General features: G+C 29.6%; 102 protein-coding genes, 1 other RNA gene and 1 pseudogene (1 of these 104 running past the window's edge). 49 read left to right on the forward strand and 55 right to left on the reverse strand.

Annotated elements, in window-relative coordinates:
* From BA195_RS11095 to BA195_RS11110, 4 genes are all read right to left on the reverse strand, one after another.
* Nucleotides 1-209: type II toxin-antitoxin system RelE/ParE family toxin (locus BA195_RS11095; RefSeq protein ID WP_176714994.1), on the reverse strand; the 209-nt coding region annotated here is incomplete at its 3' end.
* Between the two features lie 201 nt (nt 210-410).
* Nucleotides 411-1,595, reverse strand: a complete 1,185-nt coding sequence (locus tag BA195_RS11100) for a tyrosine-type recombinase/integrase (protein ID WP_068705468.1) — start codon at nt 1,593-1,595, stop codon at nt 411-413.
* 95 nt (nt 1,596-1,690) lie between these two features.
* Entirely contained in the window at nt 1,691-4,132 is a 2,442-nt protein-coding gene (locus BA195_RS11105; RefSeq protein WP_068705471.1) for a TonB-dependent receptor, read from the reverse strand.
* Nucleotides 4,133-4,137: 5 nt separating this feature from the next.
* Nucleotides 4,138-5,829: a M23 family metallopeptidase gene (locus BA195_RS11110; protein WP_068705473.1), complete on the reverse strand. Its 1,692-nt coding sequence runs from the start codon at nt 5,827-5,829 to the stop codon at nt 4,138-4,140.
* A 148-nt stretch (nt 5,830-5,977) separates the two neighbouring features.
* On the opposite strand from BA195_RS11110, the gene BA195_RS11115 reads away from it, so the two are divergent.
* From BA195_RS11115 to rny, 4 genes are all read left to right on the forward strand, one after another.
* The gene (locus tag BA195_RS11115) at nt 5,978-6,268 is read left to right on the forward strand and encodes a hypothetical protein (RefSeq protein WP_068705475.1); all 291 of its coding nucleotides are present in this window, start codon (nt 5,978-5,980) and stop codon (nt 6,266-6,268) included.
* 12 nt (nt 6,269-6,280) lie between these two features.
* Nucleotides 6,281-6,568 (forward strand): cell division protein ZapA, encoded by a 288-nt coding sequence (locus BA195_RS11120; RefSeq protein ID WP_068705477.1) that lies wholly within the window; start codon nt 6,281-6,283, stop codon nt 6,566-6,568.
* Nucleotides 6,569-6,623: 55 nt separating this feature from the next.
* A non-coding RNA gene (gene ssrS / locus BA195_RS11125) (6S RNA) lies at nt 6,624-6,732 on the forward strand.
* A gap of 48 nt (nt 6,733-6,780) precedes the next feature.
* Complete coding sequence (gene rny / locus BA195_RS11130) at nt 6,781-8,346, forward strand: ribonuclease Y (protein ID WP_068705479.1); 1,566 nt, start codon at nt 6,781-6,783, stop codon at nt 8,344-8,346.
* Between the two features lie 91 nt (nt 8,347-8,437).
* On the opposite strand, the gene BA195_RS11135 is transcribed toward rny, so the two are convergent.
* The 6 genes from BA195_RS11135 to BA195_RS11160 all read right to left on the reverse strand — a co-directional run bounded on the left by BA195_RS11135 (nt 8,438) and on the right by BA195_RS11160 (nt 13,889).
* Entirely contained in the window at nt 8,438-9,016 is a 579-nt protein-coding gene (locus BA195_RS11135) for a hypothetical protein (protein WP_141677705.1), read from the reverse strand.
* Nucleotides 9,017-9,171: 155 nt separating this feature from the next.
* The gene (locus BA195_RS11140) at nt 9,172-9,942 is read right to left on the reverse strand and encodes a pentapeptide repeat-containing protein (RefSeq protein ID WP_068705483.1); all 771 of its coding nucleotides are present in this window, start codon (nt 9,940-9,942) and stop codon (nt 9,172-9,174) included.
* 120 nt (nt 9,943-10,062) lie between these two features.
* Nucleotides 10,063-10,335, reverse strand: a complete 273-nt coding sequence (locus BA195_RS11145; protein ID WP_068705485.1) for an HU family DNA-binding protein — start codon at nt 10,333-10,335, stop codon at nt 10,063-10,065.
* A gap of 187 nt (nt 10,336-10,522) precedes the next feature.
* On the reverse strand, nt 10,523-11,467 hold the full coding sequence (gene fmt / locus BA195_RS14265; protein ID WP_176714995.1) for a methionyl-tRNA formyltransferase: 945 nt from the start codon (nt 11,465-11,467) through the stop codon (nt 10,523-10,525).
* Nucleotides 11,468-13,354 carry a RecQ family ATP-dependent DNA helicase gene (locus BA195_RS11155; protein WP_068705487.1) on the reverse strand — a complete coding sequence of 629 codons (1,887 nt, stop codon included), beginning with the start codon at nt 13,352-13,354 and terminating at the stop codon, nt 11,468-11,470. It lies immediately after the preceding gene.
* A 4-nt stretch (nt 13,355-13,358) separates the two neighbouring features.
* Nucleotides 13,359-13,889 (reverse strand): AAA family ATPase, encoded by a 531-nt coding sequence (locus BA195_RS11160; protein ID WP_068705489.1) that lies wholly within the window; start codon nt 13,887-13,889, stop codon nt 13,359-13,361.
* A gap of 117 nt (nt 13,890-14,006) precedes the next feature.
* Here BA195_RS11160 and BA195_RS11165 point away from each other — a divergent pair, with 117 nt between their 5' ends.
* The 5 genes from BA195_RS11165 (at nt 14,007) to BA195_RS11185 (ending at nt 18,059) form a co-directional block, all read left to right on the forward strand.
* Nucleotides 14,007-14,291, forward strand: a complete 285-nt coding sequence (locus tag BA195_RS11165) for a DUF493 family protein (RefSeq protein ID WP_068705491.1) — start codon at nt 14,007-14,009, stop codon at nt 14,289-14,291.
* Between the two features lie 60 nt (nt 14,292-14,351).
* Nucleotides 14,352-15,209, forward strand: a complete 858-nt coding sequence (locus BA195_RS11170; RefSeq protein ID WP_068705493.1) for a hypothetical protein — start codon at nt 14,352-14,354, stop codon at nt 15,207-15,209.
* On the forward strand, nt 15,172-16,551 hold the full coding sequence (locus BA195_RS11175; protein ID WP_245662348.1) for a peptidylprolyl isomerase: 1,380 nt from the start codon (nt 15,172-15,174) through the stop codon (nt 16,549-16,551). The genes BA195_RS11170 and BA195_RS11175 overlap by 38 nt, the downstream gene beginning before the upstream one ends.
* A gap of 106 nt (nt 16,552-16,657) precedes the next feature.
* Nucleotides 16,658-17,611 carry an AAA family ATPase gene (locus BA195_RS11180; RefSeq protein WP_068705495.1) on the forward strand — a complete coding sequence of 318 codons (954 nt, stop codon included), beginning with the start codon at nt 16,658-16,660 and terminating at the stop codon, nt 17,609-17,611.
* A gap of 1 nt (nt 17,612) precedes the next feature.
* Nucleotides 17,613-18,059 carry a Cif family virulence factor gene (locus BA195_RS11185; RefSeq protein WP_068705497.1) on the forward strand — a complete coding sequence of 149 codons (447 nt, stop codon included), beginning with the start codon at nt 17,613-17,615 and terminating at the stop codon, nt 18,057-18,059.
* Nucleotides 18,060-18,133: 74 nt separating this feature from the next.
* On the opposite strand, the gene BA195_RS11190 is transcribed toward BA195_RS11185, so the two are convergent.
* Together BA195_RS11190 and BA195_RS11195 are read right to left on the reverse strand one after the other, a co-directional pair.
* A complete protein-coding gene (locus tag BA195_RS11190; protein ID WP_068705499.1) occupies nt 18,134-19,021 on the reverse strand; it encodes a 3-hydroxybutyryl-CoA dehydrogenase in 888 nt (295 codons plus the stop codon).
* Between the two features lie 18 nt (nt 19,022-19,039).
* Complete coding sequence (locus BA195_RS11195) at nt 19,040-20,005, reverse strand: Gfo/Idh/MocA family protein (protein ID WP_068705501.1); 966 nt, start codon at nt 20,003-20,005, stop codon at nt 19,040-19,042.
* A gap of 175 nt (nt 20,006-20,180) precedes the next feature.
* Between BA195_RS11195 and BA195_RS11200 the strand changes: the two genes are divergently transcribed.
* Nucleotides 20,181-20,822, forward strand: a complete 642-nt coding sequence (locus tag BA195_RS11200; protein ID WP_068705503.1) for a protein-L-isoaspartate(D-aspartate) O-methyltransferase — start codon at nt 20,181-20,183, stop codon at nt 20,820-20,822.
* A gap of 53 nt (nt 20,823-20,875) precedes the next feature.
* Here the strand turns inward: BA195_RS11200 and BA195_RS14455 are convergent, their stop codons facing one another.
* The 9 genes from BA195_RS14455 to rlmD all read right to left on the reverse strand — a co-directional run bounded on the left by BA195_RS14455 (nt 20,876) and on the right by rlmD (nt 27,829).
* Nucleotides 20,876-21,037, reverse strand: a complete 162-nt coding sequence (locus BA195_RS14455; RefSeq protein WP_176714996.1) for a hypothetical protein — start codon at nt 21,035-21,037, stop codon at nt 20,876-20,878.
* Nucleotides 21,038-21,055: 18 nt separating this feature from the next.
* Nucleotides 21,056-21,916 carry a substrate-binding domain-containing protein gene (locus tag BA195_RS11205; RefSeq protein ID WP_068705505.1) on the reverse strand — a complete coding sequence of 287 codons (861 nt, stop codon included), beginning with the start codon at nt 21,914-21,916 and terminating at the stop codon, nt 21,056-21,058.
* Nucleotides 21,917-22,786 carry a nucleoside phosphorylase gene (locus BA195_RS11210; RefSeq protein ID WP_068705508.1) on the reverse strand — a complete coding sequence of 290 codons (870 nt, stop codon included), beginning with the start codon at nt 22,784-22,786 and terminating at the stop codon, nt 21,917-21,919.
* Nucleotides 22,787-23,731: a DUF1835 domain-containing protein gene (locus BA195_RS11215; RefSeq protein ID WP_068705510.1), complete on the reverse strand. Its 945-nt coding sequence runs from the start codon at nt 23,729-23,731 to the stop codon at nt 22,787-22,789. It abuts the gene before it with no gap.
* 147 nt (nt 23,732-23,878) lie between these two features.
* Nucleotides 23,879-24,202, reverse strand: a complete 324-nt coding sequence (locus BA195_RS11220; protein WP_068705512.1) for a translation initiation factor — start codon at nt 24,200-24,202, stop codon at nt 23,879-23,881.
* A 2-nt stretch (nt 24,203-24,204) separates the two neighbouring features.
* The gene (locus BA195_RS11225) at nt 24,205-25,152 is read right to left on the reverse strand and encodes an isopenicillin N synthase family dioxygenase (RefSeq protein WP_068705513.1); all 948 of its coding nucleotides are present in this window, start codon (nt 25,150-25,152) and stop codon (nt 24,205-24,207) included.
* A 60-nt stretch (nt 25,153-25,212) separates the two neighbouring features.
* Entirely contained in the window at nt 25,213-25,911 is a 699-nt protein-coding gene (locus BA195_RS11230) for a DUF6048 family protein (protein WP_068705515.1), read from the reverse strand.
* Nucleotides 25,892-26,371, reverse strand: a complete 480-nt coding sequence (locus tag BA195_RS11235; RefSeq protein WP_068705517.1) for a DUF6452 family protein — start codon at nt 26,369-26,371, stop codon at nt 25,892-25,894. The genes BA195_RS11230 and BA195_RS11235 overlap by 20 nt, the downstream gene beginning before the upstream one ends.
* 6 nt (nt 26,372-26,377) lie before the next feature.
* Nucleotides 26,378-27,829 (reverse strand): 23S rRNA (uracil(1939)-C(5))-methyltransferase RlmD, encoded by a 1,452-nt coding sequence (rlmD, locus tag BA195_RS11240; RefSeq protein ID WP_068705519.1) that lies wholly within the window; start codon nt 27,827-27,829, stop codon nt 26,378-26,380.
* A gap of 169 nt (nt 27,830-27,998) precedes the next feature.
* On the opposite strand from rlmD, the gene rocD reads away from it, so the two are divergent.
* Nucleotides 27,999-29,243: an ornithine--oxo-acid transaminase gene (rocD, locus tag BA195_RS11245; RefSeq protein ID WP_068705521.1), complete on the forward strand. Its 1,245-nt coding sequence runs from the start codon at nt 27,999-28,001 to the stop codon at nt 29,241-29,243.
* A 201-nt stretch (nt 29,244-29,444) separates the two neighbouring features.
* Here rocD and BA195_RS11250 read toward each other — a convergent pair whose 3' ends face one another.
* Both BA195_RS11250 and BA195_RS11255 read right to left on the reverse strand, forming a co-directional pair.
* On the reverse strand, nt 29,445-32,420 hold the full coding sequence (locus BA195_RS11250) for a DEAD/DEAH box helicase (protein WP_068705523.1): 2,976 nt from the start codon (nt 32,418-32,420) through the stop codon (nt 29,445-29,447).
* A gap of 248 nt (nt 32,421-32,668) precedes the next feature.
* Entirely contained in the window at nt 32,669-33,385 is a 717-nt protein-coding gene (locus BA195_RS11255) for an RDD family protein (protein WP_068705525.1), read from the reverse strand.
* A 118-nt stretch (nt 33,386-33,503) separates the two neighbouring features.
* On the opposite strand from BA195_RS11255, the gene BA195_RS11260 reads away from it, so the two are divergent.
* Genes BA195_RS11260 through BA195_RS11290 form a run of 7 tightly spaced genes read left to right on the forward strand, consistent with a single transcriptional unit; the run spans nt 33,504 to nt 40,826 of the window.
* Entirely contained in the window at nt 33,504-34,478 is a 975-nt protein-coding gene (locus BA195_RS11260; RefSeq protein ID WP_068705527.1) for a stage II sporulation protein M, read from the forward strand.
* Complete coding sequence (locus BA195_RS11265) at nt 34,471-35,322, forward strand: hypothetical protein (protein WP_068705529.1); 852 nt, start codon at nt 34,471-34,473, stop codon at nt 35,320-35,322. The genes BA195_RS11260 and BA195_RS11265 overlap by 8 nt, the downstream gene beginning before the upstream one ends.
* 52 nt (nt 35,323-35,374) lie before the next feature.
* A complete protein-coding gene (locus tag BA195_RS11270) occupies nt 35,375-36,061 on the forward strand; it encodes a hypothetical protein (RefSeq protein ID WP_084443184.1) in 687 nt (228 codons plus the stop codon).
* 4 nt (nt 36,062-36,065) lie between these two features.
* On the forward strand, nt 36,066-37,301 hold the full coding sequence (locus BA195_RS11275; protein WP_068705954.1) for a DUF4350 domain-containing protein: 1,236 nt from the start codon (nt 36,066-36,068) through the stop codon (nt 37,299-37,301).
* A gap of 53 nt (nt 37,302-37,354) precedes the next feature.
* The gene (locus BA195_RS11280; protein WP_068705532.1) at nt 37,355-38,431 is read left to right on the forward strand and encodes a hypothetical protein; all 1,077 of its coding nucleotides are present in this window, start codon (nt 37,355-37,357) and stop codon (nt 38,429-38,431) included.
* A 59-nt stretch (nt 38,432-38,490) separates the two neighbouring features.
* Nucleotides 38,491-39,492 (forward strand): AAA family ATPase, encoded by a 1,002-nt coding sequence (locus BA195_RS11285; RefSeq protein WP_068705534.1) that lies wholly within the window; start codon nt 38,491-38,493, stop codon nt 39,490-39,492.
* A 2-nt stretch (nt 39,493-39,494) separates the two neighbouring features.
* Nucleotides 39,495-40,826 (forward strand): DUF58 domain-containing protein, encoded by a 1,332-nt coding sequence (locus BA195_RS11290; RefSeq protein ID WP_176715000.1) that lies wholly within the window; start codon nt 39,495-39,497, stop codon nt 40,824-40,826.
* 52 nt (nt 40,827-40,878) lie between these two features.
* Here BA195_RS11290 and BA195_RS11295 read toward each other — a convergent pair whose 3' ends face one another.
* From BA195_RS11295 to BA195_RS11305, 3 genes are read right to left on the reverse strand one after another with little or no spacing between them, the layout of a single operon-like run.
* The gene (locus BA195_RS11295) at nt 40,879-41,205 is read right to left on the reverse strand and encodes a CCC motif membrane protein (protein WP_068705538.1); all 327 of its coding nucleotides are present in this window, start codon (nt 41,203-41,205) and stop codon (nt 40,879-40,881) included.
* A 16-nt stretch (nt 41,206-41,221) separates the two neighbouring features.
* Nucleotides 41,222-41,515 (reverse strand): DUF2752 domain-containing protein, encoded by a 294-nt coding sequence (locus BA195_RS11300; RefSeq protein ID WP_068705540.1) that lies wholly within the window; start codon nt 41,513-41,515, stop codon nt 41,222-41,224.
* Between the two features lie 5 nt (nt 41,516-41,520).
* On the reverse strand, nt 41,521-41,844 hold the full coding sequence (locus tag BA195_RS11305; RefSeq protein WP_068705542.1) for a YbaB/EbfC family nucleoid-associated protein: 324 nt from the start codon (nt 41,842-41,844) through the stop codon (nt 41,521-41,523).
* Nucleotides 41,845-41,917: 73 nt separating this feature from the next.
* On the opposite strand from BA195_RS11305, the gene BA195_RS11310 reads away from it, so the two are divergent.
* The 3 genes from BA195_RS11310 (at nt 41,918) to BA195_RS11320 (ending at nt 45,750) form a co-directional block, all read left to right on the forward strand.
* Nucleotides 41,918-44,080: a S9 family peptidase gene (locus BA195_RS11310; RefSeq protein WP_084443187.1), complete on the forward strand. Its 2,163-nt coding sequence runs from the start codon at nt 41,918-41,920 to the stop codon at nt 44,078-44,080.
* A 112-nt stretch (nt 44,081-44,192) separates the two neighbouring features.
* The gene (gene capA, locus BA195_RS11315; protein WP_068705544.1) at nt 44,193-45,191 is read left to right on the forward strand and encodes a cysteate synthase; all 999 of its coding nucleotides are present in this window, start codon (nt 44,193-44,195) and stop codon (nt 45,189-45,191) included.
* A gap of 124 nt (nt 45,192-45,315) precedes the next feature.
* Nucleotides 45,316-45,750 (forward strand): hypothetical protein, encoded by a 435-nt coding sequence (locus BA195_RS11320; RefSeq protein WP_068705546.1) that lies wholly within the window; start codon nt 45,316-45,318, stop codon nt 45,748-45,750.
* A gap of 78 nt (nt 45,751-45,828) precedes the next feature.
* On the opposite strand, the gene BA195_RS11325 is transcribed toward BA195_RS11320, so the two are convergent.
* The 6 genes from BA195_RS11325 to BA195_RS11350 form a co-directional block, all read right to left on the reverse strand.
* Nucleotides 45,829-48,066: a M1 family metallopeptidase gene (locus BA195_RS11325; RefSeq protein ID WP_068705548.1), complete on the reverse strand. Its 2,238-nt coding sequence runs from the start codon at nt 48,064-48,066 to the stop codon at nt 45,829-45,831.
* Between the two features lie 168 nt (nt 48,067-48,234).
* Entirely contained in the window at nt 48,235-50,355 is a 2,121-nt protein-coding gene (locus BA195_RS11330) for a M1 family metallopeptidase (RefSeq protein ID WP_068705550.1), read from the reverse strand.
* 67 nt (nt 50,356-50,422) lie between these two features.
* The gene (locus tag BA195_RS11335; protein WP_068705552.1) at nt 50,423-50,914 is read right to left on the reverse strand and encodes a DUF6702 family protein; all 492 of its coding nucleotides are present in this window, start codon (nt 50,912-50,914) and stop codon (nt 50,423-50,425) included.
* 33 nt (nt 50,915-50,947) lie between these two features.
* On the reverse strand, nt 50,948-51,739 hold the full coding sequence (locus BA195_RS11340; RefSeq protein WP_068705554.1) for a carboxypeptidase-like regulatory domain-containing protein: 792 nt from the start codon (nt 51,737-51,739) through the stop codon (nt 50,948-50,950).
* Nucleotides 51,736-52,551: a carboxypeptidase-like regulatory domain-containing protein gene (locus tag BA195_RS11345; RefSeq protein WP_068705556.1), complete on the reverse strand. Its 816-nt coding sequence runs from the start codon at nt 52,549-52,551 to the stop codon at nt 51,736-51,738. The genes BA195_RS11340 and BA195_RS11345 overlap by 4 nt, the downstream gene beginning before the upstream one ends.
* A gap of 4 nt (nt 52,552-52,555) precedes the next feature.
* Nucleotides 52,556-53,335, reverse strand: a complete 780-nt coding sequence (locus BA195_RS11350) for a carboxypeptidase-like regulatory domain-containing protein (RefSeq protein ID WP_068705558.1) — start codon at nt 53,333-53,335, stop codon at nt 52,556-52,558.
* A gap of 70 nt (nt 53,336-53,405) precedes the next feature.
* Between BA195_RS11350 and pepE the strand changes: the two genes are divergently transcribed.
* Nucleotides 53,406-54,113, forward strand: a complete 708-nt coding sequence (pepE, locus tag BA195_RS11355) for a dipeptidase PepE (protein ID WP_068705559.1) — start codon at nt 53,406-53,408, stop codon at nt 54,111-54,113.
* A gap of 239 nt (nt 54,114-54,352) precedes the next feature.
* Nucleotides 54,353-54,496: a hypothetical protein gene (locus tag BA195_RS14460; protein WP_176714997.1), complete on the forward strand. Its 144-nt coding sequence runs from the start codon at nt 54,353-54,355 to the stop codon at nt 54,494-54,496.
* Nucleotides 54,497-54,665: 169 nt separating this feature from the next.
* Here BA195_RS14460 and folD read toward each other — a convergent pair whose 3' ends face one another.
* From folD to BA195_RS11385, 6 genes are all read right to left on the reverse strand, one after another.
* On the reverse strand, nt 54,666-55,541 hold the full coding sequence (gene folD / locus BA195_RS11360) for a bifunctional methylenetetrahydrofolate dehydrogenase/methenyltetrahydrofolate cyclohydrolase FolD (RefSeq protein WP_068705561.1): 876 nt from the start codon (nt 55,539-55,541) through the stop codon (nt 54,666-54,668).
* Between the two features lie 72 nt (nt 55,542-55,613).
* Nucleotides 55,614-56,942 carry a signal recognition particle protein gene (ffh, locus tag BA195_RS11365; RefSeq protein ID WP_068705563.1) on the reverse strand — a complete coding sequence of 443 codons (1,329 nt, stop codon included), beginning with the start codon at nt 56,940-56,942 and terminating at the stop codon, nt 55,614-55,616.
* Between the two features lie 107 nt (nt 56,943-57,049).
* Nucleotides 57,050-57,574, reverse strand: coding sequence for a DinB family protein (locus BA195_RS11370; RefSeq protein ID WP_068705564.1), 525 nt, complete (start codon nt 57,572-57,574; stop codon nt 57,050-57,052).
* Complete coding sequence (locus BA195_RS11375) at nt 57,574-58,128, reverse strand: DUF1572 family protein (RefSeq protein WP_068705565.1); 555 nt, start codon at nt 58,126-58,128, stop codon at nt 57,574-57,576. The genes BA195_RS11370 and BA195_RS11375 overlap by 1 nt, the downstream gene beginning before the upstream one ends.
* A gap of 48 nt (nt 58,129-58,176) precedes the next feature.
* The gene (msrB, locus tag BA195_RS11380; RefSeq protein ID WP_068705566.1) at nt 58,177-58,644 is read right to left on the reverse strand and encodes a peptide-methionine (R)-S-oxide reductase MsrB; all 468 of its coding nucleotides are present in this window, start codon (nt 58,642-58,644) and stop codon (nt 58,177-58,179) included.
* Nucleotides 58,645-58,646: 2 nt separating this feature from the next.
* Nucleotides 58,647-59,513 carry an alpha/beta fold hydrolase gene (locus BA195_RS11385; RefSeq protein WP_068705567.1) on the reverse strand — a complete coding sequence of 289 codons (867 nt, stop codon included), beginning with the start codon at nt 59,511-59,513 and terminating at the stop codon, nt 58,647-58,649.
* A 125-nt stretch (nt 59,514-59,638) separates the two neighbouring features.
* On the opposite strand from BA195_RS11385, the gene BA195_RS11390 reads away from it, so the two are divergent.
* Nucleotides 59,639-60,442 (forward strand): M48 family metallopeptidase, encoded by an 804-nt coding sequence (locus BA195_RS11390; protein ID WP_068705568.1) that lies wholly within the window; start codon nt 59,639-59,641, stop codon nt 60,440-60,442.
* Between the two features lie 73 nt (nt 60,443-60,515).
* On the forward strand, nt 60,516-61,811 hold the full coding sequence (locus BA195_RS11395; RefSeq protein WP_068705570.1) for an MFS transporter: 1,296 nt from the start codon (nt 60,516-60,518) through the stop codon (nt 61,809-61,811).
* Between the two features lie 2 nt (nt 61,812-61,813).
* Here BA195_RS11395 and BA195_RS11400 read toward each other — a convergent pair whose 3' ends face one another.
* From BA195_RS11400 to BA195_RS11420, 5 genes are all read right to left on the reverse strand, one after another.
* Nucleotides 61,814-63,442 (reverse strand): RluA family pseudouridine synthase, encoded by a 1,629-nt coding sequence (locus tag BA195_RS11400; protein ID WP_068705572.1) that lies wholly within the window; start codon nt 63,440-63,442, stop codon nt 61,814-61,816.
* A 43-nt stretch (nt 63,443-63,485) separates the two neighbouring features.
* Nucleotides 63,486-65,258, reverse strand: a complete 1,773-nt coding sequence (locus BA195_RS11405) for an AMP-dependent synthetase/ligase (protein WP_068705574.1) — start codon at nt 65,256-65,258, stop codon at nt 63,486-63,488.
* A 73-nt stretch (nt 65,259-65,331) separates the two neighbouring features.
* Nucleotides 65,332-67,104, reverse strand: a complete 1,773-nt coding sequence (locus BA195_RS11410) for an AMP-dependent synthetase/ligase (RefSeq protein ID WP_068705576.1) — start codon at nt 67,102-67,104, stop codon at nt 65,332-65,334.
* Nucleotides 67,105-67,162: 58 nt separating this feature from the next.
* Complete coding sequence (locus BA195_RS11415) at nt 67,163-67,867, reverse strand: LytR/AlgR family response regulator transcription factor (protein ID WP_068705578.1); 705 nt, start codon at nt 67,865-67,867, stop codon at nt 67,163-67,165.
* Nucleotides 67,860-68,990, reverse strand: coding sequence for a sensor histidine kinase (locus BA195_RS11420; RefSeq protein ID WP_068705580.1), 1,131 nt, complete (start codon nt 68,988-68,990; stop codon nt 67,860-67,862). The genes BA195_RS11415 and BA195_RS11420 overlap by 8 nt, the downstream gene beginning before the upstream one ends.
* Before the next feature lie 209 nt (nt 68,991-69,199).
* On the opposite strand from BA195_RS11420, the gene BA195_RS11425 reads away from it, so the two are divergent.
* The 3 genes from BA195_RS11425 to BA195_RS11435 all read left to right on the forward strand — a co-directional run bounded on the left by BA195_RS11425 (nt 69,200) and on the right by BA195_RS11435 (nt 75,596).
* Nucleotides 69,200-70,876: a serine hydrolase domain-containing protein gene (locus tag BA195_RS11425; RefSeq protein WP_068705582.1), complete on the forward strand. Its 1,677-nt coding sequence runs from the start codon at nt 69,200-69,202 to the stop codon at nt 70,874-70,876.
* 268 nt (nt 70,877-71,144) lie between these two features.
* The gene (locus BA195_RS11430) at nt 71,145-72,029 is read left to right on the forward strand and encodes an ABC transporter ATP-binding protein (RefSeq protein ID WP_068705584.1); all 885 of its coding nucleotides are present in this window, start codon (nt 71,145-71,147) and stop codon (nt 72,027-72,029) included.
* 3 nt (nt 72,030-72,032) lie between these two features.
* On the forward strand, nt 72,033-75,596 hold the full coding sequence (locus BA195_RS11435; RefSeq protein ID WP_068705586.1) for an ABC transporter permease/M1 family aminopeptidase: 3,564 nt from the start codon (nt 72,033-72,035) through the stop codon (nt 75,594-75,596).
* A gap of 707 nt (nt 75,597-76,303) precedes the next feature.
* On the opposite strand, the gene murB is transcribed toward BA195_RS11435, so the two are convergent.
* A complete protein-coding gene (gene murB, locus BA195_RS11440; RefSeq protein WP_068705588.1) occupies nt 76,304-77,311 on the reverse strand; it encodes a UDP-N-acetylmuramate dehydrogenase in 1,008 nt (335 codons plus the stop codon).
* Nucleotides 77,312-78,502, reverse strand: a complete 1,191-nt coding sequence (locus BA195_RS11445) for a pyridoxal phosphate-dependent aminotransferase (protein ID WP_068705590.1) — start codon at nt 78,500-78,502, stop codon at nt 77,312-77,314.
* A 428-nt stretch (nt 78,503-78,930) separates the two neighbouring features.
* Between BA195_RS11445 and BA195_RS11450 the strand changes: the two genes are divergently transcribed.
* Nucleotides 78,931-79,746, forward strand: coding sequence for a pepsin/retropepsin-like aspartic protease family protein (locus BA195_RS11450; protein WP_141677707.1), 816 nt, complete (start codon nt 78,931-78,933; stop codon nt 79,744-79,746).
* A gap of 89 nt (nt 79,747-79,835) precedes the next feature.
* Nucleotides 79,836-79,928: pseudogene (locus tag BA195_RS14560) on the forward strand (hypothetical protein); the annotation flags it as partial.
* Nucleotides 79,929-80,047: 119 nt separating this feature from the next.
* Here BA195_RS14560 and BA195_RS11455 read toward each other — a convergent pair.
* Nucleotides 80,048-80,443, reverse strand: a complete 396-nt coding sequence (locus BA195_RS11455) for a DUF1573 domain-containing protein (RefSeq protein ID WP_068705593.1) — start codon at nt 80,441-80,443, stop codon at nt 80,048-80,050.
* 185 nt (nt 80,444-80,628) lie between these two features.
* Here BA195_RS11455 and BA195_RS11460 point away from each other — a divergent pair, with 185 nt between their 5' ends.
* Complete coding sequence (locus BA195_RS11460; protein WP_068705595.1) at nt 80,629-83,265, forward strand: valine--tRNA ligase; 2,637 nt, start codon at nt 80,629-80,631, stop codon at nt 83,263-83,265.
* A gap of 135 nt (nt 83,266-83,400) precedes the next feature.
* The gene (locus BA195_RS11465; protein WP_068705597.1) at nt 83,401-84,057 is read left to right on the forward strand and encodes a lysoplasmalogenase family protein; all 657 of its coding nucleotides are present in this window, start codon (nt 83,401-83,403) and stop codon (nt 84,055-84,057) included.
* A gap of 45 nt (nt 84,058-84,102) precedes the next feature.
* Here BA195_RS11465 and BA195_RS11470 read toward each other — a convergent pair whose 3' ends face one another.
* The gene (locus BA195_RS11470; RefSeq protein WP_068705599.1) at nt 84,103-84,831 is read right to left on the reverse strand and encodes a head GIN domain-containing protein; all 729 of its coding nucleotides are present in this window, start codon (nt 84,829-84,831) and stop codon (nt 84,103-84,105) included.
* 37 nt (nt 84,832-84,868) lie between these two features.
* Between BA195_RS11470 and BA195_RS11475 the strand changes: the two genes are divergently transcribed.
* The gene (locus BA195_RS11475) at nt 84,869-85,522 is read left to right on the forward strand and encodes a lysoplasmalogenase (RefSeq protein WP_068705601.1); all 654 of its coding nucleotides are present in this window, start codon (nt 84,869-84,871) and stop codon (nt 85,520-85,522) included.
* Here BA195_RS11475 and BA195_RS11480 read toward each other — a convergent pair.
* Genes BA195_RS11480 through BA195_RS11490 form a run of 3 tightly spaced genes read right to left on the reverse strand, consistent with a single transcriptional unit; the run spans nt 85,519 to nt 87,662 of the window.
* Nucleotides 85,519-86,595, reverse strand: a complete 1,077-nt coding sequence (locus BA195_RS11480; protein WP_141677708.1) for a hypothetical protein — start codon at nt 86,593-86,595, stop codon at nt 85,519-85,521. The genes BA195_RS11475 and BA195_RS11480 overlap by 4 nt on opposite strands.
* Nucleotides 86,579-87,106 carry a hypothetical protein gene (locus BA195_RS11485; protein WP_068705605.1) on the reverse strand — a complete coding sequence of 176 codons (528 nt, stop codon included), beginning with the start codon at nt 87,104-87,106 and terminating at the stop codon, nt 86,579-86,581. The genes BA195_RS11480 and BA195_RS11485 overlap by 17 nt, the downstream gene beginning before the upstream one ends.
* The gene (locus BA195_RS11490) at nt 87,099-87,662 is read right to left on the reverse strand and encodes an RNA polymerase sigma factor (RefSeq protein ID WP_245662349.1); all 564 of its coding nucleotides are present in this window, start codon (nt 87,660-87,662) and stop codon (nt 87,099-87,101) included. The genes BA195_RS11485 and BA195_RS11490 overlap by 8 nt, the downstream gene beginning before the upstream one ends.
* A gap of 201 nt (nt 87,663-87,863) precedes the next feature.
* Here BA195_RS11490 and BA195_RS11495 point away from each other — a divergent pair, with 201 nt between their 5' ends.
* The 10 genes from BA195_RS11495 to BA195_RS11540 all read left to right on the forward strand — a co-directional run bounded on the left by BA195_RS11495 (nt 87,864) and on the right by BA195_RS11540 (nt 100,890).
* Nucleotides 87,864-88,721, forward strand: a complete 858-nt coding sequence (locus tag BA195_RS11495) for a hydroxymethylglutaryl-CoA lyase (protein ID WP_068705609.1) — start codon at nt 87,864-87,866, stop codon at nt 88,719-88,721.
* Between the two features lie 6 nt (nt 88,722-88,727).
* Entirely contained in the window at nt 88,728-89,531 is an 804-nt protein-coding gene (locus BA195_RS11500) for a hypothetical protein (protein ID WP_068705611.1), read from the forward strand.
* 33 nt (nt 89,532-89,564) lie between these two features.
* On the forward strand, nt 89,565-91,115 hold the full coding sequence (locus tag BA195_RS11505) for a bifunctional metallophosphatase/5'-nucleotidase (RefSeq protein WP_068705613.1): 1,551 nt from the start codon (nt 89,565-89,567) through the stop codon (nt 91,113-91,115).
* A gap of 100 nt (nt 91,116-91,215) precedes the next feature.
* Nucleotides 91,216-92,388 carry a DUF4856 domain-containing protein gene (locus tag BA195_RS11510; protein ID WP_068705615.1) on the forward strand — a complete coding sequence of 391 codons (1,173 nt, stop codon included), beginning with the start codon at nt 91,216-91,218 and terminating at the stop codon, nt 92,386-92,388.
* A gap of 113 nt (nt 92,389-92,501) precedes the next feature.
* Nucleotides 92,502-93,599, forward strand: coding sequence for an imelysin family protein (locus BA195_RS11515; protein WP_068705617.1), 1,098 nt, complete (start codon nt 92,502-92,504; stop codon nt 93,597-93,599).
* Nucleotides 93,592-94,959 (forward strand): HTTM domain-containing protein, encoded by a 1,368-nt coding sequence (locus tag BA195_RS11520; protein WP_068705619.1) that lies wholly within the window; start codon nt 93,592-93,594, stop codon nt 94,957-94,959. Before BA195_RS11515 ends, BA195_RS11520 begins: the two co-directional genes overlap by 8 nt.
* Nucleotides 94,934-97,435 (forward strand): TonB-dependent receptor domain-containing protein, encoded by a 2,502-nt coding sequence (locus tag BA195_RS11525; protein WP_068705621.1) that lies wholly within the window; start codon nt 94,934-94,936, stop codon nt 97,433-97,435. The genes BA195_RS11520 and BA195_RS11525 overlap by 26 nt, the downstream gene beginning before the upstream one ends.
* Nucleotides 97,436-97,477: 42 nt before the next feature.
* A complete protein-coding gene (locus tag BA195_RS11530) occupies nt 97,478-98,512 on the forward strand; it encodes a Fe(3+) ABC transporter substrate-binding protein (RefSeq protein WP_068705623.1) in 1,035 nt (344 codons plus the stop codon).
* 36 nt (nt 98,513-98,548) lie between these two features.
* Nucleotides 98,549-100,165: an ABC transporter permease gene (locus BA195_RS11535; RefSeq protein WP_245662350.1), complete on the forward strand. Its 1,617-nt coding sequence runs from the start codon at nt 98,549-98,551 to the stop codon at nt 100,163-100,165.
* Nucleotides 100,165-100,890: an ABC transporter ATP-binding protein gene (locus BA195_RS11540; RefSeq protein ID WP_068705627.1), complete on the forward strand. Its 726-nt coding sequence runs from the start codon at nt 100,165-100,167 to the stop codon at nt 100,888-100,890. Before BA195_RS11535 ends, BA195_RS11540 begins: the two co-directional genes overlap by 1 nt.
* Nucleotides 100,891-100,938: 48 nt before the next feature.
* Here BA195_RS11540 and BA195_RS11545 read toward each other — a convergent pair whose 3' ends face one another.
* The 3 genes from BA195_RS11545 to BA195_RS11555 all read right to left on the reverse strand — a co-directional run bounded on the left by BA195_RS11545 (nt 100,939) and on the right by BA195_RS11555 (nt 104,706).
* A complete protein-coding gene (locus BA195_RS11545; protein ID WP_068705629.1) occupies nt 100,939-101,997 on the reverse strand; it encodes an imelysin family protein in 1,059 nt (352 codons plus the stop codon).
* 1 nt (nt 101,998) lies between these two features.
* Nucleotides 101,999-103,396, reverse strand: coding sequence for a di-heme oxidoreductase family protein (locus tag BA195_RS11550; RefSeq protein WP_068705631.1), 1,398 nt, complete (start codon nt 103,394-103,396; stop codon nt 101,999-102,001).
* Nucleotides 103,397-103,479: 83 nt separating this feature from the next.
* Entirely contained in the window at nt 103,480-104,706 is a 1,227-nt protein-coding gene (locus BA195_RS11555) for an imelysin family protein (RefSeq protein WP_068705633.1), read from the reverse strand.
* A gap of 181 nt (nt 104,707-104,887) precedes the next feature.
* Here BA195_RS11555 and guaB point away from each other — a divergent pair, with 181 nt between their 5' ends.
* The 4 genes from guaB (at nt 104,888) to BA195_RS11580 (ending at nt 112,265) form a co-directional block, all read left to right on the forward strand.
* Nucleotides 104,888-106,363, forward strand: coding sequence for an IMP dehydrogenase (gene guaB, locus BA195_RS11560; protein ID WP_068705958.1), 1,476 nt, complete (start codon nt 104,888-104,890; stop codon nt 106,361-106,363).
* Between the two features lie 111 nt (nt 106,364-106,474).
* A complete protein-coding gene (locus BA195_RS11565) occupies nt 106,475-108,331 on the forward strand; it encodes a DNA topoisomerase IV subunit B (RefSeq protein ID WP_068705635.1) in 1,857 nt (618 codons plus the stop codon).
* Nucleotides 108,332-108,568: 237 nt separating this feature from the next.
* Nucleotides 108,569-111,277 (forward strand): DNA gyrase/topoisomerase IV subunit A, encoded by a 2,709-nt coding sequence (locus tag BA195_RS11575; protein WP_068705640.1) that lies wholly within the window; start codon nt 108,569-108,571, stop codon nt 111,275-111,277.
* Nucleotides 111,278-111,410: 133 nt separating this feature from the next.
* A complete protein-coding gene (locus BA195_RS11580; protein WP_068705643.1) occupies nt 111,411-112,265 on the forward strand; it encodes a mechanosensitive ion channel family protein in 855 nt (284 codons plus the stop codon).
* Between the two features lie 14 nt (nt 112,266-112,279).
* Here BA195_RS11580 and BA195_RS11585 read toward each other — a convergent pair whose 3' ends face one another.
* Together BA195_RS11585 and BA195_RS11590 are read right to left on the reverse strand one after the other, a co-directional pair.
* On the reverse strand, nt 112,280-112,585 hold the full coding sequence (locus BA195_RS11585) for a DUF6787 family protein (RefSeq protein WP_068705644.1): 306 nt from the start codon (nt 112,583-112,585) through the stop codon (nt 112,280-112,282).
* A gap of 72 nt (nt 112,586-112,657) precedes the next feature.
* Nucleotides 112,658-113,305 carry a DUF937 domain-containing protein gene (locus tag BA195_RS11590; RefSeq protein WP_068705646.1) on the reverse strand — a complete coding sequence of 216 codons (648 nt, stop codon included), beginning with the start codon at nt 113,303-113,305 and terminating at the stop codon, nt 112,658-112,660.
* A gap of 122 nt (nt 113,306-113,427) precedes the next feature.
* Here BA195_RS11590 and BA195_RS11595 point away from each other — a divergent pair, with 122 nt between their 5' ends.
* Together BA195_RS11595 and BA195_RS11600 are read left to right on the forward strand one after the other, a co-directional pair.
* Nucleotides 113,428-114,753, forward strand: coding sequence for a dicarboxylate/amino acid:cation symporter (locus BA195_RS11595; RefSeq protein ID WP_068705648.1), 1,326 nt, complete (start codon nt 113,428-113,430; stop codon nt 114,751-114,753).
* 84 nt (nt 114,754-114,837) lie between these two features.
* Nucleotides 114,838-115,343, forward strand: the 5' portion of a protein-coding gene (locus tag BA195_RS11600) for a hypothetical protein (RefSeq protein WP_068705650.1). The gene runs 58 nt beyond the window's last position; 506 of the gene's 564 nt are visible here — the first part of the coding sequence; the start codon lies at nt 114,838-114,840; the stop codon falls past the right edge of the window.

The following is a 115,343-nucleotide window of genomic DNA, read 5'->3' on the forward strand; positions in this document are numbered from 1 at the left end:
ACTCTCCAAATATTCGAACCTAATTTTATTCGAGCTTCAAATAATCCTTTATGAGTTTTCATTGGTGCCAAATACGTTTTCGGCACGTGCTGATAAGTTTCGATTATTTCAATGACCTTAAATATCTTGTCTTGAACTTTTTTCGGTTGAGCAAGTAGAAACTCCTCGAAATAATTTTTATATTGTATTACTTGCCTAACTTTTTCCATTTAGACAAAGGTAACTTAAAAGTTACTATTTTCAAAATATTTCAAAAGTTAAATTTAAAGTCCGGGTGTTTTTGGGTATGTTTTACAACTCGTTATATTAAGAGATAAATTCTCTTTAATTCTTTTTATTTCCCTGATAAAAGGAGTTTTTGTTCCTGATTATCGGTTAACAATATATAAAATAAATAAAAAATAGTAAGTTTAAATCTTACTTTTATTTAAAAATAATGGTGGTAACGGTTCTTTTTGTAAATTGATTAAAATTGTATCTAATGGACTCTTTATTTCTAATAAATCTTTTTTAGCAACATGTGTGTAAATCATCGTAGTTTCTGGTTTTGCATGGCCTAATAGTTCTTGGATATGCCTAAGTCCGATACCGTTTTCTAGTAAATGTGTAGCGTAACTGTGTCGAAGTGTGTGCGGAGTTACATGCTTTTTTATACCTGCTAGTCGAGTAGAGGTGTGCAAAAATTTACGAATACTACTTTCGGAGTATCTTTTGCCATTCGGATTTTCTACAAAATATCGTTTTGGTAGGTATGTTTTTAAGTAATTATCTAACAAGGTTAAAAAGCTATCTGCTAAAATAACATATCGGTCTTTTCTACCTTTTCCGTTTCTTATAAATAATTGCCGCCTAGCGATATCAATATATTGTAACTCTAAATTTACCAACTCTCCAATTCGCAATCCAGCAGAATATAATAAGGCTAAAACGGCTCGATGTTTTAAGTTTTTGGTAACTTGTAATAAAGCAATTATTTCTTGTTGTGATAATACTGATGGTAATATTTTAGATCGTTTAGGTCTTTCTAATGAAAGTGAGTTGATGGTGCAATCAGGATAAAAAACAATAAATAATTTTAAAGCGCTTATAAATTGTCGTTGTGAACTAATACTATAATTTCGGGCAATAAAAACAGTTTCAATAAATAGCTCAACATTTTTATTTGTAAGAGATTTTATTGGAGTTGGTTGAGCAAAATTAATAAAATCAGCAATAAAAGTAAAATAGGTCATTATGGTGCTTTCGCTATAACGTTTACCGCGTAAATATTTTACATAATTTCTAATAATTTCTTTATTACCTTCGGTAAGTGTGCGCTCAGTTTTTATGCCTCTGTGATATAGTTTTTTATAAACAGATGCGTCTACTTTTAAATCAGAAACATCTTTTAATAATTGTTGTATTTCACTAAAAGTTTCATCAGTAAAAACACTAACCCAACCACGTAAAGTTTTGCTCCAAGTAAATTTTTTTAAACTTCTTATTTTATTAATAATAACAGTGTCATATTTAAAAGTAAGTAATAAAACTACTTTTTTTCTATGCAATGTTTTTTTAGCAATAACAATAATTTTTTTAGATAGTAACTTTTTCATATCATATCAAAGATACAAAAAAATGATGAGTTAGTGTGTTGATTTTTAATTGAGTATATCTGTGTTTAGTACGCTGTGAAATCAAAAATAGATGCTTAAAATTGCATTTCTATTTTAAGGTTTAATACTCTTCCTGTCATGTAATTTGGTATTCCGTATTGTTGTTTGCTATAAGCGTCTCTAACCCAAGTATTGGTTATAGAGTTTCTGATGTCAAAAATATTAAATAACTCTAAACCAGCAGTTAATTCCTTAAAATCCTTAAAGAAACCTGTTTGATTTTTCTTACTAGCATCGGTAAAAATATATGAAACGCCAATATCGGCACGTTTGTAGTCATTTAATCTATTTTGATATTGATATACATTTGAATAAGCAGGCGAACCTCCAGGAAGGCCAGTGTTGTAAACTAAATTCAAGTATGCTTTTAAATCTGGTAAATTAGGTACATAATCTTGAAATAAAACACCAAATTTTAAACGTTGGTCGGTAGGTCGAGCAATATAGCCTTGGTTATTAATGTTTTCTTTAGTTTTTAAATACCCAAAACTAACCCAACTGTCATTACCTGGTACAAATTCTCCATTTAAACGAATATCTAATCCGTAGGCATATGCATTAGTAATATTGTCTGCCCTGTACCTAATACGAACATTATCTACCGAGTACGAGTTTACATCTGTTAAATCTTTATAATATAATTCGGTAATTAATTTAAAAGGACGTTGCCACATGGTAAAACTGTACTCATTACCAGCAACTATATGAATAGATTTTTGGGCTTTTACCTTCGGATGAATTTGACCATCATAATCGCGTAATTCTTTGTATGATGGCGGTTGTGAATACCATCCACCAGAAATTCTGAAAAGTATATCTTTATCCCAATCTGGTTTTATTGCAAATTGTGCTCTTGGGCTAAAAGTAAATTGATTTTTAGAATTTAAAGAAGCTGATTTTAAACTCCAATTTTGTGTTCTAACTCCAATATTCATCCAAATTTGATGATTTTTCCAAAATGTTTTTCTACTAAACTGTAAAAAGCTCGATATTCGATGAATATCAATATCATTTTCTACTCTGATGTTATTAAAAGGTTCAATAGGATGTGTAAATGGTTGGTAAGGTTGGTTGTTTGAATGGTGTGGCGGGCGCACAGAAAAACCTAACGAATCGATAACTTCCCATTCGCGAATACGATTTTTAATATTTTCAGTTTGGTATTTTACGCCTGCTTTCCATTCATTTTTTCCGTCTTTTAAAGTTGCCTTTAATTGAATATTGCTTATTAGAGCATCTAAATCGTTTCGAGCATGATTTATTTGTGATCCAATACCTTGTGAAAAAGTTACTTCGCCAAAATTTTCTGAACCAATATTACTGTCAACTTCACCTAAATTATATGAAGCAGCAATGTCAAAATATTCTTCTTCTTGTGTGTTAAATGAAGAGATAGTTCCTGTAATTGTTAAATTATCATTTAGTTTATAATCTGTAGAAAATGCACCAAAAAGTGTTTTAAATTGATCTTTTTCTTGTCCTTGATAATAAACAATTAGTTCTAACGGATTTGCAAGTGTACCAAAGCGTGTTTTTCTAGTTAATGGTTCGTAATTGTAATTGTTTAAAGAAAAATTACTTAAAAAATTTAAGGTTAGTTTTTCGTTTGCTTTATATGATAAAAATGATTGTACATCTGTAAACGTTGGTTTAAAATTAACTTCAACCTGTTTGCTATTAACAAACAAACTATTATCACGATATCTAACACCAACAATGGCACTTAATTTATTATTTAAAAAAATATCTTCAAAAGTTAAACTACCGCCTAATAAACTTAAATCTATTTTAGTGTTATTTTTAGTTGGTTTTCGATAAGTAATGTCTAAAACAGATGAAAGTTTATCGCCGTATTTTGCTTGAAATCCGCCTGCGGAAAAATCAATATTTTGAATCATTTGAGGATTGATGAAACTTAAGCCTTCTTGTTGACCTGATCGTATTAAAAACGGACGGTATACTTCAATACCATTTATGTATACTAAGTTTTCATCAAAATTACCACCACGAACATTGTATTGTGTGCTTAACTCGTTGTTGTTACTAACGCCAGGTAAGGTCATTAAAATATTTTCAACTCCGGCATTAGCACCAAGTACATTTTTGACTTTTTGAGTTTTAATTTTAGTAATTCCTTGGGCTTCCTTTTTGCGGTTTTTAACAATAATTTCTTCTAACTCTTGCGATTTAAATTTTAAAGAAGGTGAGAAGTTAAAATTTTTTTTTCCTCGAGATGTAAATTTTTTAGTGACAGTTTTGTAAGAAATATGGCTAAAAGTAACGGTAACAGTTTTACGCATTGGTATGGTAAAAGAATAGTTTCCGTTAGTATTAGTTGTTGTTCCTTCTGATAAAAAAGATATGGTAACACCTTCTATGGGCATATTAAACTTATTGCTGATAACTCCTTTTATAATTGCAGTTTTTTGAGCAAAAACTATTGAAGGAAATAGTATTAATAGGAGTATTTTTTTCAATTTTTTTATTTTTTAAAAAAGGTAGAAGTCATTGTTTTTTTATTACCAACATTATCAGCAACTATAATTTTAAATATATGCTTACTTCCTACTAGTTTAGTATCTGAAAAATTATAAGTAAGGATTCCTTTTTTATGATTAAATTCCATTAAAATCCATTTCCCATCAATAGTAGCGGTATAGTTTTTTATACCTGATCCTTTGTCTTTAATTTTTACTTTTAAGGTACTGTTTTTTGAAATCCATTGCTTGTCTTTAAAGTTGTAACGATTAATGGTTGGTTTAACGGTGTCGTAAAGCAAGGTGTATTTTCCTAATGTTTTAGTTGTTGTATATACTTTATCTATTTTCTTTTTAGTGCTGGTGTACCTTGGATATTTTGGGTTGGTAACATTTGCGATGTATACTTGTTGTTTTTGTTTATCATTTAAAAAAGAAGTACCAAAAGTTAAGGTATACCTTTTATCTAAAGGAACTGTTTGGTTATGAACTTTTACAACTCCATTATTCATAGAAAAATCTAAAAAACAATCGTTATAAAAAGTATTTTTAGGAAAAGCAACTGTAACATTATTTAACGTAAATTTTTGAAAATTTTTAGCAATAATTTTATAATTAGTAGTGTCTTTTTGTTGATAAACTAAATTGCTTGCTACTCCTTTTATAGGTATTTTAATGGAGGTGGTATTGTTTTTTAAATCTTTTGCAATTATTTCAACATTATAATTTAAACCATTTTCAACCGTAATTTTACCATTATTTACTAAATCTTCATATAAACTTAATCGGTTTGCAGTAACTTTGTGTGTTTTTTGAACCCTTTTTTTATAAGTTTTATAATGTTTGTAGTCAATTAATAAGTTTATGTATTTACTTTCGGCAAATGAAAAAGTTTCAACATCATGGTAATACACCCTGCTACCGTTTACTTTCATTTCAAGGCTATAAATTCCATTTTTATTTAAAGCTTCATCTAATCTGTCAAAAACACTTACTCCAAAACCAATAACACCACTTGCGGTAATTTGTTCGCTTATAAAATTATTAGCACTTAATTTCTTAAAGGAAATAGTAGTTTTTAAACTCGAATTATTTATTCTTGATTGTTCGTTTAAAGGATAAGCAATTAGTTTTTGTAATGTTGGAGGCGTGGCATCTTTAGGATTCATTCCAAAAAATAAGGGATTTATAATATGCTCCGTTTTGGTATCTCTAATTTCATAATGTAAATGAGGTCCGCCCGAACTTCCTGTGTCACCAGTATATCCAATAAGTTGCCCTTTTGTTACAGGGAATTTTTGAGAGTCTGGAAATAAGTTTCCTGTTTGATAGTTTTTCTTCTTATACTGAATATGCTTTACATATTTTTGAATGTTAGGAGCAAATTTTTTAAGATGTGCATACACAGTAGTATATCCGTTAGGATGTTTTACATACATAGCTTTACCAAAACCGTATTGCGATACTTTTATACGAGAAACATATCCGTTAGCAGGAGCATAAATAGGAATGCCTTGTTTTCCTTGGGTTTTAATATCTATGCCAGAATGAAAATGATTACTTCTTAGCTCGCCAAAAGTACCCGATAAAATAATTGGTATTTTTAAAGGAGAAGAAAAATAGTTTTTAGGATATTGCTTTTGCGCGTTTCCTATATAAAAAAATAGTAAAAAAATAGTAGAAAAGTAAAATTTCAAATCATAGCGGTTTTATACAAAATTACTAAAAATATACGAAATACTTATAAGGTTTAAAATCAGTGTTTTGGTAAAAAACAACAAAAGAGTTGCTATTTAAAATCTATATTAATAACTTTGTAAATATAGTTTTATTCTCAAAAAATAAATGAGTAACCCTTTAGAAGCAATTCATTTACTGGAAGATAAGTTAAAAAAGCTACTATCTAGGTACGAGTTTTTAAAAGAAGAAAACCAGGTATTGCTTCAAAATAATGCTAGGTTACACGTTTTATTACAAGAGAAAGCGCAAGAATTAAATACAAAGCATGAACAATATAAATTGCTAAAACTTGCTAAAACTATAGAAGGCAGTAATGAAAATACAAGAGAAACAAAACTCAAAATAAATACATTAGTTCGAGAGATTGATAAATGCATCGCTCTTTTGAATTCATAAAAAGTTCTTTACATGGCAAAAATAAAAGTTAATGTTGTAATTGCAGGAAGAACGTATCCGTTAAGTGTTAATAACACCGATGAAGAGCAAGGGATGCGTACAGCAGCAAAAAGCATTAATGATTTAATTGCTAAGTTTGAGCAAAATTATGCGGTAGCTGATAAACAAGATGTACTAGCAATGAGTGCATTGCAATTTGCATCTAAATCAGAAATAGTATCTTTAAACAATACTAAAGAAACTACCGAAATATTAAATAAAATAAGTGATTTAACTAACTTGTTAGATAAACATTTATAACGTTCTTTAAAATACATTATTAATATACTGCCTACATTAGTACATTGTTTGTTAAACTCAACACTATTTATTTAGAAAGGATGAGTCTTGGTTAGTAAAGCATGCCGATTTAATTTCGGATCCTTGATAAACCAGTTAGTCCTAAACCTGTTTTTTTGGAGTTTATAAAACCCTATTGATGTAGGCTTTTTTTATACAATCAAATTAAAATTATGGATGGAATATTATTTCCTGTGTTGGCAGGAATTATAGGGGTAGCAATAGGTTTTTTTATTGCTAAAATATTAGAAAAATCAAACGCTAATAAATTAATACAAGAAACAAGAAAAACAGCTCGAAATATTGTAAAAGAAGCTAAGATAGAGGCAGATGCAATAAAGAAAGATAAAATATTACAAGCTAAAGAAAAGTTTATTGAATTAAAATCAGAGCATGAAAAGGTTATTTTTTCGAGAGAAAAAAAAATGTCTGATGTTGAAAAAAGAATAAGAGATAAAGAAAGTCAAGTTTCTTCTGAATTAGATAAAAATAAAAAATTAAATAAATCCGTTGAAAAGAAAGCAGCAGATTTTGATTATAAATTAGATTTTTTAGATAAAAAAGAATCTGAATTAGAAAAATTACATAAACGTCATGTAGATATGCTAGAACAAATTTCTGGTTTATCTGCTGAAGATGCAAAAACAGAATTAGTATCATCTTTAAAAGATGAAGCTAAAGCAGATGCTATGTCGTTTGTACAAGACACAGTTGAAGAGGCTAAAATGACAGCACAGCAAGAGGCTCGTAAAGTTGTTTTAAATACTATTCAAAGAGTAGGAGTAGAGCAAGCTGTTGAAAATTGTGTGTCAGTTTTTAACTTAGAATCAGATGATGTTAAAGGGCGTATTATTGGTCGTGAAGGACGTAACATACGTGCCTTAGAGGCAGCAACAGGAGTAGAAATTATTGTAGATGATACTCCAGAAGCAATTATATTATCTTGTTTTGATCCTGTTCGTAGAGAAATTGCTCGTTTATCAATGCATAAATTAGTAACTGATGGTAGGATTCATCCGGCTCGAATTGAAGAGGTTGTTAAAAAAACAGAAAAACAAATTAGTCAAGAAATAATAGAAGTAGGTAAACGCACGGTTATCGACTTAGGAATACATGGATTACATCCTGAATTAATTAAAATTGTAGGTCGTATGAAGTATCGTTCTTCATATGGTCAAAACTTATTACAGCACTCTCGTGAAGTTGCAAACTTATGTGGTATTATGGCTGCCGAAATGGGCTTAAATGCAAAAGCAGCTAAACGAGCAGGTTTACTACACGATATTGGTAAAGTACCAGAAACTGAAAGTGAGTTGCCACATGCTTTATTAGGAATGCAATGGGCTGAAAAATTTGGTGAAAAGCCAGATGTATGTAACGCTATTGGTGCTCACCATGATGAAATTGAAATGAAAAGCTTATTATCACCAATCGTACAGGTTTGTGATGCTATTTCAGGGGCAAGACCAGGGGCGCGCCGCCAAGTATTAGATTCTTATATTCAACGTTTGAAAGACTTAGAAGATATTGCTTTCGGATTTAATGGAGTACAAAAAGCGTACGCCATTCAGGCAGGACGTGAGTTAAGGGTAATGGTAGAAAGTGCTAAGGTAAACGATACTAAAGCGGCAGAATTATCATTTAATATTTCACAAAAAATACAAAATGATATGACTTACCCAGGTCAAGTAAAAGTTACTGTTATTCGTGAAACAAGGGCTGTTAATGTAGCTAAGTAATAAAGTAGAAAAACCTTATCAAGATGGGGATGATACATTAAAAATAAACCGCTGTAATAAACTGCAGTGGTTTTTTTATTTGTAAATAAAATTATTTTACTATTTTTATTAAAGGGTCTATATCTTTTATTAGAAAAGGATTAGGTTCCCAATTTCCCTGTATAAAACTTTGTGGAATTTCTTTTCCGGTCACTTTATCAATGTGATAAATTATAAAATATATATCATTACTAGTTGATATAATGTATTTATTGTGGCCTTCAAAGACTTCATTGTCAAAACCAGGTTTTAGGGTAATTATTTTTTTTATAAAGTTTATTTTTTCTATGTCTTGTTTTGTAGGGGTATAAAATTTAGAGGTTCCAGATATATCAAAATAAGGTATTTCTTTGGTAATTATGTTTACAGTAAAATTATAATTAAAACACTCTCTTTTATAGCCTAAAGGGATGAATTTAAGAGTTTTGTTATAGTAAACTAAAGTGTCATTTTTATTAGCCCAAGCAGTTATTTCATAACTACTTAAGTTAATTTTTAATGCTGGATATTTATTCTTTAAAATAGTATTTGCTATTTTGATTATTGTTTTTTTTCTTGTTTTAATTAAGTTATTTTCTTTTTTATTTTTTTGGCAAAAGACAATATTTGTATTAATTATAAGTATTAACACAAACCAAATTTTTCTTTGTGACAATGTTTTTTTTAAATACACAACAATCTAAATTAATGGCTTTACAAAGTCATTTTAATAAATATAAGATTAATTTTCTTAAAAAGAAAAGCTCACTATAATATAGTGAGTTTAAAAATAAGAAACAATAAAAATTAATCATTTTTTAATACATATTTATTAAAACTTTTGCCATTTATTTTGGTGTATTTAGCGTCTATATCATAAGCTACATCCATATTATTAATATTAAAATCGCCAGATACTTTAGTGTATTTTATATTTAAATCTTCTTTAAATTTTACATTTTCAAAAGACACTCCATTGTTAAATTCAGTGTATTTAAAAATAGCACTTTCATTAAAGATTGAATTATAAAAACTTACAAACTTTTTAAATTCAGCATATTTAAAAGTTGCTGTTTTATTAAAAAAGGTGTTTTTAAAAGCAATACCCTTATCAAACTTAGCATATTTAAAAGTTGTGTCATCATTAAACTTAGAGTTTGTAAAATCAGTATTTTTATAAAAATCAGAATATTTAAACATTGCTTTTTCATTAAAAGTACATTCTTTAAAAACTACTTCTTTTTCAAAATTAGCAATAAAAGTATAGCCACTTTCTTCGTGCGGTATATAAGCCAAAACATCGTCGTTAAATGTGCAATTAATAAATGAAATTTTAGAGATGATTTGTTTTTCAATTGTATTTGAGCCACCATTATTCCACCATTTTTTTCTTTTAGGTAACTTAGGTAAAGCATCTTTCATAAAAGTAAAATCTAAAACACCACTTATGGTTGCATTAGTAATAGTAATATCCTTACCATTTTTTATGTATTTAATAATAGTCTTAGCGTCTACAGTTTTTTGTGCATAAATATTTAAGTAAAATAAAAAGGCAATGAACATTATGGTGTTTTTCATGTATTTTGTTTTATGTTATGTTTAATAGACATGCTTTATTTATTTTTGTGACACTTATATAAGTAAAAACAGCATTTAGTTGCCTAAATGCTGTTTTAAATATGTTTAAAGAAGTAAAATTTAGTTTACTGAATCAGCTAAACCAGCTCCTGCTTTAAATTTCACTACGTTTTTAGCGGCAATTTGAATTTCTTTTCCAGTTTGAGGATTTCTTCCAGTTCTAGCAGCTCTTTCAGAAACAGACCAAGTTCCCCATCCAACTAATGCAACTTTGTTACCTGACTTTAAAGACTTAGTAACGTTAGAAGTTAAAGAGTCTAATGCAGCTTTAGCAGAAGCTTTAGAAATTCCTGCGTCAGCAGCCATTGCATCGATTAAATCTGATTTGTTCATAATTTTAATAAGTTTTAAAAATTAATTATTGTTTATTTTGCTAAATAGCTCAACAAATATAGTAGGAATGCGGTACCGTGCAAGTTTTGATCTTAAAAAACACGGTATTTGTTAATAAAATAGGTGCAATTGTTAATAACCACAGTTGTTTTTTATTAAAAAACTATAAAACCTTATAAATAAAGGGCTACAGCGCTTTTGCTTCTTTGTCGAATTGAAAACCGTTTAATAAACTTTTAGCGTCCATTAATTTTTTACCAGAAATCTTAATTTGATCTACAATAAGAAAACCTCCTTTTACTGCAATTTTTAATTCCTTTTTAGAAGTAATAACTGTTCCGTTAATATATTCATGCTCAGAATAGTCTTTTGTTACACCATATATTTTAGCTGAAATTTCCTCCTCGCCATTTTGTATTGTTGTCCAAGCAGCGGGGTATGGGTTTAACCCTCGAATATGATTGTAGATGTCGTTTAAAGACTTAGACCAATCTATTTTACAATTATGTGGGTACAATTTATGAGCAGATTTTTCTTCTAATTCAGGCTGTTTTATTGTTTTTACATCTCCTTTAGCAATTAAATCTAGTGTTTCTGCAACTAAATTTGCACCTAAATACATTAGTCGGTCATGTAATTGGCCAACAATTTCATCTTCTTTTACAGTAACTTCTTTTTGTAAAATAATTTCGCCTGTATCTATTTTATCATCAATGAAAAAGGTAGTAACACCTGTTTTAGTTTCACCATTAATAATGGCCCAGTTAATTGGCGCAGCTCCACGATATTCAGGCAATAAAGAAGCATGTAAATTAAAAGTACCATATGCTGGCATTGCCCAAACAGCTTTAGGTAACATTCTAAAGGCAACGACTATTTGTAAATTAGCATTCCAATTTTTTAAAGCACTCTGAAATTCTTCGTTTTTTAAATTAGTAGGCTGTAGGATTGGTAAGTTTTGAGACAGCGCATATTTTTTTACGGCAGATTCATTTAGCTTACGACCTCTACCAGCAGGTTTATCTGCCGCAGTAATTACGCCAACTACATTATAATCATTTTCGATAAGGTGTTGTAAAATGGTCACCGCAAAATCGGGTGTTCCCATAAAAACGATACGTAAATCTCTCATTTATAATAAAAAATATTTATTGTTAGTAACGCTGATTTTTTCTTCTGATAACAGCTCGCGCAAAAGTATTAAAATGTTTGCTTCTTTTTGATTTAACTGTGTGCAGATTTGTTGTACAGTTAAGGAAGTGTTTTTTTCTAATAGTTTGATAATAATATCGGGGTTGATGTTAATAATTTGTTTTTCATTTAAACAGACATCACAAATTCCACATTTTTTAGTGAATTTTTCATCAAAATAACGCAATAATTGTATACTTCTGCAAGTTTCATCATTTTTAATAAACTGCAACAAATCGTTGTTTTTTTGTTTTTTTTGGTTTAAATAAATTTTAATGTTTTTAGAAACTCGATTTATAGTTTTGTCGTCTTCACGTGGATGTAAAAAAAACAATTCAATATTATTTGTAGTTTTATTATACTCAGCTAAATTATGAGTTACCAAATTTTCAAGTTCTTTAAATACTTGTAAAGAAGTAATGCCTATTTTTTTAGCAATGTAAAATTCATCAATTTTTATTAAATTTTCAAAAACACCACCATATAAACGTAATAACGTTTGAATAAAGTTTTTTGAAGATGAGTTTTGCTGAGAGTATCTTATAACTTGTTTACTTGTTGCAATGAATTGAATGGTAGATTTTTGATTAAAATTTGAGTTTAATTCAATAATTCCATTACTATTTAATAGCTGTAAAATATTGTGACCTTTGTTAGGCACTAATTTGTATTTATTACAAAATTCTAATAAATTAAAACTAAAAGAAGTTTCTATAAATTCACCTTTTGCAATTTGAAAATGTTGATATAATTTTTGATGCACAAATTTTATTTCATCAATAGTAGGTAATGATTTTTCTAATAAATCCTTGCTAAATTTAAGGTCACTTTTGTTTGATAAAACAACAGAAAATGCTTTTTTACCATTCCTTCCACCACGGCCTGCCTCTTGAATATAGTTTTCTATTGATGCTGGTAAATTTAAGTGAATAACAACTTTAACATTAGGTTTGTCAATACCCATACCAAAAGCATTGGTAGCTACTATAATTGGTGTTTTTTCGGTTATCCAATTATCAAAAGAAAGTTGTTTTTCTGTATTTGATAATCCACCGTGGTAATAAGTACTTTTAAAACCATTTACATTTAAATAAGCACAGATATCCTTGGTTTTAGCTCTCGAATTTACATAAACAATTGCAGGTGCTTTTGTTTTTGTAAAAATTTGATGGAGTTTTCCTAGTTTGTCATCCGTATTAAAAATTTGATAGGCTAAATTTTCTCTAAAAAAAGATTTTTTAAAAATTGTAGGATTTTCTATACCTAAAGAAATTATAATGTCATCAATAACTTTTTTAGTGGCTGTTGCGGTTAAAGCAATAATATTTGTTGTTGGGTGTAGTTCTTTTAAAATAGCTATGTTTTGATAGGAAGGACGAAAATCGTGTCCCCATTCTGAAATGCAATGAGCTTCATCAATAGCAATTAAATTTACATTTAATTGTTTTATTTTTTTTTGAATAAAACTCGATTGTAAACGCTCTGGAGAAAGATAGAGAAATTTTATATTTCCAAACCGAATGTTGTCAAAAAGTGTAATTATAGCATCTTGTGAGCTTCCTGAAGGAATTGTGGTTGCTTTTATACCTTTATTAATAAGGCTGTCAACTTGGTCTTGCATTAAGGCAATTAAAGGAGAGATAACAATACAAACACCTTCGTTTACTAATGCAGGTACTTGAAAACAAATTGATTTACCACCACCTGTTGGTAATAAAGCAATGGTGTTTTTACCGTTTAAAACGGTTGTTATAATTTTTTGTTGAGGCGCTCTAAAAGAGGTGTATCCCCAATAATGTTGTAATATTTTTAATGATTTTTCATACATCGTTTTATAACGATTGTAATATAAAGTTACAACGTTCTTTTACTGATCCGAAAGGAACCATTATAATTTCATAACCAATTTCTTCGTAAGCTTCTTTTAAAAAAGTATCAATCTTTACAGCTTGCTCAAAAGTTTCATAGCGCTCGTTATCTGATCTATAAATTTTTTCCCAAGGTGCGCACATAAATACTTTAGTGTATAAGTATTTACTGCTTTTTTCTTTATAAATAGGCGGGTATTCACTTGCTAAATAATTCATGTAAGCATGTACATCAGGAATTCCTCTATCAAAAAAAACAATATCATTATCGTTCTTTTCAGCCTCTAAATACTGCTGTTCTCTACCCTCTAATAACATTTGACTAAAAAGTAAAGGCTGCTCTAAAAACAATTGATCAATTCCATCCTTTTGCGCTTTAAGTGTTACTTCTCTTGAAATTTCAGGCATACAATTATACCCACGTTTTATAAACTCTTTTAAGATTGAAGATTTTCCTGTACCAGGGCCACCTATTAAAACTATTTTTTGTTGCATACTGCAAAAATATAAGTTTCAAATTATATATGTAATAAATAGTGTAATTTTGTGTTTCATCATTTTAAGTTTTTTTAATGATTATTATTTTTTAGAAAAAAAGAGATAGAAAACATTATGTCAACAGATAGAGAAGCATTTTATATTAAATTAAAAGGACAATTAGAAGATACTACAACCTTTCCAGCTAAATATTTATACAAGTTTATTGTGCCTACAGATGGAAATCAGGTAGAAGAAGTAAAAGATTTATTTAATAAAGGAGGGGCGGTTATTGAAACAAAAAAATCAAGAACAGGTAAATATAATAGTCTTTCAATACACTTAACAGTTAAAAATGCAGATGAAGTAATCGCTTATTATAAAAAAGCCGAAGCGATTAAAGGAATTATTTCTTTATAAGAAGCAATTTCAATTAACAGGAAATAAGAAAATATTTGTGTAAAATTAATTTATAATAACGTGAAAAAAAGTATCTTTTTATTAATAAGTGTTTTAATAATTTCTTGTGATTTAATTAGTTTAAAAACTGAAAAAGTTACGCAACATAGGCCTATTGCTACAGTTTATAATAAAAATCTATATAAAAAAGATATTGAAGAGTTGTTGCCAAAAGGAATTACAAAAAAAGATAGTTTGGTAATCGTAAAAGGACTAATTAACTCTTGGGCAAAACAACAATTATTATTAGCTAAAGCTGAAGAAAACATATCAGAAGTTAATAGTGAAAGGATTGAAAAATTAGTAAATACATATAAAAAGAGTTTATATATAAATGGCTACAAAGAGCGTTTAATAAAACAGCAACTGGATACTGTTGTAAATCGAGAAGATATAAAGCAATATTATCAAAAAAATAAAGAGAATTTTAAATTAAATGAAGAGTTATTACAGTTTGAATATATTCATTTTGGGAAAGATTTTTTAGATAAGGAAGAAACCATAAAAAGTTTTAAATCTTCTAAAGAAGAAGATCATGAAGATCTAGAAAGGCATTTGTTAAATTTTAAATCATACCGATTACAAGATTCAACTTGGGTACCATTTTCTTATTTGCAACAAAAAATCCCACCATTTCAATCAGAAACAAAGGAAAAATTGTTAAAAATATCTAAATACATACAAAAAGAAGATAGTTTAGGAGTATATTTGGTCGCTGTAAAAAATAAGTTGTCAAAAAATGCGACAGCACCATTAACATTTGTAAGTTCGAGGATTAAACAAATAATTTTACACAAACGAAAATTAGAATTAATTAGAGAGATAGAAAAAACGCTAATAAATGATGCAATTCAAAACAAAAACTTTAAAGAATACTAGTATACTGTTCACCTTTTTCTTAGCAAGTTTAGGGGTAATAAATGCACAAGAAAATAAAATAGATGGTGTTGCAGTAGTCATTGGTAAAAACATTGTTTTAGATTCTGATATAGATAAATTTAAGCAAGAAGTAGAGTTAAGAAGCGAGGGTAAAATAAAAATTTCTAACTGTGAAATGTTAGAAGAATTAATGCAACAAAAATTACTAGCACATCATGCGGTAATTGATAGCGCCGTAGTATCTCAATCTGAAATAGATAGTAAGGTAGACAGAAGTATTGCTTTTTTTACCAATGAGTATGGTAGTGAAGAAAAGGTAATTAAAGCTTATGGTTTTAATGATATTGAAGACTTAAGAAAAGAGCTAGGGAAAGTTCAAAAAGAAAACCTTTTAATTGAAAAAGAACAATTAAAAATAACAGAAGATATTGACGTAACTCCAGAAGAAATAAGAGTATATTTTAAAGGATTAGCTGATAAAAAAGAATTGCCAGAAATTCCTGCAGAAGTGCAAATAGCGCAATTAGTTTTAAAAGCCGAACCTACTAAAGAAGAAAACGATCGTGTTATAAACAAGCTTAAGGAAATTAAAAAACAGGTTGAAAACGGAGCAAGTTTTAAATTAAAAGCAATTATAAATTCAGACGATCCAAGTGCTGCTCAAAACAGCGGTAATATGGGAGTAATTACTAAAGAAACAGGTTTTGTAAAAGAGTTTAAGGAAGTAGCTTTTTCATTAGAAGAAGGTCAAATTTCTGAACCATTTAAATCTCCTTTTGGATATCATATTGTTTTATTAAATAAAATAAGAGGTAACGGACGTGATGTTTCTCACATATTAATACAACCTGAAATAGCAGACGAAAAACTAAAAGAAACAAAAGAAGCTATAGAAAAACTAAAAAAAGAAATAGAAGAAGGTAAAATTACTTTTGAAGAAGCGGTAAAAAAGTATTCTGAAGAAGAAGAAACTAAAAATAACGGCGGGCTATTAATAAACCCATATACGCAAGAAACCACTTTTGAGTTAACAAGAATGGCTCCTGATTTATTTGGAAGAATTAGTGAGTTAAATAAAGGAGATTTATCAGATGTTTTTTATGATGAAACTCGTGAAGGAGAAAAGATGTACAAAGTGATTTTATTAAAAGATAAAACAGATACTCATACAGCAGATCTTGTAGATGATTATGTAAGAATGCAGCAATTTGCTTTGGCTAAGAAAAAAGAGGAAACAATAACAAAGTGGACTAAAGAAAAAATCCAAGAAACTTATATAAAGCTAGGAAATGATTATAAAGATTGTACCTTTAAAAAAGATTGGAAAAAAGAAAACAAATAAGAACTAATAATTTTAGTATATTGTGATTCCCGCCTTTAGCGGGAATCTTATTTTAGAATAGTTTGTAAAATAAGGTTTTTAGATAAAAACATTTAAAATTTAATCCATGTCAGACGTAGCTGCTGTAAACAGTTTAGTAAAAAAATATAGTCAATTACAACAAGAAATAGGTAAAGTAATAATAGGGCAACAAAAAGCTGTTAATTATACATTGTTGTCTATTATTTGCGGAGGTCATTCACTTTTAATAGGAGTACCAGGTTTGGCAAAAACCTTATTAGTAAACACCATTTCTAGTGCTTTAGGTTTGCAGTTTAATCGCATTCAGTTTACACCTGATTTAATGCCTTCTGATATTTTAGGAAGTGAAATATTAGATGAAAATCGTCAATTTAAATTTATAAAAGGACCCATTTTTTCAAATATTATTTTGGCAGATGAAATTAACCGTACACCACCAAAAACACAAGCAGCTTTGTTGGAGGCAATGCAAGAAAAATCGGTAACAGTTTCTGGACATCATTATAAATTAGAATTACCTTTTTTTGTATTGGCAACTCAAAATCCGATAGAACAAGAAGGAACGTATCCTTTACCAGAAGCACAGTTAGATAGGTTTATGTTTTCTATTCATTTAGAATATCCAACATTTGAAGAAGAAGTAGCTGTTGTAAAAAGTACAACAGCTACAATAAATCAAAAAGTAAATGCTGTACTTTCATCTCAAGAAATTATTGAAATACAACAGTTAGTTAGAAAAATACCCGTAGCTGATAACGTAGTAGAATATGCAGTTGGTTTGGTAGGGAAAACCCGCCCAAAATCAGAAAAATCAACAGAGCTTATAAAAAAATATATTGATTGGGGAGCAGGCCCAAGAGCTTCACAAAATTTAATTTTAGGAGCAAAAGCACATGCGGCAATAAACGGAAAATTTTCTCCTGATATTGAAGATGTTCAAGCGGTTGCTATTCCTATTTTGTCACATAGAATTGTGAAAAATTACAAAGCTGAAGCTGAAGGAATAACTATTAAAGAAATAATTAAATCCTTATTTTAAAATGAAAAAGTTACTAATAAGGAGTATTTTGTTATTGTTAATTATGATTTCTTGTAAAAAAGAAGTAGTTAAAGTATCAGAAGAAACAGAAAAAAAAGAAATTTTATCAGTAATGAAAGCTCAAGAAGAGGCGTGGTCTAACCACGATTTAAAAGGGTTTATGCAAGGTTATTGGAAAAGTGATTCATTAAAATTTTATGGGAGAAATGGTATTACTTTTGGGTGGAATAAAACCTTAGCGAACTATGAAAAAGGATACCCAACAAAAGACCATTCAGGCGAATTAAAATTTAAAATTAATGATATTTCAAAAATTACTGAAGGAGCGTACTCTGTAATGGGAGAGTATTATTTAACAAGAAAAGTAGGCAATGCAAACGGTGTTTTTATGATTATCTTTAAAAAGATAAAAGGTAAATGGAAAATTATAGCAGATACTTCTTGTTAAAGATAGTTAATAATATAAAAAAAAGGACGTTTTAAAATAAAACGTCCTTTTTTTATGAAATATGATTTTCTTAGTTAAGAAAACATCTTCGCTACTTTTTCAGCTTTTCTACTTTCACTATAATCGTAAAAACCTTCGCCAGATTTTACTCCTAATTTGCCAGCGTTAACCATATTAACTAATAACGGACAAGGCGCGTATTTAGGATTTTTAAATCCGTCGTTCATTACATTTAAAATAGATAAACAAACATCTAAACCAATAAAATCAGCTAATTGTAAAGGTCCCATTGGGTGAGCCATTCCTAATTTCATTACTGTGTCAATTTCGGCAACACCTGCAACTCCGTTGTATAATGTTTCAACAGATTCGTTAATCATTGGCATTAAAATACGGTTTGCTACAAAACCAGGATAATCATTAACTTCTACAGGAATTTTATTGATTTTTTTAGTTAAATCAACCGTAAAGTTCATTACCTCATCCGTAGTATTATACCCTCTAATAATTTCAACCAATTTCATAATTGGCACTGGGTTCATAAAGTGCATTCCAATTACTTTTTCAGGTCTGTTTGTAACAGCGGCTATTTGTGTAATAGAAATAGAAGATGTGTTGGTTGCTAAAATGGTTTCTTCAGGGCAAACAGCGTCTAAATCTTTAAATATTTTTAATTTTAAATCGACATTTTCAGTAGCAGCTTCAACAACTAAACTAGCATATTGCACGCCTTCTTTTATAGAGGTATGTGTTGAAATATTGCCTAAAGTTGTATTTTTATCTTCTTCAGATATTTTATCTTTAGCAACCATTCTATCCAAATTTTTGGTAATAGTGGCTAAACCTTTATCTAAAGCAGCTTGCGATATATCAATAAGTTGTACATTGTATCCAAATTGAGCAAAAGTATGCGCAATTCCGTTCCCCATAGTTCCTGCTCCAATTACAGCGATATTTTTCATGTTATTTGTGGTGTTATATTATTTTTTAAAGCAATCGATAATTAAGTGAGCTACACGTAACGCTTCTGTACCTTGGCTTAATGATACGATTGGTGTGGTATTATTATTTATTGCATCTGCAAATGATTCTAATTCATCTAAAATAGCATTGTTTTCAACTACCTGAGGGTTATCAAAGTAAATTTGCTTTTTAACACCTTCAGCATTTTGTAATATCATTGCAAATTCATCAGGGTTTTCAGGAACGTCTTTCATTTTAACAACTTCAGATTTTTTTTCTAAAAAATCAACAGAGATGTAAGCATCCTTTTGAAAAAAGCGACTTTTACGCATATTTTTCATTGAAATTCTACTTGAAGTTAAGTTTGCAACACAACCGTTTTCAAATTCAATACGAGCATTGGCTATATCTGGTGTGTCAGAAATAACAGAAACTCCGCTTGCATGCACATTTTTTACTTTTGATTTTACGACGGATAAAATAATATCAATATCATGAATCATTAAATCTAAAACTACAGGTACATCAGTCCCTCTAGGGTTAAATTCAGCCAATCGATGTGTTTCAATAAACATTGGCGTATCAATCATATCTTTTACAGCTGTAAAAGCAGGATTAAAGCGTTCTACATGACCAACTTGTCCGCGAATGTGGTTTTGACTTGCTAAAGTTCTAATTCCTTCAGCTTCTTGCAAGGTGTTGGTAATTGGTTTTTCAATAAAAATATGCTTTCCTTTTTCTATAGCTTGTTTCGCACAATCAAAATGAGATAAAGTAGGAGTAACAATATCAACAACGTCAACAGCGTTTATTAATTCATCAATAGAGTTAAATAGTTTGTAGCCAAATTCATTGGCTACTTTTTGTGCGTTTTCGGTAAAAGGATCATAAAACCCTACCAGTTCATATTTTTTTGATTGTTGTAACAAACGTAAATGAATTTTACCTAAATGACCTGCGCCTAAAACTCCAGCTTTTAACATAGTATATTTGAATTTATTTATCATTTTTATATAAAGAGTATCAAAAAATAATCTTTAAATAATCCTGTTTTTAATCGATTTAGCCATTCTTTTTTAGTTAGAAAAGCAATGCTAACAAAGATACAATTTTATACAGATTTATTACTACTTTTGATTTACCGAAATTTTATTATTTGTGATAGATACTACCAAACACCAAGGACTTAGAAATCAATTAGCTGCTGTTTTACAAGCTAAGGGTATTGTTGATAATAACGTGTTAAATGCGATACGTAAAATACCAAGACATTTGTTTATTGATAGTAGTTTTGAAGCACATGCATATCAAGACAAAGCGTTTCCTATTGCTGCTGAACAAACAATTTCTCATCCGTACACGGTAGCTTTTCAATCTCAGGTTTTAGAAGTTAAACATGGAGATAAAGTATTAGAAATAGGAACAGGGTCAGGATATCAAACCGCAGTTTTATTAGAACTAAAAGCAGAAGTATATTCTATAGAAAGACAGCATGAACTGTTTAAAAAAACTTCACGATTTTTACCTAAAATAGGGTATAGGCCTAAGCGATTTATTTTTGGAGATGGCTATAAAGGGTTGCCAGAAGAAGCGCCTTTTGATAAAATTATAGTTACAGCAGGTGCGCCTTTTGTGCCTAAAGCGTTATTGGGTCAAATAAAAATAGGTGGAATATTACTTATTCCGGTAGGAGATAAAGAACAAATAATGACATTATTTATTAGAAAATCGCCAAAAGAGTTTGAAAAACACGAATTGGGTGATTTTAAATTTGTACCAATGTTAGAGAAGAAAAACTAAAAAATCCGCTTGAGAAAGCGGATTTATTGAATTTGAATAAAAGAAACATCAATTTATTCAGCAATCACAGTTGCATCAGCAACAACAATTTCTGATTGATGTTGGTTTTGTTTTGTTTGGTCAGTTTTTGATAAACCACAAGGTGCTGTACTTCCACAAGAAGAAAAACCTATTAAACTAACAACACAAATTGCAATAAATACTACTTTTTTCATTTTTTTGGTTTTAAAAAATCAAATATACATATTTCTAATTAATTCATTAGAGTCTTTCTTCGAATCAATAACGTTAAACCCTATCATTTTATTTTGTATGGTAGTGATTAATTTTTCGTTTACTGGCTCTCCATCATTCCATTCGGTAATAGATAGCCATTCTTGAATATCTTCTAGTTGTTGTTCGTATCTGACTGCTAGTGTTTTATCAATATTATCAATGTTTTTAAAATCGCTTGTACAGTTGTTAACGATGTCTAAAACTTTTTTAACTTCATCAAAATTATTTTCTAATATTTCATTGCGTACCGCAACCACAAAACATGGCCAAGGAGTAGGGCAGTCACCTAAACGTCTAAAAGTATTATTATCAACTAAAGGTTTGGTGGTAAAATGTTCCCACATAAAATAATCAGCTTCATCGTTAGTTAATGCGTCTATACCTCCTTGAAGATCACCAACAACTTTAAATTTTAAATTATTGATATTCCATCCGTTATTATGTGCATTTACAATTGCCATTAAATGTGACCCAGAGCCAAAACGGCTTATAGCAACAGTAGCATTTTCTAAATCTTCAATTTTTTTAAATTTAGATTTAGCACTTACATGAATTCCCCATATCAAAGGACTTTTTACAAAGGTTTGTGTTATTTTAGAAGGATTTCCATTAATAATATCTTTAATAATTCCTTCGGTTAAGACAATAGCAATATCAACTTCTCCAGCTCGTAAAGCTTTACACATTTGACCAGTACCACCAGGGTAGTCTTGCCAACGTAAGTTAATGTTCTGATTGGTAAATTCTTTATTTTTTAATGTGATGTACCAAGGATAATTAAAATGTTCTGGTACACCACCAATTTTTAAGTTTAACATTTACTCAACTAATTTATTTAATGTATATGAAATTAAATCAGCAACTACTTTGCTAGGGTTTTCACTAAAAGTACCGTTTGCTCTATTGGCAATTATAGCGTTCATAGAAGCGGCATTGTGTCCTAATAGTTTTGATAAACCATAAATTGCAGAAGTTTCCATTTCTAAATTGGTGATTTTATTTTCTTTATAACTAAAAGAATCTATTTTGTTGTTTAAGTTGCTGTCTTGCAAAGCCAAACGTAATACTCTTCCTTGCGGACCGTAAAAACCTCCAGCGGTAGCTGTGATTCCTTTAAAAACAACATCAGACATTAATTTGTTCTCCAATTTTTTTCCATTAGAAACAACAATTGGGTAGGCTTTTTTAGCACTCCAATTAGTATGTGCTATAAAAGCTTGTTCAATTTCAGGGTGCTCAATTTCTTCTGTTTGATATGATAATAACATTCCGTTTAAATCAATAGCATGTGAACTTAGCAAAAAGCTATCTACTGGAATGTCAGCCTGTAACGATCCTGAGGTTCCAATACGAGTAATATTTAATTGGGTATGTGTTTCTTTTACTTGACGTGTTTGTAAATTGATGTTAACCAAAGCGTCTAATTCATTTAAAACAATATCAATATTATCGGGTCCAATTCCGGTAGAAATAACAGTTAAACGTTTTCCTTTATAAGTTCCAGTAGCGGTTTTAAATTCACGTTTTTGAGTTGTAAATTCAATATTGTCAAAATGTTGGGTAACTTTATCTACACGGTATTGATCGCCAACAAAAATAATATCGGTAGCAATATGTTCTGGTCTTAAATTTAAATGGTAAATACTTCCATCGGGGTTTAAGATAAGCTCAGAATGTTCAATGTTCATTTATGATGTAATTTTTAGCAGCTTATTTGTAGTGTTTACATATAAGTAGCTGTATTTTTTCGCCCCGCCAAGATACGAAAAATCAGAACGGATTTTACCATAATAATTTGTTTGTTGGTGTAACACTTGTTTTCCTATTCTGCTTAATTTAACAGGGGTAAGAGAAGTAAACATTTTTTTAAGTTGCTCTACTTTATTAAGGTATTGAGAGTCACTAAACCCGTAATTTTTTTGATTACTTAATAGGTTGGTAATGAGTTGGTTTTTGTTGTTAAATTGGTTGTTTTTAACAGTTTTTAAAATGTTGTTTTCTATATGGTTTAATCCATTTTCAATAGAAGGAAAACGTAATAAGTGATGTTTTATAGCTTCTTCTAAGTACTTAAAGGTTGTGTTTGTAGGTAATTTGTAGGCGTTTTCTATTTGTAATGGACTTTCAGAACAATATAATTGCCACATATAATCCGCATATTCAATATCATCTTTGGTTAAGGTAATTTTGTTAGCGTAGTGTTCTTTTAATTGTTGGTCAGAAAGCTCACCTAAACCAACTAATTTGTCTTGATTTTCAATTTTACCGCTACAGACTAATGATATTTGGCGCCCTTGTCTATAACGTTTTAACCAACTAATTATCGCAAGCATGTTTATTTGACAAAACAAATCGTACTCAAACCATAATATAATTTCATCCTGTGCTTTTTCATTACAAAGGTTACGATATTCTTTTACAGTATAATCTATAAATTTTTGCTTAGAAATTTTATAGGAAGATTTTAAAAAGTCGAAACGTGTTCTCCAAAAAAATTCACTACCAACATCGGCAGTAGTTTTACCTTCACATAGCATTTCTCGCCAGGTAATTATTTTACCATCAAGGTTTAATTTTTGAAGTTTTTTGGTTGTTACATCTCCGTTTGTAATATGCAATTTAGGGGAAATCATATTTAAAGGAATTTAATTAAGTTTGATTTTTATACATACTAAACGTTGTTTTTTTTACGTTATTATTAATTAGTTCTTTTTTTTATTATTTTTTATAATATAAAAAACAAAGCGTAAAGAAGAAGTATTCTTTACGCTTTGTTATTGTTAGCCTCCAACACGTTTTACGTTGAATCCTTTATTTTTTAAAATTTCCATTATTTTGTCACGATAATCTCCTTGAATAATTATTTTATCATCTTTAAAACTACCACCAACACTTAATGTTGTTTTTATTTCTTTCGCTAATTTTTTAAAATCTTTTGTAGCTCCATTATAACCATCTAAAATTGTGATGGGTTTTCCTTTTCGTTTTTCATATTTACAAAGTATAGGATCATCTTGTAACCAAATTTCTGATTTTGGTTTTTCCGCTACTTTAGTTTCTTTATGATCTGGAAATAAGTTTTTTAATTGATCGTGTAAATCCATTTTTATTTTTTTAAACCTAATTCACGTAAACGCTCATCTAAAAACTCACCAGCCGTAATGTCTTCAAATTGTTTAGGGTTGTTTTCATCGATACAATTTTCTAACACGTCTAATTTCATATCTGAAACAGGGTGCATGAAAAAAGGAATTGAATAACGTGAAGTTCCCCAAGATTCTTTTGGAGGATTGGTAACTCTATGTATGGTAGACTTTAATTTGTTATTACTATGACGCGACAACATATCACCTACATTAATCATCAATTCATCAGGTTGTGCAACAGCGTCAATCCAATCACCATTGTGGTTTTGAACTTGTAGTCCTTTTCCTTGTGCTCCCATTAATAAGGTAATTAAATTGATATCACCATGAGCAGCCGCTCTTTCGGCTCCTTTTGGTTCTGTTAAAATAGGAGGATAGTGAATAGGACGTAAAATACTGTTTCCGTTTTTTATATAATTGTCAAAATAAGCTTCTTCTAAACCTAAATGTAGTGCTAATGAACGTAATACGTATTTTGCTGTTTTTTCTAACATTTGATAGGTTTGTTTACCTACTTTATTAAAGTTAGCAAGCTCATTAACAGTAACGTTTTCAGGATATTCGTTTGCGTATTTAGAGTCAGCATCTACATATTGACCAAAATGCCAAAATTCTTTTAAGTCCCCTTCTTTTTTTCCTTTAGCACTTTCTTTACCAAATGATACATAACCTCGTTGTCCTCCAATTCCAGGGATTTCGTATTTTTCTTTTATGTTAGTAGGTAAATCAAAAAAGTTTTTAATTTCGGTATATAAATTATCAACTAATTCATCATCTAAAAAGTGCCCTTTTAAAGCTACAAATCCGATATTCTCATAAGCGTCACCAATTTCATTGATGAATTTTTGTTTTCTATTTTTATCATCAGATAAAAAATCTGCTAAATTTACGCTTGGAATTTTATTCATTGTTAATAAGTTTAATTATTTAAAGTGTAAAGTTAGTGAAATCAACTGTAAGCTTTAAAATTACTTATTAACAAATGGAATTAAGTACGAAATAGTGTAATTAAAACCAAAACCTGTATTGCTTTCAAAAACACGATTAAAACCAGGAGCGTATAAGGTTTTAAAGTTTTTTTGATCGTCTAGGCTTAGCATTATTTTATATGAAAAACCTGCGCTTAAAAAAAGGTTTTTAAATGTTTCTACTTTTATACCTAGTTGAAATTCGGTCCAATGAGCGGTTAATCCGGTTTCAGTTAAAGGTGTTTGAGCTGTGTTTGAAGGAAAGTACGGCGTGCCAACATTGGTTTTATAACTATTTAAAGTATGATCAAAAAGAGCAAAACCGTATCGCATCCCTATATAGATTTCGTTATTCATGTCTAACCAATTTTGATAGGCATTAAAGTTGGCTCCTAATCGGATAAAACTTCCTTTAGAGGTTGATGTAGTAAAATCTTCAAAAGTTTTTTCTTCCTCATACCCTAATTCGGTAGCGATATACCATTTTTTAGAAATACGATAATCACCAACTAACTCTAATCCACTATAACTTTTATCTACAATTGCTAAAACAGGCCTACTGATGTCAACTCCTAAACGAAGTCCATATCCAGTTTTATAGGTTATGCTATCTTTTTTAGTTTGAGAGTTTTCTTTTTTTTGTGAGTATCCGATTGCACAAACAAATAATAAACAGATACTAATAATATACTTGTACATGCGCTTTTGTTTGATCGTTAATGTTTGAAATTGTTGAAGTAGATAAATTATCAATCCAGCTAGTATGTGTAATATCTATGTCATTAAATACAACTCTGTAACCACAAGATCGAGAAACATAATCGTCTTCAGTATTGTACTTTATAGTTAACGTAGCTGTTTTATTGTTGCTAGCTAAATTATCATCAGCATTCATTTTTAAAGTATAAACAGTTTCAGAGGCTAAACTATTTAAAGGTATTGCAATACTATCTGTAGTTATACTCGTAAAAAGACTATCTGTTTTACCTTGTGCAATCATAGAAAAGCGTTGTACTTTTTTTAATTCAAATACATCGTCTTTGTCATAAAAAGTTAGTATTAAACTAGGTGTTACAGGGTTTTGAACGCAAAAATCATCTCTTTCGCAAGATGAAAACCCAATTAAACTGATTAATAAGATAAATAAGTATTTTTTCATTTAATTTTATTTTTCAAACAAAACAACCGTTTCAATATGTGCTGTGTGTGGAAATTGATCTACTAAACTAATCTTTTTTAATTGATAACCACAATTTATTAACTCTTCAGTATCGCGCGCTTGTGTTGCAGGATTACAAGAAACATACACCATTCTATCAGCGTTTAAATTGATGATTTTTTTAAGTGTTTTAGGTGCAATTCCAGCACGAGCAGGGTCTAAAATAATTGTTCTTATTTTGTTTTGAAATTGTGGATGCTCGTTTAAAAATTTACCAACATCTGCAGCATAAAACTCTAAACCTTCAATTTTATTTCGTTTGGCATTCTTTTTCGCATCTTCAATTGCCGAGGCAACAATATCTACCCCAACTATTTTAGCGTTTTGACTTCTTGAAGCTAAAATTTGCCCTATGGTTCCTGTACCACAAAATAAATCCATTACCACAGTATTATCAATAGCTTCCTTATTTTCTAAAGCATAATCAATAACTTTTGTGTATAATTTTTCGGCAGATTTAGGGTTTGTTTGAAAAAAGCTTTTCATACTAATTTCAAAGTTTAAGCCTAATAGTTCTTCAATAATTTTATCTTTTCCAGCAATCAGTTCGATACTTCCAGATGTAGCAATGGTTCTATCACCAACTTCATCATTTATAGTATGCAATAAACCAGCTAAACGTTCGCCAAAAATATCTTTTAATAATGTAGCAAATGCTTGCATATCAAATTTAGGTAAATCGTAAGATGTAGTTACTAAATTGAATAGCAATTCGTTTGTTTTATATGATTTTCTTACAACAAAATATCTGAAAAAACCTTCTTTTTTAGGGCCGTGCCAAGGAGCCAAACCCGTTTTTTCACAATATTCACGAATTACTTTTAAGTTGTCTTCAACTTGTGCATCAAACAATCCAGAATCTTTATTTAAATTATCTCCCATCCACCAAACACCACGACGTTTAAAGCCTAAGGTAAAAAAATCAGCATCAGTTTTATTTACTCTATCATAACCGATGGCAGAAAAACCATATTCCATTTTATTTCGGTAATGAAATACATTTGGTGAGGTAATAAATTCATCAAATAAATCGTCAATATTTGCTACTTTACCAATACGTTTAAATAATGATAGCGTACTTTCTTTTTTATATTGATGTTGTAAATCAATCGGTAATTGAATATACGGAGCTCCAGGAATGTCTTGAAAAGGTACTGTAACTTCATCATCAGATGCTTGTAAAACATCCATTAATTTTGCCTCAGCGTATTTTTTGCTCGATTTTTTAATCTGTGCTTTTACCAATTGTCCTGGCAATGTATTGGGTACAAAGACAACAAAACTTCCTTCTTCAGAATGGATTCTTGCAATTCCTTTTCCGCCAAAGGCGTAATCTTCAATTTTTAATTCTAAAACTTGATTTCTTTTAACAAATTTGTTTCGTTCTCTACGTGGCATTTTGTATCATTTATAGGCTTGCAAAATTAGGAAAAGATATTTTATATTTAGTAAATTGCAGCAATTTTAGGGATGATTTCTTTCCCACGCTGAATTTTCGACACTTTTCGAAAGGATAAAGGTAGATAAGGAATGGATTTTATATTCATTAATTAAAAACTTATTAAAAATGGCTGTTTTAGACCAATTAACTTCGCAACAAGCGATTGAACTAGAAAACAAATACGGAGCACACAATTATCACCCATTACCAGTGGTGTTAAGTAAAGGAGAAGGTGTTTATGTTTGGGATGTTGAAGGTAAAAAATACTACGATTTTTTATCGGCTTATTCTGCAGTAAACCAAGGGCATTGTCATCCTAAAATTGTTGGAGCAATGGTAAACCAAGCGCAAACATTAACCTTAACATCGCGTGCTTTTTACAACGATATGTTAGGTAAATATGAAAAATTTGCTACTGAACTTTTTGGTTTTGATAAATTATTACCAATGAATACAGGAGCTGAAGCAGTAGAAACTGCTTTAAAGTTGTGTAGAAAATGGGCGTATGAAGTTAAAGGAATCGATGAAAATGATGCACAAATAGTAGTTTGTGAAAATAACTTTCACGGACGTACAACAACAATTATTTCTTTTTCAAATGATCCGGTAGCGCGTAAAAACTTTGGACCGTTTACAAACGGATTTATTAAAATAGAATACAATAACTTAAAAGCTTTAGAAGAAGCTTTAGCGAGCGATAAAAATATTGCAGGTTTCTTGGTTGAGCCGATTCAAGGTGAAGCAGGAGTGTATGTTCCTTCTGAAGGATATTTAGCAGCGGCAAAAGCGTTGTGTGAAAAACACAATGTATTATTTATTGCTGATGAAGTACAAACGGGAATTGCACGTACTGGTAAAATGTTAGCAGTAGATCATGAAAATGTAAAACCAGATATTTTAATATTAGGAAAAGCATTAAGTGGAGGAGCATATCCAGTTTCTGGTGTATTAGCTAATGATAATATTATGAATGTTATTAAACCAGGGAATCATGGGTCTACTTTTGGGGGGAACCCTGTTGCAGCAGCAGTTGCAATGGCAGCCTTAGAAGTTGTGCAAGAAGAAAGTTTAGCTAATAATGCTGAAAAATTAGGGCAAATTTTTAGAAAAGAATTAGCAGCATTTGCTGAAACAACTGATTTAGTAAAGTCGGTAAGAGGTAAAGGGTTATTGAATGCTGTTTTAATTAATGATACTGAAGAAAGCTCAACTGCTTGGGATATTTGTATACAATTACGTGATAACGGATTGTTAGCAAAACCAACACATGGTAATATTATTCGTTTTGCACCACCTTTAGTAATGACAGAAACAGAATTAATGGAATGTATTGCAATTATTAAGAAAACAATTTCGGAGTTTAAAAAGTAAATTCTTAAATTTTATATATGAAAAAGGAACGGTTTTTAAATCGTTCCTTTTTTTGTAGTAAATAAAAACTGTTTATTAAAAAAGTAAAAAACATTATTAATAGGTATAGCCCCGATTGTAGCGTTTGTTTGAGCTCTTTTTTTGATTTTTCTTCAAAAAAAAGCGAGTGCGAAAAGCGGGAAATAGCTTCAAATAATTATGTTACTTTACCATTTCGTACACGTTTAAGTGCTTTTTTAAGATTCCTGAAGGGGTGTTTTTGGTTTCGTCAAAAATTCGAGTATCGCCAAATAAAATAAAACTTTCTTTAGCTCTAGAAACGGCAACGTTTAACATATTGGGTTTGTTATCTTTTTCGAAAAATAAGGTGCCTTCATCTTGGTTAGAATATACCGAGCTAAACAAAATAATGTTTCGTTCGGCGCCTTGTAAAGCATGCACAGTACCTAATTTAATGTCGTTTACTTTAAAGCCGGCTTCGGTTAATGCTTTTGATAGTTCTCCTTTTTGACTGGCAAATGGCGTAATGATACCTAAAACACTTTCAATAGTATCAACATTATAGGCTTCTTGTATGGTTTCTTTGTTTTGTTGCAGCCAAGTTATAATAGCATTTACTTCGTTTATATTGCAACGACTGTTAAATTTACGTTCGCTAAAACCTTCTACATGATACGCCATCATTGATGGAAAAACTTGGGTGTCTTTTGCTTTTCCTTTCATTGGTTTTAAAATACCGTTATAGGCTAGTTCGTTGCAAAAATTAATGATTTCATCGTTACATCTTCGGTGTTCTAATAAAACCAAACCTTGTTCTTTTTGATTGGCTAATGGGGTTTCAAATTCGCAAGCATTTTGTGCCATTTTCATAATGCTTCCGCTAGAAGCTAAAAAGCCCATTTGATTTAAATAATGCTGATCGTTTTCATTTTGTAGCATGTTTAAACTGGTTAAATTACCTACATCGATTTTAGGCGGAATAGACCAGATGGGTTCTATTTGTTTTAAATCGCCAATTACAAAGGCTTTTTGAGCTAATGAAAATACAGGAATACTAACTTCGGGTGTTACTTGACCAGCTTCATCAATAATTAAAAGATCTAAAAAGTTATATAAAGGTAGGTATTCGAAAATAGGTTTTCCGTTTTCGTTTTCTCCCTGAAATTGGCTATATAAAAAATGGGTTGGCGCCATGTAAAAAGTGGCAACAAAACATGGTGTAAGCATGGCTCTGCGTTTCCATTTTGCTTTAATGGCGTTTTCACCTGTTCCTTTTTCGGTGTTATTTTCAATAACATTTCTTGTTTCGAGTAACCAACGAGCTTCCCAATAATGAACAGCTAAAAGAAAGGATTTATGGCGTAACTCGATATCTAACTCATCATAAAAAAAACGTTGCGTAGTATTGTTGGAGTTTAATTTTTCGTACTCGTTTTGCCACATTTGGGCTTCGGATACAAAAGGAAACCCTTTGATATTATTTTTTACTTTCCAGTTTTTTAATTTTAAATTGGCTTGTAATGCTAAATTTACATTTGCAAGACATTCTTTTATAAAGTTATTTGTTTTTTGATTGTTACTGATAGTACCTTCAGTAATTTTAAAGATTACCTTTGAATCATTGTTTTGATCTTCATTATTAGTTGTAAAATAAAGCTTTACTTGATTGATAAAATCTGTTTGCTTTGCGGCTGATTTTAAATTGGTAAGTATGGTGCGCCACTCTTGAAGGTTTCCAATTTTAAATGCATCTTTTTTTATGTGATTATCTTCATTTAAAATGATGTTATTAAGATAATCAATAGCGCTTATATAATCGCTTGAAAATTGAACACCATCAATTAAAGTATCTTCAATTTTAATAATTTCATCTTGTAAAAATTCACAAACATCTTCTAGTGAATTTGTTTCGGTAGCATAGTAATTACAATATTGGGTTAAAAAATAATATTCGGCTTCGTCTACATATTTTTCATTTTCTAAATTACACAAAGTACCTTCATTACCAAACATGTTTCCTTTTAAAAAGTTAATGTTTTTTAAGGCTTTTTCACTTTTAGAGTTTGAAGGTAAGTAGGTAGCGTAACCGTTAAAGTCAGGTATCCAACGGGCAGCTAAATCTTTTTCGGTGCTTTTAGAATTAATAAAACTATCTATAATATTGGTTACCGCTTGGTTATTGTTAGAGCAGGCCAATATTATGGGAGCATCTTCTCCTTTAATGGCAGCTTTTACAAACTCGGTGGCAACTAAACTTTGTAATAATGTTGTTTTTCCGGTACCTGGAGGACCATTTACGGCTGTAACCGCATTTTCTTCGGCAGTTAAGTATGATAATAAAGTTTTTCGTTGACTAATAGATAAGGGAAACTCGTTAGACATTTGCCCTAAGTGTAAATGATTATAGTTTAAAAAACCTGTATCGGTAACAGCTTCTATTCGGTTTTTAGCAGCCGGATTTATTATTTTTGATAGTATTGGTAATGTTTCTTCGTTTTTTAATAAGTTTTCATACAAAAATAAAATACTTTTTGCAGTAGAAATTTTTGAACTGATAGCAAAATAAGTAAGTTGAAATTTAGTAGTATATTTTTCTACATTATAACTGTATAAATTATGATGGGTAATTGCTGAGAAAATATGATTTATATAATCCCAATATTCGTTCCAAGGTATGGTTTCATCTTCGTACTCAGCCTCTGGAGCTTCCATTTCTTTGGCATCTAAAATAGTATCGATGGCAGCAAAAATAAAATCATTTTTAACATCGGCTATTGGCGTTAAGTAATTACGAACAATTAATGGAAATATATCTTTTGGAGCCGATAATTGTCCAGATCTATTTACAACAGCAGTAATCCAAAAAGGGTGAATAGGGCGTTTATAAGCGGGATTGTCTGTTTGATATTCTAAATAAAAAGGGGCAATTAATATTTTAGTTTCTTCAACTTTATGCCATTTATTACTATCCTTTTTTGTGATTCCTTTTAATCGATTAATACGACGTTCTTCAACATCTAACAATTCATTTGCTTGCTTAGTATTAATAAGAGCATTACTTAAATCGGTAGAGTTTTGATGAAATAAATTCTTGATTTTAGCAATATCGATGGCTAAATTTTCGCTATCTGATAAGCTGTTTTTATAGTATTGTAACCAGTTTTTTTCGTTTTGCATGCGTTGAAGAAATCCTGAATTTATAGGTTGATAAAGAAGGCGAAAATAGGATATTAATCAACCGAAAAAGGACTTTTAATTGTCTTTTTATCAACCAAAAATAAACAAGTTTTTAACTAATTCGTATTTAGTGAAATAGCAAAAGCGATTTGAAAACAGAGAAACATAAAATTTATCTGTTCGAAGATAATCGAAAATTTTGACAGTGTTCTACCTAGCAACAAATGTTTTTAATAATAAAAAGTTATTTACTGCTGCGCGTAATAATGATAATCTTTAATTACTGTGTCTATAAAATCCATTGGAGTTTGCTCAGTAGTAATGTTGGTTATCTCTTTCACTTTTTTACTGAGCTTTACTATTACTTGATGATTTCTTTTTTTTCGAGCATCATGATATACTTTTCTAATGGTATGAATATCATTGTCGGTTAAAAGAGTTACTTGTGAATATATTGGTGTATAATTATCAAGAATATCATTAGCAATGGTATTGCTTAGGGTAATTCTTTTCTTTTCAGAAATGACAGTTGTACTTGCTGCTAAATCGCCTAATCGTTGCCCTTTTCCGTTTAAAAGAATGGTTAAAACAGCAACCGATCCACCAGCCAAACTAAAATCTATAATGCGTAATAACCAGCGCATTAAGTAGCTGCCAAAAGTAGGTTTAGATCCGTCAATTTTTACAACTCTAGTTTGATTAAAGTACTTGCCAGGGGTTTGCCCATTCATTAAAACTTCAAAAAGTAAACTATAAAAAAAAACGGGTAAAGATAATAGCATGTATAAACTCATATATTCCATACTAGGTGCTATATCTAGCATTCCCATTATAAAAAATATGATGATATAATAGCCAACAATGAATAAAAAATCTATTAGGTATGAGCCAATTCGAGTGGTAATATGTGCTACATTTTGATGTATTGAAATATTTTGAGCAGTTTCTATTTGAAAATTGTCCATGAATTAGTTTTCTCTTTTTTTATTGATAGTTCTTATAACTTTTTTTAGTTTAGCGAAGATAAAAATATTCTATGATTAGGGAAGTTTCTTGTAATAATTGCTATAATTTTTTTTCTGAATGAGAGAAGCTGCTTTTGTAAAGAAAAATAAAGAAAAATGGCAGTTGTTTGAAGCTGTTTTATACAATAAAACAGCTATTTCGCCAGACAAATTATCTGAACTATATGTTGAGTTAACTGATGATTTAAGTTATGTAAAAACCTTTTACCCGAAAGGAAATACGTTCGTATATTTAAATTCGATTGCTTCTATTGCTCATCAAAAAATATATAAAACAAAAAAAGAAAGTAAAAATAGATTTATCAGTTTTTTTAAAACTGAGTTTCCGTTATCATTTTACAAACATCAAAAACAACTATTAATTGCGTTTGTTGTATTTGCTTTTTTTAGTTTGGTAGGTGCTTTTTCTTCAGCAAACGATATTGATTTTGTGCGTCTTATTTTAGGAGATAGTTATGTAAATATGACGCTTGAAAATATTGAAAAAGGCGACCCGATGGCGGTTTATAAAAAAGCTAATGAGGTAGATATGTTTATCGGAATTACCATAAATAATATAAAAGTAGCCATGTTTGCTTTTGTTTTAGGGATGCTATTTTCTGTAGGAACGTTATATATTATGATGCAAAACGGTATTATGTTAGGTTCTTTTTTGTATTTTTTTTATGATAAAGGGTTATTATGGGAATCATCGCGAACTATATGGATTCATGGTACCATAGAGATATCAGTAATTGTAATTGCAGGTTGTGCTGGTTTGGTTTTAGGAAACGGATTATTATTTCCAAAAACCTATTCTCGATTAGAATCTTTTAAAAAAAGTATTAAAGACGGATTAAAAATTATGGTAAGTACTATTCCTTTTTTTATCATTGCTGGTTTTTTAGAAGGTTTTGTAACACGTCATACTGAAATGCCAGATTGGTTGGCTATTACCATTATTTTAGTTTCATTAGCCAGCATTATCTTTTATTACGTAATTTATCCAATTCAACTACATAAAAAATTAATTATCAACCAAACTTATGAATAAAGAATACATACAATTTAAAAAAGAAAGAGATTTAGGAGCCATTATTACCGATGCTTTTAAGTTTATACGATTAGAAGGAAAACAGTTTTTTTTAACAATTTTAAAAACAGCAGCAGTTCCTATGTTAATAGCAGTGGCAGCAATGATATATTACATGATGTCTATGTCATCATTAATGTCGCAAGAAGTAAGTGGTGCTTTAGGAATGTTGGCATCAGCATTAATAATGATGTTAGCTTATTTAGTAGCATTTGTGTTTATTAATTTAGCAGGAATGCATTATATAAAGTCGTATATTGATAATAATGGAGTTGTAAACCAAGAAGAAATAGCACGTAATACAAAAGAACGTTTTTGGTCGTTTATGGGCTTTGGTGTTTTATCAGGAATCATACTTTTTGTAAGTGTAATGTTATGTGTGTTTCCTATATTTTATACTTGGACAGTTTTATCGTTAGGTGCCTCGATTTTAGTATTTCAAAATGAATCGGCAACTGATACAATTGGTAAATGTTTTAGCTTTGTTAGCGGGCATTTTTGGGAAACCTTTGGGGTTATTTTTGTTGTGAGTCTTTTGGTTGGAGTTTTAGGCTATATTTTTCAAATACCAGTAATGATATATCAATTTATACAAATGGGTATTGGAATGAGCAGTGAAGATCCAACGGCGATTTTTAGTATTTTTAGCGATCCTATTTATTTGTTATTAAATTTAATATCTATCGTAGGGCAATTAATGTTTTATGCAATAACATTAGTTACCAATGTGTTTATATATTTTGATATTAATGAGCAAAAAAACTTAACAGGAACCATTGAAACCATTGATAGTATAGGTCAATAATATTTTGAAATATTTATTTTTTTACATAGCATTTTTTTTACTTTCTTTTCAGATGTTTTTACAAACATCTGAAAAGAAAAAGGTTCAGTTTGATACAGAATTTATCGAATTAAAAAAGTTCGACAATAAAAAGATTGAAGCTTATAAAAAGCAAGATGCTTTTATATATATAGTAGAAAAAAGAGAACCAACAGTTATAGAAAAAGTATGGAATTGGTTTAAAAGAACAATCAAAAAAGTATTGTCTTATCTTTTTGATGATATTTCGCCAGCTATGGGGTTTTTAAAATGGGTTTTAAAAATTTTACCATATATAATTGCTGGTTTGGTTTTATTTTTAATTATTAAATTCTTTTTAAAAGTAAATGCTCGTAATATTATTGATGGTAAAAAAGCTACAGCAATGGTAAGTTTATCAGACGAAGAAACTTTAATAAAAGAAAAAGATTTACCAGCATTAATTAAAATAGCCATAACGGATGGTAATTTTAAATTAGCTACTCGTTATTATTATTTATTATTATTAAAAAAGTTGTCAGAAAAAGAATTGATTTTTTGGCAGCAAGAAAAAACAAATGAAGATTATATAAAAGAGTTAGCCTCAAATAAAAACTTATATAAAGAGTTTGAAACACTAACGCATTTATATGATTACGTTTGGTATGGTGAGTTTTTAATTAATAAAGAAAAGTTTTTAAAAGCTGAAATAAACTTTAAAAAAATGATTGCTAAAATTTAATAAGTTGGACAAAAAACTAAAAGTATATATTGGTTTATTGGTATTTATAATACTGGGCATTGTTTATGTTGAGTTAATAAAACCAAAAGAAATTAATTGGTTTCCGAGTTATGATGCGAAACATAAAATACCATATGGAACTTATGTATTGCACAAAGAAATGACGTCTTTTTTTACTGATAAAAAAGTAAGAGATGTATATCAATCTCCGTATGTGTTTTTAAAAGATTCAACCAATACAGGAACTTATTTTTTTGTTGATGGAAAATTAAACTTCGGAGAAGAAGAATTTAACGAGTTATTAAAGTTTGCAGCAAGAGGAAACGATGTTTTTATAGCATCAAATGGGGTAAATATTGATACTTTAAATGTTCGTTCAAAACAGTTAAGTACAACAGTTTTTGAAGAGAAAGCATATCAAATATTGGTTAATAAACATGTAAATATCAATGAATATTATTTTGATAGAGATTTTTCGAAAGCCTATTTTTCTGAAATAGATACTTTAAACGCAACTATTTTAGGCGAATTATTAATTAAAAATGAAAAAGATTCAATTATAAGTCGTAAACCAAATTTTATCAAAACAAAATTCGGAAAAGGTACTTTCTATTTGCATACATTTCCACAAGCATTTACCAATTATAATATGCTTTTAAATGATAATTATAAATATGTAGCAAGTGTATTATCATATTTAAATAATACATCAAAAAATAAAAAAAAATCAGGTATTGATACTGTTGGTAATGATGCTATTATTTTATGGGATGCCTATTATAAAACAGGAAAAAGCGGGATATCATCGCCAATGAAATATGTTTTAGGCTCTAAACATTTAAAATGGGCATACTATATTGCATTGATAGGTGTGTTGTTTTTTGTGATTTTTAAAGGAAAAAGAAGTCAGCGATTTATACCTGTAATCACACCATTAAAAAATCAAACATTGGCATTTACACGCACGATTGCGAATATGTACTATGAAAAATCAGATCATAAAAACATAGCCACACATAAAATAAATTATTTTTTAGAATACATAAGAATTACATACCGATTATCAACCTTAAAAATTGACGAACCTTTTTACAGTAAACTAGCCAGCAGAAGTGGTAATTCGTTAGAAAAAGTATCAGAGTTATTTAAGAAAATTGATAGCATAAACGATAAAGATAAAATTTTAGAAGAAGATTTAATTGCGCTTAATAAAGCAATTGAAGCGTTTAAAAAGAATTAAAAATAAATTTAATAAAAAGAGTAAACCTCAAATTAGTTTAATAACTATATAAAATGAAAAGAATAATAAAAGCAATAGCAAGTTTATTAATTATAATTTTAATAGCAGCTTGTAGTAGTAATGAACCAACCTCTAAAGAATTTCGTTATTTAGGTTTTGAAAAAAATGTATTATTACCAGCGTTAAATGAAAGAGATATAATATTTTACGCTTTAGATTTTGATAGTGATAAAAATAATTGGGAACTAAATTTAAATGATGGTATAAATGATATTCCTGTAAAATTAACTTTAGTTGAAGAAACTCCTTATGGTTGGGTAACTGTTAGTGGAAATTTACAAAAAGTATATTTTAAAGCACCCGCTTTTGGTACAGGTAATTATACATTAACCATAAAAAATAAAGTAACAGGTCAGGTACTTAGTGATACTTTTTTAGTCCGTGATAGTAATTTTGATAACATAAAATCGGCGTCAGACGCATCGTTTGAATTAGCCGAGACAGAAAATTTACTATACTATCAAAATACAACTAATACTATATTAAGCGATATAAACACTACTAGTATTGAAAAAATAGTATTAGAAAACGAAACGACATTTAGCACTATTTTATTAGAACATGAAGTTAATAATGAAGGGAAAATAAATTTTACAATCCCCCAAACAACACCATTAGCAACGTATTATTTAGCCGTTTACTATAACAGCGGAGTCAATAAATATTTTGATAAAAAATTAATTGTTTTAGAAGTGCAAGAACCAGTAATTGAAAATGTAAATAAAACAACAATTAATTCAGGTGAAACGTTAATTTTAAAAGGGAGCAATTTTAGATATGCTATAAATGAAGATTTTATACCAACAAAAGGTTTAGGGTATATAGCTAACGAAACGAAGTTAATATTTAATGATGGTAATAATGAATATCAGCTTCATATGGGAAGATATAAAGACGATGAAATGTACACTAGTATAAACGAAAGTTTTACTGAACTAACCTTTAAGATACCTGCAAAAGATGATTTTTATATCTTTTCAGATAATGATAGAACTTATTTTGAAGGAAAAGTATACCTAACAAACGGTCCTTATAAAACAGCACCGTTTACATTGAGAATAGATTATTAAATAAAAAGAGTAAAAAGTATATAAAATGTTTATACTTTAATATAAAAGGATAAAAATTTATGAATACAGAAAATAATCCAACAGAAGAAAACGAACTATTTTCAAGCAGAATAGACTTGTCAAAGTTAAAAGAAGCGGTTGGTAAAATAAAAGAACAATTAGCAAAAGTAATTGTAGGGCAAGAAGAGTTTATTGAGCTGTTATTAGTTTCTGTATTGGCAGACGGGCATGTATTAATTGAAGGAGTACCTGGAGTTGCAAAAACAGTAACCGCAAAATTGTTAGCAAAAACAATAGCGACCGATTTTAGTAGAATTCAGTTTACACCCGATTTAATGCCTTCAGATGTTTTAGGAACGTCTGTTTTAAACATGAAAACTTCAAATTTTGAGTTTAAAAAAGGACCAATTTTTTCTAACATTGTTTTAATTGATGAGATAAACAGAGCGCCAGCAAAAACGCAAGCAGCTTTGTTTGAAGTAATGGAAGAAAAGCAAATTACTATGGATGGTGAACGTTATGTTATGAATCCGCCATTTATGGTTTTAGCAACCCAAAATCCAATAGAGCAGGAGGGAACTTATGCATTGCCTGAAGCACAGTTAGACCGTTTTTTATTCAAGATAAACGTTGGCTATCCGAATTTAGAAGAAGAAATTAAAATTATCACCGCTCATAATGACAGAAAAGGAGCATTGCCACAAACTAAAGTAAAAGCAGTTTTAACAGAAACCGAATTATTAGAATACAGAAGTAAGGTTTTTGAAGTGTTGGTTGAAGAAAAAATAATAAAATACATCGCTCAATTAATATCAAATACACGTAATAACGCACACTTATATTTAGGTGGTTCACCAAGAGCAAGCATTGCCGTTTTAATGGCTTCAAAAGCTTTTGCAGCCATAAACGGACGTGATTTTGTGATTCCTGAAGATGTAAAAAAGAGTATTTACCCAGTATTACGTCATCGAATTATGTTAACGCCTGAACGAGAAATGGAGGGTATGACTACTGATAAGGTTATTGAAATGATTGTGCAATCTGTAGAAGTTCCAAGATAGTGATCAAGTTTTTTAAATCCCTATACATTCACAATCGCTTTTTTAGTTATATAAGCGTTTTTTCAGCATTGTTTTTAATATCGTTTTGGCTGCCTGTTATTTACAATGCAACATGGTTATTGGTATGGCTATTTTTAATAACCATGTGTATAGACCTGGTGATTTTATATCGATTTAAAAATGGGTTTTCATCAAAACGTATAGTGTCAGATAAATTATCAAATTCTGATGAAAATGAAATAGCTATTACGTTAGAAAATAAGTATCCTTTTCAAGTTTTTGTATCGTTGATTGATGAACTACCAACGCAGTTTCAAAAAAGAGATTTTGATTATAAAACATCACTTCAATCTGCCGAAAAATCAACATTTACATACAGCGTTCGCCCTGTAGAAAGAGGTGTGTATAATTTCGGAAGCATACATGTTTTTGTTTCATCAATTTTACAAATTTTTTCGAGAAGATATACTTTTTCAGATGCTAATGACGTAAAAGTGTATCCGTCGTATGTTCAAATGAAAAAGTATGAATTTTTAGCGATGCACAATAGTTTAACAGAATTTGGAATGAAAAAAATCCGTCGTATTGGACATACAATGGAATTTGAGCAAATTAAAAATTACATTCCAGGCGATGATGTGCGAAATGTAAACTGGAAAGCAACTGCCAAAAGAGGTGCCTTGATGGTAAATCAATATCAAGATGAAAAATCGCAGCCTATTTATTCAATTATCGATTTAGGACGTGTTATGAAAATGCCTTTTGAAGGATTAAGTTTGTTAGATTACGCAATAAATTCGGCCTTAGCTTTTTCAAATATAGCCTTATTAAAAAATGACAAAGCAGGAATGCTTACGTTTTCTAAAAATGTAGAAAAAATTATAGCAGCGAGTAATAAAAAAACAAATTTATCGGTAATTAATGAAGAGTTGTATAATATTACAACCAATTTTACCGATGCTAATTTTGCGTTGTTATATGCAACGATTAAAAGAAAAATAAATCAACGAAGTTTACTTATTTTATATACAAATTTCGAGCATATTTCAGCCTTAAAAAGACAGCTACCGTATTTAAAAGCAATCGCTAAAAAACATTTATTAGTAACGGTTTTCTTTGAAAACACTGAACTTGATAGTTTGGTAAATGAAAATTCGGAAGATTTACAAAGTATTTATCATAAAACAATAGCCGAAAAGTATACATATGAGAAAAGGCTAATTGTAAAAGAGTTAGAACGGAATAGTATTCATGCTATTTTAACCAAACCACAACAATTATCGGTAAACGTAATCAATAAATACTTAGAGTTTAAAGCAAAAGGAATGATATAAAAAAAGCAACCAAATTTGGTTGCTTTTTTTATGTTTATTTTCTAAGATAAAATTACTGCATGTTTTGTAATTGCTCTTGAAATAATTCAGGATTTTGTATTGTTTCTAACCCAAAATAAGCAATCATACCTATTATTAATATAAGATATAAAGCACTTAAAATAATACCTACAATAGCTAACATTTTACCTGTTTTAACATTCTTAATTCCATCGTATTCATCAGGATTATTAGCATGTAAAGTAGTAGCTTTTTTTGCTAAAACTAATGCAACGATTCCTAAAATTAACCCAATAAAACCGTAACAACAACATGATAGTATTGAAAGTATACCCAATACTAAAACCCCTGTTGAATTTGGTAATTTTTGTTTTTCCATAGTTTTTTACTAAAATTTAAATTAATTGATTCATTTTTATAAAGTAACTTATAACAATAATAAGTACATTAATAACCGCCAATATACTAATTATTTTTTGCGCATATTTTACTTTATAAAGTAAATTTACTACAATAAATACCGCTAAAATTAACAGTGTATAAATAGCTGGATACATTTTAAAAGCAGCAATAAATTCGCCATGCATAAGTAAACTTAAAGCACGTTGTGTACCACAACCTAAACAATCAACTCCAAAAAGTTTTTTGTTTAAACAAGGTAGCATGTAATTATCTAATTGTAATAACATAGTATTTATTTAAACATATCCATTCCTGGAATATTTGGCATGCCATCTTTGGCAGCAATTGCTAATTCTTGTTCGTTAATTTCACCTGCTCTTTTTAAAGCTTTGTTAAGTGTTAAAACTAAATAATCTTCCAGTTCTTCTTTATCTTCTAGTAAACTTTTATTTATAGTAATAGCTTTAACCTCTCTATTAGCTGTAACAGTAATATTAAGAGCTCCATTGGCTGCACTTTCGTCAATTAAAACGGTGTTTAAACGGTTTTTAGTTTCTGCCACTTTTTTTTGGGCATCTTTTAATTTATTCATCATTCCTGAAATATCTCCAAACATATATCGTTATATTTTATAATATTAACTAACAAAAATAATATTTTCAAAAGAAAATTAATCAAACTAAATAAAAATGAAAAAATTAATGTTAACTGCTATAGCTTTTAGCCTTATTTTTGCTTCTTGCAAAAAACAAGAAATGAAGAAAGATATTATAGCTCCAGTTGCTGAAAAGCAACCAACAACTTTAGAAAAACATGGAGACAAACGCACTGATGATTACTTTTGGATGCGTTTAACAGATGCGCAAAAAAATGCGGATGTTAAAGATGAGCAAACTCAAAAAGTGTACGATTATTTAAATGCCGAAAACGCTTATTATGAAGAGCGAACTAAAGAAACAAAAGAGTTTCAGGAGCATTTATTTGAAGAAATGAAAGGGCGTATTAAAGAGGATGACCAATCAGTACCTTATAAAAGTAACGGGTATTTTTACATAACGCGTTTTGAAAAGGGACAACAATATCCTATTTATAGTCGTAAAAAAGAAACATTAAAGGCACAAGAAGAAATATTATTTAATGTAAATGATGAGGCAAAAGGTTTTGATTATTTTCAATTAGGAGGTTTAAGTATTTCGCCAGATAATAAATTAGCAGCCTTTGCTACAGATACGGTAAGCCGTCGTCAATATTTTATCAGAATTAAAAATTTAGAAACAGGTAAACTGTATAAAGATATTATAGAAAATACCACTGGTGGATGTGTTTGGGCAAATGATAATAAAACATTATTTTATACAAAAAAGGATCCAGTAACCTTACGATCATCAAAAATATATAAACATATATTAGGGTCAGACTCAAAATTAGATGAATTGGTTTTTGAAGAAAAAGATGAAACTTTTGGCGCTTTTGTAACAAAAACTAAATCTAAAAAATACATTGTAGTAGGTTCTTATAGTACGGTTTCAACAGAATATCAAGTTTTAAATGCTGATAATCCGAAGGAAGAATTAAGGATGATTCAACCTCGTGAGCGCGATTTAGAATATGATATTGCACATTACGAAGATCATTTTTATATTAAAACCAATAAAGACGGAGCAACAAACTTTAAGTTGATGAAAACTCCTGAAAATAAAACTGAAAAAGAAAATTGGGTAGATGTAATTCCGCATAGAGAAGATACTTTATTCGAAGATTTTTCAATTTTTAAAGATTATTTAGTTTTAGAAGAAAGAAACAATGGGTTAAATAAAATTCGTATCAAACGTTGGGATAACACAGCAGATTATTATTTACCTTTTGATGAAGAAACTTATTCAGCAGGTGTACACGGTAACCCTGATTTTGATACTGAAATTATCCGTTATTCATATAATTCGATGACGACTCCTAGCTCGGTAATTGATTTTAATATGAAAGATAAATCTAAAGAAGTCAAAAAAGAACAAGAAGTTTTAGGAGGTAAATTTGATAAAAATAATTATATAAGTGAACGTATTTGGGTAACTGCTCGCGATGGTAAAAAGGTAGCCTTATCAATTGTACATCATAAAAATACGAAGTTAACTAAAGATACGCCGGTTTTACAATATGCCTACGGATCATACGGACATACTATTTCAGACGGATTTTCAACAACGCGCTTAAGTTTGTTAGATAGAGGTTTTGTATATGCATTAGCGCACATCCGCGGAAGCGAATATTTAGGACGTGATTGGTATGAAGACGGTAAAATGCTTAATAAGAAAAATACTTTTAATGATTTTGTAGATTGCTCTAAATATTTAATAGATAACAACTATACATCACCAAAACATTTATATGCCATGGGCGGATCTGCTGGTGGATTATTAATGGGGGCGATTGTTAATATGACCCCAGAATTATATAACGGAATTATAGCAGCTGTGCCTTTTGTTGATGTAATTTCTACAATGTTAGATGATACAATACCATTAACAACAGGTGAATACGATGAGTGGGGAAATCCGAATGATAAGGAGTACTATGATTATATAAAATCATATTCTCCATACGATCAAGTTAAGGCTCAAAAATACCCAAATATGTTAATTACCACAGGGCTACACGATAGCCAAGTACAATATTGGGAACCTGCAAAATGGATTGCTAAACTTAGAGATGTAAAAACAGATGATAATATGCTTTTTTTACATACAAATATGGAAGCAGGTCATGGAGGAGCATCAGGAAGGTTTAACGCATTGAAAGAAACCGCAGAAGAATATAGCTTCTTTTTAATGTTAGAAGGTAAGTTAGAAAAATAATTATATTTTTGCACTCGATTTGAGTGTAAGCGTCATTGTAATAATGAGTAAATCTCAAAAAGATAAATTTGTGCTCATTGATACAATGACGCTTTCTTAGTTTTTAATAAAAATGAATAGACATAAAGGTATTACCAATTCAATTTTAGATTTAATAGGGCAAACCCCAATGATAAAGTTAGATAAAATTACTAAAGATTTTTTAGGAACTTATTACGCAAAAATTGAGGCTTTTAATCCAGGACATTCAGCTAAAGACAGGATAGCATTACATATTATAGAAAGTGCAGAAAAAAAAGGTATTTTAAAACCAGGAGATATAATTGTTGAAACAACATCAGGAAATACAGGTTTTTCAATAGCAATGATTAGTGTAATAAAAGGGTATAGATGTATTTTGGCAGTAAGTGATAAATCATCACAAGACAAAATTGATATGCTAAAATCAATGGGAGCAGAGGTGCATGTTTGCCCTGCATATGTTGCTGCTGATGATCCTCGTTCATATTACGAAGTAGCCAAAAGATTGCACAAAGAAAACCCAGGTTCTATTTATATTAACCAGTATTTTAATGAGTTAAATATTGAAGCGCATTACAAAAGTACAGGTCCCGAAATTTGGAAACAAACCAAAGGTAAAGTTACACACGTTGTTATTGCTAGTGGAACAGGAGGAACTATTTCAGGGACTGGTAAGTATTTAAAAGAAAAAAATCCGAAGATAAAAGTGTTAGGAGTTGATGCCATTGGGTCGGTATTAAAAAAATACCACGAAACAGGTGCTTTTGATGAGAATGAAATTTCACCCTATAAAATAGAAGGACTAGGTAAAAATTTAATTCCAACCGCAACTGATTTTGATGTTATTGATGTTTATGAAAAAGTATCAGATAAAGCAGCAGCTTTTAAATCAAGAGAGTTGGTAAAAACAGAAGGGTTGTTTTGTGGATATACATCGGGGGCTGTTTTGCAAGCTACTCAGCAATATGCAGCTAAAGATTATTTTGATAAAGATAGTGTAGTCGTTGTCATTTTACCAGATCATGGCTCGAGATATATGAATAAAATTTATTCAGATGCTTGGATGAAAGAGCAAGGTTTTTTAGAGTAGTTTTTATTTGGGTAACATAGTATCTTTTGTTTTTATAATAAGTATAATTTTTTATTTAATAAAACGTTATTCTTTCTAATTAGAATCAAATATATTTATAGCAAACTTTTAAACCCTAATATTTATGAAAAAACTATTTTTTATAGCAACGTTATTTCTTTCTGTTGCTTCGTATTCACAAATTGAATTTATTGAAACAGCAAAGATTGAAATTGTTGGTAGAGTAGAGTTTGTTTACCTAGAAAAATTAGGAGACGAAGCTTATAACTTATTTTACAAGAATATTAATAACCCTATTAATGAATATGTGTCTTTTACATTTAAAAATGTAGACAATGATGCAGATAAGCTACATGAAATTATGACAAGAGGTTTTTCTGAAGCAGCAGGACATAAGTACCAAATAAAAGCAAATGGAGATGTAGTTTATTTAAAATATGAAAGAGATGAGGGAGAAATTAAATTACAAATTGAACAATATGTAAGTAGAGATCCAGACGTTCTTACTGAGTCTAAATTATTAACATTAGAAGAAATTAATAAGTTATTTAGAAAATAATAAAACCAACAAAATTTATATATAAATAAAAACCCGCTTTTTACAGCGGGTTTTTTTTATATAAACGAGTATAATTTATTAATTTCTTACTTTACTCTTAAACTTATCAAACTTATTTGTTGTTTTCTTAGGCCAACTATTGTTTGCTGTATCTATATCCGCAGTTTCTAAATCTGGATCAACAACAATACTTTTAACTTCTTTTTGTGAAGTAAAAACTCTAAATACTTTGGCATCATTTTTCATCCAAATTTGAGCAGGGAAAGTTTCACGCTTTTTGGTACCATCAACATAAGTTAATTCTACAATAATTGGCATTGGTAAACCTCCTGGCTTTTCAAATTCAACTTGATACATGTATTTAGGAATTTCTTTTAAATTAGCCTTTTTATCAGCAGATAACCCATCAACATATTTTTTTACTCCAGATGCATTCGCATTTTCTTTTTTATCCGTTAAATAAACTAACTCTCCTAAAGAATCAAAATAAGCTTTAGCTCTTGGATTTGTTTTAATTATTTCTTTTACTCTATCAGATTTTTTATCTGTAAGATATAAAGGTTTAACTTCTTTTATTCCGATATCTGAATAATCAGTTGTGTAAAACCATCCTCTCCAAAACCAGTCTAAATCCATTCCAGAAGCATCTTCCATGGTTCTAAAAAAATCAGCTGGAGTAGGATGTTTAAACATCCATCTTTTAGCGTACGTTCTAAAAGCGTAGTCAAATAATTCTGGTCCCATAATTGTTGTACGTAACATGTATAAACCAGCTGCGGGTTTAGTATAGGCATTAGGACCAAAGTTTTTTACATAATCCCCTTGCGACATGATCGGGCTTAATTTACTTTGATCTAAACTCATATACCTTACAATATCCTTAGGTAGGTTACCAGTATTAAAGTTTGGATCATAATCTAATTCTGCTAAAATTTCAACAAATGAGTTTAAACCTTCATCCATCCATGTCCATTGACGTTCATCAGAATTTACAATCATAGGAAAAAAGTTGTGCCCTACTTCATGTGTAATTACACCAATCATTCCGTTTTTTACTCTATCAGAGTATGTCCCATCAGGATTTGGTCTTCCATAATTAAAACAAATCATAGGGTATTCCATACCTTGTCTTTTAGCATGTACAGAAATTGCTTTTGAGTATGGGTAATCGAATGTCATTTTAGAATATTCCTCTAATGTGTTAGCAACAACTCTTGTTGAGTGTTCTTCCCATAATGGATTTCCTTCTTTAGGGTATAGTGAAACAGCCATAATGTTTTTACCATTAATTTTAACAGCCATTGCATCCCAAATATACTTTCTAGATGAAGCAAACGCATAATCACGTACATTATTTGCTTTAAAGTGCCATGTTTTTGTTTTTGATGAACGTCCTTTTTCAGCTTTTTCAGCTTCTTCTTGTGTTACTATAAAAACAGGGTCTTTATACGATTTTCTAGCTTTTTCCCAGCGTTTACGTTGTTCTTTAGTTAAAACATCTTTTTCGTTTTGTAATTCACCAGTTGCATCAACAATATGATCAGCAGGTACTGTTAATTTAACATCATAATCTCCAAATTCTAAAGCCCATTCACTACGACCCCAAAATTGCATGTTTTGCCATCCCTCTACGTTATCATAGACAGCTAAACGAGGAAAGAATTGAGCGATTGTATAGTTTTTATTTCCATCAGGAAATAATTCAAAACCAGAACGACCACCATCATCAACAGAGTTATTGATTAAATAATTCCATTTAATACTAAATTTAAAAACCTCACCAGGTGCAAGTGCTTTAGGTAGGTTAATACGCATCATTGTACGGTTAATAGTGTGAGATAAATCAGTACCATCAGCGTTTTTTACTTCTTCTATTTTGTAACCAAAATCTTTTGGTTTTCCCATGTTGTCGGTAACAAATTTTTCAGGTGTTTGAAAACCGTTAGCTCCTTTAGACTCTGCTAATGGAGTTTTAGAGTCAGGAGCACGCATGTTCTGATCTAACTGCACCCACAAGTAGTCTAACTGATCATTAGAGTTATTATGATATGTAATAGTCTCATCACCATATAATTTATTTGAAGCTTCATCTAAACGTAAATCCATTACATAATCAACTTTTTGTTGCGTATATGCATGACCAGGTGCACCAGAAGCGGTATGTTGATCGTTAGGAGTAGCTAATACATCTTTTAACTGACGAAACTTGTTTTGATCGATGTGACCTTTTTGTGGCTCATTTTTTGGTACTTCTTGTGCAAAAATAGATGCAGATACAAAAAGAGCTGAAAATAGTAGTGTTGAGTACTTTCTCATTGTTTGTTTAATTGAGTTTTATAATATTTGGAAAGTTACTAAATTTTGTGAAAGAGAGAAGATGATTTGTTAAAGTTTTAACAAATCTTTATCTTTTTTAGTTAAATATGTAAACAAAAAAAGCGACACAGTTTTTTTGTGTCGCTTATATTTTTCGATAAAAGAAGATTATCCTTTTACTTTACGCTTGAATTTGTCAAATTTAGTTGCTCTTTTTTTAGGCCAGCTATTATTCGAGGTATCTACATCGGCAGTCTCTAAATCAGGATCAATAGTTATGTTTTGTATTTGTTTTGATGAAGAAAACACTTTAGTTATCTCTTTGTCATTATATCTCCATATTTGAGCTGGATATGTTTTTCTTTCTTTTGATCCGTCTTTATAAGTAAACTCAACAATAATAGGCATTACTAATCCACCTGGTTTATTGTAAGTAATTTCATAATGATATTTACTCTGTTTTTTAGAAAAACCTAATCCATTACTCGTATCTTCAATAAAGTTTACTGATGCATCTTTATTTTTAGTTGTATAGAATTTTTTAACACCTTTTACACCAATATCAGTAACATCGGTTGTGTAAAACCATCCTCTCCAAAACCAATCTAAATCCATTGCCGAGGCATCTTCCATCGATCTAAAGAAATCGGCAGGAGTAGGGTGTTTAAATTTCCATCTTTTGGCGTAAGTAGCAAAAGCATGATCAAATAATTCTTTACCCATTATGGTTTCTCTTAATATCCATAAGGCAGTAGCAGGTTTACCATAGGCATTGTTACCAAAACTATAAACATGATCTCCTTTAGACATAATTGGTGCAATTCTTGATTGATCACCACTCATATACTTTACAATATTTTTCGGATACCCTCGTGTAATAGGAAAATCTTTATCGTAATCTAATTCAGCTAACATCTCCATATAAGAGTTTAAACCTTCATCCATCCATGTCCATTGGCGTTCATCTGAATTTACAATCATCGGAAAAAAGTTATGACCAACTTCGTGAATGGTAACTTTAACCATTCTATATTTTATTCTGTCAGAATATCCTCCATCTGGAAGATCTGGTCTTCCTGGATTGAAACATATCTGTGGATATTCCATTCCCATTTGCCCATCAACAGAAATTGCTTTATGATATGGATAATCAAAAGTGTATCTAGAATACGTTTTTAACGTTTGTGCTACAGCTCTTGTAGAATGATCTCCGTATAATGGATTTGCTTCTTTTGAGTATAAAGATTCTGCCATTACGGTTTTACCGTTAATGTCAACAGCCATTGCATCAAAAATAAATTTTCGTGAAGTTGCAAAAGCATAATCTCTTACGTTTTCGGCATAAAATTTCCAAGTTTTTGTTTTTTTAGAACGATTTTTCTCAATTTTTTCAGCCTCTTTTTGAGTTCTAATAATCACTGGATTATCAAACGTTTTTTTAGCTTTTTCAATTCTTTTTAATTCAGTTTTAGAAAAAACATCTTTAGGGTTTTGTAAAACTCCAGTTGCACCTAACATATGATCGGCCGGTACGGTTATATTTACGTTAAAGTCTCCAAATTCTAAAGCAAATTCACTTCTTCCCCAAAACTGATCGTTTTGCCATCCTTCTACATTATCATACACACACATACGAGGATAAAATTGTGCGATTACATAATTGTTGTTTCCATCTTTAGGAAAATGTTCGTAACCAGATCTTCCTCCTTGGGTTCTGTGGTTATTGATGTTATACCACCAAGAAATATTAAATTTAAATGTTGCGCCAGATGCTAATGGTTGCGCTAAATTAATACGCATCATTGTTTGATTAATGGTATATGATAATTTACTTCCGTCTGTATTAGTTACGCTCGTAATTTTAAAGCCACCATCAAAAGCCTTTTCAGGGAAAGCTCTATCATAAAAACGTTTTGGTAATTTTTTACGAATTTTTGTTGGAGCAATATCTGGTGTTTTAGAATCTGCTGCACGCATGTTTTGATCTAATTGTACCCATAAATAGGTTAGTTCATCAACAGAGTTGTTGTGATAAGTAATTGTTTCGTTACCAGATATACTACGTTTATCGTCATTTAGAACAATATCCATCGTGTAGTCAACTTTTTGTTGGGTATAATCTTTCCCAGGAGCCCCAGAAGCTGTGTGCTGGTTATTTGGTGTTGGTAGTTCTTGTTTTAATTGTCGAAATTTGTTTTGATTCGTGTGTCCTTCTTTAGTAATTTGTTGAGCAAAGGCAGAGGTTGCTATTAAGAAAAGAGAAAAAACGAATAAAATAGTTTTTTTCATTATGTATAAAGTTGTTGTTAAATAGGTTTTAAATGTAAGGATAAGATGTTGCTTTTGTTAATAAATGTTAAAATTTTAACAAACCTTTATCATTTTTTTTATCTAAAAATAGGCTTTTACGAGTTTTTTTTATTGAAGCCTTAATTAAGTTTTGTTGTTCTGGAAAATGGTTTATTAAAACATCATTTTTTATTTCAAGAGTATTTAAACTAGCAACGTTTTCTATTTCTAAATAAAAATATACTATATCTCCATCGTATTCTTTTCCTATAAAACGATATTCTACTTTTTTATTATTGATGTTAACTTTAAAATGTTTTTTTAAATAAGTTATAAAGAGTTCATCTACTTTTTTTAACTCATTTTTTGTAGTTAGTTGTAGGTTAACATTATAATCTTCATTTATAGCCTTTTCAATATCATCCATAAAAACATTCATAATCATTTGTACAGATTGTGTTGTTTCTTTGTATGCTATTTCAGTTAATGAAATGTAATATTTATGAAGACTAAATGAAAAGAGTGGAAGTATAAATAAAAGTAGAATTAATTTTCTCATAATTTTTAAATAACCAATTATTGCGCCAAAATACTAATTATAATCGCTTGAATATAATTTTTTAAATGCTTCAGATTTATTTTTCAAGAAAAGAATCATGTTTATTTCACTTGAGTTATAAATTTGATTAAATTTTTTGTCATTGTTACAAAAATAAATGAACTTATAAACGTCAGATTCATTAATATTGTACTCTTTTACTATATGTTTTGAGTAGGTATTTTTTATTTTAGTTACTTTTATTTCTAAACTTTCAATTGTTTTCAATTTTCGAAGTTTTGTTATTCTTCCCGAAATACTGTTTAATATATAGTCTATAGAAACTGAGGTTAACCCTATTGGATGACTACCTCCCATAGCTGTATGTAACTTTCTTTCTGCAGGAGTCATTATTTTTGAACCGGCAAATGGTAGTTTTAATGTTTTTGCATTAATTTCTTTTTCGGTTTTAATGTTTTTACTATCAGAAGTTAAGTAGCCTAATAAATTATTTTTTTTTAAGTTCACTTCATCTAACTCATAAGCTATTTTTAATAAATTAAAAGTATTTTTGTGTATGCTAAAATGATTTTCGGTTACTTTAAAAATTGTTGTTTTATAGCCGACAAATGATATTTGCATAGCATCATTTTTTTTAGCTAAAATTCTAAATTCACCACTTTCATTGGTGAAAGTACCTTGTTTTGTAGATAAATTTATTACGTGCGCATTGTAAACCGCTCCAACTTTATCTTTAACATTAGCATATAAAAATTTTCGATGTTTTTGAGCAAACATCGTTAAAAATGAAAATAAAAAAATAAAAAAGAGTAATTGTTTTATCATTCGGGTAAATTTATAATATTTAAATAACTTTTACTTTCTTGTTTTAATATTTTTATTACCAATAATACGTTTCCTTTTTTATAAAGGTTTTCTATATCTAACGGATTGCAATATTCTAAAAAGTGATAATATTTTTCTTTTGGGATTTTTAAATCTACAAAAAAGAATTTTTCACCAAATTCTGAAATTAACATTTTAGGAAATGCTTCTTTAAATTTAATTTCTTTTCTTAATCTTCTTTTTGCGGCACCATATTGATCAATGCCTTCAGTATAACCGACACCAATCCCTCCAAATTTAGCAGTAGGATCGGTTTGTTTTTGCATGTTTGGAGCTTTAGAGAGATCAATGGCATCAATTTGGCTAATAACCTTTTCTTCAAAATTTATCATTGAAAAATCTAAAGCACTTTCTGATCTATCTTTTCCAATATTTTTAGGTGTTTTTTTTGCGTCAATAGTTAAAGCTCCTATTAAATTGTGTTTTTTTAAAACTATTTCATTTAACTCAATAACTTCTTTTTTTAAGTGAATGGTATTTTCAAACATTCCGAAATGTTTTGTTACTACCTCAAAAACCGTAGTTTTATAACCCACAAAAGTTATTTGTAAAGAGTCGGTTGCTTTTGCTAAAATTCTAAATTTTCCTTCTTGATTGGAAAAAGTTCCTTGTTTTGTACTAAGGTTTATTATATGTGCATTGTATACAGCGCCTAGTTTATCTTTTAAAGTAGCATATAAAAAATTTCTTTTTTTTTGTGAAAAGACTTTAAAAGAAATGCAGATAAAAATTAAGGGTAGTAGTTTTTTCATATACTTATTTTTGAGTAAGACGTGTGTTTTCTTTATTTAAAAGAGATGAAGCGTTTTTACTGTTATCTAATAAAACCGTGGTAAGCTCTAAAAATTTATCTTTTTTATATAAATTAATAATGCCTTTTGTAATACAAAATTCTAAAAACGGATTAATGTTTTCTTTTGTTATTTTTAATTGATTTATAAAAAAGCCATCAGTAAAGTGTTTTCTTATTTTGGCTATATTTTTATCCTCAGTTTGTAATTTTTTTAATATTTTTTTTTGTTTAGTTTTTCCGTTTAAAGTGTTTAAAAATCCAGTTAAGTTAACTGAAACGCCTGATTTAATACTGATTGCTTTTTCGTTGTTTGCTTTTTTTGCGTTTGCATAAGGTAGTTTTAATGTTTGTGCATTAACAAGAGGACCTTTATAAATAAGTATATCTTTATCTATCTCAAAAATTCCTTTCTTTTTTTTTAGAACAACTTCATCTAACATATAAGTTTTACTATCTAAATAAATATTGATTTGTATAGATTTTAAATTATCAGCAGTAATAATATGTTCTTTATACTCGACATTTAAATGAGAAATAATTAACACATCTCCTTTGGTAGCTAAAATTTCAAAAAAACCATCCTTGTTTGAAATAGTACCTAAATCAAGTTTAGTGTTAATGATATGTACATCTTGTATGGCTACACTGTCTAAATAAACAATACCTGTGATAATTTTAGGAGTAGTTTGTGCAGTAACTATTACGGTTATCAAGTTGAATATTATAAATAAAATCTTCTTCATATTACAAATAAACCACCTATTGGTCTTAAAAATGTTTTAAAAGGATGGTAAATTTTTGTTAATTTGATGTATGAAAAAAATAATTATAGCCAGTACATCAACAATTCACGGAAGTGGATATTTAGAATATATATTGCCAACTCTTGCTACTTTTTTTAAAGAAGCTAATACTATTTTATTTATTCCGTACGCACGACCAGGCGGAATTAGTTATGACGAATACACAGCTATTGCTAAAAAAGCCTTTGCTACCATTGGTAAAGATGTAAAAGGAATTCATGAATTTGAAAATCCGAAGGAAGCATTACAGCAAGCTGATGGAGTTTTTACTGGTGGAGGAAACACGTTTGAGCTGGTAAATCAATTATATAAAAATAACGTAATCGATATTTTAAAAAAAACTATTGAAAAAGGTACTCCATATTTAGGAACCAGTGCAGGTAGTAATATTTGTGGTGTAACCATGATGAATACTAATGATATGCCAATAGTGTATCCGCCAAGTTTTAAAACGCTGGGGCTTATTCCTTTTAACATTAATGCACATTATTTAGATCCTATCAAAGGATCTACGCATATGGGAGAGACTCGTGAAACTAGAATTAAAGAGTACCATGTATTTAACAAGACTTCAGTTTTAGGTTTACGTGAAGGAAGTTGGCTAGCAGTAAACGATAAGTCGATTGTATTAAAAGGAAATTTACCTGCACGACTATTTAAAAAAGATACAGCTCCTACAGAAATAGTAACTGAAACAGAAATAAGCACGTATTTTTAAGTTGATAATTAAACTGTGGTTATTTTGTAAGTTTCTCTAAAATTATTAAAATCAATTTTTTATGAAAAATAATTTATTGATAATTATTGCTTTTTGTGTTTCTTTAACAGCATTTTCTCAATTTGATTATAATGTAAGTAAAGAGTAATGGTACTGCTGTGCAGGATTTAAATTTAAAAGAAGATTGAAGTCAATCAGGTAGTTTCCGACAATATAATAAAGATAGTTTAAATTGGTATGTGCATTATTACAGCGCTAAGCAAGCTACACCAAATGGAACCGAATATTTTTCACGAATAACTTTTTATGACATTAATAAAAAAAGGTATAAATGGATTGGCGAATGGGTAGATAAAACAGGAAAAGTAGTTTTTCCTTTTTAGAAAATATCCTGTGTTAAATGAAAAAAGAGAGAATAAATATTCTCTCTTTTTTTATAATATATTTCCCCCAAAATATATTACATGTGTGTTATATTGCTAATTTATAGGTTTTTAATTGTTTTAAATTGTAAAAAATCGTAATCCTACAAAATTAATAGGTTTTGTTAATTTATGCCGACCTTTTACAGGCAAGTAGTGTGTTTTTTAGCAACATAGCTATAGTCATTGGTCCTACACCGCCAGGAACAGGAGTTATAAATGCTGATTTTTGAGCAACTTCGTTAAAAGCAACATCACCAACTAAACGAAATCCACGTTTTTTAGAAGGATCTGCTACACGGGTAATACCTACATCAATTACGGTTACATCTTCTTTAACCATATCAGCTTTTAAAAATTCAGGAATTCCTAAGGCAGCAATAATAATATCGGCTTGTAAAGTAATTTCTTTTAAATTTTTAGTTCTACTATGGGTTAAGGTAACAGTGGCATTACCAATAGTTCTTTTTTGACCTAATAAAATACTCATAGGGCTACCTACAATATGGCTACGACCAATAACCACCACGTGTTTTCCTGATGTTTCAACTTTGTAACGATCTAATAATTCTAATATTCCGAATGGAGTTGCAGAAATAAAAGTAGGTAAGTTTAAAGCCATTTTACCAACATTTGTTGGATGAAATCCATCTACATCTTTATCAGGGTTTACAGCCATTAATACTTTTTGTTCATCAATATGGTCGGGTAGTGGTAATTGTACGATAAAGCCATCAATATCATTGTCAATATTTAAAATAGCAATTTCATTTAATAATTCTTCTTCAGTAGTTTCTTCAGGTAATCTAATTAAAGAAGATTCAAATCCTACACGATCACAGGCTTTTACCTTGGCATTAACGTAGGTTAAACTAGCACCATCATTACCAACAATAATTGCTGCTAAATGCGGTGTTTTTTTGTCGTTGTTTTTTAACTCTAATACTTCAAGAGCTATTTCTTCTTTAATATCTGCAGATGTTTTTTTACCGTCTAGTAAAATCATTTTATTGTTGTGTTGGTTGTTGTTAACAGTTGTATATATAAAAAAAGAGAAGCCACAGCTTCTCTTTATGAATTATCTCATTCCTTTCATCATTTGCATCATTTTTCTTCCACCACCACCTTGCATCATCTTCATCATTTTGCTCATCTGATTAAATTGCTTCATCAGTTGATTTATTTCCTGAACAGAGGTACCAGATCCTTTTGCAATTCTTTTTTTACGACTTGCGTTTATGGATGATGGGGTACTTCTTTCATGCGGAGTCATAGATTGTATAATTGCTTCAATACCTTTAAAGGCATTATCATCAATATCAACATCTTTTAAAGCTTTACCAGCACCAGGAATCATACCTACTAAATCTTTCATGCTTCCCATCTTTTTGATTTGTTGAATTTGACTTAAAAAGTCATCAAAACCAAACTGATCTTTTGCAATTTTCTTTTGTAGTTTTCTGGCTTCATTTTCGTCGTATTGTTCTTGAGCACGTTCTACTAACGAAATAACGTCTCCCATTCCTAAAATACGATCGGCCATACGATCTGGATAGAATACATCAATAGCATCCATTTTTTCACCAGTACCAATAAATTTAATTGGTTTATCTACTACCGATTTAATGGTTAGTGCGGCTCCACCACGAGTATCACCATCTAATTTGGTTAATACTACACCATCAAAATTTAAAATATCATTAAAGGCTTTTGCTGTGTTTACGGCATCTTGCCCTGTCATAGAATCTACAACAAATAAAGTTTCTTGTGGTTTTACAGCTTTGTGAATGTTAGAAATTTCTGTCATCATTTCTTCATCAACAGCTAAACGACCTGCGGTATCAATAATAACTACATTTTTACCGTTTGCCTTCGCATGTTTAATTGCGTTTTCAGAAATTTCAACAGGATTTTGGTTTCCAACTTCAGCATATACTTCTACACCAATTTGCTCACCAACAACTTGTAACTGATTAATAGCGGCAGGACGATATACATCACAACCAACTAATAAAACCTCTTTAGATTTTTTTGTTTTTAAGAAGTTAGCCAATTTACCAGAAAAAGTAGTTTTACCAGATCCTTGTAAACCAGACATTAAAATTACGCTAAGTGAACCTCCTAAATTAATACCAACAGTGTCTCCACCCATTAATTCGGTTAACTCATCTTTAACTAATTTTACCATTAATTGCCCAGGGTTTAACGTAGTTAATACGTCTTGTCCTAAAGCTTTTTGTTGTACTCTTTTGGTAAAATCTTTAGCAATTTTAAAGTTAACATCGGCATCTAATAAAGCTCTACGAACTTCTTTTAGCGTTTCAGCAACGTTAACTTCGGTAATTTTTCCGTGTCCTTTAAGCGTATGTAACGCTTTATCTAACTTTTCACTTAAATTATTAAACATGTATCGGCTTCATTTTTAGAGGCACAAATATAATAATTTAGTTGTTAGTTAGGTAGTTTTTTTATAAGCAGTTTTAGAATAATTATATTTTTATGAGGATGAATATTTTAATGATTTTCTTTTAATATATCTGCATGATGTTGAGTGTGGTAAGCTGTCCACATAATAATTTCACGCACAGGCATTTTTCCCATCAATGGATGTGGAAGAATTATAGTATTTAAATCTTTATCTCTCCAACGCTGAGTTTTATCTTGTAATTTTTTGTTTTGTATCTGAAGTGTAGATAATAATTGTTTAAACTTTTTTTCTGATGGAGTTTTTATATGGATATTGAATTGTTTGGCTCGTTCTTGATTTTTAGAAAGTTTATCTTGATATCTTTTTACAGTTTCATCATATGAACGCACTGTACGATTTGCAACTCCAAATTTGTATTTTAAAATAAACTTAGGATAACTCAAGGCTTTATTTACTTGTTTTATTGAGTTTACAAGATGATCAATATGTTGTCCTGTAGTCCATTTTTGTTCAGGGCCTTTTTCAAAAATATCTTCGGGTTGATTTTTTAGCCAACTAAATAATTGTTGATGCTTTTCTTCTAGTAAATTAACGACTGCTTCTTTTTCCATTATAAATCTTCTGTAAAATGTTTACGTGTTTTTTCTTTACTAAATTTTTCAGTATTGTATTCTTTTGATGTTCCTTTGGCTACGGATAAAGTTTGCCATTTATCAGCAGTTAAAAACTTACCTAAAAATACTATTTGGCCAATATGATATGAATAATGACATAACTGCCTATTTATAGCTTCGGTTATAGTGTGTCCTTGATTTCGTATATAAACAATGGTATTAGCATTTTGAGTGTTTATATTATTAAGGGCATCAAATAAACATTTCCAACCTATTTCCCAATAGGTAATGACTTCTTCTTTGGTGGTAAACGAATTTATAAATTCATCATCTCTATTTCGCCATTCTTTTTCTCCATCTTCAGTTAAAAAATGAGTCCAACGAGAAAGCATGTTTCCTGCAATATGTTTTGTTATGGTAGCGATGGAATTTTCGTTTTTACTAGAAAACAAAAAAAACTGATCGGTAGTTAATTGCGCAAATGTTTTATCGCCTAAAAGCTTATAATATTCAAATTGCTTTTTTACGCTAGGTAAGTAAGATTCATCCATAAAAAAGAGCTGATTATAGTCAGCTCTAAGATACAATATTTATAGGGATTATTTTTTAGGAATAAATTGTAAAGCAGCACCGTTTATACAATGGCGTTCTCCAGTTGTTTCTACAGGACCATCGTTAAAAGCATGCCCTAAGTGCCCGCCACAAGTATTGCATTTTAATTCGGTACGTGCATATCCAATTTTATAGTCTACATCTAATTCAATATTTTTTTTTATAGCACGGTCAAAAGCGGGCCATCCTGATCCAGAATCGTATTTGTGAGCCGATTTATATAAAGGTGTTTTGCAAGCAGCACATACATAAACTCCTTTTTTATAATTTTTGTTTAACGGACTTGAGTTTTGACGCTCTGTACCAGCTTCTCTAAGAACATAGTATTGCAAGGGTGTTAAAAGAGTTTTCCATTGAGTATTTGTTTTTAAAACGCGATATGTTTTTTTGTTTTGAGTATTGGCCGTAAAACAAATAAATAAGGTTAAAATAAAAGTAAGTATGTTTTTGTTCATGTTTATTGAATGATAAAATCTACAATTTGAGAAGTTACTTTTTTATCACGTAATATTTTAGTGTGACCTAAACCTTTTGTGATTAAAAGTTTTCCGTTTTGTAAGCTTTGACGAATATTTATAGCACAACTTACAGGAACATCTCCATCATTTGAATCATGAACGATTAAAGTAGGAATTGATATATTTTTAGCTACAATACTTGATGAATGTGCATCAATATCCATATGCCATTGTTTGTCAAAAAGTTTTTTCATTTTTTTAGCAACAATAGGTTTTACTTTTAAGTTATTGATAAAATTTAATATTACATCTGATATTTTATCAGCAGCACCAACAGTAATTAATTTTTTAATATTAAAATTAGTAGCAACGCTATTATACAAACACATACCACCAAAAGAATGTCCAATAGCAGCTTCAAAAGGACCAAATTGCTTATCTATTTCTGTAATGGTATCTAAAAACTCAGGCATCATGGTTGTTTTTCCTTGAGATTTTCCATGTGCTGGTCCATCAAAAGAAATTACCATATACCCTTTTTCTAATAATTTATCAGCAATCATAAATAATTGCGTGCTTCTGCCTGCCCAACCATGAACTAGCAAAACTTTCTTTTTAGAATATCCATAAGATAGGACGTGAATTTTTTTAGAAATCGAAGGTATATTTATTGTTTTTTGCTGTGCACTTTTTAACATTACAAGCTCTCTTTTTGGAGTTGAAAACTTTATTGGGGTAATAAAAAGTTTAATACCAAATTTAGCGGTTAAATAAGTTGAGAAATACTGAATTGATTTTGCAATAAAAATAATAGGTTTAGGAACAACTAAACTAGGTGGAAAAAGTATTGAATTTTTAAAATTCATGAAATTTATTTTTAAGATAAAGATAGAAATTGTAAATTTAAACATACAATTTGTTTATTACTTTTGTGACTATCTTTTTTTTAACGTGTCATAAATAATAACCAAGAGAAATAAAAACATTAAAGATGAAAAAAATTATAGCTTTAGCAATTGTTGCTGTATTTTTAATACAATGTAGTACAGTACCAATTACAGGAAGAAAAAGATTAAATTTTGTAAGTGACGCCGAAGTATTACCTGCTAGTTTTGCACAATACAAAGGTTTTTTAGCAGAAAATAAATTATCTAAAGACGCAAGTAAATCAGCTCAAATTAAAAAAGTTGGTAAAAATATTTCTGCGGCTGTAGATAAGTTTATGAGAGCTAACGGTATGAAAACGGAGGCAGATTCATATAAATGGGAATTTAATTTAGTAGAAGATAAAACTGTTAATGCTTGGTGCTTACCAGGAGGAAAAGTAGTTTTTTATACAGGTATTTTACCAATATGTGCTAATGAAGATGGTATTGCAGCGGTTATGGGACATGAAGTGGCACATGCCTTTGCTAAACATGGTCAAGAACGTATGTCTACAGGTCAGTTACAACAACTAGGAGGGGCTGCTGTAGCGTTGGGTACAAAAAACAGTAAAAATGCTGCTATTTTTAATACCGCTTATGGTTTGGGTTCGCAGGTAGGAGTAATGCTGCCTTTTAGTAGAAGTCATGAAACTGAAGCTGATAAGCTAGGTTTAGTATTTATGTTGATGGCTGGTTATAACGGAGAAGAAGCTGCCGAAGTTTGGGTAAGAATGAGTAAAAGAACTAAAGGAGGAAAATCATCTCCAGAATTTATGAGTACACACCCTTCTAATGAATCTCGTATCCAAACCCTTAGAACATATTTACCTGAAGCTAAAAAATTAGCAAAGAAATTTAATGTCTCTTAAAAAATAAGTAGTAAATTATTTATATTATATTGCAAACCGTTCATTTTTTTGAACGGTTTTTTATTTAAGATATATGTACAAAAGAGGAGATAAAAAGTTAATAAAAGCTTGGGCATTTTACGATTGGGCAAATTCAGTATATTCATTAGTAATTAGTACAGCTGTTTTTCCGTTATATTATAGCGCAGTAACCAAAGGACAAACAGTTCGTTTTTTAGGAATGGATTGGGAGCATCCTGATAGTTTATATAGCTACGCATTATCATTTTCTTTTTTAGTGGTGGCACTTATTTCCCCAATTTTATCAGGTATTGCCGATTACACAGGAAGTAAAAAGAAATTTATGAAATTTTTCTGTTGGATGGGTGGTTTGTCAGTAAGTGCTCTCTACTTTTTTGATGGAGTAGACACTGTATGGATTGGTATATGGTTTACTATTTTAGCTAGTATTGGTTTTTGGGCAAGTTGGGTATTTTATAATGCATATTTACCAGAAGTAGCATTGCCAGAACAACAAGATAGAGCAAGTGCAAAAGGTTTTATTTACGGATATGTAGGTTCTGTTATTTTGTTGTTAATAAACTTAGCAATGATTATGTTTCCTGATGCATTAGGAATAACATCAGGCATGGCTTCACGATTGTCTTTTGTAATGGTAGGTGTTTGGTGGATTGGTTTTGCACAAATAACTTTTCGTAAATTACCTGGTGATATATATAATAAAAAACCTGAAAAAGATTATATATGGAAAGGCTATAAAGAGCTAAAAATAGTATTTAAAGAAGTTTTAAATTATCCTACTTTAAGAAAGTTTTTATTAGCATTTTTCTTTTTAAGTATTGGAGTACAAACCATAATTTTAATGGCAGCCATTTTTGGTTCTACAGAGTTAGGCTTAGAGTCTACCAATATGATTATAACCATATTATTAGTGCAAATTGTAGCTATTTTTGGTGCTCTGATATTTTCAAGATTATCTGATAAATATGGAAATTTTAAAGCTTTAAAATTAACAATAGGTATATGGATGTTAGTTTGTTTTTGTGCTTTTTTATTAGATAAAGAGCAAGAAAATGTGGCTACTTATTTTTATGGATTAGGAGCAATGTTAGGTTTGGTACAAGGAGCTATACAATCATTAACCCGCTCTACATATTCAAAATTATTACCCGAAACAGAAGATCATGCTACTTATTTTAGTTTTTATGATGTAACCGAAAAAATAGCAATTGTACTTGGTACAGCTGTGTATGGTGCTTTGTATGCAATTACAAATTCTATGCAATGGTCAGTACTTTGCTTGGCAGTTTTCTTTTTAATAGCTTTTATTATTTTAAGCACTATGAAAAAAACAAAATATGTAGCTTAATATTAAAAAGGAGTAGGAGAAATAAAACTTAGTTGTTTTGCTGTTTTCGGATGAATAAAAGTTATTTTTTCGGCATGTAAATACAACCTGTCGGCTTTAACTCCATATAAATCATCTCCTAAAATAGGAGTGTTTAAACCTAAATTATGTGCAGCATGAACACGTAGTTGATGTGTGCGTCCTGTAATAGGGTAAAGATGTATTCTAGTTTTATTATTTTTAACTTCAATTATTTTCCAATTAGTTCTTGCTAATTTTCCATGCTCATAACAAACAAGTTGTTTTGGTCTATCATTTAAATCAACACGAAGCGGTAAATTAATTTCTCCTTTATTTTTATCTAAAACCCCATCTAATAAAGCTACATATCGTTTTTTAATAGTTTTGTTGATAAATTGAGCTTGTAAATGTTTGTGAGTACTAGCATTTTTAGCAATTAATAAAATTCCAGAAGTAGACATGTCTAAGCGATGTACTATTAAAGAACCAGTTGCAGTTGGGTACAATTTTTTGATACGACTATAAACAGAATCTTCAATTTCTTTACCTGGCACAGATAATAGCCCATTAGGTTTATGAATCACTGCTAAGTAATTATCTTCAAATATAATTTTAATAGCTGTTTTAGATTGTAGTTGTAATAATACAGGGTTTTTATCAACCGACAAACCTTGTAACATGTGCTTTAAAATAGGTTTACATTTTCCAGTACATGCAGCATAAAAATTTTGATGCTTTCGAATAGAAGTAGTTAATGATTTTCCCCACCAAAACTCAGCCATACAAATAGGGGTAAGGTTATTTAAAAAAGCGTATTGTAATAATTTTGGAGCACAGCAATCACCAGCACCAGCAGGTATGTTTTGTTTTGAGCTTTTAAAAATAGCTAACAAATTTTTTGCTTCTTTTTTACTATTTAAAAACTGATAATTTTTAAATATTTCCTGTTGTACCCTTGCCGAAAGTTTTTTTCTTTGTTCTTGTAACTGTTGTATTTGTTGCTGGTAATAGGTGTATTCTTTTTTTATAGGATGTATTTTTGTGTTTAAGTACACTTCATACTCACGTAAATAAAACTCTTCATTAATATTTTGCTGATTGCTTTGAACGCTTTGTTGTTTTCTAGCCTTTCGTCTTTTTTTTATTTTAACTTTTTCGTTTTCTAATAAATTATTGTTTATGGACCTAATGTTTAAATACTTTTTTTCTGTTTTTAAAAAAACAGTATTATTTTTTAAATCAGACAAATTGGAATTTATTTGATTTAGTTGCTCTTCTGTTTTTAAATAACATCCATTTTCTGATAAAACATTATACACAGGAGGAACAAAATTTTTAAGTAAGGTTGAGTTATTAATTTTACCAGAAAAAGCAGCTAAATAGCCTAATTCCCCGTTTTTATTCTTAACAACTAATACACCAAACATTTTACCTAGCGGTTCACTCTTTAAATATTTTTGATTATTTAACCCAAAGTTATGTATAAAATCTGTTTGTTTTTTTAAGTATGCTTGTAATTCGTTAGCAGCTGTTTTTGCTAACGGATGTGGTATATAGTTATGTGGATAGTCAAATTTATTTGGTAGTGGTAAACTATTTATATCTGTGGTAAAAGAAATGAATTTATTCATAATAAAAAGAAAAAGTGCTGCTTTCACAACACTTTTAAAATAGTTAGTTTATATAAATTTTATCGTATAAATCTTTGTAAATTTCTTTAATTATTTTACGTTTCATTTTCATGGTTGGAGTAAGGTGTCCTGCATCAATAGACCATTCTTCAGGTGTTAGCTCAAAACGCTTAATTTGTTCCCACTTTCCAAATTTAGAGTTACAAAGTGTAACCTCTTCTTGAATACGTTCAATTACCTTTGGATTATTGATTAGATCAGTGTTAGTTTTAAAATCAAGATTATGTCTTTTTGCCCATTCTCTCACAAAACTGAAATTTGGCTGAATTAAGGCTGCTGGCATTTTTTCACCTTCACCAATAACCATAATTTGTTCAATAAAACGTGATTGCACTAATTCTCCTTCTAATAATGGTGGAATAACATATTTACCACCAGAGGTTTTAAACATTTCTTTAGTACGCCCTGTAATTTTTAAAAAACCATCTTTATCTAATTCTCCTTTATCACCAGTATAAAAATAGCCATCCTTTAAAACTTCGGCAGTTTTTTCTGGATCTTTGTAGTACCCTAACATTACATTAGGTCCTTTTACTAAAATTTCACCAGTTTCTGCAAATTTTAAGTCTAAACCATGTATTAATTTACCTACAGTACCAGGTTTAAAACCATTGTTTCTTACATCATTTACTGTAATAACAGGAGATGTTTCAGTTAAACCATAGCCTTCCATAACAGGCATTCCAGCTGCAGCAAACATTCTTGTTAAGCGAGGTTGTAAAGCTGCCGAACCAGAAACCATTAGTTTTAAATCTCCTCCTAAAGCAGCTTGCCATTTAGAAAATATTAATTTACGGGCAATACTTAACTGTTTTTCATACCACCATCCGTTAGCTTTGTATGGTTCATATTTTAATCCTAAATCAATTGCCCAAAAGAATAGTGCTTTTTTAATACCAGTTAAGTCAGCTCCTTTTGCATAAATTTTATCGTAAATTTTTTCATATAAACGAGGTACTGCTGTCATTACATGAGGTTTTACTTCTTGTGCATTTTCACTTAATTTATCTATCGCTTCAGCAAAATAAATAGAAACTCCACAGTATTGGTATAAGTATAATATCATGCGTTCAAAAATATGACAGATTGGTAAAAAGCTCAATCCACGTTCTTCGCCATATAATAGAGGTACTCTTTTTTCACTTGCTAATACATTAGATACAATATTACCATGAGAAAGCATAACGCCTTTTGGCCTACCTGTAGTACCTGAAGTGTATATTAAAGTAGCCAAACTGTCAGAAGTAACCGCTTTTTTTCGTTCTTCAACGTCATTTTGATTAGAGGTATCTTTACCAAGATTTAAAATTTCGTTCCAATTTTTTTCATTTGCGATGTCTTCAAAAGTATAAACCTCTTTAAGTTTTGTATTTCCTTTTATTTGATTTAGTTTTTCTAAAATAGTTTTATCAGAAACAAAACAATAAGTAGCTTCAGAGTGATTTAAAACGTATTCGTAATCTTCTTTTGAAATTGTTGGGTAAATAGGTACATTTTGTGCCCCTGTTTGTAAAATACCGATGTCACAAATATTCCATTCAGTACGATTATTTGTTGAAATTACTGCAATTTTATCGTTGGGCTGTACACCTAAACGTAATAAACCTCTACTAATGGTGTTTGCTTTATCAATATATTCTTGGGTAGATATTGACTCCCACTTGCCATTGTATTTGGTTGTAAAAGCTTTTTTTAAATTATAGGTTTCTTGTTGATAGTAAGGAAAGTCAAAAAGACGCGTAATTTCAATCGGCATAAAGTTCATATTTTTGGGTCATGCAAAGTAGGAAAAATACCTTGATTGCACAAGTTTAACCTTAAAGGTTGATTTATTGTGAATTATATATTTTTTGATAGAGATTATTGTATTTTTCTAAGACAATTTTACGTCTCATTTTTAATGTTGGTGTTAAATGTCCAGCTTCTACTGTCCATTGATCTGGCGTAATTTCAAATTGTTTAATTTGTTCCCATTTGCCAAATTTTTTGTTATAGTAATCTATCTCTTTTTGAAGCCTATTTATTAATATTTTATCTGTTGAAAAATTACTTATTGTATAGTTATGTCTTTTAGCCCATTCGTTTACAAAATCGAAAGAGATTTGTAGAATTGCAGCAGGCATTTTTTCACTTTCTCCAATAACCATTACTTGCTCTATAAACCTTGATTTTTTTAGCTCGCTTTCTAAAACAGCAGGAGCGATGTATTTACCACCTGATGTTTTAAATATTTCTTTTTTTCTATCAGTGATTTTTAAAAAACCATCATCATCTAATTCACCTATATCGCCTGTATGTAGGTATCCGTTTTGAATAGTTTCTGTCGTTTTTTCTATGTTTTTATAGTAGCCCATCATTATGTTTGGTCCTTTCACTAAAATTTCTCCATCGTTGGCAATTTTTACAATTATATCTTTAATAACTTTACCAACAGTGCCTATTTTAAAGCCTTTGTTTCGCATATCGGTTACCGAAATAGCTGGCGATGTTTCTGTCATTCCGTAGCCTTCGAAAACAGGAATTCCGGCAGCAGTAAAAATTTTAATTAACCTAGGTTGCATTGGAGCGCTTCCGGCAAGCATAAAATCTAATTGCCCTCCTAAGGCTTTTTTCCATTTAGAAAAAATGAGTTTTCTGGCAATTTTTAATTTAAACTCATACCAAATTCCGTTTTCTTTATAGGGCTTGTATTGTTCGGCAAGTTCTATCGCCCAAAAGAATAGTCTTTTTTTGATGCCAGATAAATCACTTCCTTTATCTACAATTTTATCAAATACCTTTTCTAATAATCGAGGCACTACAGCCATAAAGTTTGGTGATACTTCTTTAAGATTATCACTTATTTTATCAATGCTTTCAGCAAAATAAATCTCAAATCCCATGTATTGGCAATAATATGAGGCAGCTCTTTCAAAAATATGCGAAACAGGTAAGTAACTAATTGCTCTTTTTTTATTACTATGTAAATTTAAAGAGTTGCCTACAGCAAAAATATTACTCACAATATTTTGATGTGAAAGCATTACTCCTTTTGGAGTTCCGGTAGTACCAGAGGTGTAAATTATGGTTGCTAAATCAGTAGCGTGTACTAATGCTTTATTTTTATCAACAAGAGATTGTGTTGCTTCATCGTTTCCTAAGGATAAAAAAGAACTCCAGCTGTAATCGGTATCAATATCTTCAAAAGTAAATACTTTTTTTAGTTGTGTTTTATCTTTAACAGCTGCTACTTTTTTATACAAATCGTTATCAGAAACAAAGCAATAAATACTATCTGAATGATTTAAAACATAAGCATAATCTTTTTGAGAAAAAGTAGGATATAAAGGAACGTTAATAGCACCTATTTGCAATACACCAATATCTAAGATATGCCATTTTGGTTGATTGGTATTGGTAATAACGGCAATTTTATCTCCAGGTTTGATACCTAAATTTAATAAGGCTCTACTTACAATATTTGCCTTGTTGATATATTTTTTTGTTGAGATGCTAATCCAAGTATTCTTTTCTTTTGAAACTAAACATTTTTCTTGTGGATATTTATTTAGTTGATAATAAGGAAAATCGAAAAGACGTGTAACTTGTATAGATTTATGCATATAAGTGTGTTTGCTATAAATCTATAAAAAAATCTATAAAGTAAAGGATAAAATAATATTATTGATTTAAAAGCTCACTTACACGACTTTTATACGTTTGTCCAATTGGGATCTTATGTTCGTTTATTAAAATACGGTTGCCTTCGATAAACTTAATTTTATAAATAGCTACAATAAAAGATTTATGTACTCGTAAAAAGTTACCATCGGTTAAAATAGTTTCGTAATGCGATATTTTTTCATGACTTACAATCATTTCATCTTGTAAAAAAAGCTTGGTATAGTTTCCATAGGCTTCTATGTATAACAAATCATTTAAATCTATTTGATGGTATTTTTTATCCCCTTTTACAAAGAATCTAGTTGAGGTTTCTTTTGAATTAGAAACCTCTTTAATAATCGTTTTTGAAGTTTGATTTTCGGAAACTTTATTTACAGCTTTTACTAAACGATCAAAACTAAACGGTTTTAAAATATAATCGGCAACATTTAATTCAAATCCTTCTAAAGCGTGTTCTTTATATGCAGTTGTTATGATTGTTTTAGGCGGATTTGTTAGTGTTTTTAAAAAATCTAAACCTTTTAATTTTGGCATATTTATATCTAAAAACATAAAATCTACCGTGTTTTCGTTTAAAAACTGCATGGCTTCCATAGCGTTGTAGCAGTTTTTTTCTAATTGTACATGTGGTAACATACTACAAAACTCTTCAATAATTTCGTGTGCCAAAGGTTCGTCGTCTATGATGATATATTTAAGCATGTTTCGCAATTTTTAAAGTAGTTTTATAAATGTTGTTTTGAGTATTTACGTGTAACTCATGATTGTTTTTATAGACTAAAGATAGTCTTTTCTTAAGATTTTTTAACCCAATGCCATTAGATTTGTTTTGTTTTTTCGCTTCAAAATTGTTCTCTAATTCAAAATAAATAGTATGTTTATCTTCATACAAATTGATATGAATAAATGCGTTTTCGACAAGACTTTCTACACCATGTTTAAATGCGTTTTCTAAAAGATTGATGTAGAGTAAAGGTGAAATTGTTAAGTTGGTATCTATTGTATGCTTAAAAGAGATTTCTACCGTTTTTTTATAACGGATTTTGTGTAATTCTATATAATTTTTTAAATATTCAATTTCATCGGCAATTTTCACCTTCTCTTTTTCACCTTCATAAATAGTATAACGCATCATATCCGATAATTTTAAAATAACCTCTGGCGCTTGCTTAGAGTTTTTAATGGTTAAAGCGTATAAATTATTGAGTGTGTTGAAGAAAAAATGCGGATTTATTTGCGCTCTTAACAAAGACAATTCAGCATTCGATTTTTCGGCTTTTAAGTTTTGTAACCATTTCCATTGTTCAAAAAGCCATAAGGCGAATAAGATAGGTATTGATATAAAGAAAACGGCAAAAGGAATTTTTTTTTTGATTTCTAAGTAGGATTCTAAATCACCAGAAAAAAGCCTTAAATAGATGAAATAAATGAATAATGGAACATAAAAAACAGCGATTAACTTCCAATATTTTTTAAAAAATTTGGGAGAAAGTAAATAAGCGGTTCCAACCCAAAAACCAATCAATAAAATAAAAGTAATTGGGTTATCTGGTAGTTGCATAAAAGTATCAATCGCTAATGCTACAAAAAATAAGACAAATAAAACTAGTACACTAAGTGCTGTTTTCTTATTTCTTTTTAAATATTTGTAATTATGTATAGGCAAAGCAATTACCAATCCCCAAATAAAGGCAAAAATGTATATACCAGATGCTTCTTTATCTGGTATAATAATTAACCCTAAATAGTCTAATAAATAGAATATTGGTATAATAATAGAAAATCCAAAAATAAAGGCTTTGTACTTTTTTAAAAACTGAATCATAGGTCAAAATTACTATTGTTAAAGCGTTTACACAACAAAATTGATATACACTATTCATTTTATGTCCAACTAGACACTTTTTTAGTCATACACGATTCAGTGTATTTTTTTGACCATATAACTTCATAAATACTATGTATAACATATAAGTTTTAAAGTGTTTTATATCTCATTTATGTTTGCCTCAAGTTAATCTTAAATCAATAAAAATGAAAAATTTAAAAATATTTTTACTTATGGCAATGAGCGTATTCTCAATGTATGCTCAAGATAAAATTCCACAACAATCTAAAATAGATGCCATTTTTTCTAAATGGAATAAACCAAACTCTCCTGGTGGTTCGGTAGGAGTTATTAAAGATGGTAAGTTAATTTTTACAAAAGGATACGGAATGGCAAACTTGGATTATAATATTCCTAATGGACCAGAAACTGTATTTACTATAGCTTCAACCTCAAAACAATTTACAGCAGCGAGTATTATTTTGTTATCACAACAAGGAAAACTTTCTTTAGATGATAAGTTGAGTACATTTTTTCCTAAGTTTCCTTCCTATGCTAATGATATTACCATTCAAAATTTATTAAACCATACAAGTGGTATTAGAGATTATATTATTCTTGCTAGACTTTCTGGTTTAGGGGCAAATGATAACTATACTGATAAAACGGTTGGTAAGTTATTAATGAATCAGCAAGAATTAAATTTTAATCCTGGAGAAGAATTTGTGTATAGTAATTCTGGTTATTGGTTGTTGGGTCAAATTGTCGAAAAAGTAAGTGGTGAAAGTTTGGCTGTTTTTGCAAAGAAAAATATTTTTGATCCTTTAGAAATGAAAAATTCTCGTTTTCATGATAATTTTGTTGAGGTTGTAAAAAACAGAGCAACTGGCTATAGATCAAATGGAAAAGATGGGTTTTACGAACACATGACCACGCTTAATATGGTTGGCGATGGTGGATTATTAACCACTATTAATGATCTTGCTAAATGGGATGCTTCATTTTATGATACTTCCCTTTTTAATAAAGATTTTTGGAATCAAATGTTACAATTAGGAACTTTAAATAATGGAAAAAAAATACCCTATGCTTCTGGTTTAGCATTTAGGAATTATAAAGGATTAAAAGTAATTCACCATAGTGGATCTTTTGTTGGATATAGAACGCAGTTTATTCGATTCCCAAAAGCAAAGTTTTCTGTTATTGTTTTAGCCAACAGAACTGATACTGATCCGTCAAAATTGGCTTACCAAACTGCTGATTTGTTTTTAAAGGATCAGTACAAATCAAATAACACGGTTAAAACAGAAAAACCTGCATTAAAAAAGAGCAACGAAAAAGCAGTATTTGTTACGTTATCAGAAAAAGAATTGAAGGTTTTTGAGGGAGATTATTGGGATAATAAAAGCAAATCTAGTCGTAAACTTGTTGTACGTGATGGTATGTTAAATTATGTAAGAAGCAATGGAAGAGCTACTAAAATGCGCCCAATTGCTAAAAATAAATTTCAAATGATTGGACCACGTGTACCTGTAATATTAACGGTTAACACTAAAGCGAAAAATTTTAGCATTAAACTCCCGAATGCAGCGCCAACAAAATTTGTTGCTTATCAACCAGAAACAATTTATAGTAAAGAAGATTTAAAAACATATGCTGGCGAATATTATAGTGTTGAATTAGACGTTGTTTATTCGCTAAAAATGAAAAAAAATAGTATTGTCCTCTTTGTAAAAGGTAATTCAGTTGGAGAAGTAACACCTATCAAAAAGAATTTATTAAACATAAACGGAAGACAAATGTTTGAGTTTAATAAAGAAAGAAATGAATTTAGATTGTCTATGTTAGGAAGAGTTAAAAATATAAAATTTGTAATGAAATAGAATTTTTAAAATACAATCTAGTTACTTAAAAGTCCCTTAATTGGGACTTTTATTATTTCATAAACATATACAAAATAACTTAATCATCTTTTAAAGGTTAAAACTGACAAACAACGCTGAATTTTATACAAACAAACCATTTTTTTAGTTGAATTTAATATAGCTCAAAATTCAAGTTATCTGAATTGAAAAAAGCCTTGTTTATCATCTTTAATTTAAGATAGAGTTCTAATATTTCATATTTGTGTATAATTTAAAAAATCAGACAATGAATACTTTAAGAATAAATAATTTAACAAAAACATATCCTAATGGTGTGAAAGCATTAAACGGAATTAGCTTAGAAATAACTAACGGAATGTTTGGTTTACTAGGGGCAAATGGTGCCGGAAAATCATCATTAATGAGAACTATTGCTACTTTGCAAGAACCTACTTCTGGAAGTATTTCATTTAATAATGTAAACATTATTGAAAAGCCAAATAACGTTAGAAAACATTTAGGATATTTACCGCAAGAATTTGGTGTGTATCCAAAAATATCAGCAGAAAAATTGCTAGATCATTTGGCTGTTTTAAAAGGAGTTTTAAATAAAAAAGAACGCAAAGAACAAGTTACAGCTTTATTGCAGCAGGTAAATTTATATCAGCATCGTAAAAAATCGGTATTTACTTTTTCTGGCGGAATGCGTCAGCGTTTTGGTATTGCACAAGCATTATTAGGCGACCCACAAATTATAATTGTAGACGAACCAACTGCAGGATTAGATCCAGAGGAAAGCAATCGTTTCTTAAATTTATTAAGTGAAATTGGCGAAAATGTAATTGTAATTCTTTCAACTCATATTGTTGAAGATGTAAGGAATCTATGTCCGAAAATGGCAATATTATCAAATGGAGAAATTATTTCTGTAGGAAGTCCAAATGATTTAGTAGCTAGTATTGATGAGAAAATTTGGACAAAAATTATTCCAAAGAAAGACGTTGCTATCTACAAAAAAGCATTTGATATTATTTCTACAAAACTAATAGCAGGAGAAACTCAGATTAGAGTTTTATCAGATAGTAAACCTGAAGAAGGATTTGAGAAAATCACTCCTAATTTAGAAGATTTTTACTTCACAACGTTATTTAATCAAACTTTAAAATCGTAAATTATGTTTAATAAATTATTACAATTCGAAGTTTTTTATCAGTTAAAACAAAGAGCTTTTCCTTTATTAGCATTGTTGTTTTTGGTGTTAGGAGTTTTTGTTGGTAGACAAGGTTTTGCTCAACAAGGCGTAAATTTTAACGCAGGATATCAAGTATATTTTCATGTTAGTTTATTTACTATTGGAAGTTTATTTGTGATTATGTTTTTTGCAATTAGCGCAATGCTTAGAGACAAACAATATAAAATGGAAGGCTTAATATATAGCTCTGCAATTAAAAAAATGTATTATTTTTGGAGTCGTTTTTTAGGAACATTCTTTTTTAGTTTATTAGCCTTTTCTCCTTTTATTATAGGATATGTTTTTGGGAATTATACTGGAGATTTAGATCCAGAACGTGTAGCTGATTTTCAATTAATGACGTATTTACAACCTTGGCTATATATTGTTGTGCCTAATATTTTTGTGTGTTCTTCTATTATTTTTTCTGTTGCAACAATAACTAAAAATAGCACTGCAACGTATGTAAGCGCTGTATTTATTTATATGTTATACCTTGTGTGTTCTATATTTTTTAATTCACCATTATTAGCACAAGCAGCGCCAGCTTCACCAGAGAGTATGGCTATAGCAACACTTGTAGATCCATTTGGAATCTCTGCCTTTTTTGAACAAACTCAATTTTGGACACCTTATGAAAAAAATACACAATTGTTATCTTTTTCAGGTTCATTTTTATGGAATAGATTGATTTGGTTATCTATTGCTTTTGTAATTTTATTAGGAACATTTAAGTTGTTTTCATTTAGAAAGATCACTAAAAAAGTAAAAAAAGAAAAGAGCGTAGCTACAACAAAAAAAATGTTATTAAGTTATAAACCTTTAAAAGTAGTATCAAATTTTAAAGCGCAAAAAATAGCATTATTATCTTTAATAAAAGTAGAATTAAAAAGTGTTTTTAATAGTCTGCCTTTTATAGCGGTTTTATTGATGTGGGTTTTTATAGTTTTTTCAGAATTGTATTCAACACTAATTAGTGGTGGTGAATATGGCGTAAGTATATATCCGTTTACCAATAAATTAACCGAATTAATTGTTGGTCCTTTAACTATTTTTAGTTTGATATTAATTATTTTTTATAGCTCAGAAATTGTTTGGAAAGAACGAAGCCTACATTTTAATTTGATAATTGATGCGACACCTGTTAAAAACAGTACATTCTTTTTTTCAAAGTTTAGTGCTTTGATATTGCTTCCAATAATTTTAATAACGGTTGGAGTTGTTCTTTGTATTGGATTTCAAATGGCTTTAGGATATTTTAATTTTGAACTCGGTTTATATGCTTCATTATATTATCATTATGGATTGCAATTAGTAGTTTTTTGTATGGTTGCTTTATTCGTTAATAGTTTGGCAAAAACCAAATATATGGGAATGGGAATTTTTGGATTGATTGTATTATTAACACTAAAATCTGGTATGTTAGGATTAGAACATCCTTTAACAAGTTTAGGATTTTTACCAAGAATTAGCTCCAATAATATGGATGGTTTTAATGGAGTTTCAAATTTATATAATCATTTAGCAGTATATTGGTTGGCTTTTGGTTTATTATTAACTGTATTTTCTTTCAAAATTTGGAATCGTGGAATTGTAACTAGTTTTTTAGTAAAAATAAAACAGTTTTTTACAAATTGGACCAAGATTCAGAAACTGAGTATATCTTTTTTAATGATTATTTTCATCGGTTTTGGTAGTCTTGTTTTTTACAATTTAAATATTGTTACAGAATATAATACGATAAAAGATGATTTAGATTTTAGTGAAAACTATGAACGTAACTTCAAAAAATATGAAGAAATAGAAAGGTTATATCCAGCTTCAATAAAAACAGAAGTTGCTATGTACCCTAAAGACAGAAAGTATACCGTTGATGCTAATTATGTAATGATAAATAGAAGTAAAAAACCGATGAAACATGTATTTATAACGGAAAGAAAAACATTAGATACCGTTTCAATTGAAAATGCAGATTTAATAAAACATGATGCAGATTTTGGAATTTACCTTTTCAAATTTAAAAAAGCATTACAACCGCAAGATTCTGTTGAGTTTAAATTTCAATTAACAAATAGTGTTGTGGGATATGAAAGAGATAAATCAATCATAAATAATGGAACTTATATAAATCGTTTTAGCAAATTTGATCCTATTTTAGGATATACCAATAGTTTTGAAATTGCAAATGCAAGAGAACGTAAAAAAAGAAATTTGCCATTACGAATTAAAGAAGAAGAAACTTCGGATGCGCATATTGCTTTTGAAAATGTTAAATATGAGAAAGTAAATTTCGAAACTATTGTTTCTACTTCAAATGACCAAACAGCCATTAGTTCTGGTAAATTACTGAAACAATGGACCGAAAATAATAGAAACTACTTTCATTATAAATCTTTAACAAAAATATCACCTGAAGCAGGTTATTTTTCAGCAAAATATAAAACTAAGAAAACAAATTATAAAGGAGTTTCTATTGAGCAATATTATGATGTAAATCACAATTTTAATATTGATGCTATTGAAAAAAGTATCAAAGAAACATTAGATTATTGTCAAGATAATTTTGGAGCATATCAGTTTGATTATCTTAGAATGGCAGAAGTTCCTGCACATTGGCCATTTGGTGGATTTGCACACCCTGGAGTTATCAGTATGGTTGAAGATCGATTGTATTTATCTGATGTAAGTGATGAAAATGTTTTTAATGTAGTTGCAAAAAGAACTATTCATGAAGTATCGCATCAATGGTGGGGACACACATTATCTTCTAAACCAGTTGCTGGGGGTGCTTTTCTTGTTGAAGGACTTGCAAAATATACAGAAGCTATGGTGATGGAAAAAATGTATGGAAAAAGTGCATTGTACACTTTAGCAGAAAATGCAAGAAGCCGTTATTTTTCTGGAAGATCTTTTGCTTCTAATATTGAACCACCAGTATATAAAGTAGATGGACAAAGTTATATTTCGTACGGAAAAGCATTAAATACTTTGTTAGCTTTAAGAGATTTAATAGGAGAGAAGCAAGTGAATTTGGTATTAAAAACCTTAACAGATTCTTTTAGAAATAGCAATAAACTGGAAGCAAATACTTTAGATTTTTTAACTGAAGTTTATAAAGTAACTCCAGTAAATCAACACGATTTAATAAACGATTGGTTTAAAAAAGTAATTACTTATGATTTAGGGATTGAAAACGCAACAATGAAAGCATTAGCAAACGGAACTTATGAAATTACAGTAAAAGTAAAAGTAAAACGTTTTGAAACATTAGAAAATGGAGAAGTAAAACAAATCTCAATTGATGAGCCAATTAAAATTGGAGTTTTTACAACACATCCATCAAAAGTAAAAGATGATAATTCAGTTTTATATTATGAGTCTAGTCAAATCAATAAAGAGGTATCAGAAATTAAGATAATTATAAAAGAGAAGCCAACATATATTGCTATTGATCCTTACGGAACTAGAAGTGATGAAAATTTAGTTGATAATGTATTTTCTCTATAAAGAAATCCCAAAAGAAGACTAGAAGAAGTTTTTTTAGTCTTCTTTTTAACTATAAGTAGCTTTAAAATGGTTATTAATCTTTTATTTTTTTCTTAAGGAGATAAAAAGAATTAAGAATATCATTATTGGAAAAAATATTTAAAAAATTCTAAGGTTTTAGATCAAGATAGAGAAAAAGTTGTTTATATGTGTTAATAAATAATTTAAAATTGTATTTTTTCTTAGTTAACAAAAAAAAATCTTTGTGTCCATTGCTTTTTTGGATCCGATATTTATTATATAGGTTTGTGATTAATATTTTATTTGGGTTTGATGTATCATTAGTATCAGCAGCAAAAGAAAACGTGTAATTAACGATTGAAGAGTTATCAATTTATTACGTTCATTATTGTATGTAAAAAGATAAAAACTTAATCTCTATTAAAGAAGAACTATTTTTAGTAAAAAATTATATTGAGTTAGAAAAAATGCGTTTGAAGAGCGTTTGTAACTAGATGTATCTATTGATGAAAAAATTGAGTAAATTCAAAGTTCCAACATTAAATACTCAATCATTAGTAGAAAAAGCGATTCAACACGGAATTAATTTAATTGTTAAAATAGGAGTCAATAATATTACAATTAAAAAGTAACAAGGTTTTATTAAAAAATGTCATCCTATTCTAAAGGGTACAAACTTTTAATTTGTTTTTTTTAAGAAGATAGTCTTAAATTACATTAACCTCAATTTCTAAATTAATAGAAAATTTATCTAAAATAGTATCTTGAATTTTTTGAGCTAAATTATAAATTTCTTTCCCAGTTGCTTTTCCGTAATTAACTAAAACTAATGCTTGTTTTTCATGTACACCAAAATTACCAAAACGTTTTCCTTTAAATCCACATTGTTCAATTAACCAACCTGCCGGTATTTTAATTTCAGATTCTGAAATAGCGTAACTAGGTATTGTAGAAAATTCTTTTTGAAGTTTATCAAAATCAGCTTTAGAAATTACTGGATTTTTAAAGAAACTTCCACTATTACCAATTTTTTTAGGATCTGGGAGTTTGCTTTGTCGAATAGTAATTACAGCATCTGAAATGTTTTTAAGAGTTGGGTTTGTTATCTTTTTTGACGCCAATTCAGTTTCAATAGCCCCGTAAGAAATAGTTGTTTTGTGTTTGTTTTTTGTAAGTTTAAAACTTACAGATGTTATAATGTATTTTCCTTTTACTTTGTTTTTAAAAATAGAATTTCGATAGCCAAAATTACACTCATTGGCAGCAAAAGAAACTAGTTTTCTTGTTTCAATACATACTGCTTCAACTTTAGTTATTGTATCTTTAACTTCAACACCATAGGCTCCAATATTTTGAATAGGGCAGGTACCTACGTTTCCAGGAATAAGAGATAAGTTCTCTAATCCTCCATAATTTTCAGAAATACACCAAAGTACAAAATCATGCCAATTCTCGCCAGCATTAACGGTTAAATGAACATTATTGTTGTTTTCGCTATCAATTGAAATTCCTTTCAAATTAATATGTACAACAAGTTTTTCAATATCTTTTGTTAGTAACATGTTACTTCCGCCAGAAATTAAAAAAATGTCTTTTTCTGTTTTTAAAAGTTGTTGCAAACTATAAAGAGAATCAACAGAAACAAAACGTTTGGCATTAACATCGATGCCAAACGTATTGTACTTTTTTAAGGATATGTTTTCTTGAATATTCAATTAACTATTATATTGTTCTATAGCTATTTTTAAAATTTCAACCGAACGTATTAAATCAATTTTATTTAATACATAAGCAATACGAACTTGGTTTTTACCTTCTCCTTTTGTAGAATAAAATCCGCTTGCAGGAGCCACCATAATCGTTTCATTATCATGATTGAACTTTTCTAAAATCCATTGAGCAAAATCATCAGCATCAGCTACAGGAAGTTCAGCAACACAATAAAAAGCTCCTTTTGGGTTGGCAACTTTTACGCCTTCAATTTTTTGAAGTTCAGTAATTAAAGTATTTCTACGATCTTGATATTCTTCAATAACTTCATCAAAATAACTTTGTGGCGTGTCTAAAGCTGCTTCACTAGCTAATAAAGCATAGGTTGGCGGACTTAAACGGGCTTGTGCAAATTTAATAGCAGTGTTTATAAACTCTTCGTTTTTAGAAACAATACATCCAATTCTTGCTCCACACATACTATAACGTTTAGAAACAGAATCAATCATAATTGCATTTTGCTCTAACCCTTCTAATGCCATAATCGAGTTATGTTTTGCACCATCATAGGTAAACTCACGATACACTTCATCAGCAATTAAAAATAAATCGTGTTTTAATACAATTTGTTTTAGTTTTTCAATTTCTTCTGGACTGTATAAATATCCGGTAGGATTACCGGGATTACAAATTAAAATTGCTTTAGTTTTAGGGGTAATTAGTTTTTCAAAATCTTCAATAGCAGGCAAAGCAAAATTATCTTCTATTTTAGAAATTACAGGAACGACTGTTACTCCAGAGGCTGTTGAAAATCCGTTGTAATTTGCATAAAATGGTTCAGGAATTATTATCTCATCACCAGGGTCAGTAATACTACCAATGGTAAATAATAAAGCTTCAGATCCTCCAGTAGTTGCAATAATATTATTAGCTGTTACATGAATATCATTATTAGCATAATAGTTAGCTAATTTAGAACGATATTCCTCTGAACCTTCAGAACGTGCGTATGATAACACTTCAATAGTATTATTTTTTACAGCATCTAAAGCCACTTGAGGAGTTTTTATATCGGGTTGACCAATATTTAAATGAAAAACTTTAGTTCCGTTTTTTTTAGCAGCCTCAGCAAAAGGCACCAATTTACGTATTGGTGATTGCGGCATAGAATTACCTTTGTTTGATATTAATGGCATTGCAAATTGAATTAGTTATTTTAAAAAGCAAATTTGCAATTTTTTTTTGATAAAATAAACTTGTTTTAATGAAAAACAAGGGGTGAAAAATCATAAAATACCTGAATACTAAATAGAAGATTGTATATTTAAAGGTAACCACTAAATTATCAGTTGTTTGAAAAAAAGATACCTTACATCACCGCTTTTTTTATGTTCGTCTGTTTATTCACAAAGAGGTTTCCAGTTTTAAGGAAAGAATAAAAACAAACAAGAATTATCTTTCAAATTAATAAATAATTTAATTGTACTCCCTTTAGAGATAAACAATCATTATTTATCTTTTATTTTAGATACAGGAGTAAGTAAAACCATTTTATTTAACTTAACTGAAAATGATAGTATTGGTTTAAATAATATTAAGAAAGTTTTTATAAGAGGTTTAGGAGATGGAGAGCCTATTGAAGCATTATTATCAAAAGAAAATAAATTTAGAATTAAAAAATATTTTAAGTCCAAACCAAGAACTTTATGTTATTTTAAAAGATGCCTTTAATTTATCTGCAAAAATGGGCACAACTATTCACGGAATTATAGGATATGATTTACTTAAAGATGTTATTGTAAAAGTAAATTATAACACTAAAAAAATTGTTTTTTATAATCCAAAAACTTATGTGGCTTCGAAGTGTCGAAAATGTGAAGTGTTTCCGCTTCGGTTTTATCGAAAAAAACCATATATAGACGTTGATGTAAATATAGATACAATTGGTATTGTTAAAACACCTGTAAAGTTGTTAATTGATACAGGAGGAAGTGATGCTATGTGGTTGTTTGAAGGGACAAAGAAAAATATAAAAACACCAATAAAACATTTTAAAGATATTTTAGGAGAGGGACTTAGTGGAACTATTTATGGTAATAGAAGTAAAATACCTTCTATATCTTTAGGTAAGTTTTATATAAAAGAACCTACTGTATCTTTTTTAGATTCAATTTCTACTTTTAACGCTCGTAAATTTAAAGAAAGAAATGGAAGTATAGGAGGGAATATCTTAAAACGATTTAAATTATGGATAGATTATCCTAATAAAAAAATTAGATTGAAAAAGAATGCTTCTTTAAAAGATGGATTTTATTATAATATGAGCGGTTTGTATTTAATTTATGATGGGCAAGAATTAGTAAAAGAAAAAGCGGTAACGGGACAATTAGAAACCTACGGAAATATTCAATCAAATAAAAAAATAGTGTTTCATTTGTAGAAACATACCATTATAGATTTAAAGCAAAGTATAAAGTAGATAGAGTAGTACCAGAGTCTCCAGCGGCAAAAGCAGGATTTTTAAAAGATGACATTATAAAGTCAATAAATGGTAAGCCAGCTTATAATTTTACGTTGGGTGAAATTATACAAATGTTTAAAAAAAAACTAACAGAAAGATAAAAATGATAGTAAAAAGAGGTATAACCGATTTGAAATTAGAATTTCGTTTAGAGAAAAGGATATAAAAAAAGCGTTCATTTGCAAACGAACGCTTTTTTTATATTGCAAGTTATAAATAACTATTCACTATCAGTTGTTTTTTTAACAGCAGTATTCTTAGATATAAAACCTTTAATTTTAAGCATAGTTCTTGGTCTTTTAGCATTAGAAAGTACTGTTATTTGTTTTGAAAAACCTCCTGGTCTTTTAGTATCATAAGAAACTTCAATCTGACCTTTTTGTCCAGGCATAATAGGAGCTTCAGGTTTTTTTGGTACAGTACATCCGCAAGTAGATTTAATATCTTTAATAATTAAAGGAGCGTCACCTACGTTTGTAAATTCAAAAGTACGTGTTCCTTCAGAACCAAGGGCTACTTTACCGTAGTCTATAGTTTCATTTTCAAATTTAAATTCTTGAGCGTTTACTGTTAATGTAATAAAACAAACAGCGATAATTGATAAAATTGTTTTCATAATTGATAAATTTAATTTTAGGGCTTAAACTACCACAAATTTAGGATTAATTTTTTAGTTCTAAAAAAATCAACATCTTATTTTCTGTACCTCAGAGATAGTTGTATTTTTGCTTAATTGAATTTCAAAAATAATGCCAAAAAGCAATAAGCTTATTAATTTGGTTATAAAGATACAAAAAACAGATGAATATTCCATCAAAATATAATTCGAGCGAAGTAGAAGGGAAGTGGTATGATTACTGGATGAAACATAATTACTTTCATTCTGAAGTAGATGAAAGAGAGCCTTATACCATTGTAATTCCACCGCCAAACGTTACTGGAGTGTTACACATGGGACACATGTTAAATAATACTATTCAAGATGTATTAATTCGTCGTGCCCGTTTACAAGGTAAAAATGCATGTTGGGTTCCTGGTACCGATCATGCCTCAATTGCTACTGAAGCTAAGGTTGTTGCGAAACTAAAAGAACAAGGGATTGATAAAAACGATTTAACTCGCGAAGAATTTTTAGCACATGCGTGGGAGTGGAAAAATGAATATGGCGGAATTATTTTAGATCAATTAAAAAAGTTAGGAGCTTCTTGTGATTGGGAGCGTACTGCCTTTACTATGGATCCTGCTTTGTCTGAATCTGTAATTAAAGTTTTTGTTGATTTATACAATAAAGGATTAATTTACCGAGGGTATAGAATGGTAAATTGGGATCCAGAAGCAAAAACAACCTTATCTGATGAAGAAGTAATCCATGTTGAAAAACAAGGAAATCTTTATTATTTAGAGTATAAAATTGAAGGTTCAGATGATAAATTAACGATTGCGACTACCAGACCAGAAACTATTTTTGGTGATAGCGCAATTTGTATCAATCCAAATGATGAACGTTTTACACATTTAAAAGGTAAAAAAGCAATTGTTCCGCTTTGCGGAAGAGTTATTCCGATTATTGAAGATGAATATGTTGATGTAGAGTTCGGAACGGGATGTTTAAAAGTAACACCTGCACACGATGAAAATGATAAAGTTCTTGGTGATAAACACAAATTAGAAGTAATTGACATTTTTAATGATGATGCTTCATTAAACTCTTTTGGATTACATTATCAAGGAAAAGATCGTTTTGTAGCTCGTAAAGAAGTAGTAAAAGAATTAGAAGAAAAAGGAATTTTAATTAAAACAGAAGTTCATACCAATAAAGTAGGAACATCAGAAAGAACCAAAGCGGTTATCGAGCCAAGATTATCAGATCAATGGTTTTTAAAGATGGAAGATTTAGTAAAACCAGCAATCAAAGCGGTTTTAGGTGATGATACCGATATTAATTTATACCCGAAAAAATTCGAAAATACCTATCGTCATTGGATGGAAAATATTCGTGACTGGAATATTTCTCGCCAATTATGGTGGGGGCAACAAATTCCTGCGTATTTCTATGGAGACGGAAAAGAAGATTTTGTAGTTGCAACAACTATTGAAGAAGCAGTAAAATTAGCGCAAGACAAAACAAAGAATACTTCGCTGTCCGCATCCGACTTAAAACAAGATGAAGATGCTTTAGATACTTGGTTTTCATCTTGGTTATGGCCAATGAGTGTTTTTGATGGAATTAGAAATCCTGAAAATGAGGAAATTAAATATTATTATCCAACAAACGATTTAGTAACTGGTCCAGATATTTTATTCTTCTGGGTAGCTCGTATGATTATTGCGGGTTATGAATATAAAGAAGAGAAGCCTTTTGAAAATGTATATTTAACAGGTTTAGTACGTGATAAACAACGTAGAAAAATGTCAAAATCATTAGGTAACTCACCAGATGCTTTAAAATTAATTGAAGATTATGGTGCAGATGGTGTACGTGTAGGGTTGCTTTTAAGCGCTGCTGCAGGTAACGATTTAATGTTTGATGAAGATCTATGTCAGCAAGGAAAAGGTTTTGCAAACAAAATATGGAATGCTTTCCGTTTAGTAAAAGGGTGGGAGGTAGATGCTACAATTGAACAGCCAGAGGCTGCAAAAATAGGATTAGAATGGTACAATGCTAAGTTTCAAACAGTATTAGCCGAAGTTGAAGATCATTTTTCTAAATACCGATTATCAGATGCTTTAATGGCTATTTATAAGCTGATTATGGATGATTTTTCTTCATGGTTATTAGAAACAGTAAAGCCAGCTTACCAGCAACCAATTGATAAAAAAACTTTTGATGCGGTAATTGCAATTTTTGAAGATAATTTAAAAGTATTGCATCCGTTTATGCCTTTTTTATCAGAAGAGATTTGGCAATATATTGCAGAAAGAACTCCAGAAGAAGCATTAATTATAGCTAAATATCCTGAGTTTAAAAAAGTGGATACTTCAATTATCAATGAATTTGAGTTTATAACCAATGTAGTTTCTGGAATTAGAACCATCAGAAAAGATAAAAATATATCATTTAAAGATGCTGTTGAGTTATCAGTTGTAAATAATGAAAATTTTACTCAAAAGTTTGATGTTATTGTTCAGAAATTAACAAATACATCTGAGATTAATTACGTTACTGATAAGGTTGATGGAGCTTCGTTTAGAGTAAAATCAAACGAGTATTTTATCCCTGTTGCTGTTGAGGATATTGATGTAGCAGCAGAAACTGAAAAATTAGAAGCTGAATTAAAAAGAGCTGAAGGTTTTTTGTTTGGTATTCAAAAAAAATTATCAAACGAACGTTTTGTAAGTAATGCTCCTGAACAAGTTATTGTTTTAGAGCGTAAAAAAGAAAGTGATACTATTGCTAAAATAGCTACAATAAAATCTAGTCTAGCATCTTTAAAATAGCTATAAAAAAATAAAAAGCAAAAAAACCGTTGTAAWWTTACAACGGTTTTTTTGCTTTTTTAATATATTATGCTCTAAAAAGAAGCTTTATTTATTATGTAAAATGTTATATATTAGGATCTTTAATTTTTATTTATGAATCATATCTCATCGTTTAAAATATATAGTGTAATTTATTTTATTACCTGTATTGTTTCGTTATTATTTATTGATAATAATGAATCGATTATTGAAATGATTTTAAAAATACTTACCATAGTATTAACTTCCTTTTTGTACTTAGCATATACAACAAAGATTAATTATTGGTATTTATTATTATTAATGTTTTGTATTGTTGCTGATGCACTACTCATATTTGATCAAGATTTTTTAAAAGGCGGTATATTATTGTTAATGTTTACTCGAGTTATTTATCTGATCATTTTGCGTAAAACAATTTTAACCATAAAACTAAAGGTTATTTTACCGTATATAATACCAGGCTGTTTTGCTTTTTTTATTATGTCTTACTTGTTGTACTCATTTGTAGAAAACATGTTGTTATCTATTTTTATGATTTGTCTTTTAAATTTAATTGTTATAGGTGTTTCTTTTTATCAATATTTATATAACATGACAAAAGATAATTTGTACTTTATGCTAGGAATATTTTTAATTACTATAGCAGATTTTATAATTGCTTTTAATAAGTTTTTAGATTATCAATTGTATTACGTTGTTTTATATACTGTAATGTATTACGTAGCTCGTTATTTAATTTGTATTGCTATGATTAAAGAAAAACGTTAATCATAATATTTCTGGTATCATGATTAACATTTATTATTAGTAAAACTAATTTTTATCAACTACATCACCAGATCCTACTGATTTATTATCGATGTTACTCGGGTTTCCTTTATAATAAACGCTTCCAGAGCCTACTATACTTGCTTTTATTTTTTCAGTAACAGTAGTTTGCACATTTCCTGATCCAGCAATACTTGCTTTTACAGTTTTAACATTTAAATTATAAGCTTTTACACTACCAGAACCTGCGATAGAGCATTTTAAATTTTCAGATTTACCTTTTAAATTAATACTTCCTGAGCCACCAATAGATGTTTTTACTGTGTTTGAATTAACACTAGCACTAATATTTCCTGAACCACCAATATTAAAAGAAATATCATTAGAGTTTAGTTGTTTATGAACAGTTACTTTTCCTGAGCCACCTAATGAAACCGCATCAATACTTTTAAAAGGAATAGTAACTGTTAAACGTTTGGTTGTTTTAATATTAGCATTTTCTTTAAATTGTACTTTTAGTTTTCCCTTTTTAACTGTTGTTTCAAGATAAGGTAATAAGTTTTCTTCTCCGTTAATAGTTATTTTACCTTCAGTACCAGCTACTAAATTGACATCAAATGAACCACCGATGTTTACTTTGTCAAAATTGTTGATAGATCTAGTTTTGGTAATAACGTTTCCATTGCCTTTAATTTTTTTAGAATTTGACCAGTTTTGAGCTTGACTATTAAAAGTTAATAAGGCTACTACTACTGTAAAAAAAAGTTTTTTCATTTTATTTATTTATTTGAATGATTTATATTTACTTATTATGGGGTTAAAATTTAAGATATACACAACTATTTATTTTTTAGCATGTTTTGTGTCATTTTTTTTTATTGATGCAGGAACTTCACTGGAAGAAATGGTTGTTAAAATATTGTCATTAGTTTTTTTGGCTTTTTTATATATAAGTGTATCAAAAGAAATAAATTATTGGTATATTTTAATATTAATGTGTATCATAGGTTCAGATTCTTTTTTTGTTTTTGATCCTGATTTTCTTACAGAAGGAGTAATTTTGGTACTTATAGAGCGATTTTTATATTTTATAATTTTAAGAAAAACATTATCAAAAATTAAAATAGTGTCTTTGTTAACTTATATGATACCAGGTATTTTAATTTTTGGAACACTATTATATATATATTTACCTTATTTAAAGGATATGCTGGGTACTCTTTTTGTTATATGTTTTTTTAATATTACGTTAATAAGTGTTGCATACCTTAATTTTTTGCAAAAAAATGATCAAAAAAATTTATTTTTTCTATTAGGTATTTTCATGATTAGTGCTGTTGATTTCTTAATGGTGTATAATAAATATTTAGACTATAATTTTTACTACGTAATAGGGTATACGTTAACATACTATACAGCTCGTTATTTAATCTGTTATTCAATTATTGAAGAAAGATACCGTTAATCATTAACCTTTAAAGAAACACTACCATATTTAGATTTTATATTTATAGTTGAGTTGTTGTTTGTTTTTCCAAAAGATCCTTCATAATATTTTTTGGTATTCTTTTTAATACTTTTAAAGAACTTTATTTTGTTTTCAGGATAATTAAATCCGGCGTAGCCTAAATCGACAATAAGGTTAAAATTATTATTACTATGAGTGCCTAGTTTTATACCTGTATAACTTCCGTCGATTGTAATGTCTTCAAAACCTTTTAAAATGTTGGCTACTTTAACACTTCCGTAATCAGTATTAATTTTTAAGTTTTTACTTAAGGTTCCTATTTTTATAGCAGCGTAATCTGAATTACCAATAATAGTACCTCCATTGTTTACATTGACACTACCATAATCGCTATTAAACCTTAAGTAGTTGGTATTGCCTATTTTTACTGTAGTATAATCGGCATTTATATTTAATGTTTCAGATTTTTCGATTTTAATTTTAGAGTAATCAATATTTATAGTTCCTGCTTTTATAAAATTAATTTCAGAGCTACCACAATAGTCTAACTCTATAGTGTTGGTGTTGTTTAATAAAGCATCAACAAAAATATTTCCATAATCACAATTTAAATTAGCTTTACCTTTAAGTTTATCTAATTCGATTGTACCATATTGATTGTTTAAATCGGCATTGTTGGTTATTGGCATTTTTATAAAATAGTTGATTTTGTAATTAATATTACTATTACTCCAAAATGACCAATTAGATTTTATACTTTCTATTTTAGTACGTGCTTCAACCAAGTTGCTTGAAGCCTCAAAAAGAACATTAATTGCATTTAATTTTTTAGTAACTGTTTTTAAATCATTTCCTTTTACTATAATTTTAACATCAATTTCAATACGGTTCTGATCCCATGTGGTTACATTTACATTTCCGTACTTATTATTGATATATAAGGTTGCATTTTTAGTAACATTAAAGCTTTTGTTAATAGTTTTACTTTTTTCGTGTTTCTTTTTATCGGTAGCCATCATAATGGTGGGTAATAAGATAAAAAGGAATAATAATTTATATAATTTCATCATTTAAAAACTTTAAGGTTATTGATTTATTTTGTTCTAACTGTAATAATAAACTGTTTAGCACAGTTAGTCGTTGTTGGTAATTGTTAATTATTTTTTGAATAACTAAACGTTTGTTTTCTTGTTTTGTTAGTTCGTCAATTAATAATTTATAATGATCTTCTAATTCTTCTATATTTTCTAAAGCATCTTCAATCATTGCCTCAGTTTGAATATTTCTATATTGTTCAACCTCTTTTAATTCCTGATTTATTGTTGTTACAAAAAAACTTTGAGCTTCTGCCATTTTTGGAGAAACATCAGCTAAATCATACATTGTTTTTTGTTGATAATTACCAAGGTAAAAACCAATTATTAATGTAATTGAGGCAGCAATACTTATCCAAAATATTTTTAGTTTTTGTTGTTTTTGAGGTGTTTTTAATTTTTTGTGAAAACGTTTTGAATGATCTGAATGTGGTTCGAGAATATCAAAATCATTGTCATTAAAAAATTGTTTTAATTTATCATCCATATACTTGTGATTGATTAATGTCAGTAAGCAAAAGTTGTTTTAATTTCTTTTTTGCTCTTGATATTGTTGTACGAACATTTTCGTTTGTATAATTTAATATTTGAGATATTTCTTCATAATCATAACCTTCTATTAAATTTAAAGTTAACACTATTCGGTAATTATCTTTTAAGCTTGATAAGCTTTTTAGTACTTGTTTTACATTTAAAGTAGTGTAATCAATTACATTTTCATCAATTTCATAATCTGGTATAATATCCATTTTTACTTCTTCATATCGGTTGTTTTTTTTAAGTTGTGTAAGGCTTTTGTTTATTACGATTCTTTTTAACCAAGCTCCAAAGGCAACTTCACCTTTAAAGGTATTTAGTTTAGTAAAAGCGGTTAAAAAAGCTTCTTGAATTAAATCTTCGGCCTCAAACTCGTCTTTTAAAATACGATAAGCAGTATTGTACATTGCTTTATAGTAATTATTATACACCTGCATTTGTGCAGTGCTATCGTTTTTTTTACAGCGTTCGATTAGTTGGTTGATATGTGTCGTTTTAGATTCCAAAGAAATCATTCTATACTAAAGACAAATTGACTTTTAAATTGTGACAGTTTTTTTAGATAAAAATAAGAATATATTTAATAAAAATAGTTGAATTGCTTTTAATTGATTCTTTTTCAGTTGAGTATATTTTAGGGTTAGTAGTAAAAGTATCAAAAATAGACAAGAGAAGTAAAATGAATGAAAATACGTATATTTGGCATAATGATTGACAGTATAAAAATTATTGAGTGCCCAAGGGATGCAATGCAAGGAATTAAAAGTCATTTTATTCCTACAGAGGCTAAAGCAAAATATATAAATTCGCTTTTAAAAGTAGGCTTTGATACAATAGATTTTGGAAGTTTTGTGTCGCCAAAAGCAATTCCTCAAATGCGAGATACAGCGGCAGTTTTATCTAAATTAGATTTAACTACAACTAGTAGTAAATTATTAGCAATTGTAGCCAATGTAAGAGGGGCAAATGATGCTTCGCAGTTTGAAGAAATAGATTATTTAGGGTATCCTTTTTCGATATCAGAAAATTTTCAAATGCGTAACACACATAAAACAATAGAGCAATCTATTGACACTTTAAAAGAAGTATTAGCAATAGCAAATAGAGTAAATAAAGAAGTGGTAGCATATTTATCAATGGGGTTTGGAAACCCGTATGGAGATCCTTGGAGCGTTGAAATAGTTGGAGAATGGACAGAAAAATTATCAAAATTAGGAGTTAAAATACTATCTTTATCAGATACAGTTGGTACATCAACTCCTGAAGATATACACTATTTATATTCAAATTTGATACCTAGCTATCCGCAAATAGAGTTTGGTGCACATTTACATACTACGCCAGCAAAATGGCATGAAAAAGTAGATAGTGCTTTTAAAGCAGGATGCCGTCGTTTTGATGGTGCTATTAAAGGTTATGGAGGTTGTCCAATGGCAAAAGATGAGTTAACAGGTAATATGCCTACAGAAAAATTATTGTCGTATTTTACAGCAAATAAAGTAATAACAAATATAAAACCAATGAGTTTTGAAAGTGCATACAACAAAGCACTCGAAGTTTTTTAATAAAATATGAAATTTAAATTAATTGTACTTTTTTTCTTTTTTTCTACGATTTATCAATCTGCAATTGATGAAAGAATAGGGGTATGGCAAATTAGAAATGGAGTATTAATTAAAAATGGGTCTAATAAAAATGACTTAGCCAATGATTATTGGAAAGAGTTTTATAGGATTTTCCCTAAAGAGTTAACGAGTAAATATGTTAAACGAATTATTTTAATGACTGATGGACCTGACGAAAAAGTAGGTGCGTTAGTCTCTTTAAATTCTAGAAATGATAAATGGCAACTAGAAATTGATATAAAAGACGTTAATTTAAAGTCGAGAAATAAAAAAAGATTATACGAGTCTGTTTATACAATGACTCATGAGTTTGGGCACTTATTAACATTAAATAAAACACAAATAAGACCTACCTCAAAAAGTAAACAAGAGGAAGGAGAATTGTATTTAACTTTAGAAGGTGAAGCATACAAAAATAGCTATATAAATAAATTTGTAAATATTTTTTGGAAAGGTGCTTTATTAGATAATTGGGACGTTATACAAAAAGATTTTTGTTATACAGAAGCTAATTGTGTAGAAAAATTATACGATTTATATCAAGATAATTCATCAGAATTTTTAACTGATTATGCAGCTATAAGCCCTGAAGAAGATATTGTAGAAAGCTGGACAGCCTTTGTATTACGGTCTAAAGTTAGAAATCCAAGAACGATTGCCCAAAAAAAGATAAACTTTTTTTATCAGTTTCCAGAATTAGTAGCTTATCGAAAAATGATACGATTAAATACTCGTAAATATCTTCATTAGAATATGTAAATTTGTTGCATTAAAAAAAATGTAATGAAATCAATTAATACTCTTTGCCTGCTTATAGTAACTATTTTTATAGGTGGTTGTACTTATCAAAAAAATAAAGCAAACTCAATACCTGATCATCACTTTAAAAAAGTAGCAGGAAAAACATATTTTAATATACTTCAATTAAATGATGTTTATGAAATTGCTCCTATTCAAGGTGGTAAGTATGGCGGAATGGCAAGGGTAGCAACAGTACACGAAAATTTATTAAAGGAAAATAAAAATACAATGCTTGTTTTAGCGGGCGATTTTTTAAATCCATCCTTAATAGGTACCATGAAAGTTAATGGTGAAAGAGTTAGAGGTAAACAAATGGTTGAAGTTATGAATGCCATGAACTTTGATTTGGTAGCTATAGGTAATCATGAATTTGATTTAAGTTATACGAGTTTACAAAAAAGACTTAACGAAAGTAAATTTGATTGGATTTCAGCAAATGTATTGCATCATAAAGATGGTAAGTATGAACCTTTTTATAAATTAGTAAATGGAGAAAACGAATATTTAAAAGATTCCTATATTAAAGAATTTATAAATTCTGATGGAACCAAGCTAAAAGTAGGTTTTATAAGTGCTTGTATACCATCAAACCCAAAAAGCTATGTTTTTTATGGTGATATATATGATGAAATTAAACGATCATATAATGAGATTAAAAATAATGTAGATATAGTAATAGGATTAACACACTTAGGGTTAAGTCAGGATAAAAAAGTAGCTGAATTATTACCAAATGTTCCATTAATTATGGGAGGTCACGAGCATGTTAATAGTTATGATACGGTTGGTAATGTACATATAGCGAAAGCTGATGCTAATGCAAAAACAGCTTATATTCATCGTTTTGAGTATGATCTTAAGACAAAAGAAGTACAATTAAAATCAGAATTAAAAGAAATAAATGATCAAATAGCACCAAATAAAACAGTTGGTAATATTGTTGATAAATGGCAGCTTATTTTAAAGAATAAAATTAACGAAATTGTTAAAAACCCATATGAGGTAATTTATAAAGCACCAAAACCATTGGATGCTACTGAGGCATCAATTAGAAGTATTCAAACCAATATGGGAGATATTATTACAAAAGCAATGAGTTATGCTTATAATGATAAAGTTGATTGTGCACTAGTAAATGGAGGTTCAGTTCGTATTGATGATAAATTAGAAGGAAACATTAATGTTGTTGATGTTTTTAGAGTTTTACCCTATGGTGGTGCAATACTAAAAGTTGATATAAAAGGAAGCCTTTTAAAACAAGTACTAGAATATAGTGAAAAATCAGTTGGTACAGGTGCTTATTTACAGCGTTATAATGTTGATAAAAAGAACGGAAATTGGAGAGTGTCAAACAAATTGATTTTAGAAAACAAAATATACAAAGTTGCTTTTTCTGATTATTTATTAAAAGGATTAGATATACCGATGTTATCAAAAAATAGTGAAAGTGTAGATTCTATTTACATACCTAAAAAAAATGAAATCAGTTTTGATATTCGAAAAGCTGTCATCTCTTATTTAAAAACAATATAACCTTATTTTTAATTAAAATAAATCTAAATAAAATTTGCTTATTTAGAATAGTTCTATAAATTTGCATAAGTTTATTAAAATTAAATCTAAATAAAATATAATGAAAAGAGTAATTCTTTCAATGTTAGCTGTTGCAAGTTTAATGGTAACTTCTTGTTCAAGTAATGAAGATCCTGTAGTAGATGTTATAGCTCCAGCTACTTATGCCTTTGTAGGAAAAGATGGTAATAGTAATGTTAGTTTTTCAGGACAAGTTGCTAGATTAAAAATGGCAGGCGAATTAAAATCAGCATTAGGGTCAAACACTAAAACAGAAGCTGAGTTAATTAAAATGTTTAAAGACGGAACAGGTTTTGCTGGAGAAGGTTTAGATGCTTCAGGAAAAAAATTAAGAGGAACTGTATCTTCTGCACCTAACTCTAACACAAATGCAGTTGAAGTTGATGCTTTAAGAACCAAAATGGATGGTTGGATTGCAAATCATACAGCTATTTATGGTGATTGGGATACTGATGCTTCAAACGGTCAAAAAGGTAAAGTTGTTACAGGTACAAGAACAGCTTATGTTGATGCTAAAGGTTTTGAATACAACCAAGTAATGGCAAAAACATTAATAGGAGCTGTTATGGTTGATCAAATGTTAAATAAATACATATCTCAAAAATTTATTGAAGACAACAAAGCTGATCATGAAGCAGGAGCACCATATAAGGGTGATGCAACTAAAAATTACACAGCTTTACAACATGGTTGGGATGAAGCTTACGGATACTTATTTGGATTAGAAGATGTTACTGCTACTCCGGTAAATTCAATTGATGATAGAAAAGGGTTTTTAAATTCATATTTAAAAAGTGTAGATAACGACACAAAATTTAAAGGAATTTTTGATGATATTTACAAAGCTTTTAAATTAGGTAGAGCTGCGATTGATGCTAAACAATATGATATTGTTAATAATCAAGCAGAAATTATTAGAAAATCTATATCTAAAGTGATAGGTGTAATGGCAACTCATTATTTATTAAAAGGTAAAGGAGTTAAAGATGCTAACACATTACATGCTTTATCAGAAGCATACGGATTTGTTTTATCATTACGCTATGTAGAAATTAATGGAAATCAAGTAGAAGCAAACCAAATTGCTGGTTCTATTGCAACTTTAGAAGCAGGTTTATGGACCGTTTCTGATGAAGATTTAGATGCAATTGCTGGAGCCTTAGCTGGTTACTTTAAATTTGATGTAGCAGATGCAGTAAGTTTAAAAGACTAAAACAAATTTTAATTTATAATATTAATAAAAAAAATAGCTATGCATTAATACATAGCTATTTTTTTTTATTTTTGCAGCTTTATTTAGATTAATAAAAAATTAATTTTCAAAAAATGAAAAGAATTATATATATATGTGTGTTAAGTATACTGGTTGCTTGTAGTTCAAGTAATGATGATCCAGGAACATCTAATCCAGATAGTTTTAACAGAAAAGAAATGTTAACATTTTGGGCAAATCAAATAATAGTACCAGGATATACAGATTTTAAGAGTGAAACTATTCTGTTAAACAACGCAGTAATAAAATTTACAAACGATGTAACAGCCCCAAACCTAGCAGAAGTAAGAAACGCATGGGAAAAAGCTTATGTTACTTGGCAAAAAGTTGCGATGTTTCAAGTAGGTAAAGCACAAGAATTAAACATGGTTGGTAGTATGAATACAGTTCCAACAAATGTACCTTTAATTAAATCATATGCCGAATCTGGAAATTATAATTTAGAATCACCAAATTTATCAGCAGTACAAGGTTTTCCAGCAATTGATTATTTATTAAATGGTCAAGGAAATGATACTGAAACAATAACATTTTACACAACAGCAACAAATGCTAATAAATATAAAGAATACTTAAAAGACGTTACTGAAAGACTTGCTAGTTTAACAAAACAAGTATTAGACGATTGGAATGGGGGGTACACACAATCTTTTATTGATAATGATGGTTATGCTATATCTAGTAGTGTAGATAAAATGGTAAATTTTTATGTAATTCCTTTTTACGAAAAACAATTAAGAGACGCTAAAATAGCAAACGCATCAGGAGCAAGAACGGGTACTGCCGATGTAACATTAGTAGAAGGTTATTATAAAAAAGATATTTCAAAAAAATTATTTACAACAGCCTTATTAGCAACTAAAAACTTTTTTAAAGGAGTTAGTTATAACGGAGGAACAGGTAAAAGTCTACAACAGTATTTAGAGTTTTTAAATAGAAAAGACTTGGCCGATTTAATAAATACGAAATTTACTACAATCGATGAAAAAGCAAGTTTATTAGAAAACGATTTTACAAGTCAAATAACAACTGATAAAGTAAAGTTTTTAGAAACCTACGATGCAATGCAAGCATTATTAAAAAGCTTTAAACCAGATATGTTTAGTGCTATGAGTGTTACAAATACCTCTACTGATTCAGATAATGATTAAAACATTTCAAAAATATTTTAAAAAAAATACGGAAGCTGCTCCACTTGCAGTATTTCGTATTTTTTTTGGTTTTATGATGTTATGTAGTATTATCAGGTTTTGGTTAAAGGGATGGATTGAAGAACTCTACATAAAACCAAAATATTCTTTTTCATTTTATGGTTTTGAATGTATAAAACCACTAGGTAATTATACATACATCATCTTTTTAATATGCGGTATTGCAGCTTTTTTTATAATGCTAGGTTATAAGTATAGGCTAGCAGTAATAACCTTTTTTTTAAGCTTTACATATATAGAGTTAATGGATAAAAGTTATTACTTAAACCATTATTACTTTGTAAGTTTAATAGCATTTATCTTACTTTTTTTACCAGCAAACGCTTATTTTTCTGTTGATGCAAAGCAACATGAAAAAATAGCAAATCAAAAAATACCAAGTTGGACTATTGATAGTATAAAACTGATGTTAGCTATTGTATATTTTTATGCTGGTTTAGCAAAATTAAATTCCGATTGGTTATTTAAAGCAACACCTTTAAATATATGGCTGCCTGTACAATACGATTTACCTCTGGTTGGTTTTTTAATGCCAAAAACATGGTTTCATTTTGCTATGAGTTGGTCAGGAGCAATTTACGATTTAGCAATTCCGTTTTTATTATTTTATAAAAGAACACGATTTTTAGCATTTATAGCCGTAGTTGTTTTTCATATTTTTACAAGAATATTATTTCCAATAGGAATGTTTCCATATATAATGATTGTATCTACAATTATATTTTTCAATCCAAAAGTGCATCATAAAATATTGAATGTAATCGCATCAATATTTAAAATTTCTAAAATTTATTTCGACCAAGGAAAAACATTAGTGAGCAATCAAAAACTTCAACTATCAAGAAATATTTTAATAGTATTTTTTGTCTTACAAATTATAATTCCTTTCAGGTATTTATTATATCCAGGAGAATTATTTTGGACAGAAGAAGGCTATCGATTTTCATGGAGAGTGATGTTAATTGAAAAAGCAGGATTTGCAGAATTTAAAATAGTTGACCCAAAAACTAAAAAACACTTCTATGTAACAAATACTGATTTTTTAACTTTACAACAAGAAAAACAAATGAGCTTTCAACCTGATTTTATTTTAGAATTTGCTCATTTTTTAGGAGATACTTATAAAAAAAGAGGTATAAGAAACCCACAAGTATATGTAGATAGTTATGTTACACTTAACGGAAGGTTAAGTACACAATTTATAGACCCAAAAGTAAATTTATACAAAGAAAAAGAAAGTTTTAAACACAAAAACTGGATTACACCATTTAATCATGAAGTTAAAATTAAAGGATTATAATATAATTTTTATAGCAATTTTATCAATTCAAACAATAATTGCGCAACACACAATTTCTGGAAAAATTACAAACCAAAAAGGGAAGCCTATTAACAATGTAGAAATTTTTAATGCCAAAGGCGGGCTTTTAACAAAAAGTAAAAATGACGGAACCTTTATTACAGAGAAACAAAAAAAGGGAAACTATAAGATAGTATTTTTTTCTCATAATTATGAAATATTAGAAAAGAATATCACCTTAAAAGATGAAAATTTAGAGCTAAATATTACTTTATCAAGTTTAAACGAACAACTTTCAGAAGTAGTTATAAACCAAAGAAAAAGAAAAATTTTTGCAATAAAACGATTAAAAGAAGTTGAAGGAACAGCCATTTATGCAGGTAAAAAAACAGAAGTAGTTTTATTAAGCGAAACGGTAAGTAATAAGGCAGCCAATAATGCCCGTCAAATATATAGCCAAGTCGTTGGGTTAAATATTTATGAAAATGATGATGCTGGTTTACAATTAAATATTGGGGGTAGAGGTTTAGACCCAAACAGAACAACAAATTTTAACACACGTCAAAACGGTTATGATATTAGTGCTGACGTTTTAGGATATCCCGAAAGTTATTATACACCACCTGCCGAAGCGTTAAAAGAAATTCAAGTTGTTAGAGGAGCTGCTTCTTTACAATACGGAACCCAGTTTGGAGGCTTGTTAAATTTTAAATTTAACGAACCAAATAAAAACAAAGAATTCGAATTAATTACAAGGCAATCTACAGGATCTTATGGATTGTTTAACACTTTTAATAGTGTAAGCGGAACGGTTGATAATACAGGTTATTACGGCTACATAAATTACAAACAAGGTGATGGATTTAGACCAAATTCTGAGTTTAATTCTGTAAATATTTACGGTCATGTAGATCATAAATTATCAGAAAATACTACATTAACAGTTGAGGCAACGTATTTAAATTATTTGGCAAAACAAGCTGGGGGACTTACAGATAAGATGTTTAATGAAGATCCTTTACAAAGTAACCGCACAAGAAATTGGTTTCGTGTAAATTGGAATTTATGGGCAGTTAAATTAGATCATAATTTTACAGAAGATACTAAATTAAGTGTAAATGTATTTGGTTTAGATGCCTCTAGAAAAGCTGTTGGTTTTAGAGGTAACTATAAATCAAGATCTGTAAACTCGATAACTTATGTTGATGAAATACTTGCTGATGGTAATTATGCAACAAGAGATTTAGTAGTAGGAAATTATAAAAACTGGGGAGCTGAAGTTCGATTTTTATCAAAATATGCTTTTAAAGATAATAAAAACACTTATTTAGTTGGATTAAAATATTACAGCGCCAATAATTCTGAAAAACAAGGTCCAGGTACAAAAGAGATAGATGCTAACTTTAATTTTACAAATGAAGAAGAATATTTAGCATCTAACTTTACTTTTCCAAATACAAATGTAGCCTTGTTTGGAGAGCATATCTTTAAATTTTCAGAAAAATTTTCAATTACACCAGGTTTCCGTTTAGAATATATAAAAACAGAAAGTAATGGAAACTATAAAAATATTTTATGGGAAAATGGCGATTTACAATCTGGTAACCCATTACCAAACGGAATAATTAATGGTAGAGATGATAGAACAAAAGAAAGAAGCTTTGCGTTATTAGGTATCGGGGCAAGTTATAAGCCTAATAAGTCATTAGAGCTTTATGCAAATGCGTCTCAAAATTACAGGTCAGTTACTTTTAATGATATTCGTACAGTAAGTCCAACATTTAAAGTTGATGAAAATATTGATGATGAAAAAGGAGGAACTGCAGATATTGGAGTAAGAGGTAAGGTAAATAATGTTTTATCTTATGATATTAGTAGTTTTGCGTTGTTTTATAACAATCGTATTGGGGTGTTTTGGGTAACTAGCGGACCAGATGCAGGTGATAGGTTAAGGACCAATATAGGAGATGCTTTTATTTACGGATTAGAAAGTTTCGTAGATGTTAGTTTATCTAATTTGTTTAAATTTTCATCAAAAGATTTTTCGTTAAATTACTTCACTAATATTGCGTTAACCGAGTCAGAATACACTAATTCATTAGAAAACTCAGTAGTAGGTAATCAAGTGGAGTTTATTCCAAAAATTAATTTAAAAACAGGAATTAAATTTGGATATAAAAACTTTTTGAGTAGTTTACAATTTACACACTTATCAGAACAACAAACCGATGCCACTCATGCAAATCAAAGTAATTTAGAAGGAACACCAAGTTTTGGGTCGGTAGGAACAATACCAGCTTATTCTATTTTAGATGCTTCTTTTTCTTATGCATATAAAAACTGGAAATTAGAAACAGGAGTTAATAATTTACTAAACGAAAGTTATTTTACACGAAGAGCAACAGGATATCCTGGTCCAGGAATTATTCCGTCTTCACCAAGGAGTTATTATGTAACATTACAGTTTAAACTTTAAAGTTATTTATAACACATATAATATTAAATTAAATAATCAGAAATGAAAAAAATAATCACCATTTTAGTTTTATCAGTAATTTTTACATCATGTAAAAACGAGCAAAAAAAGGAAGAAAAAAAACAAGAAGAAGTAAACATATATACGCATCGTCACTATAAAGCAGATCAAGAATTATTTGCAAAATTTGAAAAAGAGACAGGCATAAAAGTAAATGTAGTGAACGCTAAAGCTGATGAGTTGATGCAAAAAATGACTGTTGAGGGAGAATTATCTCCAGCAGATGTTTTAATCACTGTAGATGCAGGTCGTTTAGTAAGAGCAAAAAATAAAGGATTATTACAATCGGCAGAATCGGAGTTTTTGAATAAAACAATTCCGACTCACTTAAAAGATGTAGATAATAATTGGTTTGCCTTAACAAAAAGAGCTCGTGTAATTGTTTACAATCCCGAAAAAGTAAAATCAGAAGAATTATCTACGTATGAAGCTTTAACAAATGATGAATGGAAAAATAGAGTATTAATCCGATCATCATCAAATATTTATAACCAGTCACTATTAGCTTCAATTATAGCAAATGTAGGGGAGGAAAATGCAACGAAATGGGCTAAAGGAATGGTTGCAAATATGGCACGTTCACCAAAGGGTAATGATAGAGATCAAATAAAAGCAGTAGTTGCCGGAGAAGGTGACGTAGCAGTAGTAAATACCTATTATATTGGTAAATTACTAAATTCTAAAAATCCTGAAGAAGTAAAAGCAGGAGAAGGCATAAAAATATTTTTCCCGAATCAAGCAAATCGCGGAACGCATATTAATGTAAGTGGAGCAGGGGTTGCTAAATATGCTCCAAACAAAGCAAATGCAATAAAGTTTATTGAGTTTTTAGCTAGTAAAGAAGCGCAAGAAATATTTGCAAAAGCTAATTATGAATATCCAGTAAATAAAGAAGTTGTTTCATCTGATTTATTAAAATCTTGGGGTAATTTTAAAGAAGATACCCTGTCTTTAACTAAATTAGGGGAAAATAATAAAAAAGCTGTTATCGTTTTTGATATAGCTCAATGGAAATAATCAATACTTTTGTTGTATTAATTTAGATGAATTTTAGTGATAAATAAATTACAAAACATACAAAGAGACACTAACAAATGGTCAATAATTTTATTGACCATTGTTTTGTTTATAGCAATTCCTGTTATTACTATTTTTATAAATTTATTTTACGGGCCAGGTGAAACATGGAATCATTTAGTAATCAATTTACTACCTAATTATTTATTAAATTCTCTTTGGTTAATATTAGGTACTAGTTTACTTACTTTATTTTTTGGCATTTCATCAGCTTATATTGTTTCTAGATATCATATTCCTTTACGAAAACAATTAGAATGGTTATTAATTTTACCGTTGGCAATACCATCTTATATTACCGCCTACGCTTATGCAGGAATATTTGATTATGGAGGCGTGGTTGAAAAATTATTCAGCACTAAGGTAGATGTAATGAATCACTTGGGACTTGTTATTGTTTTAAGTGTTTCTCTATATCCATATGTGTATGTTGCCTCAAGAGCTTTTTTTTTTAATCAATCAAATAATATTATTGAAGCCTCAAAATTATTAGGAGCAAGCGAGTTAAAAACCTTTTTTAAATTAATATTACCGTTATCTCGACCAGCATTTGTAGGTGGACTTACGTTGGTTTTAATGGAGGTTTTAAATGATTATGGGGCAGCAAAATATTATGGAATAAATACCTTTACCACAGGTATATTTAGAGCATGGTTTTCTTTAGAAGAGCCAGAGACAGCAATTTATTTATCAGCGATATTGGTTGCGATTATTTTTTTAATTATTAGTTTAGAAAAATGGCAAAGAAGAAGAATTGGTTATGCAAATACGACCAAAAATCATCAAAAAATAAAAAGAGAAGAAGCTAAAGTGAATAAAAAAATGATATTATTTATCATTGCATTTATTCCTGTTTTATTTGGATTTTTATTGCCGTTATTACAATTATTATATTGGGCTTTTTTAACTTATAAAGAGGTTTTTACACAAAGTTTTATAACAACTTCTTTACAAAGTTTAGGAATTGCTGTAATTTCAGCACTTGCAACGGTAATTTTTGCGCTGTTATTAATTTTTTTAACAAAATGGAATCGTCTTAATTTAGTTAAACCAATAGCAAAAATAGGAGTGTTAGGTTATGCCATTCCAGGAGCCGTAATAGCCGTGGGAGTTTTAATTCCCACACTTTTTATTGATAAAGGGCTAGTCGTATTTTTTAAAGAGGTATTTGATTACAAAATAGGTTTTATACTTAACGGAACTGTTTTAGCATTATTATATGCATATATAGTGCGTTATATGGCAGTGGCATATAATCCTATAGAAGCAAGTACTTTAAAATTTGGAAAATCATTATCAGAAGCGTCTAAATTATTAGGAAAAGGAAATTTATTTACATTTAAAAAGATTGAATTTCCTTTATTAAAGCCTGCTATTTTGAGTGCTTTTATTCTGGTTTTTGTAGATGTTATGAAGGAATTGCCATTAACATTAATTTTAAAGCCATATGATATTAATACCTTGGCTGTAAAGGCATATGAATATGCAAGTGATGAGTTGGTAGCAGAAGCATCATTACCTTCGTTATTTATAATTTTAACAGGAATTATTCCTATATTATTTTTAAATCGATTAATAGCTAAAGAAAAGTAATGAGTACAAAACTATTAGAAATACAAAACTTATATAAAACGTTTAACTCAGGCAAAGTAAAAGCGTTAAATAATGTTGGTTTTTCCTTAAAAAAAGGAAATATATTAGCTGTTGTAGGTGAAAGCGGAAGTGGTAAAACTACATTAATACGCTTAATTGCAGGTTTAGAAACTATAGATGAAGGAAAAATAGTAATAAATAGTAATATCGTTTCATCTAATTCTGTGTTTATTGAGCCGCAGCAAAGAAATATAGGAATGGTGTTTCAAGATTACGCGTTGTTTCCTCATTTTACAATTTATAAAAACATTGCTTACGGACTATCTAAACATGAAAATAAAGTAGAAAGAGTAGGAGAAGTATTAAAATTGGTAGGTTTATCTGGAATGGAAAAAAGATATCCACATGAATTATCTGGAGGTCAACAACAACGTATTGCTTTAGCAAGAGCATTAGCACCAAAACCAGCGCTTTTAATTTTAGACGAGCCTTTTAGTAATTTAGATGTTGTTATGCGAAATCAATTACGAAAGGATATTTTAAAAATTTTAAAAAAAACAATTACAACAGCTATTTTTGTAACGCATGATATTAAAGACGCTTTAGAGGTGTCAGATGAAATAATTGTTTTAAAAAACGGTATTGTTTTACAACAAGGAAAAACTATTGAAATTTTTAATAGCCCCGAAAGTAGTTATGTGAAATTATTGTTTGATAACATATAACATCTTTTTTATCTAAAAGATGTTATATGTTGTTTAATTAAATCATTTTTAATCACCGTCATTATCGGTAAAAGTGACGGTTACAGATAATGTGCTGGCAACATCTGTTTTAATTAATATCAATAATTGTTTTACTTGGTCATAAAGTGTTTTAACCAATTCTTTTTTTGTATTAATAGCTGTTTTTAATGGTGTAGTGTTAAATTGTAAAATTGTATTCTCAATTGTTTTTATTTGGTTTTTTATTTTAGTGTTTAATGTTTGGTTTTTGGTGATAGCGCTAACTAAATCATCAATACCGTTGTTATTACCAAAATAAAGGTTTTTAATACCATTTATGTTACTATTTACAAGGGATAAAGAATTATTACTCATTTGAGCTTGTAAAATATTAGGATCAGCAATAGTTGTTTTTTCAATACCAGCAGGTTGTCCTATTTTATAGCTTTTAATATCTTCTAATAAAGCATACATTTGATTAACAATTTGATTTACGCTGCCATTTATACCAGTAGCATTATTTTCAATAAATGTATTTCTAAATGTATTCCATTTAACATTAAATAGAGTAGCTTTTGATGTTAAGTTTAAAGAAACAGTATTTAAATATTGTTTGCGTCTGCTGTTCGAAAAATTATTGATTGTTTCAGTAATATTATCTTTAAAAAGTAAGTATTCAATGGTAGCTAAACCTCTTAAATTTGTAGAAATAGCATTTATATTACTTTCTGTAATTTCTTTATTAGACGAAATATAATCTTCAATTCCATTTTTGTTGGCTACCCAGCTATAAAAAGAAGTTTGAATGTACGAAGTTTTTATTTCACCAATATTTAAAACTTCAATTAAAGAATAGTTTTTTGCTGCTACTTTCCAATTATTTTTTGCAGTTAAAAGGTTGTTTTCATTAGGTGTATTTGTGAAGTTTTGAATTGAAGTATTTAAAAGATAAATACTTTCAATAAAACCATTTGTATAAGGGGTTTCAATATCGGATATAATATCAGCACGAAGTTTTTGAATATCAAAATCGGGTATAGTTTCTGTGTTACTATTACAAGTTATAAGTAATAGCGCTGTTATTGTTATTGCTATTTTTTTTATCATGTTATAATGAATTTATAAAGGCTAAAACAGCAGTTCTATCCTCTTTTATTAAGTTTATGTATTTTTCTTTAGAATTTTTAGCCTCACCACCATGCCATAAAATGGCCTCCTCAATATTACGCGCTCTACCATCATGTAACAAAAAAGTATGATTATTAACGTCATTAATTAACCCAATACCCCATAAAGGTTGTGTGCGCCATTCTTTACCTGTTGCTTTAAAATCAGGTCTGTTGTCAGCTAAGGCATCTCCCATATCATGTAGTAAAAAATCACTAAAAGGTCTTATAGTAATATTCTGTAGTGTTTTATTTGCAGGATAATTATTTGACGTTGTAAAAGTTTCAGTATGGCAACTGTTACACTTCATACTTTTAAAGAGTGATTTTCCCTTTAAAACAGTATCATTTTTATAGTTTCTTCTGATAGGGACAGAAAGAGATGAGGAGTAAATCATTATATCATGTAAAGCATCATCTGTTACTTCAGGAGCACCACCATTAGGGGCGTCTTTACAATCTTGTTGAGGGGATGGGCAATTTTGGTTAGGAAATAAAGAAGTAGTTAGCCCCATATCGCCACTAAAAGCCCCAGCTACTTGTTGTTTTAAGTTTGGTTGATTTGCTTTCCATCCAAAACGACCCAAAACTGTTTGTTGTTTTACAACATCCCAAACATAATTTGCTTTTCCTGAAATACCATCATTGTTACTATCAAATTCATCAGCATTTAATAAAATGTCAGCATTAGCTATTGCATCAACAAGTCCTAGGCCAATAACTTGTTGCCCCACTCTTGGCGATGTTAATACATTTTGTAATGATCCAAATTGTTCATTACTAATAGTGTAAATAGGTTTTCTTAGTTCATAGGTATTTCCATCAGCAAAAGCTCCTTTAATGGTTTCAAAACTTACAGACACTTTTGCTTCATTTGGCACGCCTAAATTACTATGTTCTTGTATTTGATCTCCATAGCCAGCGACGGTATTAACACCACCATGTATATCTGTACCAGGATTACTTATTCTCATTAAAAATCCTGCTGAAAAATTTTGATTTTCATCTAAAGGTTTACCTCTACCGTCTTTGTTATGGCAAGCACTACAAGCTCTAGCATTAAAAGTAGGGCCTAAGCCGTCTCTAGCAGTAGTTGAAGCTGGTGAACTAACCCAATTTTGACGGAATAATGAATTTCCAACAAAAAACAAACGCCTGTCTAGTTCTTTTAAACCAGGAACAGGTTGATCAAAAGCATTTACCCCAAGTATTGTAGTTGTTAATTTTCCGGCAGACAGTTCTTCATTTGTTTCGTAACTAGGTATTAAGGTATACGTTTCTTTTTTATTACAAGAAAAAAATAAAAGAATTGTTAGAGAATAAAAAAGAGTTTTATTCATTTATATAGTTTTATAATTTATACAAAAACCAAACCACCTAATTAAATAGATAGTTTGGTTGATATTTTATTTATAATAAAGTTTTATACTTCAGAATCTATATTCTTACCAGTAATCGTTTTTCCAGCTTGTGCTAATTCAATACCTTGTTTTTCTAAAGAAGTTACAGCACTCATTACAGGTTTGTTATTATTATCAATAGTTTCACCTATTATTTGATAATCAAAAAATTGATTGTTAGCAATAACTTTAACCTTAGTCATAACAGTAGCTGCAGTAGTTTTTAAACTTACAGCTTCGGTAGTATTAACTAAAGTTAAAACATCTAATAGTGATGTACCCGAAATAACACTACCATCAACTTTTGTGTAACTACCATTAATAATATTATTGATAGATTTAGCGTTTAAGTAAATATCATTATGTGTATTGTCAGAGAAACAAGAATGTTCATCTTCTTGATCCTGATTTTTTACAGCAACTAACATTCTTTCACCAGCAAGTTCACCATTACTTAATTTAGCAGCACCAGTTAAAATTTTATCAATGGCATCATTTTTAGAAAGACTTAAAAATTCATTTCTATAAGCAGCACCGTTTTTCCAATTATTAGTTACAGTTTGCAAATCATCTACTAAAATTTCGACAGCCAATTGTAAATACTGTTTTCTTCTGCTAGCATTTGTAGCAGTAGTATAATCTGTGTACATACGTTGTCCAGCTTTTTTTTCAGCAGGGGCAGTAGTGTCTTGTCCCCATAATAAAAATTCGATAGCATGATAGCCCATGGTTACATTTGATTCATTTTCACCATATCCCGATAAATTTTTTAAAACATCTTTAGTTAAAGTTGGGTATTTATCTGTATTATTAACTAAGTTTTGTCTAGTGTCTGAAACCTCTTGACCTCCAGTACCATCAGCTACATAATCAATTAATGCCTCATCTAAAGGCCAAGCATTTAAATTTCCTTCAATTTCACCAAAAGCTACTCCATCAATAGGGCCGTCATAAAAACGGTACACTTCGGTTTGTCCATAGGGCTCACGTGAAGCTAACCAAGCATCTTTTGCAGCTTGAAATTTATTTGCATCTGGAGCAGCTACAAAAGCATCAATTGCAGTTTTTAACTCTTTCGTTTTTGCTAAAGCATCATTATAGTTTGCGGCTACAATATTTACATAATTAGTTACAAATTTAGTTTTTGCAGCTGTTATTTCAGTTTCAGGATTAATATCTGTGTTGTTGTCTGAGCAACCAATAAAGACCGAAGATGTTATCAATAATGATAAACCTAATATTTTTTTCATTTTAATTTATTTAGATTAATTTTAAATAGTTTTGCAAATTTATATTAGTTTTGAAACTATGCAAGTTTTATTTAGATTAATTTTAAATAAAAAACACCTTAACTTTAAATTAAAATATGATTTGAATTATTTATAGTATATTTGCACGTAATTAATTAACAACACACAAAATTAATTGCACATGCAAGCTCACCAATCAAAAATTGTAGGCGAAGGTTTAACGTATGATGACGTTTTATTAGTACCAGCTTATTCTGAAGTACTTCCAAGAGAAGTTTCTATTCAAACAAAATTTACCAAAAATATAACAATCAATGTTCCTATTGTATCAGCAGCAATGGATACAGTTACCGAATCTGCAATGGCAATAGCAATGGCTAGAGAGGGAGGAATTGGTGTTTTACATAAAAATATGACCATTGAGCAACAAGCTCAAGAAGTTCGTAAAGTAAAACGTGCAGAGAGCGGTATGATTATCGATCCCGTAACTTTACCATTAACAGCAATAGTATTAGACGCTAAAATGTTAATGAAGGAACATAGTATTGGTGGTATTCCGATTGTTGATGAAAAAGGTACCTTAGTAGGAATTGTTACCAATCGTGATTTACGTTTTGAAAAAAATAACGAACGCCCAATTATTGAAGTAATGACAGCTGATAATTTAGTTACAGTTGCAGAAGGTACTTCATTAAAAGATGCTGAGGTAATTTTGCAACAAAACAAAATAGAAAAGTTACCTGTTGTTAATAATGATGATAAGCTAGTAGGTTTAATTACTTTTAGAGATATAACAAAGTTAACACAAAAGCCAACCGCTAATAAAGATACTTACGGACGTTTACGTGTTGCAGCAGCATTAGGAGTAACAGCTGATGCTGTTGATAGAGCAGCAGCTTTAGTAAATGCAGGCGTAGATGCAGTAATTATTGATACAGCACATGGGCACACAAAAGGTGTAGTTGCGGTTTTGAAAAATGTTAAAGAAAAGTTTCCTAAATTAGATGTAATTGTAGGTAATATAGCAACACCAGAAGCAGCAAAATATTTAGTAGAAGCTGGAGCAGATGCTGTAAAAGTTGGTATCGGACCAGGTTCAATTTGTACAACTCGTGTAGTTGCAGGTGTAGGTTTTCCTCAGTTTTCAGCAGTATTAGAGGTTGCTGCAGCTATTAAAGGATCTGGTGTTCCGGTTATTGCTGATGGAGGAATCCGTTATACAGGTGATATTCCTAAAGCAATTGCCGCAGGAGCTGATTGTGTAATGTTAGGTTCATTGCTAGCAGGAACAAAAGAAAGTCCAGGAGAAACAATTATTTTCGAAGGAAGAAAGTTTAAATCATATAGAGGAATGGGATCTGTTGAAGCAATGAAACAAGGTTCTAAAGATCGTTATTTTCAAGATGTTGAAGATGATATCAAAAAATTAGTGCCAGAAGGTATTGTAGGTCGTGTACCTTATAAAGGTGAGTTAGTAGAAAGTATTCATCAATTTGTAGGAGGTTTACGTGCAGGTATGGGATATTGTGGGGCTAAAGATGTTGAAACACTTAAAAATACAGGTAAATTTGTACGAATTACTGCAAGCGGAATTAACGAAAGTCATCCGCATGATGTTGCAATTACTAAAGAAGCACCAAATTATAGTAGAAGATAATTTACTGATAAACATTATATTTGAAACTCTGTTAATAACTAAATTAACAGAGTTTTTTATTTTTACATAGTAAATACTATTTTAGCTGAGACTTCAATTTCCTTAAACTTTATGGCTCAAGAAACAAAATATACCGAAGATAATATACGCTCGCTCGATTGGAAAGAACATATTCGAATGCGTCCAGGAATGTATATTGGAAAGTTAGGAGATGGTACCTCACCAGATGATGGAATTTATATTTTGGTAAAAGAGGTTTTAGATAACTCTATTGACGAATTTGTAATGGGTACAGGAAAAACGATTGAGGTTTCTGTGCAAGGCGAAAAAGTAATTGTAAGAGATTATGGTCGTGGTATTCCGTTAGGTAAAGTAGTAGATGTTGTATCTAAAATGAATACAGGTGGTAAGTATGATTCTCGTGCCTTTAAAAAATCGGTAGGATTAAACGGGGTAGGAACAAAAGCAGTAAACGCTTTGTCTACTTTTTTTAGAGTAGAGTCTACTCGTGATGGAAAATCAGCATCTGCAGAATTTGAAAAAGGTGAGTTAGTTAATCAAGATTTACTAGAAGAAACTTCGCGAAGAAGAGGAACCAAAGTTACCTTTATTGCCGATAACTCAATCTTTAAAAATTATAAATACCGTCCTGAATATATTATTCGATTATTAAAGAATTATGTATACTTAAATCCGGGGTTGACAATTGTTTTTAATGGCGAAAAATTTCACTCTAAAAACGGGTTAAAAGATTTATTAGAAGATAACAATAATCAAGATGATATGTTGTATCCAATAATACATTTACGAGGAGATGATATTGAAGTTGCCATTACACATAGTAAAACACAATATTCAGAGGAATATCATTCGTTTGTAAACGGGCAACACACTACGCAAGGAGGTACACATCAAGCAGCATTTAGAGAAGCAATAGTTAAAACCATCCGTGAGTTTTATGGTAAAAACTTTGATGCTTCTGACGTTCGTAAATCAATAATTTCGGCAATTGCAATTAAAGTAATGGAACCCGTTTTTGAAAGTCAAACAAAAACAAAGTTAGGTTCTACCGAAATGGGAGGTGATTTACCAACAGTTCGTACTTATATTAACGATTTTATAAAAACAAAACTTGATAATTTTTTACACAAAAATGTAGAGATTGCTGATAAACTTCAGAAAAAAATAATTCAAGCAGAAAAAGAAAGAAAAGAACTTTCGGGTATTCGAAAACTTGCAAAAGACAGAGCCAAAAAAGCAAGTTTGCACAATAAAAAATTACGTGATTGTCGCATTCATTTAGGCGATATTAAAAAAGAAAATCATTTAGATACTACGTTGTTTATTACCGAGGGGGATTCGGCTTCGGGTTCTATTACAAAATCACGAAACGTAAACACGCAAGCAGTTTTTAGCTTAAAAGGAAAGCCGCTAAATTCTTACGGGCTGAGTAAAAAAATTGTATACGAAAACGAAGAGTTTAATTTATTACAAGCCGCTTTAAATATTGAAGACGGATTAGAAGATTTGCGGTATAATAATATTGTAATAGCTACCGATGCCGATGTAGATGGTATGCATATTCGTTTATTATTAATTACTTTCTTTTTACAGTTTTTTCCTGAAGTAATAAAAGAAAGGCATTTGTATATTTTAGAAACGCCGTTATTTAGAGTTCGAAATAAAAAAGAAACGATATACTGTTATTCTGAAGATGAAAAACGAGCAGCGATTGATAAGTTAAGAGGAAAACCAGAAATAACGCGATTTAAAGGATTGGGTGAGATTTCGCCAAATGAGTTTGTGCATTTCATTGGTGATGATATTCGTTTAGATCCTGTAATGTTAGATAAAGAAATGTCGATAGAGCAAATGCTAGAATTTTATATGGGGAAAAATACCCCTGATAGACAAAAATTTATCATTGAAAATTTAAAAGTAGAGTTAGATGCAATTGAAGAAGTGTAAAAAGAACGTTTTAGTTATCTAAAAAAGAAAATGAATAAAGAACGAAGAGTAAGAATATACTTAATAATAGCTTTTACAATCTTTTTTATTAATTTATTAAATGTTGATGTAGCTAATTTAAGCTGGGAAAGTAATAGTAAACATTATATAAATATGCTAGTAGCGGCATTAGTTTTTACGACCATTTTTATCCTTAATAAAAAAAACAATAACTCTTAAAAGAATCCCCACTGTTAAATGAGTGAAGAAAATAATAATTACGAACACGACGAAGAATTAAATCAACCAATTGAAAATACAGAAACGATAACCAAAGTTACCGGAATGTATAAAGAATGGTTTTTAGATTACGCTTCGTATGTAATTTTAGAAAGAGCTGTTCCGTCGTTAGAAGACGGTTTAAAACCGGTACAACGTAGAATAATGCATTCTATGAAAGACCTTGATGATGGGCGTTACAATAAAGTAGCTAATATTGTAGGGCATACCATGCAGTACCACCCGCATGGAGATGCTTCTATTGCCGATGCGATGGTGCAAATTGGTCAGAAAGAATTACTGATTGATATGCAAGGTAACTGGGGAAATATCTTAACAGGAGATAGGGCGGCAGCATCAAGATATATTGAAGCACGTTTATCAAAATTTGCCTTAGATGTTGTTTTTAATCCAAAAACCACCGAATGGAAACAATCGTATGATGGTAGAAGAAAAGAACCGATAGATTTACCCGTAAAATTTCCTTTATTACTAGCACAAGGGGCAGAGGGAATTGCAGTAGGTTTATCAACCAAAATATTACCGCACAATTTTAATGAATTAATTGATGCTTCTATAAAATATTTAAAAGGAAGAAGCTTTACCATAGTCCCTGATTTTTTAACAGGCGGAATTGCAGATTTTACCAATTATAATGATGGTAAACGAGGAGGGAAGGTTCGAGTGCGTGCAAAAATATCTCAATTAGATAAAAAAACATTAGTCATTACCGAGGTGCCGTTTGGTACTACAACTTCGTCATTAATAGATAGTATTTTAAAAGCAAATGATAAAGGTAAAATCCGTATTAAAAAAATAGAAGACAATACGGCTGCAAATGTTGAAATTTTAGTGCATTTACCACCAAATGTATCGCCAGATAAAACAATTGATGCTTTATATGCATTTACAAATTGTGAAAATTCTATTTCGCCTTTATGCTGTACAATTCAAAATAACACGCCTGTTTTTTTAGGAGTATCAGAATTGTTAAAACACTCAACCGATTTAACAGTTAATTTATTAAAAAGAGAACTTGAAATTCAATTAAATGAATTACAAGAACAATGGCATTTTGCATCATTAGAGCGAATTTTTATTGAGAATAGAATTTATCGTGATATTGAAGAGGTTGATACTTGGCAAGGTGTTATCGAAGCAATTGATGCAGGTTTACAACCACATATAAAACATTTAAAACGTGCCATTACTGAAGAAGATATTGTTCGATTAACAGAAATTAGAATAAAAAAAATATCAAAGTTTGATATTGATAAAGCAAAGCAGTTTATTGAAAGCTTAGAAGATAAAATAGCAGTAGTTAAAAATCATTTAGCTAATTTAATCGAATTTGCAATCGATTATTTTAAAGACTTAAAAACGAAATACGGGAAGGGAAAAGAACGTAAAACTGAAATTAGAATATTTGATGATATTGTAGCTACAAAAGTAGTAATGCGTAATACCAAACTGTATGTAAACAGAGAAGAAGGGTTTATAGGGACTTCACTAAAAAAAGACGAATATGTTACCGATTGTGCAGATATTGATGATGTAATTGTTTTTAGAGATAATGGATCAATGATGGTTACCAAAGTAGCCTCTAAAACCTTTGTAGGTAAAGGAATTATTCATTTAGCTATTTTTAAGAAAAAAGATAAACGTACCGTTTTTAATATGATTTATATAGATGGGGCTAAAGGACCATCGTATATGAAGCGATTTAATGTTACCTCGGTTACTAGAGATAAAGAATACCTGTTAGCAAATAACAATCCAAAATCAAAAGTATTATATTTCACAGCAAACCCTAATGGAGAAGCTGAGGTTGTAACTGTAAATTTACGAGCAGTTGGAAGTGTAAAAAAACTAAAATGGGATATTGATTTTGCAGATTTATCTGTAAAAGGTCGTAGTGTACGAGGTAATTTAGTTAGCAAATACAGTGTAAAAAAAATAGATTTTAAAGAAGCAGGAGTATCAACATTAAAACCACGTAAAATTTGGTTTGATGATGCCGTACAGCGTTTAAATGTTGATGGTAGAGGTGAATTACTTGGCGAGTTTAAAGCAGAAGATAAAATTTTAATAGCTACACAATCAGGTAAAATTAAAGCAGTATCTCCAGACTTATCAATGCATTTTGATAATGATATGATTGTGTTGGAAAAATGGAAACCTAAAAAACCGATTTCAGCAATTTATTTTGATGGAGAAAAAGAACGTTACTATGTAAAGCGTTTTTTAATTGAAACAGTTGATAAAGAAGAAATTTTTGTTTCTGAAAGTGAAAAATCGAAATTAGAAATCATAGCTACTGATTACAGGCCAATGGCTGAGGTTATCTTTTCAAAGCGTAGTTTGGATAAGTTAACAGTAAACTTTGAAGATTTTATCGCTATAAAAGGTATTAAAGCACAAGGTAACCAGTTAACTACAGATAAAATTCGAACGGTGAATTTATTAGATTCTTTACCTTACGATGAGCTTGAAAAAGAAAAGGTTGAAGAAATTGAAGTAAAAGAAGAAGAGGAGATTGTAGAAAATAGTTTACCGCTTGATATTGAAGTAGTGTCTCAAAAAGAGTTTATAAACTCAAAAGAAGATAAAGCAAAAAAAGCTTTAGCAAGAGCACTTCAGAAAAAGAAGCAAGCGAAAGAAGATGATAGTCAAGAAAGCTTATTTTAAATGAAAATAATAGGCTGTAAATATTTATTACAAGCAGTAAACCCTAACATCTTGGTTTAAGAAGTTTGTTAATTTTTTAGATTTTTATGTGAAAACTATTCATACAACAAAAGCATTTAAATTATCAATATAAATGAAAGATTTATTTAAATATCAACTAAACTTAAACTCTGTATTTGGCATTTTAGCCTATATATTAGTGATCGTGTTTGTTGCATGGCTTCTTTCTAGAGTTATAAGATACATTATAGTTCAAATTATCAAACGAAGAAAAATAGATCGTTATGGTAAAACAAGTATTTTGTTTTTACGAAATTCGGTAAAATTCTTTCTAGGGTTATTTGGTATTATATACATTATTATGACAGTGCCAGCTTTTAGAAGTCAAGCAGCCTTAATTTTTTCAGGAGCCGGTATTTTAGCAGCCATTATAGGTTTTGCAGCACAAGCAGCTTTATCTAATTTAATAGCAGGAGCATTCATTGTTATTTTTCGTCCGTTCCGAGTAGGAGATTATATTAAATTAGATGATACACGTGTAGGTATAGTTGAAGATATTACTTTGCGACATACAGTAATTAATAATTTTGAAAACAAACGTTTAATTATTCCTAATTCTGTAATCAGTACTGATTCGGTATTAAATCATACTATTGAAGATTCGCATGTTTTAAGTTTTAATAATTTTAAATTAGGCCTAAAGGCGGATATTGATTTAGCACGACAAATTATACAAGAAGAAGCAATAAAACTACCTACCGTAATCGATTTTAGAACACCAGAGCAAGTAATGGCAGATGCACAACAGGTAGATGTTCGTGTAATTGATGTTGCTACCGATCATATACATATGCGTGCATACGTATGGTTAAATGAACCTTTTCAAGAATTTAAAACTAAATGTGCTTTAAAAGAAGCTGTACACAAGCGTTTTTTAGCTGAAGGCGTAGCATTACCAATTCCTATATATAAAGTGGTAAAAGTGTAAGATTGTTTTTAAGGTTATTTTTTAAATAAAAAACCAAAACCTATTCTACTTAAAAACTTTTTTTCAAAAGCCCAAAAGAATTTAAATTGCCCAAATAACCAGCCAACTATAGGTAAGGTTGTTTGGTAAATAGGAAAAATAAGTAAAATACGCAGTGGCCAGTATATCCAAGGAGAAGTGGTTTCGAGCGAAAGTCCAAAAAAGGCAGTAATTGGTTTTGCAACCCAAGAAGCAAACGATCCGTTAATTGAAAAAACAATTAATACTGCAATTACATCCCAAGTAGTTTCTAAACCCCAACGTTGTTTTAATTTTTCCATGGGCGCAAAAGTAATTAAAAGAAAAAAGGCAAACAAATGTTTACCCTTTTTGATATTGTAGAAAAGTAAGATTTATTTTTTTCCAAAAACACTACCTAATAAACCACCAAGTAATCCACCGCCAGATTTTTGCTGACTTGCGCCACCTAAAACCATACCAGCCACATCATCAACAATACTTCCGTCACCATCAGCATCTAAAATTTGTTCTAAAAAACTTTGTTCTTTGTCAGTCGAATTTCCTCCAAGTAAACCACCTAATAAACCACCTAAATCACTAGAGTTATTTACATTTTCTTGTCGTGATTGTTTACCTAAAACTCCCATTAAAATAGGGGCAGCAGTTTTTAAAATATTTGCAACAGCTCCAGCATCCATACCAGATTTTTGACCAATAACTTGCTCAACACCCTGTTGTTTACTTCCTAAAACATGTTTTAATATATTGCCACCATCTTGTAAAACATCAGCATTTACACCACCATCAAATAAATCACCTAAATTATCTAAAATATCACCATCATGTTTGTTTAAAGCACCCATTAAACCTTCGGCACCTTGTGGTGAAGCTGAATTACGTTGCATTGCTTTCATTAAAACAGGCAAAGCCATGGTTAAAACACTACTTGTTTTATTAGTATCTTGTCCGGTTGATCCTGCTACTCCAGATATGATTGATTTACCTAAATCACTGTTTAATAAGTCTAAAATTCCTGCCATTGTGTTGTGTTGTTATAATTTATAATTAGTTTTCAATAATTAAGACACAAGTTACGAATTAAACGTCACATTTTTTTAAATATTTATTTTACCTTACAGCCTTTAAAAATTAAATCAATTAAATGAGAAAATTAGCGTTACACTGGCAAATTTTAATAGGAATGATTCTGGGAATATTATTCGGAATAGGAATGACTTTTACAGAGGGAGGAGCAGATTTTGTAGGAAATTGGATAAAACCATTAGGTACCATTTTTGTAAAATTATTAAAATTAATCGCTGTACCTTTAATTATTGCCTCATTGGTAAAGGGAATATCAGATTTAAAAGATATTTCTAAATTTAAAAATATGGGGTTAAAAACAATCATTATATATATAGGTACTACTGTAATTGCTATAACAATAGGTTTAGCTTTGGTAAATGTTGTGGAGCCTGGTAATGGAATATCAGAAGAAACAATTACTAAATTAACAGAAACATATGCTAATAGTGGTGGAGTACAATCTAAAATAGCAGAAGCAAATAAGCAACAGTCAAGTGGAAAATTACAATTTTTGGTTGATATGGTGCCTGATAATGCTATAAAGGCAATGGGAAGTAACAAATCGATGTTACAAGTTATTTTCTTTACTATTTTTTTAGGAATATCAATGTTGTTGGTAGGTGAAAAACGAGCGAAACCGTTAAAAAAGTTTTTTGATTCTTTAAACGAAGTAGTTTTAAAAATGGTAGATTTAATTATGTTATCAGCACCTTATGCGGTTTTTGCTTTGCTTGCAAGCGTGGTGGTGTCATCAAATGATCCAGATTTATTATTAGCTTTACTAAAATATGCATTAACCGTTGTAGGAGGGTTAATACTTTTAGTAGGTTTTTATATGCTTTTGGTAAGTATTTATACAAAGAAAAATCCATTATGGTTTTTAAAACAAATAAGTCCAGCACAATTATTAGCATTTTCAACAAGTTCAAGTGCAGCAACTTTACCTGTAACTATGGAGCGAGTTGAGGAGCATGTAGGGGTTGATAAAGAAGTATCAAGTTTTGTATTACCAGTAGGTGCTACCATTAATATGGATGGTACAAGTTTATATCAAGCAGTAGCAGCGGTTTTTATAGCACAAGCATTAAGTTTCGATTTATCTTTTGCAGATCAATTAACAATTATAGTAACAGCATTATTAGCATCAATAGGTTCGGCAGCAGTGCCAGGAGCAGGCATGGTAATGTTAGTAATTGTATTAGAATCGGTAGGTTTTCCTGCGGATAAATTAGCTATAGGGTTGGCTTTAATTTTTGCGGTTGATAGACCACTAGATATGTGTAGAACGGTTATTAACGTAACTGGTGATGCTACGGTAGCTACGTTGGTAGCAAAATCGGTAGATAAATTGCACGAACCAAAACCAAAAAATTGGGATGATAATTACGATAAAGTGAAATAAAAAAATTAAAATATAATAAGTGTAAAAGCATCAATGAAATAATTTTTTATTGATGCTTTTTGATTTAAAGAAATATGATTATAAATGAAAATAGAAAATATTTTTAACGATTTAAAAAAAGACTTACAATCTATAAATAAAAAAGCGAATGAGAGATTATTAAAAGAAGAGCAAGTAAGGTCAAGTATATTCTGTTCTTTAAAAAATCAAGGGTATAGCGTAGCTGCTGAAAGAAATTTTAATAAAAGTTCTGAAAAAGAATGTGATTTGGTTTTTTGGAAAGGTTCAGGGGTAGAATCATGGATGGAAATAAAAACAAGTTGGTATTCATTGCTTAAAGAAGATGTAAGACGATTAGATAAAAGAGGAAATGATACCTGGAATAATAAGCCTAGAGAACAATATGAAAGTTGGAAAAGAGATATTAAAAAATTACAAAATATAGAAAATACTAAACACCCAAAGTATTTCGTTCTTGTTGAACAGTGTAATCAAGATTCACTTTTTGAAGAATTATATACAAAAAATAAATATAATATTAAAGAGGATTTTGAAAGTGTAAAATGTGAAAAAATAGAATTTGAATTGAG

It is taken from the genome of Tenacibaculum soleae, assembly GCF_001693415.1.
GTDB lineage: Bacteria > Bacteroidota > Bacteroidia > Flavobacteriales > Flavobacteriaceae > Polaribacter > Polaribacter soleae.

What these genes read in the sequence shown, in the direction of transcription:
- BA195_RS11510 (WP_068705615.1), top strand. Translation starts at nt 91,216, where the DNA reads ATGAAAAGAGTAATTCTTTCAATGTTAGCTGTTGCAAGTTTAATGGTA.
- BA195_RS11475 (WP_068705601.1), top strand. Translation starts at nt 84,869, where the DNA reads ATGGGGTTAAAATTTAAGATATACACAACTATTTATTTTTTAGCATGT.
- BA195_RS11115 (WP_068705475.1), top strand. Translation starts at nt 5,978, where the DNA reads ATGAGTAACCCTTTAGAAGCAATTCATTTACTGGAAGATAAGTTAAAA.
- BA195_RS11220 (WP_068705512.1), bottom strand. Translation starts at nt 24,202, where the DNA reads ATGGATTTACACGATCAATTAAAAAACTTATTTCCAGATCATAAAGAA.
- BA195_RS11155 (WP_068705487.1), bottom strand. Translation starts at nt 13,354, where the DNA reads ATGTATGAAAAATCATTAAAAATATTACAACATTATTGGGGATACACC.
- BA195_RS11395 (WP_068705570.1), top strand. Translation starts at nt 60,516, where the DNA reads ATGTACAAAAGAGGAGATAAAAAGTTAATAAAAGCTTGGGCATTTTAC.
- BA195_RS11410 (WP_068705576.1), bottom strand. Translation starts at nt 67,104, where the DNA reads ATGCATAAATCTATACAAGTTACACGTCTTTTCGATTTTCCTTATTAT.
- BA195_RS11300 (WP_068705540.1), bottom strand. Translation starts at nt 41,515, where the DNA reads ATGTTATTACAATTAGATAATTACATGCTACCTTGTTTAAACAAAAAA.
- BA195_RS11435 (WP_068705586.1), top strand. Translation starts at nt 72,033, where the DNA reads ATGTTTAATAAATTATTACAATTCGAAGTTTTTTATCAGTTAAAACAA.
- BA195_RS11250 (WP_068705523.1), bottom strand. Translation starts at nt 32,420, where the DNA reads ATGCAAAACGAAAAAAACTGGTTACAATACTATAAAAACAGCTTATCA.
- BA195_RS11320 (WP_068705546.1), top strand. Translation starts at nt 45,316, where the DNA reads ATGAAAAAACTATTTTTTATAGCAACGTTATTTCTTTCTGTTGCTTCG.
- BA195_RS11175 (WP_245662348.1), top strand. Translation starts at nt 15,172, where the DNA reads ATGATGCAATTCAAAACAAAAACTTTAAAGAATACTAGTATACTGTTC.
- BA195_RS11185 (WP_068705497.1), top strand. Translation starts at nt 17,613, where the DNA reads ATGAAAAAGTTACTAATAAGGAGTATTTTGTTATTGTTAATTATGATT.
- BA195_RS11100 (WP_068705468.1), bottom strand. Translation starts at nt 1,595, where the DNA reads ATGAAAAAGTTACTATCTAAAAAAATTATTGTTATTGCTAAAAAAACA.
- BA195_RS11255 (WP_068705525.1), bottom strand. Translation starts at nt 33,385, where the DNA reads ATGGACAATTTTCAAATAGAAACTGCTCAAAATATTTCAATACATCAA.
- BA195_RS11545 (WP_068705629.1), bottom strand. Translation starts at nt 101,997, where the DNA reads ATGATAAAAAAAATAGCAATAACAATAACAGCGCTATTACTTATAACT.
- capA (WP_068705544.1), top strand. Translation starts at nt 44,193, where the DNA reads ATGAATAGACATAAAGGTATTACCAATTCAATTTTAGATTTAATAGGG.
- BA195_RS11325 (WP_068705548.1), bottom strand. Translation starts at nt 48,066, where the DNA reads ATGAGAAAGTACTCAACACTACTATTTTCAGCTCTTTTTGTATCTGCA.
- BA195_RS11590 (WP_068705646.1), bottom strand. Translation starts at nt 113,305, where the DNA reads ATGGCAGGAATTTTAGACTTATTAAACAGTGATTTAGGTAAATCAATC.
- BA195_RS11460 (WP_068705595.1), top strand. Translation starts at nt 80,629, where the DNA reads ATGAATATTCCATCAAAATATAATTCGAGCGAAGTAGAAGGGAAGTGG.
- BA195_RS11400 (WP_068705572.1), bottom strand. Translation starts at nt 63,442, where the DNA reads ATGAATAAATTCATTTCTTTTACCACAGATATAAATAGTTTACCACTA.
- BA195_RS11230 (WP_068705515.1), bottom strand. Translation starts at nt 25,911, where the DNA reads ATGTACAAGTATATTATTAGTATCTGTTTATTATTTGTTTGTGCAATC.
- rlmD (WP_068705519.1), bottom strand. Translation starts at nt 27,829, where the DNA reads ATGCCACGTAGAGAACGAAACAAATTTGTTAAAAGAAATCAAGTTTTA.
- BA195_RS11525 (WP_068705621.1), top strand. Translation starts at nt 94,934, where the DNA reads ATGAAGTTAAAATTAAAGGATTATAATATAATTTTTATAGCAATTTTA.
- BA195_RS11405 (WP_068705574.1), bottom strand. Translation starts at nt 65,258, where the DNA reads ATGCCGATTGAAATTACGCGTCTTTTTGACTTTCCTTACTATCAACAA.
- BA195_RS11550 (WP_068705631.1), bottom strand. Translation starts at nt 103,396, where the DNA reads ATGAATAAAACTCTTTTTTATTCTCTAACAATTCTTTTATTTTTTTCT.
- BA195_RS11295 (WP_068705538.1), bottom strand. Translation starts at nt 41,205, where the DNA reads ATGGAAAAACAAAAATTACCAAATTCAACAGGGGTTTTAGTATTGGGT.
- BA195_RS11205 (WP_068705505.1), bottom strand. Translation starts at nt 21,916, where the DNA reads ATGTTAAACTTAAAAATTGGTGGTGTACCAGAACATTTTAATTATCCT.
- BA195_RS11595 (WP_068705648.1), top strand. Translation starts at nt 113,428, where the DNA reads ATGAGAAAATTAGCGTTACACTGGCAAATTTTAATAGGAATGATTCTG.
- BA195_RS11280 (WP_068705532.1), top strand. Translation starts at nt 37,355, where the DNA reads ATGAAAAGAATAATAAAAGCAATAGCAAGTTTATTAATTATAATTTTA.
- BA195_RS11465 (WP_068705597.1), top strand. Translation starts at nt 83,401, where the DNA reads ATGAATCATATCTCATCGTTTAAAATATATAGTGTAATTTATTTTATT.
- BA195_RS11305 (WP_068705542.1), bottom strand. Translation starts at nt 41,844, where the DNA reads ATGTTTGGAGATATTTCAGGAATGATGAATAAATTAAAAGATGCCCAA.
- BA195_RS11425 (WP_068705582.1), top strand. Translation starts at nt 69,200, where the DNA reads ATGAAAAATTTAAAAATATTTTTACTTATGGCAATGAGCGTATTCTCA.
- BA195_RS11165 (WP_068705491.1), top strand. Translation starts at nt 14,007, where the DNA reads ATGTCAACAGATAGAGAAGCATTTTATATTAAATTAAAAGGACAATTA.
- BA195_RS11505 (WP_068705613.1), top strand. Translation starts at nt 89,565, where the DNA reads ATGAAATCAATTAATACTCTTTGCCTGCTTATAGTAACTATTTTTATA.
- fmt (WP_176714995.1), bottom strand. Translation starts at nt 11,467, where the DNA reads ATGAGAGATTTACGTATCGTTTTTATGGGAACACCCGATTTTGCGGTG.
- BA195_RS11555 (WP_068705633.1), bottom strand. Translation starts at nt 104,706, where the DNA reads ATGAAAAAAATATTAGGTTTATCATTATTGATAACATCTTCGGTCTTT.
- BA195_RS11285 (WP_068705534.1), top strand. Translation starts at nt 38,491, where the DNA reads ATGAATACAGAAAATAATCCAACAGAAGAAAACGAACTATTTTCAAGC.
- BA195_RS11210 (WP_068705508.1), bottom strand. Translation starts at nt 22,786, where the DNA reads ATGAACATTGAACATTCTGAGCTTATCTTAAACCCCGATGGAAGTATT.
- BA195_RS11265 (WP_068705529.1), top strand. Translation starts at nt 34,471, where the DNA reads ATGAATAAAGAATACATACAATTTAAAAAAGAAAGAGATTTAGGAGCC.
- BA195_RS11585 (WP_068705644.1), bottom strand. Translation starts at nt 112,585, where the DNA reads ATGGAAAAATTAAAACAACGTTGGGGTTTAGAAACTACTTGGGATGTA.
- pepE (WP_068705559.1), top strand. Translation starts at nt 53,406, where the DNA reads ATGAAAAAAATAATTATAGCCAGTACATCAACAATTCACGGAAGTGGA.
- BA195_RS11500 (WP_068705611.1), top strand. Translation starts at nt 88,728, where the DNA reads ATGAAATTTAAATTAATTGTACTTTTTTTCTTTTTTTCTACGATTTAT.
- BA195_RS11350 (WP_068705558.1), bottom strand. Translation starts at nt 53,335, where the DNA reads ATGAAGAAGATTTTATTTATAATATTCAACTTGATAACCGTAATAGTT.
- BA195_RS11480 (WP_141677708.1), bottom strand. Translation starts at nt 86,595, where the DNA reads ATGATGAAATTATATAAATTATTATTCCTTTTTATCTTATTACCCACC.
- BA195_RS11225 (WP_068705513.1), bottom strand. Translation starts at nt 25,152, where the DNA reads ATGAATAAAATTCCAAGCGTAAATTTAGCAGATTTTTTATCTGATGAT.
- BA195_RS11180 (WP_068705495.1), top strand. Translation starts at nt 16,658, where the DNA reads ATGTCAGACGTAGCTGCTGTAAACAGTTTAGTAAAAAAATATAGTCAA.
- BA195_RS11160 (WP_068705489.1), bottom strand. Translation starts at nt 13,889, where the DNA reads ATGCAACAAAAAATAGTTTTAATAGGTGGCCCTGGTACAGGAAAATCT.
- rocD (WP_068705521.1), top strand. Translation starts at nt 27,999, where the DNA reads ATGGCTGTTTTAGACCAATTAACTTCGCAACAAGCGATTGAACTAGAA.
- BA195_RS11520 (WP_068705619.1), top strand. Translation starts at nt 93,592, where the DNA reads ATGATTAAAACATTTCAAAAATATTTTAAAAAAAATACGGAAGCTGCT.
- BA195_RS11450 (WP_141677707.1), top strand. Translation starts at nt 78,931, where the DNA reads ATGGAGAGCCTATTGAAGCATTATTATCAAAAGAAAATAAATTTAGAA.
- BA195_RS11140 (WP_068705483.1), bottom strand. Translation starts at nt 9,942, where the DNA reads ATGAAAAACACCATAATGTTCATTGCCTTTTTATTTTACTTAAATATT.
- rny (WP_068705479.1), top strand. Translation starts at nt 6,781, where the DNA reads ATGGATGGAATATTATTTCCTGTGTTGGCAGGAATTATAGGGGTAGCA.
- BA195_RS11330 (WP_068705550.1), bottom strand. Translation starts at nt 50,355, where the DNA reads ATGAAAAAAACTATTTTATTCGTTTTTTCTCTTTTCTTAATAGCAACC.
- BA195_RS11345 (WP_068705556.1), bottom strand. Translation starts at nt 52,551, where the DNA reads ATGAAAAAACTACTACCCTTAATTTTTATCTGCATTTCTTTTAAAGTC.
- BA195_RS11235 (WP_068705517.1), bottom strand. Translation starts at nt 26,371, where the DNA reads ATGAAAAAATACTTATTTATCTTATTAATCAGTTTAATTGGGTTTTCA.
- BA195_RS11495 (WP_068705609.1), top strand. Translation starts at nt 87,864, where the DNA reads ATGATTGACAGTATAAAAATTATTGAGTGCCCAAGGGATGCAATGCAA.
- BA195_RS11455 (WP_068705593.1), bottom strand. Translation starts at nt 80,443, where the DNA reads ATGAAAACAATTTTATCAATTATCGCTGTTTGTTTTATTACATTAACA.
- BA195_RS11215 (WP_068705510.1), bottom strand. Translation starts at nt 23,731, where the DNA reads ATGATTTCCCCTAAATTGCATATTACAAACGGAGATGTAACAACCAAA.
- ffh (WP_068705563.1), bottom strand. Translation starts at nt 56,942, where the DNA reads ATGTTTAATAATTTAAGTGAAAAGTTAGATAAAGCGTTACATACGCTT.
- BA195_RS11195 (WP_068705501.1), bottom strand. Translation starts at nt 20,005, where the DNA reads ATGTTAAAAGCTGGAGTTTTAGGCGCAGGTCATTTAGGTAAAATTCAT.
- BA195_RS11530 (WP_068705623.1), top strand. Translation starts at nt 97,478, where the DNA reads ATGAAAAAAATAATCACCATTTTAGTTTTATCAGTAATTTTTACATCA.
- BA195_RS11485 (WP_068705605.1), bottom strand. Translation starts at nt 87,106, where the DNA reads ATGGATGATAAATTAAAACAATTTTTTAATGACAATGATTTTGATATT.
- guaB (WP_068705958.1), top strand. Translation starts at nt 104,888, where the DNA reads ATGCAAGCTCACCAATCAAAAATTGTAGGCGAAGGTTTAACGTATGAT.
- BA195_RS11370 (WP_068705564.1), bottom strand. Translation starts at nt 57,574, where the DNA reads ATGGAAAAAGAAGCAGTCGTTAATTTACTAGAAGAAAAGCATCAACAA.
- folD (WP_068705561.1), bottom strand. Translation starts at nt 55,541, where the DNA reads ATGATTTTACTAGACGGTAAAAAAACATCTGCAGATATTAAAGAAGAA.
- BA195_RS11540 (WP_068705627.1), top strand. Translation starts at nt 100,165, where the DNA reads ATGAGTACAAAACTATTAGAAATACAAAACTTATATAAAACGTTTAAC.
- BA195_RS11260 (WP_068705527.1), top strand. Translation starts at nt 33,504, where the DNA reads ATGAGAGAAGCTGCTTTTGTAAAGAAAAATAAAGAAAAATGGCAGTTG.
- BA195_RS11145 (WP_068705485.1), bottom strand. Translation starts at nt 10,335, where the DNA reads ATGAACAAATCAGATTTAATCGATGCAATGGCTGCTGACGCAGGAATT.
- BA195_RS11575 (WP_068705640.1), top strand. Translation starts at nt 108,569, where the DNA reads ATGAGTGAAGAAAATAATAATTACGAACACGACGAAGAATTAAATCAA.
- BA195_RS11470 (WP_068705599.1), bottom strand. Translation starts at nt 84,831, where the DNA reads ATGAAAAAACTTTTTTTTACAGTAGTAGTAGCCTTATTAACTTTTAAT.
- BA195_RS11270 (WP_084443184.1), top strand. Translation starts at nt 35,375, where the DNA reads ATGTTTTTACAAACATCTGAAAAGAAAAAGGTTCAGTTTGATACAGAA.
- BA195_RS11390 (WP_068705568.1), top strand. Translation starts at nt 59,639, where the DNA reads ATGAAAAAAATTATAGCTTTAGCAATTGTTGCTGTATTTTTAATACAA.
- BA195_RS14455 (WP_176714996.1), bottom strand. Translation starts at nt 21,037, where the DNA reads ATGAAAAAAGTAGTATTTATTGCAATTTGTGTTGTTAGTTTAATAGGT.
- BA195_RS11415 (WP_068705578.1), bottom strand. Translation starts at nt 67,867, where the DNA reads ATGCTTAAATATATCATCATAGACGACGAACCTTTGGCACACGAAATT.
- BA195_RS11120 (WP_068705477.1), top strand. Translation starts at nt 6,281, where the DNA reads ATGGCAAAAATAAAAGTTAATGTTGTAATTGCAGGAAGAACGTATCCG.
- BA195_RS11375 (WP_068705565.1), bottom strand. Translation starts at nt 58,128, where the DNA reads ATGGATGAATCTTACTTACCTAGCGTAAAAAAGCAATTTGAATATTAT.
- BA195_RS11430 (WP_068705584.1), top strand. Translation starts at nt 71,145, where the DNA reads ATGAATACTTTAAGAATAAATAATTTAACAAAAACATATCCTAATGGT.
- BA195_RS11310 (WP_084443187.1), top strand. Translation starts at nt 41,918, where the DNA reads ATGAAAAAATTAATGTTAACTGCTATAGCTTTTAGCCTTATTTTTGCT.
- BA195_RS11445 (WP_068705590.1), bottom strand. Translation starts at nt 78,502, where the DNA reads ATGCCATTAATATCAAACAAAGGTAATTCTATGCCGCAATCACCAATA.
- msrB (WP_068705566.1), bottom strand. Translation starts at nt 58,644, where the DNA reads ATGAACAAAAACATACTTACTTTTATTTTAACCTTATTTATTTGTTTT.
- BA195_RS11190 (WP_068705499.1), bottom strand. Translation starts at nt 19,021, where the DNA reads ATGAAAAATATCGCTGTAATTGGAGCAGGAACTATGGGGAACGGAATT.
- BA195_RS11580 (WP_068705643.1), top strand. Translation starts at nt 111,411, where the DNA reads ATGAAAGATTTATTTAAATATCAACTAAACTTAAACTCTGTATTTGGC.
- BA195_RS11335 (WP_068705552.1), bottom strand. Translation starts at nt 50,914, where the DNA reads ATGAGAAAATTAATTCTACTTTTATTTATACTTCCACTCTTTTCATTT.
- BA195_RS11420 (WP_068705580.1), bottom strand. Translation starts at nt 68,990, where the DNA reads ATGATTCAGTTTTTAAAAAAGTACAAAGCCTTTATTTTTGGATTTTCT.
- BA195_RS11515 (WP_068705617.1), top strand. Translation starts at nt 92,502, where the DNA reads ATGAAAAGAATTATATATATATGTGTGTTAAGTATACTGGTTGCTTGT.
- BA195_RS11385 (WP_068705567.1), bottom strand. Translation starts at nt 59,513, where the DNA reads ATGAATTTTAAAAATTCAATACTTTTTCCACCTAGTTTAGTTGTTCCT.
- BA195_RS11340 (WP_068705554.1), bottom strand. Translation starts at nt 51,739, where the DNA reads ATGATAAAACAATTACTCTTTTTTATTTTTTTATTTTCATTTTTAACG.
- BA195_RS11565 (WP_068705635.1), top strand. Translation starts at nt 106,475, where the DNA reads ATGGCTCAAGAAACAAAATATACCGAAGATAATATACGCTCGCTCGAT.